The organism is Micromonospora sp. TSRI0369 (assembly GCF_001905625.1).
GTDB classification, from domain to species: Bacteria; Actinomycetota; Actinomycetes; order Mycobacteriales; family Micromonosporaceae; genus Micromonospora; species Micromonospora echinospora_A.
Window position 1 is genome coordinate 172,608 of record NZ_LIVU01000006.1, and the last position, 114,308, is coordinate 286,915.

The window sequence follows — 114,308 nt, forward strand, 5'->3', positions numbered from 1 at the left end:
ACGTGCCCAGGCCGAACCCGGCGAACAGCGGGTCGCGCGGCGCGGCCCGCACCGCGTCCAGATAGGCCGGATCGTGTACGCGGGTGAGCAGCGCGTCGTCAGCCGGCTCGGGCTTGACCAGCCGCACGCCGGGCCGGTCCAGCACGCCCAGCTCGCGGGCGAGCGCCATGGTCAGCTCGACCCGGACCGGGTCGAGCGGATGGTCGCCCATGTCGTAGGTGAGGAGAGCCTCGTCCCACACCACCACCGTGTCGTCGGCCATGCGGCCATCGTCGCACGTGGGCCGGGGTGCGCCCACCTGACGTACGCTCACCGGCCGGACGTGCCGCCGGTGGCGACCGGACGGTCCGGGTCGGCCACCCACTCGCTCCACGAGCCGACGTACAACGCGGCGTCCGAGCGGCCGGCCAGGTGCAGCGCCAGCACCGCCTGCGCGGCCGTCACCCCGGAGCCGCAGTACGCCCCGACCGGCGCGCCCGCGTCCACCCCGGCGGCGGCGAACCGTTCCCGCAGCGCGTCCGCGTCCGGGAACCGCCCCTGCGTGACGTACTCCGGCGCGGGCAGGTTCACGGCGCCCGGCACGTGCCCGGCGACCGGGTCGACCGGCTCGTGCTCGCCGAGGTAGCGCGGCGCGGCCCGTACGTCGAGCAGCACCCCGGGCTCGGCGGCGGCGAGCCGGGCGGCCTGCGCGGCGTCCAGCACCGGCAGCGCGCCCGGCGCCACCGTCACGTCGCCCGGCGCCGGGGCGGGTACGCCGGTGTCGACCGGCAGGCCGGCGGCCGTCCAGGCCGGGTAGCCGCCGTGCAGCACCCGCACCTGCCGGTGGCCCGCCCAGCGCAGCGTCCACCAGGCCCGGGCGGCGGACATGCCGTCGCCGCCGTCGTACACGACAACGGGGTGACCGGCGCGGACGCCCGCCGCCCGCAGCGCGGCCTGCAACGCCGCCGGGTCCGGCAGCGGGTGCCGGCCGGCGGCGCCGGGTCGCCCGCACAGCTCGGTGTCCAGGTCGACGAAGACCGCTCCGGGCAGGTGGCCTGCGGCGTAGTCCGCGCGGCCGGGCGGGCCGGTGAGCCGCCAGCGGACGTCGAGCAGGGCCGGCGGATCGGCATGATCGAGTTCGGCGGCGAGCCGGTCGGGCTCGACCAGCAGGTCTGCGGTGGCGGACATGCGGTCCAGTCAACACCATCCGGGCCGCGACCTCCGGCTTCGCCTGCCGTCGATGGTCGGTGGTAACGGGTACCATCGGAGCCCGGGAGGCCGCTGACGTGAAGCACGACCTTGTTGACACGACCGAGATGTACCTGCGCACCATCCTCGAACTCGAGGAGGAGGGTGTGCCGCCGCTGCGTGCGCGCATCGCCGAGCGGCTCAAGCAGAGCGGCCCGACCGTCAGCCAGACCGTCGCGCGGATGGAGCGGGACGGCCTGCTCACGGTCGAGGGCGACCGGCACCTGAGCCTCACGGCGGCCGGCCGCACCACCGCCGTGTCGGTGATGCGCAAGCACCGGCTGGCCGAGCTGCTGCTGGTGAACGTGATCGGGATGCCCTACGAGGAGGCCCACGAAGAGGCCTGCCGGTGGGAGCACGTGATGAGTGACGCGGTGGAGAAGCGGGTCTTCGACCTGCTCAACCGCCCCACCCGCTCGCCGTACGGCAACCCGATCCCGGGCCTGGAGGAGCTGGGCGACCCCGGCCAGCCGCCGGTCGAGGCCGGTGAGAGCGAGCGCAACCTGGCCTTCCCCGGCCTGTCCGGCCAGGTCGTGGTGCGCCGCATCTGCGAGAGCGTGCAGACCGACTCGGACGTGCTCCGGCAGTTGCACGCCGCCGGTGTCGACCCGGGCGCGACGGTGACCGTGGCGCAGGAACGCGACGGCGTCTCCATCGACCGCTCCGGCGACCGCGTACGCCTGCCCCGCGAGGTGGCGTCCCGGGTGTTCGTCGCGGCCCGCTGACCCGATCGTCTGGTCAGAGCTGGCGGGTGTCGATCACCTTGGCCAGCGTGACCAGCTTGCCGGCCGTCTTGTCCGCCTCCGCCTTGGCGGCGCCGGTGGGGGCGGTCCAGCGCAGCGTGGCGAGCCGGCCCTCGGTGGCCAGCCAGCCGACCTCGGCGACCGGGCCCGCCTTCGCGGTCTTGGGCAGCGTGCGCCGATAGCCGGCCTTACCCAGCTTGGTGATCTTCGTGGCGCCGCTGGGCTGCACGTCGATGGTGAACGTGGCCGCGTCGATCGACGTCTCGGTCACCGACAGCGTCAGCTCCGGCAGCACCGCACCGGCCGCGCGCACCACGCAGGTGTGCGTGTCGCCCCGCTCGGTGGCGGCGGCCACGTCGAACTCGCCGCCGGTGTGCTCGGCGATCACCGCGAAGTCGAGCAGGCGGCAGGCACCGCCCGAGGACGCGGCCGCGACCGCGACCGGCGGGCGCGGATCCGTCGGCACGCCCACCGTCGGGGCCTCCTCGGCGCAGCCGGCGGCGAGCAGGACGGCCGGAACGGCCAGCCAGATTCGGGCACGCACGGGAGACCTCCGCGGTCGGCGGCGGGTCCGACCCGCCGGAGTTCCGTCGGACACCGTACGGCGTGCCCGCGCGGGGACGGAAGCCCCTAATCGGTTACGTACGGACAGTGCCGACATCCTCGCCCGCAGCACGTGCCACGCCGGGCGAGAAAGCCCGCGCTGAGCACGAACAGCCCGGTCTCCGGGTCCAGGTAGCCGGCCTCCCCGGCGGCGAGGGCGGCCGCGTGCGCGGCCAGGATGCGTTCCCGCCCCGGATGATCCGGCGACAGCCGCGACGGGTGCGGTTCGGTCAGGGGCCGTCCCGCCAGCTCGTCACGCACCGCTGAAGTCTACGGAGTGGCCCCCTTACCCTCGCGCGACGCCCTGAGTGCCCACGCTGGCACCTCCCGTCGCGCCGGCCGTCCGGGAGGGACACTACGACCGGATGCGGTTGCGCCGTGAACCGGTCCGCGCCGACCGGGCATGAACGGGTGTGACGAACAAGATGCGCCGGGCCGAGGCCCACGAGCGGGAACATCCCGGGGTCGGGCCGCCCCACGAGCCGTCGGACGACGACGTGATCCGCGCGTCCGTTGCCGAACCGGAGCGGTTCGGGCCGTTGTTCGACAGGCATGCCGTCCCCGTGCACCGCTATCTGGCTCGCCGCATCGGTCCGCCGGCGGACGACCTACTGGCCGAGACCTTCCTGGTCGCATTCCGGCGGAGGGCGTCATACACCTCGGACGTCGGCGTACGGCCGTGGCTCTTCGGGATCGCCACCAACCTCGTGCGCCGGCACGTGCGAACCGAGGAACGCCGCTACCGCGCGCTGGCCCGGCTCGCCGCCGGCGAGGTGGCACCGCCGGTGATCGAGGACGCGATCGACCGGCTGGACGCCGGCGCCCTGCGCCGGGACCTGGCCCTGGCGCTGGCCTCGCTGCACCGGCGGGACCGGGACGTGTTGCTGCTCACCGCGTGGGCGGACCTGTCGTACGAGCAGATCGCCGCCGTGCTCGACATCCCGCTCGGCACCGTCCGTTCCCGCCTGCACCGTGCCCGCCGACTCACCCGACTCGCGCTCGCCCTCGAGGAGCCGACATGAACGAGATCAACCTGCTACGTACGCACGGGCCGGACGCCCCGGAAGCGTCCACCGAGACGCTCCGCCTCGCGAAGGACCGCCTCGCCGGCGAGTTCGCCGCCGCATCCGTACGCCGGACCGTTCCGCCGCTGCGGCGGCGGACGCTCCTGGTGGCAGCCGGGGCCACGGTGGTGGCCGGGGCGGGCATCGGCCTCGCGGTACGTCCGCTCGACCGATCGGCGGAGCCGTTGACCCTGGTGGCTGCGACGATCCCGGAGTTTCCGCTGACCCTGCGGTCGCGGCCGGCGACGCTGGACCCACCTCGCTACAGCTACGCTCCGGGCCAGTTTCTCGCCGTGTACCTGTCCCGCAGTGCCACCGACGACGTCTACCTCTTCGTCTGGGACAGCCGACCGGCACGGATCGCGACGACGTCGCGTCCGGTGACCGTCGCAGGCCGCCCGGCCGAAATCTACGAGGAGCCGGACCCCGGCGGACCGCGCCGGCTCGACATGTCGTGGGAACGCAGGCCCGGTCAGTGGGTGTCGCTGACCGGCCACGGCAGGTTCGCCGACGACGCGGCGCTACTCCGGCTGGCCGAGCACCTCGTCGACGAGCCGCAGCAGGTGCCGCTACGGGTCCGGCTGGCGCCACGCGGCTGGCGGGTCGCCATGTTCAAGGACGACACCATCCTGACCCTTCAGGGCGACTCCCCCGACGAGACGCTCGCCGTGCAGGTGGTTCCACGTCGTGACCCGGACCTGCTGCTCAACGTGACGGGAGCCCGGGAGGAGCGAAGGGTCACGGTGGGCGGCCGGGAGGCCCATCTGATCCGCGCCGAGGATTTCTGGTTCCTGCAGGCCGAGGTGCCCGGCGGGGCAGTGGTCAACCTGCAGGCGCCGCTGCGGCTCTCCGTCGACCAGGTCGTCGCGATCGCCGAGCAGATCTCGGTGACTCCGCGCCGGCCCTGACCGCCTGCTGCCGGCCCGCTTCCCGTCGAGGTCGGCGGCGGCTCGGTCAAGCCGCGTCCGATTCAGTAGCGGTGCGCGAGCAGGAACGCCTGGGGCTGCCGCTCGCCGTCGGCCGGTTCGCGGACAGTCGTCGCCGTCACCGCGAACCCGGCCGCCGCGAGCTGCGCGGCCAGCCGCTGCGGCGACAGCCAGTAGACGTCGTACCCGACGGGGTGGCCGTATGCCTGCTCCCGGCGGTCGAGCCGGTCGCCGGCCTTCACCGCCAGCAGCAGGTGACCACCCGGGGCGAGCACCCGGTGGAAGCCGGCGAACACCTCGGGCAGCAGTTCCGGTGGCAGGTGGATCAGCGAGTACCAGGAGACCAGCCCGGCCAGCGACCCGTCCGGCGCGGTCAGCTCGGTCAGCGAGCCGACCTCGAAGCGCAGATCCGGGTACGTCCGCCGGGCCACCGCCACCATGCCGGGTGAGAGGTCGACGCCGCTGATGTCGAGGCCGAGCCGGTGCAGGTGGCAGTGCCCCCCTGCCCCGCTCCAGTTCTCGTTGATCATGAGGTTGGCGGTCGTCCTGTCGGCGTGTCGCGCCGCCAACCTCATGATCGCGCGCTCAGGTCGGGGTCGGGAGCCAGGTGATCGCCTGGCCGTGGCCTCTCGTCCAGGCCAGCGGGTGGCCGTCGAGGGCGAGGACGTTGTGGAAGCCGTCGCCCGGCGGCTTCGGTAGCGTCGCGTGCGGCAGCACGGACGGGTCCTCGTTGGCGAGCCAGTGTCCGGGCAGCGTCCGCACCAGCGCGGTGAAGGCGTCCCGGCGTGGCGGCGGCACCTGGTAGAGCACCGAACTGTGGAACACCACGAGCGTCGCCCTGGGCGGGGCCTGTTCGGCCAGCCCCGGCAGGTCGTCCACCAGGTCACCGCGTACCAGCAGTGGCGGATCGGCCGCCGCGACAGCCGCCGCGGCGCGCAGCCGGTCCCGGCGGTGCCGGTGCTCCGGCCAGATCAGCGCGTCCAGCCAGGCCAGGTCGGCCGGGTCGGTGACGTCGAGCGGGTTCACGTCGAGCCCTGCGCGCCACACCACCTCCGGGCGCTGCTGCGGCGGCTCGATGCCGGTCAGGTCGCAGTCGAGCACCGGCTCGCCGTCGCCGATCCGCCGGTCGCCGTAGCGGTAGGCGTACCGGTCCGGGTAGAGGCACAGCCCGGCGGACGCGCCGACCTCCAGCAACGCCAGCGGCTGCGGCATCGCCGCGAGCACCGGAAGCAGCACCGCGCAACGGCCGGCCTCGTTCGTCTGCGTCGCCCGCACCCGCATCTGCGCCGCCACGTCCGGCCAGTGCGCCAGCACGTACGCGCGGAACGCCGCCGGGTCGTCCACCGGCCCGCCGCCCAGCCGCACCACACCGAACAGCAGGTTCGGCTGGCGCTTGGCCGGTGGCAGCGTGTCGAGCAGCGCGAGCAGCTTCCGGTCGCGCGCCACCGCCCGCGACAACCGCTCGTACGCCGGTGACACGCCGCGCGCCTCGCGCTCGGCGAACGCCCGATAGATGTCGGCCGTGCTCATCCCCCGAGCATTCCAGCTCGCGTACACGATGGGCTGTGACAGTCGGCACCCTTGCCCAAACGCGAGCGTGCAGGGGGAGACTCTGCTGCGCTTGCGACTCTGGTCGGACGTACTAACGGACACCTCTCGACAAATCCCTATCCTCGCTCGCGCCACTCGCCGATCCAGCGCTCCCGCACCCTCTGGGCACAAAACTATGCGGCTGCGCCCCGTATACGACGCTGGCCGCTCCCCTGACAGTGGCGCCGTGCGACGGGGCCACAATGGCTAGCCGGGCCAGGCTTAGGCTCTTTCCAGTGGCTGTGGACCCAGGCTCACGGGCCTCAACCTCACCTTCGGCGCCTCCTCGGTCGCCAGGGTCCACGGTCGTCTGTACGCACTTACAGATCTTGAATGGCCAGGTTCGTCCACTGTGGGTCGGCGTTCGGCGTGATCTTCGTTGGTGATCGTTGTAGGCCGGGGTGATGAGATATCCCGATGGAGGTGGGTTGTCCGCGCGGGGGCGGGCGAAGCGTGAGGCGGTACGAAGGCAGGCGGCCGGGTGGTTCGCCCAGGATGTGTCGGTGCCGGAGATCGCGCGCAGTCTGCGGGTGTCGCAGACCGCGGTGTACGGCTGGCGTAAACGGTGGCAGGCCGGCGGTGAACAGGCCCTGGCGTCGAAGGGGCCTGGTGGGTCTCGGTGTCGCCTGGATGAGGGCCGGCGGCGGCGCCTGGCCGATGCCCTGGAGCAGGGGCCGGCGGCGCACGGCTTCGGTAGTGATCAGCGGTGGACCCTGGCCCGGGTGTCGGACCTGATCGCCCGGATGTTCCGCACCCGGTACACGCTGCGCGGCACGGCGAACATCATGTACCGGCTCGGCTGGTCGGTGCAGGTACCGAAGCACCGTGCGGTCGAGCGGGACGAAGCCGCGATCACCACGTGGCGGCGGGAGACGTGGCCGGCGGGAAAACGGTAGCGGCGCAGCGGCAGGCGTGGCTGGTCTTCGAAGACGAGGCCGGTCAGACGCTGCGCCCACCGAAGGCACCTGGGGACGACGCGGGCGCACCCCCGTGGTCCCGGTGTCGGGCAAGGGCTCCGGCCGCGTCTCGATCGCCGGGCTGACCTGTTACCGGCCCGGCCAGCGGTCCCGACTGATCTACCGCACGATCACCCATCGCGGCCGCAAGAACGAGCGCCGCAGCTTCGGCGAACGCGACTACATCGCCCTGCTCGACGCCGCCCACCAACAGCTCGATGGCCCGATCGTGTGCATCTGGGACAACCTGAACACCCACGTCTCCGCCGCCATGCGGCAGATGATCGACGCCCGGGACTGGCTGACCGTGATCCGACTACCGGCCTACGCCCCGGACCTGAACCCGACCGAGGGCGTCTGGTCCCACCTCAAACGCAGCATCGGCAACCTCGCCGTCACCGGCGTCGACCACCTCCTCGCGATCATCAAGAACCGGCTCAAGAGCATCCAGTACCGCACCGACCTACTCGACGGGTTCCTCGCTCACACCGGACTGACCCTCGAACCCGACACAACCTGACAATTCAAGATCTGTAGCTATGCAGCCCTTGCACGTGAAGTTCGGCCGGAGTACGGTGCCGACCCGCCATGCGCTACACGGCCCTCTCAGCGTCGACAGCCTGACATCGACTAGGTGGACGCCGCGCAGGGCCTCGGCAGCCCGGCATGCCGCACCAATACGGCAAGGACGCTTTTTGAGGCAATCGCTCGGTCCGGCCACCGCCCACACCTAGTCGAGACGTCAGGGCCGGTGACGCCTGACTGTGCCGTTCACCGCGATTAGCGATGGGAGACATCCGTCCGCACACCGTAATTCCACTCTCACTCTTGCCTGGTATCCGCAGCGCTATGCGGAGCTCTCGTGCCCAGACGTCAGGTTAGTATCTCGCACCTTCATCAGGATCCAAGCGATCTGCGGAATGGTAATATCGTGCCGATTCGTCTCGGTCCGGATAGTGGCGCTGATCCGCGACGGAGTCCACTGCGGATATTGGGCGGCGATTCGCCGTACCAGATCTTCGGCTTCGACGCTGGGCGGTACGGTCATGCTGGCTGCAAGCTCCGCCAATGACGCTGGTGCGATCGGGTGGGGCTGAGGGAGAAACGGGTCGCCATAGTACGCCATAAGCACCTCCGGCTCGTGCCGTCCGATACTCACGACGCTAGGAAACGGCGCTAGCGCCGGTCCACGACCGATCCCCTGGCAGGCTCGTGCCATCTTTGGCGGCACCCCGCCACACTCATGGCGGTGAGGGCCGGTGCGGGATGATTCTGATTCAAAGCGAGATCAGCTGGCAGAGAGGACTCCCCCTGCGGTGGCCGTCCGCGTCGCGATCGTCGACCCGCTGCCGATGTTCCGGCACGGCGTCACGGCGATCTTGTCCGCAGACGGCCATGCGGTAGACACGCCTGACGACCCGGTGGCGTGGGCATCGCGGTGCGGCTCCGCCGTGGTGCTGCTGACCCTGGCTCGAGAAGCAGACTGGCGTCTGCTCCCTCGCCTACTTGAAGTGCCCACGCCACCGGCTGTCATCGGCCTGATCGACGGCGCCTCGGCTGTACTGGGCGCCAGGGCGATCCGGAGCGGTGCCCGCTCGGTGCTACCGCGTGATGCAGCCGCGCCATCGCTGCGGCGAACGGTCGAGGCCACGCTCGACGGACAGTCGGTGATGCCGACAGTGGTGATGACCGCCGTACTAGGCGCGGCGTCCGACACAGCCCCCGCACCGGCGGCCGGAGCGGTGTGGCTTCGCGAGCTAGCCGTAGGCACGACGGTAGCCCAATTAGCCGCGCAGAGCGGCTATTCGGAGCGAGCGATGTTCCGCCTGTTGCGGGCGTTGTACCGACAGATGGGCGCAGGTAGCCGAGTGGAAGCGATCATGCGGGCCCGGGAATGGGGCTGGCTCTAGCCTTAGCCGAGGTGGGCGATGACCGGTGCCAGCTGCCCCGACGGCGTGCCGGACGCATCGAGGGTCCGCAGCAGGAACCGAAGCCGAACCGTCAGCCCACGGGCCGTGGCATGGACTCGTTCCTGATCGTCGCCGCTGATGGCTTCGACCGCCATCTCGAGGGTGTCGCGCTGGTCGAGGAGACGGCCGCAGCGGGCGAAGGCCTCAAAGTCCCTGGTGGTGAAGTTCTCAGGGTCGTCTTTCAGACGTTCGGTGGCGAGGGTGAGGAGCCGATCGAACCACGCCGAGGCAGCAGCGGGCTCGGTGAGCCGGGTGGCCAGTGCCAATAGGGCCAGCACGGCCAGCGGCTGCTGCGGCCTGCGGTAGTGGTAGGCCCGCCTGATCTGCCGCGCCGCCTCTCGGAAGTCGCCCTGCTGCAAATGCGCTACACACAACGTCGTGCGGGCCCGGCGCAGGATGGAGGCGTTTTCCAGCCGCAACGCGAGGTCGACGGCGTCGTGAGCAAGACGCACGGCCTCCTCGACGGATCCGCGATCGAGGTTCGCGCCCAGCAGCAAATCAGCTTCGCTCTCTAGGCAAGCCGCCATCAGAGCATCCTCGTTGCGCTCGGTGGCAATTCGCTTGGCCGAGGCCAGCCAGGTGCGGGCGGCGTCGTGATCGGCGAGCTCAGCGCACCAGCGCACCAGCCGTAAGATGATCGTGAGCCGCCGGTCGTCGGTGATCTCAGGGAGATTCAACGCGGCCCGGGCATGGGCGACGGCACCCTCGTAGTCGCCGTAACGGCGGCGGCAATACGCCAAGCCCTCAAGCGCCCCGGCGTGCCCCGCCTGGTCACCCGCCACGAGCGCTTCCTGGCGGGCGTAGGTGAACTCTGTCCCGGCACGTCCCGTCCGATTTGCTACAAGATTCAACAGGCCGAGGTTGTTGTGCAGTGCAACCGCGTCGGAGGCCCTGCCCTTTTCGTGAGCCAATTTCAGAGCGCTGCCGTACACCTCGTCGGCTTCCTCAAGCCGGCCGCTGCTGTAGTAGATGTTCGCGATGGCATTCTCGTTTGACAACCGGTCCTCGAGATGCTCCAGCCCGTTGCGTACCGCCAAGCGCTGCTGCAGCAGTAGATAGCTGCAGTTCCAGATCCCCAACATCTCATCGATCTCATTAATCACGCTGTGCGCAGCAAGTGGCTCACCCCCCGCAATCAATGCCTCAACTTCCGCGAATGGGATCCTTAGGTCCGCTACGGTGCGCAGCACGGGCGCACGCAGGCCGTAAAGCGTGTTCGCCGCCCGAACCAAAAGTCTTCGCCCCTCGGTGGCCGGCAGGCGCGAGAGGATGATCCCGGCGTCAATGGGTGGCAGGAATACGTCGCCATCACTGGTGCTGCGCAGAACCTGCCCTTGCTGCAAGAACTTCACCGCGCGGTTCACCTGGTCAAGTGACCACTTGCCGGCCAGCAGATCCACGATCGCGGCGTTCGGCACTGCGGTGCCAAACGCCGCGACCGCGTGCAGGACGTCGCGCCGCCACTCGTCGAACGTGTCGATCAGCAGTCCGGTGATATACGACGCCACCGCATCCCCGCCCCGCGGCAGTCTGTCGACGATGGCCTGTAGATCGACCGCACTGCCGCAAACGATTGCGCAGACTAGCTCACCCAGGCGCGGATTGCCCTGCAGACGCTGCCACAGCTTGCGCTGCTGATCATCCGGCAGTGCGTCAAGTTCAAGCATCCCGTTGTAATCGCGGGTGCGCAGGAAGGTCAAAAACTGCGGCAACTCGACTCGGCTTACCACGATCGGTTCATCGACTTCCGGCCACCCAGAGCCGGATGGCGATACCGGATCCTGCTGTGTCGCAAGCACAATCGAGATCCCACGGTCTGACTCGTCGCTGATCATTGCAAACGCCTCATCGAGGTCCCGGTCGGCGAGCACCCTGCTGTGCGGGTCCAGCAAACTCTCTGCGGAGTCGACCGCCACAACTACCGGAGGACCGCCTAGGTCATCGAGCACTGCCTCGAGCCGCACCAGCGGCGACCTGCCAACCGCAGGCCTTCCCGGTAACGGCTCGCCGCCGATCAGGTCGATTAGGGTGCGCACGTCCAGCCGCCGGTCCCGGGACGCCAGATACTTTCGGATGTGCACACTGCGCTCGTTGACGTCGCCGTTTTGTAGCGCCCGAAGCGTCACGTCGAGCAACTTGGTCTTGCCCATCCCGGGGCGGCCCCGCACGACGACTATGCCGAATGGGCCACCAGCCAAACGAGACCGCAGCCTCCGATGCTGCGCCTCGCGCCCGAGCAGGTCGGCTGTGGCGACGAACGGGTCACCCGGCTGGCCCGTGCTCCGACCGCCCGGAGCATGCCGCTGTGGAGACGCATCGGCGCGACGGGCCGGGCCCAGCGCGTGATCGAACTCGGAGACGAGTCGCTTGGCGGCGGCCGCCGCCAGTTCGAAGCACCACTGTTTTGCCTCCTGCTCGAGCGCCTGTGCCCCGACTAGATGGCCGCCGTCAAGATGGAGTCGGCGTCCCAGGTGCACCAGAGCCGCGCCAATGAGACCAACCAGGCACTGCGGTTCCCACGAATCCCCCAAGCCCTTACCTAATGCTGAAAGGCCGGAGCCGACAGCCTTGTGAATCGCAAGGCTGATGTCATGGAAGTCGCCGATCCGGCGAGAGTACGGAGCGTTCGGGTTCACTATGACATTGATGTATTCGGTTCCACGACTCCGCACCTCCGCGAAGTCATCCAGCGCCAACGCCACGAGTAGATGCATCGGATCATTGGCCAGCGGAGCATCTACAGCAAAGTGGTCATAGTCGATCAGCCAGAAATCGTTGTCAACCTCCGGCCGAGCCTGCAGCAGGATGTTGCGGGCACTCAGATCGCCGTGGGCCTTACCGATGTGCACGTCCGCCAAGACCAGGTCGGCGCGCTCCCCCCACAGAAACGACCGCGGGTCGTCGCTCAGCAGGCTTGATGGCGTCCACGAGCGCACGTCGTGCTCTCGCCGAGCAACAATGGCAGCAGCGACCTGCCCGACGGTCCGCGCCCGAACGTTGCTTTTCAGCCCGTTCCAGTCAGCGATCACCGAGTGGACGACGGCACTGCATCGCCGGTGGAAGTCTTGGTTCTCTCGCAACTTCGCCAATGCCTCATACCGGGAGAGGTTATTGCCAGCGACGTGCATAAAATAGATCAACCCGCCATCCGCAAGCGGCAGCGGCGGATCCTCTATTGCCGCTAGATGTTTCTGACAGAATGAGTCTTGGTCGTCCCACCCCTCAGCCAGTCGATGCGCACGATCCGCCGATGCGCAGAACTTGAGAACAACCTGATCGTCATGGCCACGCCTCTTCTGCCGCTGAATGCGGGCCACCGGACTTCCGCTTCGCCCGGAGCCGAACCACTCTTTGAGGACCAGGTTGTAGGACTGCCCCCTGAGAGCCCGCGCAAGTTCATCGACACGTGCCTGACCGCCCTCGTCGAGACCTTCTTTCCACCGCTCCGGTTCGACGAGTTCGCCCCACATGCCCGTCTCCCCTCGGCCTCACTGACGCGCTGTCGTCAAATTATGTTCCAGACATGATCAACTGAATAGGCTGAAAGCCCGACCCATCGAAGGAGCGCAATGCCTGAAGAGCCGCCCGATGTCGCAAAGGCCAGAAAAGACCTCCTATGGGGCATGTACGCCGATCTGCGGCTGCACTCACGGCATGCCGAGACACTCCGTTCCAACGTCGTCAACTTCATGATCGTCATCGCGTCATTGCTGATCGCGGCGATCACAGCTGACCGACGTGTAATGCCATCGGACTTCGCGCTGTGCCTCGGAGTCGTGTGTGTCGGCCTACTCGGTCTCGGCTTCGCCGCGTCGTACACCGAACTGCACGAGCGCAACCGGCGCCGCGCCTTGCGTCTGCGAGATGCCCTCGACGCGGAGTTCCTCACCGGCCCAGAGCCCGACATTGAGGATCTGCTCGAGGAGTCGGACCGCTCACATGAGGCCAGCCGGCTCTACCGATGGAGCCGCGCCGTCACCGGCAGCACACAGCGATTTTGGTTTGCTCTGCCGGTGCTGGTGCTCATCGCCGGTGTCGTGTTGACGGCGGTAGCGGTTTGAACTCGCAGGACCTCAGCCGGACGCACTGCTCGGGCCCCTTCGCTACGAGGGCGGCGAGGCACTGACTCTATTCCTGCATCCCCGAAATGCCCGGCAGGGGAAACCTCTGGTCTGCCACCCTCTGGAGCACACGCGAAGGACGGCCCCGGTTGATTCCGAGACCGCCCTTCTGTAGAGCTATTCAATTCACTACGTCATCGCTTTTCGCTGCCTGCACCTGATGCAGTAACGGACGTTCGTCAGCTGCAGCCGCTGGTGGAGCCGCAGCCCTCGCAGACGTAGCAGCTACCGGCGGGCCGCATCTTCGTGCCGCAGGTGAAGCAGAGCGGCGCGTCGGCGGCCTTGCCGATCACGGCCTCCAGCAGTTCGGTGCTGGAACCCACGGCCGGGGCCGGCTTGACGGCCGCGACGTCGGCCATCTCCTGCACCGGCTGCGCGATCGGGCCGGTCTTCGGCTCCGGCGCCTCGACCGGGGCGGAGGAGGCCATCGCGGTGAGGTCCGCACCGCTCGCCTCCGCCTCCGCCTCGGCCGCGAGCTGGGCGGCCCGCTCCTTGGCGGTGAAGATGCCCAGCTCGGCGCGGCGGTCGTACGGCAGGAAGTCCAGCGCCAGGCGACGGAAGATGTAGTCCATCACCGAGGCGGCCATCCGCACGTCCGGGTCGTCGGTCATGCCGGCCGGCTCGAAGCGCATGTTGGTGAACTTGCTGACGTACGTCTCCAGCGGGACGCCGTACTGGAGGCCGATGGAGATGGCCACCGAGAAGGCGTCCATCACGCCGGCCAGGGTCGAGCCCTGCTTCGACATCTTGAGGAAGACCTCGCCGAGGCCGTCGTCCGGGTAGGACGAGGCGGTGAGGTAGCCCTCCGCGCCGCCGACCGAGAACGAGATGGTCTCCGAGGGGCGCTTCTTCGGCAGCCGCTTGCGCACCGGGCGGTACTCGACGACCTTCTCCACGACCTTCTCCGGCGCGGCGGCCGGGGCCTGGGTCTCGACGGCACCCTTGCTCTTCTTCGCCGCCGACAGCGGCTGGCCGACCTTGCAGTTGTCCCGGTAGATCGCCAGCGCCTTGAGACCGAGCTTCCAGCCCTCGAAGTAGATCTTCTCGACGTCCTCGACGGTGGCCTGCTCGGGCATGTTGACCGTCTTGGAGATGGCGCCGGAGATGAACGGCTGGACCGCCGCCATCATCCGCACGTGACCCATCGGCGCGATCGACCGCTCGCCCATGGCGCAGTCGAAGACCGGGTAGTGCTCCGGCTTGAGGCCCGGGGCGTCCACCACGTGCCCGTGGTCGGCGATGTGCTCGACGATCGCCTCGACCTGCTCCTCGGGGTAGCCGAGGCTGCGCAGGGCGCGCGGCACGGTCTGGTTGACGATCTGCATCGAGCCGCCGCCGACCAGCTTCTTGAACTTCACCAGCGCCAGGTCCGGCTCGACGCCGGTGGTGTCGCAGTCCATCATCAGGCCGATGGTGCCGGTCGGGGCGAGCACGCTGGCCTGCGAGTTGCGCCAGCCGTACTTGTCACCGAGCTTGTTGCCCAGCGTCCACTGCTTGGTCGCCTCGCGCTGCACGGCGGTGGCCACGGTGCCGGTCGGCTTGATCGCGTCGTTGGCGGCGGCGTGCTTGCGCATGACCCGCTTGTGCGGCTCGGCGTTGCGGGCGTAGCCGTCGTACGGGCCGACGATGCCGGCCAGCTCGGCGGAACGGCGGTAGGCGGTGCCGGTCATCAGCGAGGTGATCGCGGCGGACACCTCCCGGCCGTGCTCCGAGTCGTACGGCAGGCCGGTGGCCATCAGGAGCGCGCCCAGGTTGGCGTACCCGATGCCGAGCTGCCGGTAGGCGCGGGTGGTCTCACCGATCTTCTCGGTCGGGAAGTCGGCGAAGCAGATCGAGATGTCCATCGCGGTGATGACAAACTCGACCGACTTGACGAACTTCTCCACCTCGAAGCCGCCGTCGGCGCGGAGGAACTTCATCAGGTTCAGCGAGGCCAGGTTGCACGAGGAGTTGTCCAGGTGCAGGTACTCCGAGCACGGGTTCGACGCGGTGATCCGCCCGGTCTCCGGGCAGGTGTGCCAGTCGTTGATGGTGTCGTCGTACTGCAGGCCCGGGTCGGCGCACTCCCAGGCGGCCTGGGAGATGGTGCGGAACAGCTTCTTCGCGTCGATCGTCTCGATGGTCTGTCCGTCGAGCCGGCCGCGCAGGTCGAAGCCGCCGCCGTTCTCCACGGCGGTCATGAACTCGTCCGAGACGCGGACCGAGTTGTTGGCGTTCTGGTACTGCACGCTGACGATGTCGGCGCCGCCCAGGTCCATGTCGAAGCCGGCGTCGCGCAGCGCGCGGATCTTGTCCTCCTCGCGCGCCTTGGTCGCCACGAACTCCTCGATGTCCGGGTGGTCGACGTCGAGGATGACCATCTTGGCCGCGCGCCGGGTGGCGCCACCGGACTTGATGGTGCCGGCGGAGGCGTCCGCGCCGCGCATGAAGCTGACCGGGCCGGAGGCGGTGCCGCCGGAGGAGAGCAGCTCCTTCGAGGAACGGATGCGGGACAGGTTGACCCCGGCGCCGGAGCCGCCCTGGAAGATCCGGCCCTCCTCCTTGTACCAGTCGAGGATGGAGTCCATCGAGTCGTCGACCGACAGGATGAAGCAGGCGCTGACCTGCTGCGGCGACGGAGTGCCGACGTTGAACCAGACCGGCGAGTTGAAGCTGAACACCTGGTGCAGCAGCATCCAGGTCAGCTCGTGCGCGAACACCTCGGCGTCGGCCGGGGTGGCGAAGTAGCCGTACTCCTCACCGGCGGTGCGGTAGGTCTCGACCACCCGGTCGATCAACTGCTTGAGCGACCACTCCCGCTCCGGGGTCCCCACCGCGCCCCGGAAGTACTTGGTGGTCACGATGTTCGCCGCGTTGACCGACCAGGACTCGGGGAACTCCACCCCGCGCTGCTCGAAGTTGATCGAGCCGTCCCGCCAGTTCGTCATGACGACGTCGCGGCGCTCCCAGGCGACCTCGTCGTAGGGATGCACCCCTGCGGTCGTCCAGACACGCTCGATCTTCAGCCCCGCCCCGGCCTTGTTCCGTGACTTACTGGTCGTCACGCCCTCGCCCCCCTCGTCGGCACGGTCACCCACCGCGCCTCGTGTATCTGTCAGAAACCTGAAAATGTCAGCTGATCGCGCCGGCGGCGTCGGCCGCCTGAGCACCGGCGCCCTCCCGGGCGCGCGCGGCGGCCCGCAGCGTCTCGATCTCGCGCTCGAAGTCGGCGAGCGAGTCGAAGGACCGGTAGACGCTGGCGAACCGCATGTAGGCCACCTCGTCGAGGTCACGCAACGGGCCGAGGATGGCCAGGCCCACCTCGTGGCTGGGGATCTCGGCCGCCCCCTTGGCCCGGACGGTCTCCTCGACCTTCTGTGCCAGCAGCGCGATCGAGTCGTCGTCGACCGGCCGCCCCTGGCACGCCTTGCGCACCCCACCGATGATCTTCGTACGGCTGAACGGCTCGGTCACCCCACTGCGCTTGACCACCGCGAGCACCGCCTCCTCGACGGTGGTGAACCGCTTGCCGCACTCCGGGCAGGACCGCCGCCGCCGGATGAGCTGGCCGTCGTCGGCCTCCCGCGAGTCGACCACCCGGGAGTCGGCGTGCCGGCAGTACGGACACCGCATTCGCCCGACCTCCTGTCGTCGATCGCGGGCACACCTAACCGGCTCCCGGGCACGCGTCGGCCCGGCGGAGTCATCGTCCGATGACCGTCGCCGAGTGCGCGGTGCGGGAGTGCGTTCGGTAGTTGAACCCAACCTGTGGGCAACTTACGCCCGTGTGACTACTACATCTAGGGGTCGACCGTATGCCGAACCCCAAGCGAGGTCAAGTTGGTCGGCGTGTCCGGCGCGTCGTCAGCATCACGTCCGGCGCGCCGCCACCGAGGAGCCCAACGCACAGCCTCCCGTGCTAGTCACGGGCTGCCGCGATGGAACATCTGTACGAGCGGCGTACTCTTCTATCAGAACAACAGTTCGGAAATCCAGGAATTCGCCGCGACACGCCGACACCAGGTCGTACAGATGTTTGAAAATGGCCGATCTCACCTATACGGTCAGACCACACGCACCACGAGCCGACGAGGCACCCCAGCGCCGACCAGGGAGGGACGGACGTGACCGAGGACCGGGCCAGCCGGCAGAAGAACCCGCAGCCGAACGACGGGGCGGGTCCTCCGGCGACCCGCCGCCCCCGCGCCGCCCGCAGCCGCACCGCCCCCGCGGCGGTGCGCCCGGTCACGCCGGTGGTGAGCACCTTCCCCGACCCGGCGACCGTCGACCTGACCGCCCGGCAGCGGCGGATCCTGGAGTTCATCCGCACCTGGGTCGAGCGGCACGGCTACCCGCCGAGCGTGCGCGAGATCGGCGAGGCGGTCGGGTTGGTCTCCCCGTCCAGCGTCGCCTACCAGCTCAAGGAACTGGAGAAGAAGGGCTACCTGCGCCGCGACCCGAACCGGCCGCGCGCCGTCGACGTCCGGGCCCCGGGCGAGGCCGACGACGAGGCCGCCCGCGCGCAGCGGCCCACCCCGGCGTACGTGCCGATGCTGGGCCGCATCGCCGCCGGTGGCCCGATCCTGGCCGAGCAGGCGGTGGAGGACATCTTCCCCCTCCCCCGCGAGCTGGTCGGCGAGGGCGAGGTCTTCATGCTCCAGGTCAAGGGTGACTCGATGCTCGACGCGGCGATCTGCGACGGCGACTGGGTGGTCGTCCGGCAGCAGCCCAACGCCGAAGTAGGCGACATCGTGGCCGCGATGCTCGACGGCGAGGCGACGGTCAAGACCTACCGGCGCCGGGACGGGCACGTCTGGCTGATGCCGCAGAACCCGGCCTTCGACCCGATCCCCGGCGACGACGCCACCATCATGGGTCGCGTCGTCGCGGTGCTGCGCCGCATCTGACCCGACAGCAGCGAAAAGGGGTGACCGTCGCCGGTCACCCCTTTTCCGTGTCGCCTCAGTAGCGGTCGCCCCGGTACTCCCGGCCACCGCCGGACACCGGGCCGTACTGACCCCGGTCGTCGTAGTCGTCGTCGCGGCGCGCACCACGCGGTTCCTGGCCGCGACGCGGCGGCTCGGCCCGGCCGCCGCCCCCGCGCGGCCCGCCGCCGGGCTGCCCGCGGTATCCGGCCCCACCCGGGCCGCCGCCGTAGCCACCACCCTGGCCGCCACGGCCCGAACCGCCCTGGCCTCCGCTGCCACCCGGGCCGCCACGGCCCGGACCGCCCTGGCCCGCGCCGCCACCCGGCGCGCCCTGGCCCGCGCCGTAGACACCGCTACCGCGACCTCCGCCGCCGGCCGGGCCGCCGCCGTAGACGCCACCGCCCTGCGGGCGGGTCCCGCCCGGAGGACGGCCGCCACCCTGGCCACGGCCGCCGCTCTGGGGCGCGCCACCGTACACGCCGCCGCCCGGCCGGCCACCGCCGTACACACCACCGGAGGGCGGGCGGTCGCCGTTCGCCGCGCCACCGTAGACGCCGCCCTGACCACCGCCGTAGACCCCGCCGCGCGGGGCGTCCGGTCGTTCGCCCGACGGGAAACCGGTCGCCGGGAACTCGCCGCTGCGTTCGGGCTCCTCGGCCGCCGCGCGGGGCGCCGGCTTGCGCCGCGACCGCAGGATGCCGAAGACGCCCGCGCCGACCAGGAGCGCCCCGAGCACCCCGACCGCCGCGATCAGGTACGTGATCTCGTCGAGTGAGAGCCCTTCGAGCCAGGACTTCTCGGCGGCCGCCTTCGTCTCGGCCTTGCCGCCGTTCGGAAGCGCCTCCACCCCGGTGGTGGACGGCGTGTAGCTGAGGATCTCGATCGGGTCCGAGTCGTCGAGCGTCCCGCCGTCGGAGACGGTGACGAACAACTTGCCGTCGGGCGTGTACGAGATCGCCTCGCCGAACGGGTCGGCCAGCGGGGTGATCCGCGGCTTACCGGTGGTCAGCGCCTTGACGATGTCGCCGCCGGACACGTCGAACTCGAACGCGTCGGCGTACGTGCGCAGCACCACCTTGCTGCCGTCGGGTGAGCGGGCCGCGCCGGTCACCAGCGCCCGCCCGGGCGAGCCGAGCTTGTTCTCGGTGTCGGTCTTCGGCAGCGTGACCTCGCCGACCTTCTTCATCGGGATCGGCTCGGGGTCGCCGCCGGCCTTCAGCTTCACCGTCGGGGTGAAGATCTCCGACTTGCCGGACAGGTCCTTGGTGATCACCAGCGGCATGTTGTCGTCACCGACGAGCAGCGCCTCCGCGTCGTGCGGCTCCTTGCCCGGATAGCTGAGCCGGTGCAGCACCGGCTGCTTCGCGCCGCTGAGCGGCATCGTCCAGACCGCGACCCGCTCCCGGCGGGTCTTCTTCTCCACGTTGTCGCCGGTGTCGGCGATCCAGAGGGTCTTGCGGTCCGGACTGAGCGCCAGGTCCTCGGTGTCGAAAGGCCCGTCGCCGGAGTACCGGACCTCCCTGTCGACCTTGCACTTGGCGTCCAGGTAGAAGACCCGCTTGCGGCTCGGGTCGTCGGTGCCGTCGTTGATCACGACGTACCCGCTGCTGGTGGCGATCAGGCCGGACAGCTCGCGGAGGCGGTTGTCCTCGACCGTGCACTTCTTCTTGGGAGCCGCGGCCAGCACGGGGGCCGCGGCGGGTGCCGCCGGGGCCGGCCCGGCCGGCGCCACGACCGCGCCGACCAGGCCGAGCGCGAGCGTGACCGAGGAGACAACGTGCCGCATGACGCTCAGTGTCGCACGGCGGGGGTTTCCGGCGGGTGACGCCGGACGGCTCACCGTCTGGCGCCCACCCGCTCGTCGCTGGTCAGCCGATCCCCCGCCCGGTAGGGCGCGAGCTCGGCGGCGAGCCCCTGGCCCACCCGTACGTGCAGCAGCGTGCCCTCGGGCAGGTGCGCGGTGCTGAGCACCTCACCCTGCCGGTGCACCCGGGCCACCAGGTCACCCCGGTCGTACGGGAGCACGACGCGCACCTCGACGGCCGGCCGGGGCAGCCGCCGCTCGACCGCCTCACGCATCTCGTCGATCCCGCGCCCGCTGTACGCGGAGACGAACACGGCGTCCGGCCAGAGCCGCTTGAGCCGCAGCATCGTCTCCTCGTCGGTGGCGTCGGTCTTGTTCACCACCAGTAGTTCCGGCAGCCGGTCGGCGCCCACCTCGGCGAGCACCTCGCGTACCGCCCGGACCTGCTCCTCCGGGTCCGGGTGGGTGCCGTCGACCACGTGCACGACCAGGTCCGCGTCGGCGACCTCCTCCAGCGTCGAGCGGAACGCCTCGACGATCTGGTGCGGCAGGTGCCGGACGAAGCCGACGGTGTCGGACAGCGTGTAGAGCCGCCCGTCGGACGTGGTGGCGCGCCGGGTGGTCGGGTCCAGCGTGGCGAACAGCGCGTTCTCCACCAGCACGCCCGCCCCGGTGAGGCGGTTGAGCAGGCTGGACTTGCCGGCGTTGGTGTAGCCGGCGATGGCCACCGCGGGCACCGCGTTACGGGTGCGCCGGGCGCGCTTGGTCTGGCGTACCGTCGCCATGCTCTTGATCTCGCGGCGCAGCCGCGCGATGCGGTGGCGGATGCGCCGCCGGTCGGTCTCCAGCTTGGTCTCACCGGGACCGCGCAGACCCACGCCGCCGCCGGCGCCACCGCCGCGACCGCTACCACCGGTCTGCCGGGACAGCGTCTCGCCCCAACCGCGCAGGCGCGGCAGCAGGTATTCGAGCTGGGCCAGCTCGACCTGCGCCTTGCCCTCCTTGCTCTTGGCGTGCTGGGCGAAGATGTCCAGGATCAGGGCGGTCCGGTCGACCACCTTGACCTTGGTGCGCTGCTCCAGGTTGCGCAGCTGCGACGGCGACAGCTCACCGTCGCAGATGATCGTGTCGGCGCCGGTGGCGAGCACCACGGCGCCCAGGTCGTCGACCTTGCCGCGGCCGATGTACGTGGCCGGGTCGGGCCGGTGCCGGCGCTGGATCAGCCCTTCGAGCACCTGCGAGCCGGCCGTCTCGGCCAGCGCCGCCAACTCGGTGAGGCTGTTGTCGGCGTCGGTCTGCGTGCCCTCGGTCCAGACCCCGACCAGGACGACCCGCTCCAGCCGCAGCTGGCGGTATTCGACCTCGGTGATGTCGGTGAGTTCGGTGGAGAGGCCGGGGACCCGCCGCAGCGCCTGCCGCTCCGACAGCTCGTACTCACCCGTGGTGGCCTCGAGCTCGTCGTCCTCGTAGGGATGGAAGGTCTCCTGCTCGCGCAAACTGCGTCTCCTGTCCGTTATGTGCATCGCCGAGAATTTTCGGCGCGTGACAGCAATCCTGACATGTGTCAACGCCGGGCGCACCTGTCTTATGCCCGTGACGCTACCGACGGGTAGCGGGGGCGGATGCCGGGCGACCTGGGCGGGCGAGTAGAAATGCCAGTCGAGCCGCTCAGCGCCGACGGAGGAGTTTCTCGTGGCCAACACACGACTGCCGAGTGCCGGATTCTCCATCACCATCCGGATCGCGGTACCCGCCGACGCCACCTCCATCGGCCGGCTCACCACCGCCGCCGGCGAGGCCGGGGCCATCGTCACCGCGCTGGACGTGGTCGACTCCGACCCCGCGCACGTGATCGTCGACCTCACCTGCGACACCGCCGACGCCGGGCACGCCGACCAGGTGGTCGACGCGCTCACCGCGCTCGACGGGGTGGACGTGCGCAAGGTCTCCGACCGCACGTTCCTGCTGCACCTCGGCGGCAAGATCGAGGTGACCCCGAAGGTCGCGCTGCGCACCCGCGACGAGCTGTCCCGCGCGTACACCCCGGGGGTGGCCCGGGTCTGCATGGCCATCGCGGAGAACCCGGCCGACGCCCGCCGGCTCACCATCAAGCGCAACACCGTCGCCGTGGTCAGCGACGGCACCGCCGTGCTCGGCCTGGGCAACCTCGGCCCGGCCGCCTCGCTGCCGGTGATGGAGGGCAAGGCCGCGCTGTTCAAGCGCTTCGGCGGGGTGGACGCCTGGCCGGTGGTGCTGGACACGCAGGACACCGACGAGATCGTGGCGATCGTCAAGGCGATCGCGCCCGCGTACGGCGGGATCAACCTGGAGGACATCGCCGCGCCGCGCTGCTTCGAGATCGAGGCCCGGCTGCGCGAGGCCCTCGACATCCCGGTCTTCCACGACGACCAGCACGGCACCGCGATCTGCGTGCTGGCCGCGCTCACCAACGCGCTGCGCGTCGTGGGCAAGCAGCTCGCGGACGTCCGGGTCGTGGTCTCCGGCGCCGGCGCGGCCGGCACCGCGATCATGAAGCTGCTGCTGCGCCAGGGCGTCGGCGACATCATCGCGTACGACCGCCAGGGCGCCCTGCACCGCGGCCTGCCGGACCTCAACCCGGCCTGGCAGTGGCTGGCCGAGAACACCAACAAGGAGAACTACTCCGGCGACCTGGCCGGTGCGGTACGCGGCGCGGACGTGTTCATCGGCGTCAGCGCGCCGAACCTGCTCACCGGCGACGACATCGCCCAGATGGCGAAGGACTCGATCGTCTTCGCGCTGGCGAACCCCGACCCCGAGGTCGACCCGCGCGAGGCGCGCAAGTACGCCGCAGTGGTCGCCACCGGCCGCTCGGACCAGCCCAACCAGATCAACAACGTGCTCGCCTTCCCCGGCGTGTTCCGCGGCATGCTCGACGCGCACGCCGAGGAGTTCACCGAGGAGATGGCGCTCGCGGCCGCCCGGGCCATCGCCGACGTGGTCGGCGAGGAGAAGATCAACCCGACGGTGATCGTGCCCAGCGTCTTCGACTCCCGGGTCGCCCCGGCCGTGGCCGCCGCCGTGCGGGCCGCCGCCCAGAACCCGGCCGCCACGCCGGCACCGGCGGCCGACCCGGGCCCGGCCGACCTGCCCGAGATCGCCGCCAACGCCAGCGCCACCCCCTGACACGTTCCTCCCGCTCCCGGCACCCTCTCGCAGGGCACCTCCTCGCGGAACAGCACCTCCTCGCGGAACAGCACCTCCTCGCGGAACAGCACCTCCTCGCGGAACAGCACCTCCTCGCGGGACAGCACTCTTGCGGCAACGCTCCTCGCGAGGCAGCGCCTCCGACCGGGGCGGCGCACGAGCGCACGCCTCTCCGCATCCGCACCCAGCGCAGTCAGGCGTCCCCGCGAGATCTTGGAAGGAAATGGCCCTCATAGGGGCCCGAATCTTCCAAGATCTCCGACAGCGCTCCGCCTTGAGACGGACAAGTCAGCCAGAAGGCCCCTCACCCCGGCTTGATCGACTCCACTTCCCCGAAGTGGCGGCATCATCACCCTTGATCAACACCAGTTCCCCGAGGTAGTGCCATCAGAGGCTCCGCGACCCCACCACTTCGGCGAGCTGGTGTTGATCATGCCGGGCGGCAGTGCGCCGGGGCGAGTGGGGACGGGGCGAGGCCACGCCTGCCAGGGGCGCGGGCACCACTCGCCCTGCCCGTGTTGACCAAGGAGTTCGGGTCACCGGAACGCCGGAAATCGGCCGCAAACTCCTTGATCGACCGCGACGGGGGCCCCACAGGCGGAGAGAGGGCGCCGGTCAGGGGGTCAGGGCGGAGGGGGTCAGGGTGCCTGTGGCCACCAGGACCGCGGGGCCGGACAGCCAGCACGAGTCGGCTGTCACGGTGACCGTCAGGCGTCCGCCGGGCACGTCTACCGCCACCGTGCCGGTGTCGAGGCCGGCGTCGCGCAACGCCACCGCGCCGACCGCGCACGCGCCGGTGCCGCAGGAGAGCGTCTCGGCCGAGCCGCGCTCGTAGACCCGCATCAGCACGTGCGCGTCGGCGCCGGTGACCGGCTCTCCCGGCGTGGTGAACTCGACGTTCACGCCGGCCGGGAACATCCCGGCGTCCACCTCGGGCGCGCGGGTGAGGTCGAGCGCGGTCAGCTCCAGCGCGGCGGGCAGCGCGCACACCAGGTGCGGGTTGCCGACGTCCACGGCGGCGCCGGGCAGCGTCAGCCCGCCGAGCGTGGCGGTCGCCGTGTCGTACAGCCGGGGGCGGCGCATCTCGACCGCCACGTCCGCGCCCTCGACACGGGCCCGGACCAGGCCCGCGCGGGTGGCGATCGGCAGCGTCCCGCCCGACGAGGACGAGGCGGCGGCGGCGGCGGCGGCGGCGGCCAGCGAACGGTCCAGCAGGTAGCGGACGAACACGCGGGCCCCGTTGCCGCACATCTCGGCGAACGAGCCGTCGGAGTTCCAGTAGTCCATGAACCACTCGGCCTCGCCGGCCAGCGCGACGCCCTCGGGGTGCTTGGCCGCGCGCACCACGCGCAGCACGCCGTCGCCGCCGAGGCCGCGCCGCCTGTCGCAGAGCGCGGCGACCAGGCCGGGTGTCAGGTCGAGCGTGCCGTCCGGGTCGGGCAGGATGACGAAGTCGTTGCCGGTGCCGTGACCCTTCGTGAACTCCACGCCCCCATCATCCCCGATGCTCGGCGACCACCCGCAGGGCAGTGTCGAGAAACGCGGGCGACGCCGAGTCCAGCCAGTGCACGCGCGGGTCACGCCGGAACCAGGAGCGCTGCCGCCGGACGAACCGGCGGGTGGCGCGGATGGTCTCCTCGTACGCTTCGGCCTCGGTCAGCTCCCCGGCCAGGAACCGCAGCACCTGCTGGTAGCCGAGCGCCCGGCTGGCCGTGCGCCCCTCGGGCAGCCCGTCGGCGACCAGCGCCCGCACCTCGTCGACCAGCCCGTCGGCCCACATCCGGTCCACCCGCAGCGCGATCCGCTCGTCCAGCACTGCCGTGTCCAGGTCGACGCCGAGCTGCACCGACGGGTAGTACGGCGTGGGCGACGGCAGCGACGCGGTGAACGGCGCGCCGGTCAGCTCGATCACCTCCAGCGCTCGCACGATTCGCCGCCCGTTGGTGGGCAGGATGCTCGCCGCCGCCCCGGGATCCGCCTCGGCCAGCCGCGCGTGCAGCGGCAGCGGACCGACAGCGGCCAGTTCCGCCTCCAGCCGCTCCCGCAGCGCCGGGTCGGTGCCCGGGAACTCGAACTGTTCCAGCACCGCCCGCACGTACAGCCCGGAGCCGCCGACCAGCAGCGGCACCCGCCCCCGGGCCAGGATGTCGTCGACGGCCGCGCGGGCCAGCGCCTGGTATTCCGCGACGCTCGCCGGCTCGGTCACCGGCCAGATGTCCAGCAGGTGATGCGGCACACCCTCGCGTTCGGCCGGCGTCAGCTTCGCGGTGCCGATGTCCATGCCCCGGTAGAGCTGCATCGAGTCGGCGTTGACCACCTCGCCGCCGAGCGCGTGCGCCAGCGCGATGCTCAGCGCCGACTTCCCGGCCGCGGTCGGCCCGACCACGGCGACGACTGTCACACCCGCTCCCAGTTCGCCACGAAGTAGGCAACGCCGTAGGGGGCGCGGTGGTAGCCCAGCTCACCCCGCCAGTCGCCGCCGGCCGCGTCGACCGCGCCGGCCAGCACCTGCCACGGCGCGCGCCCGGCGACCCGCAACTGCGCCGACAGCACCGGGTCCAGGTCGCGCAGCGCCGCCGTGTCCGCGCCGGCCAGGGCAACCGCAACCCCTTCGTCGTACGCCTCGGCGCGCGAGTCGTCGTACCCCGGCGCGGTGACGCCGCGGCAGGCGGACCCGTCACCGAGCACGAGCAGCGCGACCCGCGGATCGTCGTCGTCGATCAGGCTCGCGCCGAACGCCGCGCACTCCGCCGGCGTGGCGTCGTGTGCCACCGACCGGGCCAGGCGGGGCAGTTCGGTGCCGGAGCGGTTGAGCAGCCACGCGCCGACGGTCAGGCTCAACGGCAGGCGGTCCCCGCCCGCGCAGTTGACCTTCCAGAGCCGCACGTGCCGGTCCAGGCCGTACGGGCGCAGCGAACCGTGCTCGGCGGCGTTGAACCGGACGGTCTCCGGTCCACCGCCGATCAGCAGGATCGCCTCGGGCTCGGCGGCGAGCAGCCGGGCGACAGCGGCGTCGGCGGCGGCGCGCAGGTCGTCCAGCTCAGGCGCGGCGGCCCCGGCCAGCTCGGGCACGATCAACGGCGGATGGGGGCAGACGGCGGCGGCGACCAGTGGCACGCCCCCCAACCTATCGGGATCCGCCGGTGCGTCCCCGCGCCGATCCGGTCATCGAGGGCGTACGACACCGTATGGTCACGGTCGACGGCAGGCGCTCGACACGGACCGGGTCGGACCTGTGACAATGCCGGGAGAAAGTTTGCTGCGCCGTGGCGGCGATTCGAGGGGACTGTCCCCTCGACGCCGGGAGAACGAGGATGGGCACATGAGCGACTGGACTGCCTTCGGACGGGTGGACGAGGACGGCACCGTCTACGTCAAGACCGCCGAGGGCGAGCGGGTGGTCGGATCCTGGCAGGCGGGCGCACCGGAGGAAGGGCTCGCCCATTTCGCCCGGCGCTACGCCGATCTGGTGACCGAGGTCGACCTGACCGAGGCCCGGCTCAACTCGGGCGCGGCTGACGCCGGCCACTCCCTGACCACGATCCGGCGGATCCGCGGTTCGCTGGCCGAGGCGCACGTGGTCGGTGACCTCGACGCGCTGGCCGCCCGGCTGGACAAGCTCGCCGTCCTCGCCGAGGAGAAGGCCGGCGAGGCCAAGGCGGCCCGCGAGGCCGCCCGGGGTGAGGCGCTGGCGCGCAAGACCGCCCTGGTCGAGGAGGCCGAGAAGCTGGCCGCCGAGTCGACCGGCTGGAAGACCGCCGGGGACCGGCTCAAGGAGATCCTCGACGAGTGGAAGACCATCCGCGGCGTCGACAAGAAGACCGACGGTGAGCTGTGGAAGCGGTTCGCGGCCGCCCGGGACGGCTTCACCCGCCGCCGGGGCGCCCACTTCGCCTCCCTCGACCAGCAGCGCAAGCAGGCGCAGACGGTCAAGGAGGAGCTGGTCGCCGAGGCGGAGAAGCTCAAGGAGTCCACCGACTGGGGCGTCACCGCCGGTCAGCTCAAGGACCTGATGGCCCAGTGGAAGGCCGCGCCGCGCGCCGCCAAGGAGGCCGAGCAGAAGCTCTGGGAACGGTTCCGGGCCGCGCAGGACGAGTTCTTCAGCCGGCGCAGCGAGGTCTTCTCGGCGCGCGACAACGAGCAGCGCGCCAACCTGGAGCGCAAGCAGGCGCTGCTGGCCGAGGCCGAGGCGCTCGACGTCGACGGCGACCCGAAGGGCGCCCAGGCGAAGCTGCGGGAGATCCAGGCGCAGTGGCACGAGGCCGGTCGCGTGCCCCGCGAGGCCGCCTCCGGGCTGGAGCGCCGGCTGCGGGCCGTGGACGACAAGGTCCGCGAGGTGATGGACTCGGCGTGGCGGCGTACCTCCAAGGAGGACAACCCGCTGCTGGCGCAGATGCGCGCCCAGGTCGCCGAGGCCGAGGACCGGCTGGCCCGGGCCCAGGCCGCCGGTGACACCCGCCGGATCAAGGAGGCCGAGCAGGCGCTCGCGTCGAAGCGGCAGTTCCTCCAGCTCGCCGAGCAGGCCGGCTGACGCGAGCACCCCGGCCGGGCAGGCCGGCGGACAGACACATCGGGTGAGCCCCCGGCCGGACCGGCCGGGGGCTCACCTGCGTCCGGGCCGGGTTGACGCATCGAGACAGGCTGATCAGAATGAGCGGCGGAGCCAGGTTCAGGCACCGGCACGAGGGCACCGACGGCTGATCTCGCCGTCGACGGTCGCCGGTGCGACATCTCGCGGTTGGCCGTCCACACGACACGGCCCGGCGCGCGCTGCGCGCGTACTCGATGACGAGCGGGACGTGCCTCCTGGTCCTGCCGCCCGCGGCGCCTGCGCGGCGCGGGCATCCGAAGTGGAGCTTCCATGCACCGACGCACCGCCCTCGGCGGCGCCCTGACGGCGCTCGCCACCGCAGCGGCCGGCGTTCTCGTCGCCGCCGCCGTCTCCACCGCACCGGCCGCCGCGGCTGCCGGTGGCACCGGCACCGGTTACCTGCACACCAGCGGCAACAAGATCGTCGACAGCACGGGCACGACAGTCCGGCTGACCGGCATCAACTGGTTCGGGATGGAGACCGACAACAAGACGTTCCACGGCCTGTGGTCGAGCAACCCGTGGCGCTCGCAGCTCGACACCATGGCCCGGCTGGGCTACAACACGCTGCGCATCCCGTACTCGAACGACGCGCTCAAGGCCGGCGCGACGGCGACCGGCATCAACGACTTCGTCAACCCGGACCTGATCGGGCTCTCCCCGTTGCAGATCCTCGACAAGGTCATCGACTACGCGGGCAGCAAGGGGATGCGGGTCATCCTGGACCGGCACCGGCCGACGTCGGCCGGTCAGTCGCCGCTCTGGTACACCTCGACGGTCTCCGAGGCGACCTGGATCAACGACTGGAAGATGCTCGCCCAGCGGTACGCGGGCAACACCACTGTGATCGGCGCGGACCTGCACAACGAGCCGCACGCCGAGGGCACCAACCCGGCCGCCACCGGCGCCTGCTGGGGCTGCGGCGACACCGCCCGGGACTGGCGGCTGGCCGCCGAGCGGGCCGGCAACGCGATCCTCGGCGTGCAGCCGAACTGGCTGATCTTCGTGGAGGGGGTGAGCTGCCCGAGCGGCGGCCTGTCGAACGTCTGGGACAACGACCCCAGCAACGACGAGGACTGCGGCTGGTGGGGCGGCAACCTGTCCAAGGCCGGGCAGTTCCCGGTCCGGCTGAACGTGGCGAACCGGCTGGTCTACTCGCCGCACGAGTACGCCACCTCGGTGTACCGCCAGGCCTGGTTCGACGACCCGACCTACCCGGCGAACATGCCGGCCATCTGGGACAAGTACTGGGGCTACCTGTACAAGCAGAACATCGCGCCGATCATGATGGGCGAGTTCGGCACCACGCTCCAGGACCCCAAGGACAAGATCTGGCTGCAGAACCTGATGGCGTACACCGGGACCGGCGTGAACGGCATGTCGTTCACGTACTGGTCGTGGAACCCGAACTCCGGTGACACCGGCGGCATCGCCAACGACGACTGGACCACTATCAACCAGCCGAAGCAGGACATCCTCACGCCGTACCTGATCCCGCCGACCGGCGGTGGCGGCACCACCAGCCCGTCCCCCACCGGCACCCCGAACACCTCGCCGGCGCCGACCACCCCGCCGCCGCCCGTCACCGGTGGCTGCACCGCCACCTACAAGCAGATCAACTCCTGGTCGGGTGGCTTCCAGGGTGAGCTGACGGTCAAGAACACCGGCACCGCCGCGGTGAACCCGTGGTCGGCCACCTGGACCTGGCCGTCCGGGGTGACGCTGGCCAGCGGCTGGAACGCCACAGTCACGCAGTCCGGCACCACTGTGACGGCGGCCGCGCCGGGCTGGGCGTCGTCGCTGGCGGCGGGAGCGTCGGTCACCGTCGGCTTCACCGCCAACGGCACCGCCGCCGCCCCCGCCACGGTCAAGCTCAACGGCACCGCTTGCTGACCGTGCAAGGAAGGGCCCCTTATTAACGCCTGCGGTAGAGGAAGGGCCCCCTCTTAACACCGAGTGTTAAAAGGGGGCCCTTCCTTACACGGGGGCGGTCAGTGGGCGGCGCAGCCGCCGGTGGGGGCCGGTGACGGGGCCGGCGCGCCGATCGTCGGCAGCCCGAGCAGCACCCCGGGGGTACGCGGAACCTGTCCCGCCTCGGCCGCGTCACCGGCCCGGGTACGCCGGTGCGCCAGCGGCGCGCCGTCGGCGTTCAGGTGGTGCGGGGCGGCGTACGTGACGACTGTGTGCACGATGTCGCCGGGGCGGATCTGCCCGGCCAGCTCGCCGGTGGCGAAGTGCACGAGGCGGCCGTCGCGGGCCCGGCCGGACATCCGGCCGGTGCGCTCGTCCTTGCGGCCCTCGCCGACTGCCACGAGCACCTCGACGGTCTCCCCGACCAGCTTCTTGTTCTCCGCCCAGGTGATCTCCTCGACGCAGGCGATCAGCCGCTCGTAGCGCTCCTGCACGACCTGCTTGGGCAACTGCCCGTCCATCGTGGCGGCCGGGGTGCCGGGGCGCTTGGAGTACTGGAACGTGAACGCCGACGAGAACCGCGCCTCCCGGACCACGTCGAGCGTGCGGGCGAAGTCGGCCTCGGTCTCGCCGGGGAAGCCGACGATGATGTCGGTGGTGATCGCCGCGTCCGGCATCGCCGCCCGGACCTTGGAGATGATCCCCAGGTAACGCTCCGACCGGTACGAGCGGCGCATCGCCCGCAGCACGTCGTCCGAGCCGGACTGCAACGGCATGTGCAGCGAGTGGCAGACGTTCGGCGTCTCCGCCATCGCCGCGATCACGTCGTCGGTGAAGTCCTTCGGGTGCGGGCTGGTGAACCGCACCCGCTCCAGCCCGTCGATGTCGCCGCAGGCGCGCAGCAGCTTGCCGAACGCGTACCGGTCGCCGAACTCGACGCCGTACGAGTTGACGTTCTGCCCGAGCAGCGTCACCTCCAGCACGCCAGCGTCGGCGAGCGCGCGCACCTCGGCGAGGACGTCGCCGGGGCGGCGGTCCTTCTCCTTGCCGCGCAGGGAGGGCACGATGCAGAACGTGCAGGTGTTGTTGCAGCCGACGGAGATCGAGACCCATCCGGCGTACGTCGACTCGCGCCGGGTCGGCAGCGTGGAGGGGAACACCTCCAGCGACTCCAGGATCTCCACCTCGGCCGCGGCGTTGTGCCGTGCCCGGTCCAGCAGCGCCGGCAGCGCGCCGATGTTGTGCGTGCCGAAGACGACGTCCACCCAGGGCGCCTTGCGGACGATGTCGCCGCGGTCCTTCTGGGCCAGGCAGCCGCCGACGGCGATCTGCATCCCGGGGTGCTTCGCCTTCACGGGGCGCAGATGACCCAGGTTGCCGTAGAGCCGGTTGTCGGCGTTCTCCCGGACCGCGCAGGTGTTGAACACCACCACGTCGGGCTGATCGTCGGCCTCGGCGGCGCGCACGTAACCGGCATCCTCGAGGAGGCCGGAGATGCGCTCGGAGTCGTGCACGTTCATCTGGCAGCCGTACGTACGCACCTGGTAGGTGCGCGGGCTGCCCGCGGCTGCGGTAGTCATGACCCGGACAGCGTATCCGGGTGGAGCTGGTCGGACCGAACGAGGAGGAGCCATGTGCCGGAGCATCAAGACCCTGCGTGAGCCGTACGTCCCGGTGGTCACCGAGGAGGACATCCGCGCCGCCGCGTTGCAGTACGTCCGGAAGATCTCCGGGTTCCGTACCCCGGCCGCGCACAACGCCGCCGCGTTCGACGCCGCGGTGGACGCCGTGGCCGCCGCCACCGCGACGCTGCTCGACCAGCTCGTGGTGCGGGGCCAGCAGCCGGCGGCCCGGGGCTGACCGGCCGGGGCGCCCTCGGCGCCGAGCACACGCTCCCGGCGCCGCCACCGCTCCGACGCCGGGGCGAGCGCCGGTGCCCGTCGCGCGGTGGCGCGCGCCCGTCGCGCCCGCCTTCGCGCGCTCGCGGTCAGGCGGCGGCGAGCGCCGGGGCGACCGTGTCGGGGGCCCAGCGGGAGCGGTGGCACTGCGACCAGCCCCGGCAGCGCGGGTCGGCCTGCGTGCAGAGCCGGTGGTGGCTGAGCACCTCGCCGTCGTCGGTGTCGGCCACGTCGAAGTGCACCGGGCGGATCGTGCCGTCCGGGGCGACCAGCAGATGCCGGCCGGCGTCGAGCGTGTCGTCGCGCAGCAGGCAGTTGCGGCCGAGCAGCCGGGCCAGCGCCGCGATGGCGGGCAGCTCGGCCAGGTTCTCGGGCACGCCGTAACAGTCGACAACGGTGCGGTACAGCCCGGGCGCCTCCCACACGTCGCAGACCACCGCGTACGCGGGGAGCCGGGCCGGGTCGGCCACCGCCAGGGGCATCACCACCCGGCCGAGCGCCTCGGCCAGTGCCGGGTAGACCTCCACCGGCTCGCCGCCGTCAATTCTCCAGTTCCACAGCTCGGTCATGCCGCCTCCTCGCTGCGCTCGTTCCACCGGCCTCCGGATCGGGCCTTACTGACGATGGTGGAGGGCATTTGCCCTCAGCCGGGCGCAAGTTACCGGTCTGTGACCATTCCGGGCAAAATTCCCTCGGGCGACGTTGCCCAGAGTAGCTGGAAGATGACAGTTTATCGGGTACGGTGCCGCAGCGACCGCCCTGCCGCGCCGTGAGTCGAGGACTCAGCGGACCCGGATCAGATGGTCCGAGGCCGGCAACAACTCACCGATGACAATCCCGCCCGGCACCTCGCCGGCGACCAGCAGCCCGCCCGAGGTCTGCGCGTCCGCGAGCAGCAGCCGTTCCCCCTCGTCCGCGCCGCCGAAGTCGGTCCACGGGATGACCCAGTCCAGATTGCGCCGAGTGCCGCCGCTGACGTACCCGTCGCGCATCGCCTCCCGCGCGCCCGGCAGATACGGCACCGCCGCCGCGTCGATCGCCACCGTGAGGCGGCTCGCGCGGGCCAGCTTCGAGGCGTGCCCGAGCAGGCCGAAGCCGGTGACGTCGGTGCCGCAGCGGATACCGGCGGCCACCGCCGCGCGGGCCGCGTCCCGGTTGAGCCGGGCCATCGACTCGACCGCCTCGGGGAAGCGCTGGCCGGTCTGCTTGTGCCGGGTGTTGAGCACGCCCACGCCGAGCGGCTTGGTCAGCGACAGCGGCAGCCCGGCCCGCCCGGCGTCCAGGGTGATCAGCTCCTCCGGCCGGACCACGCCGGTGACCGCGAGGCCGTACTTCGGGCTGTCGTCGTCCACGCTGTGCCCGCCGGCCAGGTGGCAGTTCGCCTCCCGGGCCACGTCCAGACCGCCGCGCAGCACCTCTCGGGCCATCTCCGGCGGCAGTACCCCGCGCGGCCAGCAGAGCAGGTTCAGCGCGACGAGCGGGGTGCCGCCCATCGCGTACACGTCGGAGAGCGCGTTGGCGGCGGCGATGCGGCCCCAGTCGTAGGCGTCGTCGACGACCGGGGTGAAGAAGTCGGCCGTGCTCACCAGGCCCGTGCGCTCGTCCAGCCGGACCACCGCGGCGTCGTCGCCGTTCTCCAGCCCGACCAGCAGGTCGGCGGAGCCGCCGGTCGCGCCGAGGCCGGCGACCATCGCCTCCAGCTCGCCCGGAGGGATCTTGCAGGCGCAGCCGCCACCACGTGCGTAGTCGGTCAGCCGGATCGGGTCGGTCATCACCTCATGATCTCTGGCCAGCGCCTTCGGCGCCACTCGGCCCACCCGGACTGTGACAAAATTCGGACGTGCCGGTATGCAGGTGACCGGTGTTACCGCTCCGTGACCATCTGAGTTGCGTACTGCCACATCACCGCGCCTACAGTTGCCCAACCGGGGGTCGCTCGACCCCCAATTCCGGCATGGACGACAGGGACGGTGGACGACGTGACGACGGGCGACCCGCTGATCGTGCTCGACGGGGTCAACAAGTGGTTCGGGCCGCTGCACGTGCTCGACGACGTGTCCCTCTCCGTCGGCCGGGGCGAGGTGGTCGTGGTGATCGGCCCGTCCGGCTCCGGCAAGTCGACGCTGTGCCGGACGATCAACCGGCTGGAGCCCATCGACAAGGGGACCATCACGTTCGACGGGCAGCCGCTGCCGGCCGAGGGCAAGCCCCTGGCCAAGCTGCGCAGCGAGGTCGGCATGGTCTTCCAGTCGTTCAACCTCTTCGCCCACAAGACGATCCTGGACAACGTCACGCTGGGGCCGGTCAAGGTGCGCAAGGAGAAGCCGGCCGCCGCCCGCGAGCGCGGCCTGGCCCTGCTCGACCGCGTCGGCATCGCCAACCAGGCGGACAAGTACCCGGCGCAGCTCTCCGGCGGCCAGCAGCAGCGGGCGGCGATCGCCCGCGCGCTGGCCATGCAGCCCAAGGCGATGCTCTTCGACGAGCCGACCAGCGCGCTGGACCCGGAGATGGTCGGCGAGGTGCTGGACGTGATGACCTCCCTGGCGAGCGAGGGCATGACCATGGTCGTGGTGACCCACGAGATGGGTTTCGCCCGGCACGCCGCCAACCGGGTGGTCTTCATGGCCGACGGGCAACTGGTCGAGGACGCGCCGCCGGCCGAGTTCTTCGCGAACCCGCGCAGCGAGCGGGCCAAGGACTTCCTCTCCAAGATCCTCACGCACTGAGCGTCCGTAGTTGGAGTCGTCCCGGCGGCTCCGTCGAAGAAGGAGATTGAGTATGCGTTACAAGCGCGTGGCGGCGGTTGCCGCGGCGGCGACTCTGGCGCTCGGCCTGTCCGCCTGCGGTGGCGACAGCGACGACGAGGGCACCGGCGCCGGCAGCAAGGACTTCGCGGCCGGCAGCACCATGGAGCGGCTGAGCAAGGCCCAGAAGATCAAGGTCGGCACCAAGTTCGACCAGCCGGGCTTCGGCCAGAAGGGCCTGTCGGGCAAGCCGGAGGGCTTCGACGTCGAGGTCGCCAAGCTGATCGTGAAGGCGCTCGACATCCCCGAGGACAAGATCGAGTACGTCGAGACGCCGTCGAAGGTCCGCGAGGACGTCATCGTGAACGGCACCGTCGACCTGGTCGCGGCCACCTACACGATCAACGACAAGCGCAAGGAGCGCATCGCCTTCGCCGGGCCGTACTACGAGGCCGGCCAGAACATCATGGTCCGCAAGGACGAGACGGCCATCACCGGCCCGGACTCGTTCAAGGACGGCACCAAGAAGGTCTGCTCGGTCACCGGCTCCACCCCGGCCGAGGAGATCAAGAAGTACGTCAAGGACGTCGGCCCGCAGCTGGTGCTCTTCGACACCTACGACAAGTGCCGCGACGCCCTGAAGGGCAAGCAGGTCGACGCCGTCACCACCGACAACGTGATCCTGCTGGGCTACATCGCCAAGGACGAGGCGTCCTTCAAGATGGCCGGCGACAACTTCACCAAGGAGCCGTACGGCATCGGTGTCAAGAAGGAGGACACCGACTTCCGTAACTTCATCAACGACACGCTCGACAAGGCCTTCCAGGACGGCAGCTGGAAGAAGGCGTGGGACGACACCGCCGGCAAGTTCGGCGCCACCCTGGGCGACCCGCCCGCCGTCAACCGCTACTGATCCGCTAGATCCGGAGGGTGGGGAGGACACCGACCCGTGAATGTGCTCATCGACAAGTTCGACGTCTTCGCGGGCGGGTTCTGGCTCACCCTCCAGATCTGCGTTCTCGCCGCGATCGGCGCCCTGATCCTGGGCGCCGTCGTGGCGGTGCTGCGGATCTCGCCGGTGCCACCGCTGCGCGCGGTCGGCACCACGTACGTGAACGTCTTCCGCAACCTGCCGCTGACAGTGGTGCTGTTCTTCGCCGCGTTCGGCCTGCCGGCGCTGGGCTCCAACGCCGACTTCCTGCGCATCCCGGGCCTGGATGCGATCTTCAGCCGGCTCGGCACCGACCTGCCCTACTTCCGGTTCGGCCTGATCGCGCTGGTCCTCTACACCGCCGCGTTCGTCTGCGAGGCGCTGCGGTCCGGCGTGAACGCGGTACCGGCCGGGCAGGCCGAGGCGGCGCGTTCGCTGGGCCTCACCTTCGGCCAGAACCTGCGGCACGTCGTGCTCCCGCAGTCCTGGAAGGCCTCGGTGGTGCCGCTCGGCTCGGTCATCATCGCGATGATCAAGAACTCCGCGCTCGTCGGCTTCTTCGGCGTGGTCGGTGACCTCTCGCAGACCGCGGACCAGCTCACCTCCGCCGGCGGCTACCCCTTCATCCCGGTGGCGATCGGCATCTCCGTCGGATACCTGATCATGACGGTCCCGCTCGGCGCCCTGCTGGACCGGATCGAGAAGCGACAGGCGGTGGCCCGATGAGCCAGCAGAGCGTCCTCTACGACATCCCCGGGCCGCGCCAGCGACGCGTCACGCTCATCAGCAGCCTGATCGCCGTCGTGGTGGTGCTGGCCGGCGCCTACCTGTTCATCTACCGGCCGCTGGCCGACAAAGGCCAGTTCTCGATGGAGCTGTGGGGGCCGCTGGTCGACCCCTCGAACGAGAACTTCTCGCTCGTCTGGGACCGGATCGGGTTCGGCCTCAAGAACACCCTGATCGCCGCCGCGCTGGCCATCGTCTCGTCGCTCGTCGTCGGCACCCTGCTCGCCGTCCTGCGGATCCAGCTCAAGAGCCTGACCCGGCGGCGCTTCACCGGAGCTGCCGCACCGGTGGCGTACCTGCTGCGCGGGCTGAGCTGGGTGCTGGCCGCCGTGACCCGGGTCTGCGTCGAGGTGTTCCGCGGCCTGCCGGTCGTCATCACCATCTTCTTCGTGGCGCGCGGCTTCCCCGAGTTCGGCGCCTCGTTCGACAACCTCTGGTACCTCGTCATCGGCCTGACCATCTACAACTCCGTGGTCATCGCCGAGATCCTGCGCTCGGGCATGGAGGGCCTGCCCGGCGGGCAGGCCGAGGCGGCCTCCGCGATCGGGCTCTCCCCGTTCCAGACCACCGGGCTGATCCTGCTGCCGCAGGCCTTCCGGATCATGCTGCCGGCGCTGATCAGCCAGCTCGTGGTGGTGCTCAAGGACACCTCGCTGGGCTTCATCATCAGCTACGAGGAGACGCTCAACATCGGCAAGCAGATCATCGGCGTCCTGGGCAACCCGATCCAGGTGTACGTGGTGATCGCCGTGCTGTTCATCGCCATCAACTACTCGCTGTCGAAGCTGGCCCAGTACGTCCAGCGCCGGCTCTCCCAGGGCCGCAAGACCGCCGGCACCCCGGCGCAGGCCACGCCGCCGGCCGCGCTCGCCTCGCAGGCCGAGGGCACCGGCGCCGTCTGACCCGCCACACGTGAAAGGGCTGGCCGTCCACGGCCAGCCCTTTCGTGTACCCCCGGTCTCAGCGGGCGATCTCGGTGACCCGGGACTCGCGCACCACTGTCACCCGGATCTGACCCGGGTAGGTCAACTCCTCCTCGATCTGCTTGGCCACGTCCCGGGCCAGCACCGCCGCGCCGATGTCGTCCACGTCGTCCGGCTTGACCATCACCCGGATCTCCCGGCCCGCCTGCATGGCGAAGACCTTCTCCACGCCGAGCTTGCCGGCCGCGATCTCCTCGATCCGCTCCAGCCGCTTCACGTACGCCTCAAGGCTCTCCCGCCGCGCGCCCGGCCGCCCGCCCGAGCAGGCGTCCGACGCCTGGGTCAGCACCGCCTCGATGGTCTGCGGCGGCACCTCGTTGTGGTGCGCCTCGATGGCGTGCACCACGTCCTCGCTCTCGCCGTACTTGCGGGCCACGTCCGCGCCGATGATCGCGTGGCTGCCCTCCACCTCGTGGGTGAGCGCCTTGCCGATGTCGTGCAGGAACGCGCACCGCTTGATCGTCGGCACGTCCAGCCGCAGCTCCGCGGCCATGACGCCGGCGATGTGCGCGGTCTCCACCAGGTGCTTGAGCACGTTCTGCCCGTACGAGGTGCGGTAGCGCAACCGGCCCAGCAGCGTCACCAGCTCCGGGTGGATCTCGGTGATGCCGACCTCGACCAGCGCGTCCTCGGCCGCCCGGAGGCACAGATCCTCCACCTCCTGCCGGGCCAGGTCGTAGACCTCCTCGATCCGGTGCGGGTGGATCCGGCCGTCGAGCACCAGCTTCTCCAGCGTGACCCGGCCGACCTCCCGGCGTACCGGGTCGAAGCAGGACAGCAGCACCGCCTCGGGGGTGTCGTCGATGATCAGGTTGACGCCGGTGACCGACTCGAAGGCGCGGATGTTGCGCCCCTCGCGGCCGATGATGCGCCCCTTCATCTCGTCACCGGGCAGGTGCAGCACGCTGACCACGCTCTCCGCGGTCTGCTCGCTGGCGACCCGCTGGATGGCGTCCACCACGATGTTGCGGGCGCGCTGCTCGGCGCTGCCCCGGGCGTCCGCCTCGATCTCGCGGACCAGCAGCGCGGCCTCCCGCTTGGCCTGTCCCTCGATCGACTCGACCAGCTCGGCGCGGGCCGCGTCGGCGGTCAGCCCGGCGACGCGCTCCAGTTCCCGGCGGCGCTGCTCCTCCACCTCGGTCAGCGTCCGCTCCCGCTCGGCCAGGGCGGCCTCCCGGGCGGCGAGCGCCGCGGTGGCGGCGGTGAGCTGCCGCTCCCGCTCGGCCAGCCGCTCCACCTCCTCGGTGTGCAGCCGTTCCCGCTCGTCCATCCGCGCGGCCCGGCGTTCCACCTCGGCCGCCTGCTCCCGGGTGGTGGCGGCCAGCACGGCCACCTCCCGCTCGCCGCTGCGCCGCGCGGTGGCGCGCAGCTGCTCGGCGTCCGCCTCGGCCTGCTTGTGCGCGCGCTCCAGCACGGTGTCCGCCTCGGCGCGGGCGTCGTCGAGCACCCGCCGCGCCTCGGCCCGGGCGGACTTCGCCTCGGCCTTGGCGGCAGCCGCCTCGGCACGCGCCGCCGAGGCCGCGGACTTCGCCACGTCGATGGTGCTGTTCGCCTCGCTGGCGGCGGTACGCAGCGCCGCGAGGGACTGCTCCTGCCGGTCCTTCTCCGCGATGAAGGCCGGATCCTCCGGCCCGGGCGCCAGGCTGAGCCGCTGGAGGGTACGCACGCCGAACAGCACGGCGCCGACCACCACCACGACCAGCAGCAGCACCACCACGAGGAGAACGATGTCGAAGGCGCTCATCGAGCCGCTCCGCACCGGTACGCGGACGCGCCGTCCCGCCGCGCTCCGCCGGCCGGGCGGCCGGTGCCGCCCTCCGGGGAAGGACTCGGACCGTGTGGCAGACCGCCGGTGAACCTGTGCCGCCCAGCCATGGCCGCCTCCCCCTGAACGTCGGCGCCGCAGGACACGCGCGAAGGACACGCGCCTGCGGCTCTGTACGCCCGACCGGAGCGGCTGGCTCTGGGCAGCTTTCCGTCGGCGGTGACCCGCGAGGGGCACCGCTGGCGGCCGGTTGCAGTTGTCGGCCACTCCGGAGGCTCCGGAGCACCCGTCAAGGGCCGGTGTAGCTGGCCAAAGTGATGCTGTTCTGTTACGAGATCTATGTTGTGCGCTTAGCCTGCGCTGGTCGGGCAAAGTGAGCCTGTATGGCGAGGCTAGGTCGCGAGGGGCCGTTCGGTCAAGAAGTCATGATCAAACCACCCGGACGGAGAGAAGTTGCGGCGTCACTCATTGGTGATCAGATGCCGGACAGGCCCGGACAAACCTCGCCGTCCGGCGCCACTTCCCGGCACTCCCGGCCTGCTCAGGCCCCTCGCGGCACCCGATCCCCATGACCGACCCCCATGATCAACTCCACTTCGCCGAGGTGGCGGCATCCCGGTGCCTCTGACCCCGCCACCTCCCCGACCTGCAGTGGATCAAGCCACCCGGAGCGGTGGGGTCAGGCGAGGGCGCGGGCGGTGGTCACCAGCGCGACGTTGTCGGGGGCCGGGGTGCCGTCGGGCAGCAGCAGCGTGTCCTCCAGGCCGATCCGGGTGTGCAGACCCCGGCGGACGGCCTCGGCGTACACCGGCCAGGTGACCGGCCCTTCGCCGTGCAGCAGCACCGGCGGGCACCCGGCCGGCAGCGCGGCGAGGATCGCCGCCGCGTCGGCGAGCGCCGTCTCGACCTGCTCGGCCATGCATTCGACGAGGACCCGCCCGGTGGGCGCGGACCAGCGGCGCCAGGCGTCGACCGCGTCCAGGGTCCACAGGCCGGCCTCGACCATCACGCCGCGCTCGTGCAGCGCGGCGGCGACCTCGGCCGCTCCGGGTTCGTGGGCGTTGACCGAGGCGAAGTCGGGCAGCACCCTCCAGGCGCGGACGGCGGCGACCCGATCGGCCGGGTCGGGAACGATCCAGGCGCCGGTGCTCACGCCGACCGGCAGGCCGGGACGGGCGGCCCGGACGGCTGTGACAGCCGCGGCGATCACCGCCGGGTCGAGCGACTCGGCGCCGGTGTCGTCGCGCGGGTGCACGTGCACAGCCGCCACCCCGGCAGCCGCGCAGCGGACCGCGTCCGCTGCCAACTCGGCCGGGCTGAGTGGCACGGCGGCATGCTCGTCGCGCCGCCGTGTGCCGTTGAGACACGCCTTCAGCACCGGTGTGCGCCTCTCCTCGGGACGGCGGCCGCGACGAGGGCGGCCGGTCGGTCAGTCGAGCCGGCGGGAGTCGAGATCGTTCTCGGCGTCGGCCATCGCGTCGGCGTCGATGTGCTCGGCGAACTCGGCCGCCTCGGCGCTCTGCGCGGCCAGCGCGTCCTTCACCGCCCGGATCGCCACCCCGGCCGGATAGCCCTTGCGCGCCAGCATGCCCACCAGACGCCGGAACACCGCGTCCGGCTCGCCCCGGGTGCTGCGCAGCTTGCGCTCCACCAGGGCCCGGGCGGTCTCCGCCTCGGTCTCCTCGTCCAGCCCGTCCAGGGCGGCGCCGGCCACCTCGCCGTCGACACCGCGCTGGCGCAGCTCGTTGGCGAGCGCTCGGCGGGCCAGCCCACGGCCGTTGTGCCGGCTGCTCACCCAGGCACGGGCGAAGGCGGCGTCGTCGACGATGCCCACCTCGTCGTAACGGTCGAGGACCTGCTCGGCGATCTCCTCGGAGATGCCGCGCCGGGCCAGCGCGCCGGCCAGCTCGGCGCGGGTGCGGGGGCGTACCGCGAGCTGCCGCAGGCAGATCTCCCGGGCCAGCTCGGCCTCGTCGCGCGGCGGAGCCGGAGCCTCCCCTGCATCGGACTCCGCCGCGCGATCGCGGCGCCCCCGGCGGGGCCGGGGCGTACCGGTGGCGTCGCCCGTACGGGGAGGGCCGGCATCCCAGCCCCGGCCCGTACGGGCGCGTCGTCCTGCCACAGGTCAGCGGATCAGAAGTCGACCGGCGGCAACTCCGGGCCACCGGTGGCGTCACCGGCACCACCGGTGCCGACGCCGAGCTTCTCCAGGATCTTCTTCTCGATCTCGGCCGCCACGTCCGGGTTCTCGCGGAGGAACTCGCGGGCCTTCTCCTTGCCCTGGCCGAGCTGGTCGCCGTCGTAGGTGTACCAGGCGCCGGACTTGCGGATGATCGCCTGCTCCACGCCGACGTCGATCAGCGAGCCCTCACGGGAGATGCCCTTGCCGTACATGATGTCGAACTCGGCCTGCTTGAACGGCGCGGCGACCTTGTTCTTCACGACCTTGACCCGGGTGCGGTTACCGACCACGTCGGTGCCGTCCTTGAGGCTCTCGATGCGGCGCACGTCGAGCCGGACCGACGCGTAGAACTTCAGCGCGCGGCCACCGGTGGTGGTCTCCGGGCTGCCGAACATCACGCCGATCTTCTCGCGGAGTTGGTTGATGAAGATCGCGGTGGTGCCGGTGTTGTTGAGCACGCCGGTGATCTTCCGCAGCGCCTGGCTCATCAGCCGGGCCTGCAGACCGACGTGGCTGTCACCCATCTCGCCCTCGATCTCGGCGCGCGGCACCAGGGCCGCCACCGAGTCGATCACGATGATGTCGATCGCGCCGGAGCGGACCAGCATGTCCGCGATCTCCAGCGCCTGCTCGCCGGTGTCCGGCTGGGAGACCAGCAGGGCGTCGGTGTCGACGCCGAGGGCCCGCGCGTACTCCGGGTCGAGCGCGTGCTCGGCGTCGATGAACGCGGCGATGCCGCCGGCGCGCTGGGCGTTCGCCACCGCGTGCAGCGCGACGGTGGTCTTACCGCTGGACTCCGGACCGTAGATCTCGACCACCCGGCCGCGGGGCAGACCGCCCACGCCGAGCGCCACGTCGAGCGCGATGGAGCCGGTCGGGATGACGGCCGTCTGTACGACGGGCCGCTCCCCCAGGCGCATCACCGAACCCTTGCCGAACTGCTTGTCGATCTGAGCGAGAGCAAGGTCGAGCGCCTTCTCCCGGTCAGGCCCTGCTGCCATCGTTGCCACCCCTGCCTTCGCCGGCGTCTTTCCTGAGCTTCGCGTCACGCGGGACACGCTAGGCGCTGGGTCCGACAGAAAACCAGCCGACGGGCCGTGAGCTGTGGACGAGCACCCCGCTGTGGACAATAGCCGAACAGGTGTACGACTGGGCAAGCGACACGCGGGATCGACGAAAAGGCTGCTCAGCGTAGTCGGGCGGGCACCCGGTCGGGATACGCGGCGACCACGGCGCGCCACACCACGTGCGTTTGCTCACCGGCCGCGAGCGCCTGCTCGATGGTCCGCCCATCGAGCTGGGACAGCACCTGGTCCCGGGCGATGCTGGCCGCGTAGCCGGGCCCGAACGCCTCCTCGAGCCGCGTCCAGAAGTCGGTCAGCCGCACGTGTTCAGTCCTCCTTGTCGAGTGGGTCCGCGCCGGGACGGCGCAGCGCCAGCGCCACCAGCGGCACCACGGCGATCGCCGCCAGCAGGGTGAGCGTCGGGTACCCCACGGCCCGCATGACGAACCCGCTCGCCGCCGCGGCGCCCGCCCCGGCCAGCCCCATGAGCAGGTCGGACAGGCCCTGCACGCCGGGCCGGTCGGCCGTGGGCACCGACTCCGACAGCAGCGTCGAGCCCGCCACCATCGTGCCCGACCAGCCCAGCCCGAGCAGCGTCAGCCCCACCGACAGCAGCGCCGTGTGGTGCCCGGCGGTGCCGGAGACCGCGCACGCGGCCAGCAGCAGCGCCACCCCGCCGAGGATCACCGGTCGCCGGCCGACCCGGTCGGTGAGCCACCCCACCACCGGCGACAGCGCGTACATGCCGGCGATGTGCAGGCTGAGCACCAGGCCGACCACGGGCAGCACGTCCTCGTCGGAGTGCCACTCGCCGAGGTGCACCGGGGTCATCGACATGACAGCGACCATCACCAGGTGCCCCACCGCCACCGCGGCGATGCCGAGGCGGGCGGCCGGCCGCCCGCGTACCGTGCGCCACGCGGCGACCATGCCACCGCGGCGGGTGACCGCCGGCGCGGCGCCCGGCGCCGGCTCGGCCGCCGCCAGCCGGCGCGCGGTGAGCAGCGGGTCCGGCCGCAGCAGGACCAGGAGCACGGCGGCGGTCAGCGTGAACGCGACGGCGCTGAACGCGAACGGGCCGGCCAGCGCCGGCAGGCCCCAGCCCCGGGTGGTCTCGTCGGCGAGCGCGGCGAAGTTCGGCGCGGCCACCGCGCCGATGGTGGTGGCCCAGACGACCAGCGAGAGCTGCCGCCCCCGGCGCTGCGGCTCGGCCAGGTCCACGGCCGTGTAGCGCGCCTGGAGGTTGGCCGCCGTGCCGCCGCCGAACAGCAGCATGCCGACGAAGAGCAGCGGCACCAGGCGCGTCACGGTGGCGACCACCACCAGCACTCCCCCGACCGCGCCGACCGCGTACGCGAGGACCAGCCCCGGTCGCCGGCCACGGGCGGTCATGAGCCGGGTGACCGGGATGGCGAGCAGCGCGGCGCCGACCACACCGGCGCTCTGCGCCAGCCCGGCCAGGGCGGTGCCGGCGACCCGGGCGGCGAGCAGCGCGCCGACCGAGATGCCGATGGTGACGCCGATGCCGCCGATGATCTGGGTGAGGAACAGCAGCCGCACGGTACGCCGCTGGATGCCGGCGACGTCGGGCCGGGGCGGGGCCGGCGCGGTCAGGTCGGTGGCCATGCGCGCTCCTGGTGGGACGGGTGCCCCATCCTCCCGCACCCGGCCCTGGAGCCGGCACCCGGTTTCGCTACAGGCCGAGACCCCGGCCGATGATCTCCTTCATGATCTCGGTGGTGCCGCCGTAGATGGTCTGCACCCGGCTGTCCAGCCACGCCTTCGCCACCGGGTACTCCGCCATGAAGCCGTAGCCGCCGTGCAGCTGCACGCACCGGTCGGCCACCTTGGTCTGCAGCTCGGTGGTCCACCACTTGGCCTTCGCCGCGTCGGTCACCGACAGGCGGCCCGCGTTGAACTCGGCGACGCAGTGGTTGACGAACGTACGCGCGATGGTGACCTCGGTGTCCAGCTCGGCCAGCAGGAACCGGTTGTGCTGGAACCGGCCGATCGGCCGCCCGAACGCCTCGCGGGAGCGGGCGTACTCGATGGTGAGCGCGAGCAGCTTCTCGCAGGCCGCCACCGCTGCGACGGCGATGCTCAGCCGCTCCCGGGGCAGGTTGGCCATCAGGTGGTAGAAGCCGTGGTTCTCGGTGCCGATCAGGTTCTCCGCCGGCACCCGGCAGTCGTCGAAGAACAGCTCGGCGGTGTCGTTGGCCTTCAACCCGACCTTCGCCAGCCGGCGGCCCCGGCTGAAGCCCGGCGTGCCGCTCTCCACCACGACCAGGCTCACCCCGTGCGCGCCCTGCTCGGGCGCGGTCTTGACCACCACGACCACCAGGTCGGCCATCTCACCGTTTGTGATGAACGTCTTCTGCCCGTTGAGGACCAGGCTGTCGCCGTCGCGCACCGCGCTGGTGCGGATGCCGGCCAGGTCGCTGCCCGCGCCCGGCTCGCTCATCGCGATCGCGGTGACCAGGTCGCCGGAGCAGAAGCCCGGCAGCCACCGCTTGCGCTGGTCGCCGGTGGTCAGCTCGGTCAGGTACGGCGCGACCACGTCGTTGTGCAGCCCGAACCCGAGGCCCGAGCACCCGGACGCGACGATCTCCTCGTCCAGCACCGCGTTGAACCGGAAGTCGCGCTGCCCGCCGCCGCCGTACTCGGGGTCGACGTCGGGGCCGAGCAGCCCGGCCGCGCCGGCGGCCCGCCACACCTGCCGGTCGACGATCCCGTCGGCCTCCCAGCGCTCGTGGTGCGGCACCGCCTCCCGGGTCAGGAAACGGCGGCACAGGTCGCGGAACTCGTCGTGGACGGGCTCGTAGAGATGCTGCTCCATGGCGGCCAGTCTGGCACCGCTCACCCGCCCTGGACAGAGGCGAGCGCCGCTCGCAGCCGGCGCTCCAGGCGGCCGGTACGCACGGCTTCGGCCAGCACCGCGGCCAGGACGATCCCGAGCCCGGCCGCGGCCAGCTCCGACCCGGCGCGGATCGCGAGCATGATCAGCGCGCCGAGCAGCACGACGCCACCGGCCGCCCCGAACAGCGCTCCCCGGCGTATCGCGGGAAGGTTGTCCGCCACCGCCGCGCGCCCCGCCTCGTCGGCCGGCGGCTCGCCCCGGCGTAGCGCGGTCTCGGCGACCGCCCAGGCGGCGACCCGGTCCGCCTCGGCGGGGCGCGGCTTCGCGAACCGGCTCAGCGTGAAGAAGAACGCGAACCCCCAGATCACCGCGTTCAGGCCGGCCTCGACCACCGCGTCCTGAACGGACCCGTCCCGCTCCCAGAGCCGGATGGGCAGCCAGAGGAGGCCGGCGATCAGCATGGAGACCACGTACGGGCCGGGTGCGCCGAACCGGAGCAGCGACACACGAGGTCGGGAGTCGGCCATGCCCGGATCGTATCCCCGCGTGTCGATCTGTGATCCCGTGTCGACGGTGGCGGACGGCCGTGACGCACGTCAGGATGGCCGGATGAGCACACTCACGGGGAAACAGGTCGCCGAGGCCGGGCTGGACGGGTGGACGTACCTGCTGGGGGCGTTGCAGACGCGCATCCGTACCCCCGATTTCGCGGCCGGGCTGGCGCTCGTGGCCGCGGTGGGCGCGGAGGCCGAGCGGGTCGATCATCATCCCGATCTGGACCTGCGCTACACCCACGTGGACGTGCGGCTGTGGTCGCACGACGTGGGCGGCGTGACCCAGCGTGACCTGCGGCTGGCCCGGTTCGTCTCGGGGCTGGCCGCCGACTCCGGGCTGACCCTGTCGGCGGCCGGGCTGGCCCGGCTGGAACTGGCGCTGGACACACCCGAGCACGCGGCGGTGCTGCCGTTCTGGCGCGCGGTCCTGGCGTGGGGCGCGCCGCCCGGCCCGGGCCCGGACGCCGACGAGGTACGTGACCTGGACGGCGTGCTGCCGACCGTCTGGTTCCAGCGCTCCGGCCGGGAGGAGCCACGGCAGCGGTGGCACCCGGACGTGTGGGTGGATCCGGCCGAGGTGGACGCGCGCATCGCGGCGGCGCTGGCGGCCGGCGGCACACTGGTCAGCGACGCGGAGGCGCCGAGCTTCTGGGTGCTCGCCGACCCGGACGGCAACCGGGTCTGCCTGTGCACCTGGCAGCAGCGCTCCTGACTCAGCGCAGCGCCTTGGCGGCCACCTTCAGGTCGGCGACGAGGCCCTCGTACGCGACGTCCTGGTTGTCGGCGCGCAGCACCGCGGACGGGTGGATGGTGGCCAGCAGCCGGGCCGCCGGGGCGTCGGCGACCGCGCCGGACCGGTCGACCGGCACCCGCTCGAAGTCCTCCGGGTGCTGCGCGGCGGCCGGCCAGGGCAGCAGCTCACCGCGTTGCTTCGTCACCCGGAAGCTCGGGCCGAGCAGCGCCTTGGCGGCGGTGGCGCCGAGCACCACCACGATCTCCGGGCGCAGCCGGGCGAACTCGGCGACCAGCCAGGGCCGGCAGGCGGTGACGTGCACCCGGTCGGGGGTCTGGTGGATGCGCCGCTTGCCGCGCAGCTCGAAGCGGAAGTGCTTCACGGCGTTGGTCAGGTAGATCTGGGCGGGGTCGAGCGCGGCGTCGTCGACGGCCTTGCGCAGCAGCCGTCCGGCCGGGCCGACGAACGGCAGTCCCTTCTGGTCCTCGATGTCGCCCGGCTGCTCGCCGACGAAGACCACGCGGGCGTGCTCGTCACCGCGGCCGAAGACGGTCTGGGTGGCGTCCCGGTACAGCTCGCAGCCGTGGCAGCCGGTCGCGGCGGCGCGCAGCTCGTCGATGGTGTCCGCCGACGGCGGGATGAACTCCTGCGCTCCGGGTGCGCTCTCGGTTTCGGCCATGCCGATCGTTCTACCCCGTCCGCCGCCGCGCACGCGAGCGGCCCGCCGCGCTCTGCGGGAGGTGTTAACAAGGGGCCCTTCCTATACCGAATGCGTTAAGAAGGGGCCCTTCCTTCCGGCGGTGAGCGCGTCGGCGAGCGCGGGGATGTCGGCCTCGTCCAGCGCGCTCACCGAGACGCGCACGGCGGGGTCGGCGGCGATGCGGTAGAGCCGGCCGGGCGCCACCGACCATCCGGCGTCGCGCGCCGTCGTGACCGCCACCGTCTCGTCGGGCACCGGCACCCAGACGTTGATCCCGGTACGCCCGTGCGCGGCCACCCCGCGCGCGGCCAGCGCGGCCACCAGCCCGTCGCGCCTCCGGTCGTAGCTGTCCGCCGCGCGCCGCACCAGCTCGGCGGTGGCCGGGTCGCGCCAGAGCGACACGACCAGGCGTTGCAGCACCGTGGACACCCAGCCGGCGCCGACCCGCGCCCGGCCGGCCACCCGGGCCACTGTGGCCTCGTCGCCGGCCAGTACGGCGAGCCGCAGGTCGGGCCCGTAGGGCTTGCTCACCGACCGGACGAAGGCCCACGCCGGTGTCGCCCCGGCGAGCGGGTGCAGGGGTACGCGGGCCAGTTCGGCGGCGTGGTCGTCCTCGATCAGCAGCAGGTCGGCGCGGCCGTCCAGCAGCGTCCGCAACGCCGCCGCCCGGTCGGCGGAGACGGCTGCGCCGGTCGGATTCTGCGCCCGGCTGGTCACCACGAGCGCCCGGACCCCGGCGGCCAGCGCCGCCCGGACCCCGCCGACGGTGGGGCCGTCGTCGTCCACCGGCACGCCGACGGCACGCAGCCCGAGCGCGGCGATCAGGTCGAGCAGGTTGGCCCAGCCCGGGTCCTCCACCGCCACCGCGTCGCCGGGGCGCAGGTGGGCGGCGAGCAGCCGCTCGATGCCGTCGAGCGCGCCGCCGGTGACTGTGAGCTCGCCTTCTGGCACGCCGTCCGCGGCGAGCCGCTCCCGGGCCAGGGCGGCCAGGTCGGGCAGCGTCGCGTCGGTCGCGTACCCGCCGGGGGGTCCGATCTCGGTGGCGAGCGCGGCGAGGTGCGGCCCGAGCGGGGGCAGCAGCCGGGGGTCGGGTTGACCGGCGGAGAGGTCGCGGCCACCGGCCAGCGGCGGGGGCAGCAGCGCGGCGCGGCGGGCGGCCACCGGCGGGCGGGGGCGGACCCGGGTGCCGTGCCGGCCGGCAGTCGCGACCAGGCCGCGTTGCCGCAGTTCCTGGTACGCCTTCGCGACGGTGGCCGGGCTGACGCCGAGTTCGGCGGCGAGCGCCCGGACGGCGGGCAGGGCGTCGCCCGGCGCGAGGTCACCGTTGCGGATGCCCGATTCGACGCTCGCCGAAATCGCGGCCGACGTGGACCCGCTGACCTGATAATGTGCTGCCACAGTTTGGTGATTGTACTAGAACAAAGGTGGGATGTCACATGTACCCTCCGACCCCCCGCACCACAGCCACCCGCGTCCGCGACCGGATGCACTACGACGCGGCCACCGCGCACGCGCTGCTCGACGAGGCGTACCACTGCGCGCTGTCGTTCACTGTCGACGGCGAGCCGCGCGTCCTGCCGACCCTGCACGTGCGCGTCGGCGACACGCTCTACCTGCACGGCTCCACCGGCAGCCGGCCACTGCTGGCCGCCCGGGGCGAGGCCGGGCTGCCGGTCTGCGTCGCCGTCACCCACCTCGACGGGCTGATCTACGCCCGGTCGCAGTTCCACCACAGCGCCAACTACCGGTCGGTGGTGGCGCACGGCACCGCCCGGCTGGTCGAGGACGCCGACGAGAAGGCAGCGGTGATGACCGCCCTGGTGGAGAAGGTCGCCACCGGCCGGTCCGCCGAGAGCCGTCCGCCGAACCGGCGCGAGCTGGCCGAGACCGCGGTGCTGGCGCTGCCGCTGCGGGAGGTGTCGGTACGGGTACGCACCGGCGGGGTGAACGACGAGCCGGCCGACGAGGCGCTGCCGTACTGGGCCGGGGTGGTGCCGCTGCGGCTCACGCCGGGCCGCCCCGAGCCCGCCCCCGGAGTGAGCGCGCCGGTGCCGGCGTACCTACGGGCGGCCCGCTCCCCGTGGCACGAGCCGGCGGTGCTGCGCGGCGAGCACGTGGTGCTGGAACCGCTCGACCTCGCCCACGCCGACGAGCTGTACGCCGCCACCGACGACCCGCAGGTGTGGCGGCACCTGGGCGGTACGCAGCCGGCCGGCGCCGACGAGATGCGCCGGGTGATCAGCGGCTACCTGGACGCACAGGAGCGCGGCGAGCAGGTGTGCTGGGCGCAGCGCTGCGCCACCACCGGCGCGGTGATCGGCACGACCTCCTACTACGAGATCGACCCGGTCCGCCGGTCGCTGGCGATCGGCTACACCTGGCTCGGCCGCCCGTGGTGGCGTACCGGCGTCAACACCGAGGCGAAGCTGCTGCTGCTGGGCCGGGCCTTCGACGAGCTGGACGCGGTGCGCGTGGTCTGGCACACCGACATCCGCAACGACCGCTCGCAGCGGGCCATCGAACGGCTCGGCGCGAGCCGCGAGGGCGTGCTGCGGCAGCACAAGCAGCGCGCCGACGGCTCCTGGCGGGACACCGTGCAGTACTCCATGCTCGCGCAGGAGTGGCCGAGCGCACAGGCCAGCCTGCGGGAACGTCTTCGCCCGGGGGCCTCCGTGGCGTCATGATGTCCGGCGTGCTGGGGATCACCGACATCTGGACGTACGTGCTGGGCACCGTGGCGATCGTGCTGCTGCCCGGCCCGAACTCGCTCTTCGTGCTGGCCACCGCCGCCCGCCGGGGAGTGGCCACCGGTTACCGGGCCGCGTCCGGGGTGTTCGTCGGCGACGCGGTGCTGATGGTCCTCTCCGCCGCCGGGGTGGCGTCGCTGCTCCAGGCGTACCCGCCGCTCTACCTGGTGATCAAGTACGCCGGCGCGGCGTACCTCGGGTGGTTGGGGCTGGCCATGCTGCGCGGCGCGTGGCGGCGCTGGCGCGACCGCAACGACCCGGCCACGCCGCGCCTGATCGACGAGGTCGAGCCGGCCGGGCCGCAGGAGCCGTTCCGGCGGGCGCTGGTGATCAGCCTGCTCAACCCGAAGGCGATCCTGTTCTTCGTCTCGTTCTTCATCCAGTTCGTCGACCCCGGGTACGCCTGGCCGGCGCTGTCGTTCCTGCTGCTCGGGCTGATCGCGCAGGTCGCCAGCGCGCTCTACCTGACCGCGCTGATCTTCACCGGCACGTTCCTGGCCGCCCAGTTCCGGCAGCGCCGTCGGCTGGCCGCGAGCGGGACCACAGCTGTCGCGGTGCTGTTCCTCGGGTTCAGCCTCAAGCTCGCCGCCGGCTGACGGAAAGGAAGGGCCCCTTCTTAACGCCTCCGGTAGAGGAAGGGTCCCTTCTTAACGAGATCACGTCCCGTCGCCGCCCCCGCCACCGCCGCCGACGCCCGCGCCACCGGCCGTGCCCCCGAGGCCGTAGCCCGGCGCGACCGGGCGGTCGGGGGGACGGCTGACGTGCGCCGACTCGCGGATCGTGGCCGACCAGTCGGCGTGCGCCGCCGCGGCCGCGTGCCTGTCGATGGCGTGCCGCAGCCAGCCGTCCACCGTGGCCACCCAGTCCCGCTGGTCGGCCCCGGCGTGCCAGACCCGGAACCGGCTGATGCTCTGGTGGGTGATCCCGGCCAGGGACAGCCGCCGGTCCAGCCAGAACAGCACCTCCATGCCGGCCGAGTTGGTCAGCATGATCACTTCCAGTTCGGTCAGCGGGCCGGCGTAGAGCGGCGCGGCCCAGAACCCGAACCACTGCTGGAACGGAAGCGTCTGCTCCACCCCCGGCAGGCGGCCCTGCCGCAGCCCCGCCTGCCGGATCGCGAAGCCCAGGGTGTCCAGCGCGGCGAGCACGTGCTCCTGCGTGGGCAGCGGGTGGATCAGGACCGGCACCATCGCGCCCTGGTCGACGTCCGGGTCCACCGACACCTCGGTACGCAGCCCGGTCCGCAGGGTCAGCAACGGCACGCCGCCGTACGTGGTCACCGGCGCCTCCCACGGCAGCGGCACGGCGAAGTCGACCGCCCGCCGCCGCCCGGCCGGCACCACGAAGCGCCCCGCGATCGGCCACTGGTGGTACTGCACCAGCCGGCGCGGTGACTCCGGGTCCTCCGGTTCGACCTGCGTGACCAGCCCGAGCCGGATGTGCCGGACCGGGACGTCCGAGTCACCGGCGGTGAGCGTCACCCGGCCCGGCAGGCGCAGGCCCGGCCGGGTGCTCGGATTGGGCAGGGCGGTGCTCACGGAGAGCCCGGTCCAGGCGGAGTCCCGCGACACCCCGGTCAACCGCATGCCGGGGCATTCCCGCTGCCCGCCAGGCCATGCCCGGCCGAAGCGGACGCCGGCCGCCGCAACGCACGCGCCGCCCACGCCGATCCACCGAAACGACGCCGGCCCGGCGAGATGGGGACACCACCTCGCCGGGCCGGCACTGATCACGACGCTCAGCGCATCCGGCGGCCTCGCGGCACCGTGTCGGTCTCGTCGTCGAACTCGCCGATGACCTCCTCCAGCAGGTCCTCCAGCGCGACGAACCCGATCGGGCGGGTCGGCCCGCCGCCGTTGCTCACCAGCGCGAGCTGCGCCTGCTGTGCCCGCATCGCAGCCACCGCCTCGGTCACCGACGCCTCGGCCGGCAGCGTGAAGGCGTTGGTCATCAGCTCCTCCGCGGTCGCCGGGCGGCCGGTGGTGACGGCGCGCACCGCCTCGCGTACGTGGACCAGGCCGCACACCTCACCGCCGGGGTCGAGCACGGCCAGCCGGGACCGGCCGCTGTCACGGGAGACGTGCTCGATCCGCTCGGCGGTCTCGTCCCGGCGTACCGTGACGATCTGGTCGAACGGCTCCATCACCTGCGCCACAGTGGTGCCCTGAAGCTCCAGCATGCTGCTGAGCAACTGGTGCTGCTCGGCGCCGAGCAGCCCGTGCTCCCGGGACTGCTCCAGCAGGATGCGCAGCTCGTCCGGGCCGTGCACCTGGGCCAGCTGGTCCTGCTGCTGCACGCCGAACAGCCGCAGCATCGCGTTCGCCAGCCCGTTGAGCACGGAGAGCACCGGCCGGACGATCCGGGCGAAGGCCCGGAACGGCAGCGCCAGCAGCGTCGCGGAACGCTCGGCGTCGGTGATCGCCCAGGACTTCGGGGCCATCTCGCCGACCACCAGGTGCAGGAACGTCACCAGGGACAGCGCGAACACCAGCGCGACCACGTGGCTGGCCGCGGCGGGCAGGCCGACCGCGTGCAGCAGCGGGCTGATCAGCCGCTCGATGGCCGGCTCCGCCAGCGCGCCCAGACCCAGCGTGCACAGCGTGATGCCGAGCTGCGCGCCGGCCAGCATCAGACTCAGCTCGCGGACGCCGTCGAGCGCCGCGCGCGCAGCCCGGCCGCCACCGGCGGCCGCCTGTTCCAGCCGGTACCGCTTGGACGCCACGAGCGCGAACTCGGCGGCCACGAAGAACCCGTTGAGCGCCAGCAGCACCACGGAGAAGAACAACGCGAACCCGGGGGTCATGCCGCACCCTCCCCGGAGACGTCGGCGGTGGACCGCAGCCGCACCGAGTCGGCCACGTGCCGGTCCACTGCGAGCACCTCGACCAGCACCCGCGGGCCGGACGCCGGCACGTCGCCGTCGGTCGCGACCGGGATCTCCAGCCGGTCACCGACCTCGGGCACCCGCCCCAGCTCCCGCATCACCAGACCGGAGAGCGTGTCGTACTCGGGGGCCTCGGGCAGCTCGATGCCGGTGCTGTCGGCGACCTCGTCGATGCGCCAGCGCGCCGGGACGACCCAGGAGCCGTCCTCCTGCCGTGCCGCGGCCCGGTCCGGCGGGTCGTCCTCGTCGCGGATCGGCCCGACCAGCTCCTCGGCCAGGTCCTCCAGCGTGATCACGCCGGCGAAGCCGCCGTACTCGTCGACCACGCAGGCGAGCTGCCGGTGCCCGGACCGCAGCCGGTCGAGCACCGTCGGCAGCGGCAGCGTCTCGGGCACCAGCAACGGGGGTACGGCCACCGCGTCGACCCGGGTGGTCGCGCGCTGCGCCGGGGGCACCCCGAGCACGTCGGCGATGCCGACCACGCCGATCAGGTCGTCGACGCCCTCGGCGCCGCTCACCGGGAACCGGGAGTGGCCGGTGTCCAGCAGCTCGACGATCCGGCTGACCGGCTCGTCGGCCCGGACGGTGTGTACGTCGACGCGGGGCACCATCGCCTCGCCGGCGGTCAGCTCCCGGAAGTCCAGGCCCCGGTCCAGCAGGTCGGACATCTCGGCGTCCAGGTGCCCCTCCTCCCGGGACTCGGCGATGATCTGTTCCAGGTCCTGCGGGGTGGCGCCGCTGGGCAGCTCCTCGATCGGCTCGATGCCGATGCGGCGGAGCAGCCGTACCGCGGCCCGGTCGAAGAGCGTGATCAGCGGGCCGGCGATCTTCAGGTACATCAGGGTGGACCGGGACAGCGCGCGGGCCAGCGACTCGGCGCGCGCGATGGCCAGGTTCTTCGGGGCCAGCTCACCCAGGACCATCTGCACCACTGTGGCGATGACCAGGGCCAGCGCCACGGACAGCGGCAACGCCACCGTGCTGGAGATCCCGGTGAGGCCGAGCAGGTCGGCCAGCCCGGCGCCCAGGAACGGCTCGGCGACGTAGCCGACGAGCAGGGCGGTCACGGTGATGCCCAGCTGGGCGCCGGACAGCATGAACGAGAGCCGCGCGGTGACCTCCAGGGCCCGGGACGCGGCACGATCGCCACCGTCGGCGAGCTGCTTGAGCTTGCCCCGGTCCACGGCGACGTAACCGAACTCCTGGGCCACGAAGTAACCGGTGGCGGCGGTGAGAACGGTGATGAGAAGGAGACCGACGAGGATCAACACGGGAGGTTCAGGGCTCCCGGGGTCGTCGGGGAGGGAAATCGCCGGGTACGACCCGGCCGGCTACTGCTGCCCTCCGGGGCAGGAGAGTCGATCATGCGGCCCATTTTATCGGTACCCGCTGGACGTCCGCTGAGGGTGCCGGGAACCCTCCCCCACGTCCGGTTCACCGCCCGGCCAGCTCGTCCACGTCCAGCAGGCTCCGGTCGACCCGGCCGGACCGGTAGGCCGCCCGCCCGATCATCTGCGCGGCGACCGGCGCGGTGGAGAGCTGGAAGATCGCCACCAGGACCAGCATGCCCAGGTCCGAGGGGGTACGCAGGCGCAACGCCAGCCCGGCCAGGAGCAGCAGGACGCCGAGCACCTGCGGCTTGGTGGCCGTGTGCATCCTGTCCAGCACGTCCGGGAAGCGGACCAGCCCGATGCCGGCGACCAGCCCCAGCACCGCCCCGGCCAGCAGCAGGACCCCGCCCGCCCAGTCCGCGATCGTGCCGGCACTCATGATTCGGCCCGGACCGCGAAGCGCACCAGCGACACCGACCCGATAAAGCCGAGCAGGGAGAGCACCACGAGCACGGGCAGCGTGGTGGCGTGCCGGTTGACGGCGGCCTCCGCCCCCACCGCGGCGAGCATCGCCGTCAGCAGCAGGTCGGCGCCGACGACCCGGTCGAGCAGGGACGGGCCGCGGTAGATGCGGGCCAGGGCGAGCAGCGCGGTGGCCGAGAGCAGCACGGTGAGCGCGACGGCGAGCAGGACGGTCACGGGTTCCTCCGTTCGACGGGTTCGAGGTCGAGCCGGCGTACCTCGGCGGGAGATCCGATGGCGCGGACGATGCGCCGTTCGACGGCGAGCACGCGCTCCCGGCTGCCGCTCACGTCCTCGGGTCCGCGCACGTCCAGCACGTGCACGTAGAGCACGCCCCGGACCCGGTCGACGTCGAGGATCAGGGTGCCCGGCACCAGCGAGATCACCTCGGCGGTGAGCGCCAGGTTGAGATCGGTGCGTACGCGCAGCGGCACCGCGATGATCGCGCCGCGCGGGCGGTAGCCGAAGCGCAGCGCGACGGCGGCGACGTGCAGGCTGGCGCTCACCAGTTCCGCGATGAAAATGACAAGGAACACCAGTAGCGCGCGGGGGCGGAACCGGCCGCCGAAGGTGACCGGCGGCAGCGGGAAGAACAGCAGCACGGCCACTCCGACCACCAGCCCGGCGATGAGGTTGCCCACTGACACGTCGCCCCACAGCAGCAGCCACGCGGCGACCAGCCAGCCGAGCGCCAGCGCCTGGTCGCGGCGCCGCCCGCCCCGGCCCACCACCTGAATCGGCGCGTGCGGCTCAGGCGCGGCCCGGGGTACGCCCTCCGGCTCACCGGTCGCGCCCCGGCCCGGGGGCAGGTCGTCGGTCACGGCACGTCCTGGGGCAGGACCGCCCGCACGTACGGGGTGCGTTCGCGCAGGTCGGTGGCCGCGTCCGCGGTGACCTGGAACAGCGGCCCGGCCACCAGCGTGAACAGCACGCCGAGCGCGACCAGGGCGGTGGTGGCGCCGACCATCAGGCCGGGCAGCCGGGCCGGCACGGTGGTGGAGGCCAGCCGGGGCTCCCGCCAGAACGCGATGTTCCACACCCGGGAGGCGGCGTAGAGGGTGAGCAGGCTGGTCAGCGTGCCGGCCCCGACGAGCACGGCGGGCAGCGTCCCGCCCGCCGCCACCCCGGCCTGGAGCAGGCCGAGCTTGCCGAGGAAGCCGGAGAACGGCGGGATGCCCGCCAGGTTCATCGCCGGGACGAAGAAGAGCACGCCGAGCATCGGGGCGATCCGCGCCAGCCCGCCGATGCGCCGCAGGTCGGTGCTGCCCGCGCGCTCCTCGACCAGGCCGGCGACCAGGAACAGCGTGGTCTGGATGGTGATGTGGTGCACCACGTAGAAGATCGCCCCGGACAGTCCGGCGACGCTGCTCAGCGCCACCCCGAAGATCATGTAGCCGATGTGGCTGACCAGCGTGAAGGAGAGCAGCCGCTTCAGGTCCGACTGGGCCACCGCGCCGAGGATGCCGACCACCATGGTCAGGCCGGCCACCACCATCAGCAGGCCGGCGACCTGGCCGCCGGGGAACAGCAGCGTCTCGGTGCGGATGATCGCGTACACGCCGACCTTGGTGAGCAGGCCGGCGAAGACGGCAGTCACCGGCGCGGGCGCGGTCGGGTAGCTGTCCGGCAGCCACGCCGACAGCGGGAACACCGCCGCCTTGATCCCGAACGCGAGCAGCAGCATCAGTTGCAGGGTCAGGCGTACGCCCGACGGCAACGCGTCCAGCCGGCCGGCGAGCTGCGCCATGTTCAACGTGCCGGTGGCCGCGTACACAAGGCCCACCGCGGACAGGAACAGCAGCGACGACAGGATGCTGACCACCACGTACGTCGAACCGGTGCGCAACCGCACCTCGGTGCCGCCCAGCGTGATCAGCACGAAGCTCGCGGCCAGCAGGATCTCGAAGCCGACGAAGAGGTTGAACAGGTCCCCGGCCAGGAAGGCGTTCGTCACGCCCGCGGTGAGCACCAGGTACGTGGGGTGGTAAATGCTGACCGGTGCGGTCTCGCCGGTCTCCCCCCGGCCCTGGCCGATCGAGTAGAGCAGCACGCAGAGCGTCACCGCCGAGGAGACCAGCACCATCAGCGCCGCCAACTGGTCGGCCACCAGCACGATGCCCACCGGCGCCGGCCAGCCCCCCACCTGCACCACCACCGGCCCGAAGCGGTACGCCTCGACCAGCAGCACCGCCGCGACCACCAGGACGCTGGACAGGCAGAGCACGCTCGTCCATCGCTGCAGGCGGGGCCGCCCGGACAGCAGGAGCGTGAGCGCCGCGCCGAGCAGCGGCACCACCACCGGCAGCGGCACGAGCCCGCTCATGTTTCACCGTCCCGGTGCAGCCGGCGGCGGGCCGGCTCCGGGTCCACCTGCTCCGGGTCGCCGTCCGGGCCCTCGCCGCCGTGGTCCGCCGTGGACACCTCGTTGCTCTCGGCGAGCCGGACGATCTGCCGGTCCTCCAGGTCGTCCTGCACCTCGTCGTCGCCGCTGGTGTACCAGCTCCGATAGGCCACAGCGAGCAGGAACGCGGTCAACCCGAACGTGATCACCACGGCGGTGAGCACCATGGCCTGCGGCAGCGCGTCGCTCATCTCGCCCTTTGACGTGGTACCCACGATCGGGGCCGCGCCGGACCGCCCGCCGAGCAGGATGAGCAGGTTCACGCCGTTGCCGAGCAGGATGATGCCGAGCAGGATTCGGGTCAGGCTGCGTTCCAGCAGCAGCGTGACACCGGCGGCGACGAGCACCCCGACCGCCAGCACCAGCACCATCGTCGGCGCGGCCGCCCCGCGACTCATGAGTGGCCCTCCCGCTGGACGACCAGCCCGCGTCCCGCCTCACCGGCCGCCTCCACGTGCCGGTCCACCTCGGCGCCCAGGCTGCGCAGGATGTCCAGCAGCAGCCCGACCACCACCAGGTAGACGCCGATGTCGAAGAAGATCGACGTGACCAGGTAGAAGTCGCCGATCACCGGCAGCCACAGGCCGACCTTGACGCTCTGCAGCACCTCGCCGGTCAGCACCAGGCCGAGCACGCCGCTGCCGACCGAGATGCCCAGGCCCGCGCCGAGCACTGTGCCGGCCCCGACCGGCGCCGCCTCGGCCAGCTCGTACCGGCCGCCGGCCAGGTAGCGCAGCGCCAGCGCGAGGCCCGCCACCAGGCCGCCCGCGAAACCGCCACCGGGGGCGTTGTGCCCGGAGAAGAGCAGGAACAGCGAGAAGATCAGTACGGTGTGGAAGATCAGCCGGGTGACCACCTCGAACACGATCGAGCGGCGCCGTTCCGGCAGCGTCTGCCCGCCGCGCAGCCACACCGTGCGCCGGTCACCGGCGCGCATCGCGAGCGGCCGGGGGCGGCGCGGACGCGGCCCGGTGCGGGAACGCTCGTAGATCAGGCTGGCCACGCCGGTCGCGGTCACCACGAGCACCGAGATCTCCCCCATGGTGTCCCAGGCCCGGATGTCCACCAGGGTCACGTTCACGACGTTGCGGCCGTACCCCTCGACGAGGGAGAGCTGGGGGAAGTCGGCGGAGATCGACGGCGCCCGGCGGGCTCCGGCCGCGGTCAGCGCCAGACCGGCCATCACCACGCCGGCGGCGATCCCGATGCTGCGCCGCACCCAGCGGCTGCGGCGCAGCGGACGGGCCGAGAAGCGTTCCGGCAGCCGGCGCAGCACCAGCACGAACACGGCGATCGTGGCGGTCTCCACCAGGAACTGGGTGAGCGCCACGTCCGGCGCGCCGTACAGGACGAACATCATCGCGGTGCCGTAGCCGGTGACCCCGACCAGCAGCATCGCGGTGAGCCGGCGACGCGCGCCGACCGCGAGCAGCGCGGCGACCGCGATCACCACGCATACCACGAGCTGGGCCGGGTTGTCCCAGGCCGCCAGGTCGACCCGCCATGGCGCGGTGGCGAGCATCGCCCCGCCGGGCACGAACACCAGCGCGAGCAGCACCGTGCCGAGGTACTGCGGCAGCGAACCGCGCTGGGTGGCGCCGGTGACCTCGATGGCGAGCCGGTCGAAGCCGTGCGTCACCCACTCGTACCCCTGGTTGCCGCCCACCGGCGAGCGCAGCCGCGCCAGCGCGGGCGCGAGCGGGGCGCGGACCAGGTGCAGCGCCACGCCGCCGGCCAGCACGAGGGCGGAGAGGCCGAGCGCCACTGTCGGCCCGTGCCAGAGCGCCAGGTGCTCCTCGACCGGTCCGAACAGCTCCGCGTACGGCTCGAACAGGCCGCTGAGCCACCCGGCGGCCGGGCCGGCGGCGAGCCCGGCCACGGCGAGCAGCGCCGGGGGTACGAGCATCGCGGCAGGCGGCCGGTCCACAGTCGTGTCGGCGACGCCGGGCCGGGTGCCGAACGCGCCCCAGACGAACCTGATGCTGTACGCGACTGTGAGCGCGCTGCCGGCCACCAGCACGGCGAGCACGAGCGGGTCGCCGGTGAACGCGGCGAGCACCGACTCCTTTGCCACGAACCCGAGCAGCGGCGGCACGCCGGCCATCGAGGCGGCGGCGAGCGTGGCGACAGTGGCCAGCACCGGCGCGGCCCGTCCCACACCGGACAGGTCCCGCAGGTCGCGGGTGCCCGCCTCGTGGTCGAGGATGCCGACGACCAGGAACAGCGCCGCCTTGAACAGCGCGTGCGCCGCCAGCATCGCCACGCCGGCCAGGGCGGCCTTCGCGGTGCCCGCCCCGAACACCACGGCGAGCAGGCCGAGCTGGCTGACCGTCCCGTACGCCAGCAGCAGCTTCAGGTCGGTCTGCCGCAGCGCCGCCCACCCGCCCAGCACCAGCGAGACCAGTCCGGCGACGACGGTGACCGGCCGCCACGGTCCGGCCGCGGCGAGCGCCGGGCCGAGCAGTCCGATGAGGAAGATGCCGGCCTTCACCATCGCCGCCGCGTGCAGGTACGCGCTGACCGGTGTCGGCGCGGCCATCGCCACCGGCAGCCAGGCGTTGAACGGGAACACCGCCGACTTCGCCAGCGCCCCGGCGAGGACGAGCAGCACCGCCAGCGCCAGATACCCGCCGCCGGGCAGCGGCGCGGACGCCACCGACGACAAGCGGTAGCCGCCCGCGTGGTGGCCGAGCATCAGGAACCCGACGAGCATGGCCAGGCCGCCCAGCGTGGTCACGGTGAGCGCCTGCGCGGCCGCCCACCGGCTGGACCGGCGCTCGGTGCTGTGCCCGATCAGCAGGTACGAGAAGACCGTGGTCAGTTCCCAGAAGACGTAGAGCAGCAGCAGGTCGTCGGAGACGACGAGGCCGAGCATCGCCCCGGCGAAGGCGACCATGACGGCGGCGAACCGGGCCAGCCCGACCGACCCGGGCTCGAAGTAGCGGGCGGAGTAGACCAGCACCAGCGCGCCGACGCCGCCGACCAGCAGCAGCATCAGCCAGGACAGCGTGGTGACCCGCAGCGCCACGTCGAGCTGAAGCTGCGAGATCCAGGGGTACGTCTCGACCACCGCGCCGCCGTCGCGTACCGCCCCGGTGTGGGCCGCCGCCCAGACCGCTGTGGCGGCCGGGGCGAGGGCGAGCAGCAGGCAGGCGCGCGGACCCCACCGGCGGACCAGCAGCGGGGCGAGCAGCGCCGCCACCAGGTGCACGATCAGCAGGACGAGCACGCGTACTCCCGGTCGAGGTGACAGCGCGCCGGAACACGCTGGGACACAACCGATCAGACGCCACAGACACCCCTAACCGCGCCCGTTTCCCCAAAAGCCACCCTTCCCCCCACCCCCACCTCCCACCACGCCACCCTCCCCGCCGCCCCGGCCCCGCCCCTCTCGCGTTGATCAAGGAGTTTGTGTCCGGAGACAGCACTCCTCACCACCCAAACTCCTTGATCACCGCGGAAGTGGGTCGGTGGGTGGGGAGGGTGGGGCACCCGAATTGCGCCCGGTGGACCGGCTGGGCTGGTCAGGACAAGGTGGTGGAGTCCAGTTGGCGGGCGGCCCGGTCGACGGCGCGCTGGGCGACGGCGAGCGACCGCAGCGGCAGCCGGGCGTCCCGGCTCTCCCGGCGCTGGACGAAGTAGTGCACAGCGGCCCGCACGCGCGCCCGGTCGGCAGCGCTGGAACGGGCGGTGGCGAGGATCATCTCGCGCAGCCGCCGGGCCAGATCCTCAGCCAGTTCGAGGTCGGGACCGCGCAGCCCGGCGCGGAGCGCGGCCAGCCGGCCGTCGACCTGACGGAGGAGCAGGTCGGTGCCGGGCCCGGAGCCTCGTTTCTCGACGGTCATCCACGCCTCCAGCCCACGCCGCATCGCGAGTGAAGTTACTTTATGTTGCAGTGCACAAGCAACCAGTTAAGTAAGACTTAACGGAACAACCTCCTATTTCCCTTCCTGAACGCCGTCGCCGGGACAGAACGCTCCGGCGATCGGCCGGATGTCACACCGGCGCGGCAGGATGGGGTCGTGGCGGACGAGGTGACCCGGTCAGGCGGGGTGCTCAAGGAGTTCGGCGCGGCGACCCGGGAATGGTTCACCGCGGCGTTCGCCGCGCCCACCCCGGCTCAGCAGGGCGCCTGGCGTTCGGTGGCCGCCGGACGCAACGCCCTGGTCGTCGCACCGACCGGCTCCGGCAAGACGCTCGCGGCCTTCCTCTGGTCGCTGGACCGGCTCGCCAAGGAACCTCCACCGGCCGACCCCCGCCGGCGCTGCCGCGTGCTCTACGTCAGCCCGCTCAAGGCCCTCGCGGTCGACGTCGAACGCAACCTGCGCGCCCCGCTCACCGGCATCCGCCAGGCCGCCGCCCGGCTCGGCCTGGCGCCGCCCGACGTCACCGTCGGCATGCGTACCGGCGACACCCCCGCCGACGAGCGCCGCGCCTTCGCCCGCACCCCGCCGGACATCCTCATCACCACGCCCGAGTCGCTGTTCCTGCTGCTCACCTCCGCCGCCCGCGACTCGCTGCGCGGAGTGGACACGGTCATCCTGGACGAGGTGCACGCGGTGGCGGGCACCAAGCGCGGCGCCCACCTCGCGCTGTCCCTGGAACGCCTCGACGCGCTGCTGGAGCGGCCCGCCCAGCGGATCGGGCTCTCCGCGACGGTCCGGCCGATCGACGTGTGCGCCCGCTTCCTCGGCGGCGCCCGCCCGGTCGACGTCGTGCAGCCGCCGGCCGACAAGACCATCGAGGTGAGCGTCCAGGTCCCGGTGGAGGACATGACCCGCCTCGACGAGCAGGAGCCACCGGAGGACGACCTGGGCGGGCTCGCCCCCCGCCGTCCCTCGATCTGGCCGGCCGTCGAGGAGCGCGTGTTCTCGCTGATCCGCGCACACCGGTCGACGATCGTCTTCACCAACTCCCGGCGCGGCGCCGAACGCCTCTGCGCCCGGCTCAACGAGCTGGCCGCCGAGGAGATCGAGGCGGCGCCCGCGCCGGAGGGCAGCCGCGTGGCCCGGGGCGGGGAGCCGGTGCGCGTATCCGATCTGCTGCCCGGAGACGACGGCCCGGCGGCCGGCGACGGCGGTCCAGGGGACGGCGCAGGGCCAGACGTCAGTGGTCCGGGCGATGGCGGCAGTGCGCGGCGGGGGGCGTTCGGCGGACCGGTGGGGCCGGTACGCGCGCCGCGGCAACCGGCGGAGGTGATGGCGCAGTCCGGCGCGGCGGCCGGGGCGCCGGCGGTGATCGCCCGGGCGCACCACGGCAGCGTGTCCCGCGAGGAGCGCAAGCAGATCGAGGAGGCGCTCAAGTCCGGCCGGCTGCCCGCCGTGGTCGCCACGTCCAGCCTGGAGCTGGGCATCGACATGGGCGCTGTCGACCTGGTGGTGCAGATCGAGGCGCCGCCGAGCGTGGCCGCCGGGCTGCAACGGGTGGGTCGCGCCGGGCACCAGGTGGGCGCGGTCTCGCGCGGCGTCGTCTTCCCCAAGCACCGGGGCGACCTGCTCTCGTGCACCGTGGTGGCCGAGCGGATGGGCGCCGGGGCGATCGAGGAGCTGCACTACCCGCGCAACCCGCTCGACGTGCTGGCCCAGCAGATCGTCGCGATGGTGGCGCTGGAGCCGTGGCGGCTCGGCGACCTCGCCGTGCTGGTCCGGCGGGCGGCGCCGTTCGCGGAGCTGCCCGACTCGGCGCTGCACGCGGTGCTCGACATGCTCTCCGGGCGCTACCCGTCCACCGCGTTCGCCGAACTGCGTCCCCGGCTGGTCTGGGATCGCGCCACCGACGTGCTGACCGGTCGCCCCGGCGCCCAGCGGCTCGCCGTGACCAGCGGCGGCACCATTCCCGACCGGGGCCTGTTCGGGGTCTTCCTGGCCGGCGCGGAGCGGGCCGCGCGGGTGGGCGAGCTGGACGAGGAGATGGTCTACGAGTCCCGGGTAGGTGACGTGTTCCTGCTCGGCTCGTCGTCCTGGCGGATCGAGGAGATCACCCCCGACCGGGTGCTGGTCTCCCCCGCGCCCGGTCAGGCCGCCCGGATGCCGTTCTGGAAGGGCGACCAGCTCGGCCGCCCGGTCGAGCTGGGCCGGGCGATCGGCGCCCGGGTCCGGGCGCTGCTGCGGCAGTCCGACGCCGACGCGGTGGCGGCGCTGCGCGCCGGTGGCCTCGACGACTGGGCCGCCGGCAACCTGATGAACTACCTGCGCGAGCAGAAGGCAGCCACCCGGTCGCTGCCGGACGACCGGACGGTGGTGGTCGAACGGTTCCGCGACGAGCTGGGCGACTGGCGGCTCGCCGTGCACTCGGTCCTCGGCGCGCGCGTCAACGGGCCGTGGGCGCTCGCGATCGGCCGCCGGCTGGCCGAGCGGTACGGCGTGGACGCCCAGGTCATGCCCTCCGACGACGGCATCGTGGTCCGCCTGCCGGACACCGCCGAGACGCCACCCGGCGCCGACGTGGTCGTCTTCGAGCCGGACGAGATCGCCCAGTTGGTCGAGGAGTCGGTCGGCACGTCCGCGCTGTTCGCGTCCCGGTTCCGGGAGTGCGCGGCCCGGTCGCTGCTGCTGCCGCGCCGCGACCCCCGACGGCGGCAGCCGCTGTGGCAGCAGCGCCAGCGCGCGGCGCAACTGCTCGACGTGGCCCGCGAGTACGCCGACTTCCCGGTGACGCTGGAGGCCGCCCGGGAGTGCCTCCAGGACGTCTTCGACCAGCCCGCACTGGCTGAGCTGATGCGTGACCTGGCTGCCCGCAAGGTACGCCTGGTCGAGGTCGAGTCCGAGCGCCCGTCTCCGTTCGCCAGGTCGCTGCTGTTCGGGTACGTCGGCGCGTTCCTCTACGAGGGCGACGCCCCGCTGGCCGAGCGGCGGGCCGCCGCGCTGGCGCTCGACTCCGGCCTGCTCGGCGAGCTGCTCGGCCGCGTCGACCTGCGGGAACTGCTCGACCCGGAGGTGCTCGCCGAGACCGCCCGCCAACTGCGCTGGCTCACCGAGCAGCGCCGCCCCCGTGACGCGGAGGACGTGGTCGAGCTGCTGCGCGTGGTCGGCGACCTGAGCCCGGCCGAGCTGGCCGAGCGGGGCGTGCCGGAATCCTGGACCGACGAGCTGGCGGCGGCCCGGCGGGTCCTGCGGGTCCGCATCGCCGGCGAGGACCGCTGGGTCGTCGTGGAGGACGCCGCCCGGCTGCGCGACGCGCTCGGCGTGGCGCTGCCCGTCGGGGTCGCCGAGGCGTACCTGGCGCCGGTGGCCGATCCGCTCACCGACCTGGTCGCCCGGTACGCCCGCACGCACGGCCCGTTCGCGGCGGCCACCTGCGCCGCCCGCTTCGGGCTCGGCGTGTTCGTGGTGGAGCAGGCGCTGCGGCGGCTCGCCGCGAACGGCCGGGTGGTCTCCGGCGAGTTCGCCCCGGACACGGTCGGCACGCAGTGGTGCGACGCGGAGGTGCTGCGCCTGCTGCGCCGCCGCTCCCTGGCCGCCCTGCGCCGGGAGATCGAACCGGTGCCGCCGCGCGCGCTCGCCACGTTCCTGCCCCGGTGGCAGCAGGTCGGCTCGTCGGCCCGGGGCGTCGAGGCCGTCGCCGCCGCCCTCGAACAGTTGCAGGGCGTGAACGTGCCGGCGTCCGCCCTGGAACGTCTGGTGCTGCCTGCCCGGGTCGCCGACTACTCCCCCGCCCAGCTCGACGAGCTGTGCGCCAGCGGCGAGGTGGTGTGGGCCGGCGCGGGCGCGATCTCCGGCGGCGACGGGTGGGTGACGCTCGCGTACGCCGACGCCGCGCCGCTGCTGCTTCCCCCGCCGGACGAGGCGCTGACGCTGACCCCGCTGCACGAATCCGTGCTCGACGCGCTCGCCGACGGGCAGGCGCTGTTCTTCCGCTCGCTCTCCGACCGGGTCGGCGCGACCGACGACGCGGCCCTGTCGGGCGCGGTGTGGGACCTGGTGTGGGCCGGTCACCTCACGAACGACACGCTCGCCCCGCTGCGGGCCGCGCTCGGCGCGGGCGGGGCACACCGGTCCCGGCCCTCGGCGCCGCGCACCCGCTACCGCCGGCCCGGCCGGGTGGCGCTGCCCAGCCGGGGCGGCCCGCCCACAATGGCCGGCCGCTGGTCCCGGCTGCCCGAACGCGACAGCGATCCCACCCGCCGGGCGGCCGCCCTGGCCGACCTGCTGCTGGAGCGGCACGGCGTGGTGACCCGGGGCGCGGTCGTGGCCGAACAGGTCACCGGCGGTTTCGCCGGGGTCTACCCGGTGCTGTCCGCACTGGAGGAACGCGGGGCGGCCCGGCGCGGCTACTTCGTGGAAGGGCTGGGCGCGGCACAGTTCGCGGTGCCCGGCGCGGTCGACCGGATCCGGGCGCTCGCCGACGACAACCAGGGCCGGGGCGGCCCGGCGGTGGTGCTCGCCGCCACCGACCCGGCGAACCCGTACGGCGCGGCGCTGCCCTGGCCCGAGCGCGTGGTCGACTCCGGGGACGGCGCGGCACCGGCCACCGGGCACCGGGCCGGGCGCAAGGCGGGCGCACTGGTCGTACTGGTCGGTGGTGACGTGGTGCTCTACGTCGAGCGGGGCGGGCGGACGATCCTGTCGTTCACCGACGACACCGACACGCTCGGCGCGGCCGGCAAGGCGCTCGCCGACGCGGTGCACTCCGGTGCGCTGGGCGCGATCTCGGTGGAACGCGCCGACGGGGAGGCCGTGAACGCGTCCCCGCTGCGCGACGCGCTCACCGCCGCCGGTTTCCGCGCCACCCCGCGCGGCCTGCGGCTGCGCGGCTGACCGCCCGGAGTTCCGGGGAGCGGGAACGTAGGGTGTGCCGGTGGCCTCGATCCGGGTACGCCAGGCGCGCGACGAGGACCGCGCGGCGCTGGCGGCGTTGCACGAGCGGGAGTGGGGCGGGCCGATCGTGGTGGTCCACGACACCCGCTACGACCTGCGTGACCTGCCCACGCTGGTCGCGGTGGACGAGACCGGCGCGTTCGCCGGGGCGCTGGCGTACCGGGTCGACGCCGACGGGCTGGAAGTGGTGAGCCTGGCCGCCTCGGCCCCGGGCGCCGGTGCGGGCACCGCACTGCTGGCCGCCGCCGCGGAGGCGGCCACTGCCGCCGGGGCGGACCGGATCTGGCTGGTCACCACGAACGACAACCTGGGCGCGCTGCGCTTCTACCAGCGCCGAGGGCTGCGCATCGTCGCTGTGAACGCGGGCGCTGTCGACCGGGCCCGGGCGGTCAAGCCGACGATCCCGGAGGTCGGCGCGGACGGCATCCCGCTGCACGACGAGATGCGCCTGGCCCGGCGCCTGGCCGGGGCGGACCAGCGATGAGCGGCCCGGCCGAACGCGCCAGGGCCGCCCCAGGCCAGGGCCACACGACGCCGGACGACGCGCGGCCGACGGGCGGCGGTCCGAGCTGTGTCTCGCTGACCACCGACTACGGGCTGGCCGACGGGTTCGTGGCGGCGTGCCACGGGGTGCTGGCACGGCTCGCCCCGGCCGTCCGGGTGATCGACGTGACGCACCTGATCCCACCCGCCGACGTCCGCCGGGGCGCTGCGGTGCTCGCGCAGACAGTGCCGTACCTGCCGTGGGGCGTGCACGTCGCGGTGGTCGACCCGGGCGTCGGCACCACTCGGCGCGGGGTCGCGCTCGCCGCGCCCGGCGGGCTGCTCGTCGGCCCGGACAACGGGCTCCTCGTACCGGCCGCGGAGGCGCTCGGCGGGGTGAGCGCCGCGGTGGAGCTGACCAACCCGGACTGGCTCGGCTCCGTCGTCTCCCGCACGTTTCACGGGCGGGACGTGTTCGCGCCGGTGGCCGCCCGGCTGGCGCTGGGCGCGCCACTCAGCGGGGCCGGGCCGGCGGTGGATCCGGGCACGCTGGTCCGGCTGCCGGAACCGGTGGTCCGCGCCGGGCCGGGCCGCCTCACCGCCGAGGTGCTGACCGTCGACCACTTCGGCAACGTCCAGCTCGCCGCGCCAGGCGCGCTGCTCGACGGCCTGCCGCCCCGGGTGCTGGTGAACGGCCGGGAGGCGGTGCACGGCCGCACGTTCGGCGATGCACCACCCGGCACCCTGGTGGTCTACGTCGACTCCGCCGGCCTGGTCGCCATAGCGGTGAACACCGGCCGAGCCGCCGGCACCCTCAAGACCACCCCAGGCGCCCTAATCACCCTCACCATCCCCTAGCCCTCGCCCTCTGACCCCCCGCGATCTTGCAGTTGGTGCCCCGACACAAAGGACAAATGCCTTACGAAAAGGGCCGAAACTGCAAGATCAACGGGGGTCAGGGGCGGGCGAGGGCGAGGGCGAGCGAGGGGGGTCAGCAGCGGGGGACTGTGCCGCCGTAGATCGAGGACAGGTACGCGTGGCTGACGTAGGTGCCGCCGACCAGGCGGTACCACCGCGTCGTCGTGCGGTACGTGCCGGCGATGCGCTGGCCGGTCACGTAGCACTGCACCGGCACGTGGGCGTACGTGGCGGCCAGGCCACGGCTGGTGTACGAGGTGCCCGCCCCGGCGCGCAGGTTCAGCGGCCCGGAGCCGACGACGGCCCGGGCCCCGCCACCGGTCCACAGCAGCGTCACGTCCACCCACGCGTTGTCGGTGAGCCGCAGCCCGTCCCAGAACGTGCCGTCGGCCAGGTCCAGCCCGGCCGGGTTGCGCACGGTGCGTCCGAACTGGTCCAGCCCGCCGTTGTAGTTGCTCTGGTAGGCCGCCTGGGCCTCGGGCCGCCCGCGCGGCAGGTCCTTCCAGTTCTCCCGGATGGACGACGGGTTCCACCAGTCGTCGCGGGTGTTCCACGGGCCGACGTCCCAGACCGGGGCGTACTCGCAGCGGCTTCCGCTGGTGGTGCAGACCTTGACGGTGTAGTCGCCGGTGCCGCGCGGGGACAGTCCGCGCCGGCTGGGCAGCGCCGCGAAGTGGTCCCGGGCACGCACTGTGTGCCCGTTGGCGGTGGTGCCGCCGACCAGGCCGATCCGGGTCGCGTACACCCGGTAGGTGAGCGCGGCGGCCGGCTGGACCGCCGTGGTGGCGACCCGGTCGGCGGCCAGCGTCAGGCCGGTCACTGTGGCCTCCGAGGCGGCGCCCCGGGTGGTCAGCACGACGCGCGCCTGCACCCGGCGGACCGGTTCGTCGAACACGGCCTCGGCGGCGTCCCGCCACTCGGTCCAGCCCCGGGCGCGCCAGCCGCGCACCTGGGCCACAGCCGTGCCCCCGTCGCCGGTGCTCGCGGTGAGCCGGGCGCGTACCCGGGTGGCGGGCCGGTCCAGGACGCGCGGCGCGGAGAGCAGGATGCCCTCGGCGACCGGGCCGCCCACGGCGGCCGGGCGGGTGCGGGCGGTGGGGCGGGGGTCGGCCAGCCGGAGGCGGCCGGAACGCCATGCGACGTTGACGTCGTCGCCGCCGGCGACGGCGAGGTCGACGGACCAGCGTTCGGGGTCGGGCGCGCCGGCGCGTGCCGGCACGACGGTGGACGGGGGCGCGGCCGACGCGGGCGTGCCGGGCAGTCCGGCGGCCACGGTGAGCAGGGCAGTCAGGGCGACGACGATACGACGTCCAGAATGAGCCATCAGCATTCTCCTCAGAACCCCCCGATCGTTGCGTTTCCGCTGATCAAGTGGAACCTCAGTACAAATGGCGACACATGCGAATTCTGTTCGGTAGGGGACAATGGCCGGGTGCCCGAAGGCGACACCGTCTGGAACACCGCGCGCGTCCTGGATCGCGCGCTCGCCGGGGCCCGGCTCACCGGGTCCGACTTCCGCGTGCCGCAGCTCGCCGCCACCGACCTGACCGGCTGGGCCGTGCGCGAGTCGGCCAGCCGGGGTAAGCACCTGCTGCTGCGCCTGACCGCGCCCACCGGGACGCAGTGGACGCTGCACTCGCACCTGCGGATGGACGGCGTCTGGCGCGCGTACACCCCGGGCGAACGCTGGACGGCGCGGCCGGCGCACCTGATCCGCGTGGTGCTCCGCTCCCCCGGCGCGGTCGCCGTCGGCTATCACCTGCACGAGCTGGCGCTGGTGGCGACGGCCGAGGAGGAGTCGCTCGTCGGTCACCTCGGCCCGGACCTGCTCGGCCCGGACTGGGACGCCGACGAGGCGGTACGCCGGCTCGCCGCCGAGCCGGAGCGCACCATCGGTGAGGCGCTGCTCGACCAGCGCAACCTCGCCGGGGTGGGCAACCTCTACAAGTGCGAGGTGCTGTTCCTGCGCGGGGTGTCCCCCTGGACGCCGGTCCGCGCGGTGCCGGACCTGCCCGGCACCGTCGCGCTGGCGCAGCGGCTGCTCGCGGCGAACCGGGGCCGCTGGACGCAGAGCACGACGGGGGTGCTGCGCCGGGGCGGCACCAGTTACGTCTACGGCCGCCGGGCCCAGCCGTGCCGGCGCTGCGGGGCCGCCATCCGCAAGGAGGAACTGGGCGAGCGGGTCACCTACTGGTGCCCGGTCTGCCAGCCCGACCGCGCCTGACGTAGAACTTCCACGAAACGCCAAAGATCGCCGAGATAGGGACGATTGGGTACTTCCGTCGCACCCCCGCGACGTCGCATGCTGCGATTGACCGCTCACCGTTCGTCAGCAGCGCGTACGCCGCCACGCCGGGGTGTCGGCCGGCGCGCCCCGACCCCGGGGAGAGCCATGGTGCTGTTCCGCAGACTCCGGCCCGGACGGCCGGACCGCGCCGGAGTCGCCGAGGAGACCGCGCCCACCACGTTCGCCGGTTCCGCCGCGCGGGGCGTACCGGCCGCGCGCGCCGGCGACGAGGAGCCGGGCGACGGAGCCACCCCGGCGAGCCTGGACCCGGCCGCCGTCCCGCGCCTGTTCGGCCCGGTGCCGAACACCGCCGCCAGCCCGCTGCCCACGCTCGACGCGGACGGCCGCCCGGCGCCCGGCACCGGCATCCGCAAGTTCGTCGACCCGCTGCCGCTGCCCGGGCAACCGGCCACCGCCGGGCTCAGCGCCCGCCTGCCCGTCGCCGTCCCGGACACCATCACGTGGCCGGGCTGCGACTACTACGAGATCGGCCTCCAGGAGTACGCGCAACGCCTGCACCGCGACCTGCCGGCCACCCGGCTGCGCGGATACCGCCAGCTCAACCTGGGCACCGACGCCGCCGGCCACAACACGGTCGGCCCGCCGGACCGCCCCTGGCACCTCGGCCCGATGATCGTCGCGCGGCGGGGCCGCCCGGTCCGGATCAAGTTCATCAACCAGCTCCCCACCGGGCGGGCCGGGGAACTGTTCCTGCCGGTGGACGAGACCGTCGACGGGGCCGGCGCCGGCCCGCTCGACGGCCCCGCGCCGTACCCGCAGAACCGGGCCGTGCCGCACCTGTCCGGCGCGCAGACCGGGTGGATCAGCGCCGGCAACCCGTGGCAGTGGGTGACCCCGGCCGGCGAGATCACGCCGTACCCGGCCGGGGTGGGTGTCACCCCGGTGCCGGACATGCCGCCGCCCGGCGCGGGCGCCACCACGCTGTACTTCCCGAACGAGCAGAGCGGCCGGCTGATGTGGCTGCACGACAACACGCTCGGCCTGTCCCGGCTCACCGTCTACTCCGGGCAGATCGCGCTGTACCTGCTCACCGACCCGGCCGAGGAACGCCTCGTCGACGACGGCGTGCTCCCCGCCGACCAGTTCCCGCTGGTGATCGAGGACAAGACGTTCGTGCCGGACGACGCACAGCTCGCCGCCCAGGACCCCACCTGGGACCGGGACCGCTGGGGCGCCAAGGGCAGCCTCTGGCACCCGCACGTCTACCAGCCCCGGCAGAACCCGTACCGGCTCACCGGCGGCAACCCGACCGGCCGCTGGGACTACGGCCCGTGGACCCACGACCCGGACGGCGGGGCCAGCCCGTGGGTCGCCCCGGTGCCGAACCCGCACCACGACCCCGACGCCGACCCGGATGAGCCGCCACTGGTACCCGCCGTGCCGCACCCGTCGGCGGTGCCCGAGGCGTACGGGGACACCCCGCTCGTCAACGGCGTGGCCTACCCGTACCTGGAGGTCGCACCGCGCGCGTACCGGTTCCGGATCCTCAACGCCTGCGCGGACCGGGCGCTCAACCTGCAGCTCTACCGGGCCGCCTCGGACGGCCCGATGTGGGCCGACGACGGCAGCCCGGCCGACCCGGCCGCCGGTGAGGTGCCGATGGTCGAGGCGGTACGCGCGCCCGGGCGGCCCGCGTACTGGCCGGTGGACGGACGCGACGGCGGCGTGCCCGACCCGGCCGCCGCCGGACCCGACCTGATCCAGATCGGCAACGAGAGCGGGCTGCTCCCCGCCCCGGTGGTGCTGGCCAACCGGCCGGTGGACTACCGGTACGACAGGCAGGACCCGACGGTGCTCAACGTGGACGGTCACGCGCTGCTGCTGGCCCCCGGCGAGCGGGCCGACGTGATCGTGGACTTCGCCACCGTGCCGCCGGGCAGCACGCTCATCCTCTACAACGACTGCCCCGCGCCGCTGCCCCGGTTCGATCCGCGCTACGACCACCACACCGGCGCGCCCGACCGGAGCGGCTCCGGCGGGCTGCCGCCGACCCGGCCCGGCTACGGCCCGAACACCCGCACACTGCTCCAGATCCGGGTCACCGGCGTTCCGGCCGAGCCGTACGACACGCGCCGGCTCGCCGACCGGCTACCAGGGGCGTACGCCCACAGCCAGCCGCCGCCGATCGTGCCGCAACCGGCGTACGACGCCGCGTTCGGCACCCACACCCCGCGGCCGACGCTCGTCGGCGCGCGGGACGGCTCGGTCACGTTCACCCCGCCCGGCGCGGCGACGCCGGTCACGCTGCCGCTGGCGGTGAAGTCGGTCGGGCAGGTGTTCGAACCCCGGCACGGCCGCGCGGTGGGCCGCCTCGGCGTCGGCCACCCGGTCAGCGGGCCGCTGCTCCCGGCCACGCTGCCGCTGGGCCCGGTCGAACCCGCCACCGAGGTGCTGCACGCCACCGACCCGGCCGTGCCGGTCGGCGCGCCGGGCGACGGCACGCAACTGTGGCGGATCGTCGGCGACGCCCCGCGCACCCATCCGGTGCACATCGAGGGCTGCGACGTGCAGCTGGTCAACCGGGTCGGCTGGGACGGCACGCTGCGCCCGCCCGAGCCGGGCGAGCTGGGCTGGAAGGACACCGTCCGGGTCAACCCCCGCGAGGACGTCGTGGTGGCGCTGCGTCCCGCGCCGCCGCCTCTGCCGTTCAAGATCAGCGACAGCGTACGGCTGCTCGACCCGTCCCGGCCCGTCGGCGCGCGGCTGGACGCGAGCCCGGTCAGCCCGGCCGACGGGCGCCCCGCCACGGTGGTCAACCAACTCGTCAACCTGGGCTGGGAGTACCGCTGGCAGACCCGCTCGGCGGGGCTGCGCGACCAGGGCATGAGCCGTCCACTGGTGCTGCGGGTGGCGCCCAAAGCACCGACCGGGCTGACCGCCACCCCGGCGCCCGGCAGCGCCACCGCGCTGCCCGCCATCGCGCTGACCTGGACCGGCAACGGCAGCCGCCCGGTGCCCACCAGCCACCTGCTGCAACGTGCCACCGACAGCACCTTCACCGCCGGGCTGACCGAGATCACCGTGGCCGCCACCGCCACCCGCTACACCGACGCGACAGTCACCCCCGGCGTCACGTACCACTACCGGATCCGGGCCGAGAACGCGGTGAGCTGCTCGTCCTGGTCGAATGCCGTACCGGCGGCGGTGCGCCTGGCCGCGCCGGCCCGGCTCACCTCGGCGGTGCTGCCGACCGCGCCGCTACGGGTGGCGCTGCGCTGGGCGAACCACTCCTTCGCCACCGGTGTGGACGTGCAGCGCGCCACCAACCCGACGTTCACCAGCGGCCCGGGCACCACAGCGATCGCCGTGGGCGAGGCCCACCTGGACCCGGCCGTCGCCCCGGACACCACGTACTACTACCGGGTACGCACGACGTACCTGGGCGCGGCGTCCCCCTGGTCGACAGTGGCCCGGGTGACCACCCCGGCCCGGCCGACGGCGCCCACGGCGGTGAGCGTCATCGCGAGCGCGCCGGGACCGGACACCGCCACCGTGACGCTGAGCTGGTCGGCGGAGGCGCCGGCCGGGCCGGGCGCCGGCTTCATCGTGCAGCGCGCCACCGACGCCGCGTTCACCAGGGAGCCGGCCACGTTCCGCGTCACCGGCCGGGGCTTCACCAACACCGGCCTGGCCCGGGCCACCACCTACTACTACCGGGTACGCGCGACGAACGTCGTAGGCACCTCCCCCTGGACCCCGCCCACCCCCATAACCACCCCCACGTAGCCCTCCCTGTCAGGGTCGATCATGAGGTTGACGGCAGCTTCCGAGATCAACAACACCGTCAACCTCATGATCACCGAGGCGAGCGGGAGCACCGCCCTGCGCTCACCTCGACACCGTCCGGTCCGCCCGGCCAGCACCCCCGCCCCGATGATCAAGGAGTTTGCGTCCATTTCCCGCCCTGCACAGGACACGAACTCCTTGATCACCGGCCCACAGACACAGGAAGGCGAGGCGCTGGAGGAGCGCCACGCCCGAGCCGAACGAGAGCCGCACGATCATGAAGTTGACGGCAGCTTCGGAGAGCAACATTACCGTCAACTTCATGATCACCGAGGTCGGCGGGGCGGTCAGCAGGTGCGGGGGCACCTGACCCGCGAGCTGTCCGCGCGGGAGGCCGAAGCCCTCCGCCCGGCCCTGGCTGCGTCGGTGATCAAGGAGTTTGTGTACGGATTCGGCGGGCGCCTCAGGACACAAACTCCTTGATCAACGCGCGGAACAATCAGCGCGGGGCGATCGACGCGCGGGGCGATGCCGGCCGGGGTTATGGGGCTCGGAGGGGGGTGCGGAGTTCGGCCAGGGCGGACGCCACCCCGTGCAGCAGGTCGGTGGCCTCGGTCAGCCGAGCGGCGGCCGGGTGCGCGGTGTTCGGGCGGGCGTCCTCGGCGACATAGCCGGCGGCGGCCACCACCAGCCGCTCGTACGCGGCCACCCCGTCCTCCAACTGGGCCACCAGCGTCGCGTGCACCTCGTCCAGCGTGCTCTGCGGGGTCAGCTTCGCCGCGCGTTCCACGCCCGCCACCCGGTTCGCCAGCTCACGCAGGGAACGATCGGCCTCGGCCGCCTCCCGGACCGCCGGCTCGGCCAGCCCGGTGAGCCGTCCGGCCAGCCCGGCCAGGGTGAGCGCGGCCCGGTCCAGCCGGGCCCACGGCTCGGCCGCGGCGGTGCCGCGCAACGCCATGCGGGAGCGGACCCGGCGTACCTCGGCCAGGACGCCCGGACCCACGGGCAGCCGCTCGACGGCGGCGACCAGCCGGGCGCGGGAACGGGCGGCGGCCTCCGCCGGGTCGAGAGCGGGCGGCGCCGGCACTGCTGCGAGCGCCCGGTGGTCGGCCCAGCGCCAGGCGGCGATCGCGATCGCGCTGCCCGCGGCGCCGGCCCAGGCCGCGTCCGGCAGGCCCAGTCCGGCGTACGGGGTGAGCACCGCGGCGGCGCCGCCGAGCCCTCCGGCCATCACGCTCCACCGTCGCGCCGAGTTGCGCAGCCGGCGCAACCTGCGGAAATGTCGGGCCCGTTCGTCCGCCATGGTGTCCGCCCCTCCGTCAGCCGGTCGTGCTCTCCCCGGTGCCGCGTTCCCGGCTCATGCTGGCCCGGATCTCGTCGAGCCGGGCGGTGGCGGCCGGGTCGGTCGGCTGCCCCACCGCGGGGGTCTCGTGCCGGCCGCCGAGCTGCTCGCCGGCCATGCTCGACCGGATCTGTTCCAGTCTCGCCGATCCGGACGAGTCGAGCGTGGCCTTCTGGATCTCCAGCATCCGGCCCTCGACCGAGTTGCCGGCGAGTTCGGCCCGGCCCATGGCGGTGGCGTAGCGGCGTTCGATCCGGTCGCGTACCTCGTCCAGCGACGGGGTGTTGGCGGGCGCGGTGAGCGACGACATCGACTCCAGCGAGCGGGCCACGCTCTCCTGCATCTTGGCCTGCTCCAGCTGGCTGAGCAGCTTGGTGCGCTCGGCCAGCTTCTGCTGCAGGATCATCGAGTTGTTCTCGACCGCCCTGCGGGCCTGGGCCGCCGCGCCCAGCGCCTGGTCGTGCAGCGTCTTGAGGTCTTCCAGAGCCTGCTCGGCGGAGACGAGCTGGGTGGCCAGCATCTGGGCGGACTGCTCGTAGCGCCCGGCCTCGGTCTCGTCGCCCTTGCCCCGGGCCTGGTCGGCCAGCGCCAGCGCCTGGCGCGCGTTGCCCTGGAGCTGTTCCACCTCGGTCATCTGCCGGGACAGCTTCATCTCCAGCTGACGCTGGTTGCCGATCACCGCCGCCGCCTGCTGGACGAGCGCCTGGTGCTGGCGCTGCGCCTCCTCGACGGCCTGCTGGATCTGCACCTTCGGATCGGCGTGCTCGTCGATCTTCGCGCCGAAGAGCGCCATCAGGTACTTCCAACCCTTGACGAACGGGTTAGCCATCTCCGCCTCGTCCCCTCAGTAGCGTCGCGCCTACATCGTCCCAGCCGGACGCCACTCCGGCACCCGTACGCTCCTGATCAACAGTACGACGCGGGCGCCAGCACCGCCCACGACGCGACAGGCGGGATCAGGCGGCGCAGACCACATCCCGCTCGGCGGGGCGTACCCGGGTGCTGCGCAGCGTGGCCTTGAGCGGCGAGTCCTGCCGGACCTGGACGGCGACCGCGCCGTCGGAGGTGACCTGCCGGACGCCGCGGTTCGTCGCCTTGCGCACGGCGGTCGGGGCCACCGGGGCCGGCTCGACCGGCTCGTCGGCCACCGGGACCAGCACGCCGGGCATCTGCTCGGCGAGGGCGACGGTGTCGCTCACCTCGCGCAGCAGTTCCGACAGGCGGGCGCCGAGCGCGTCACAGATGGCGGCCAGCAGTTCGCTCGAGGGTTCCTTCTGGCCGCGTTCGATCTCGGAGAGGTAGCCCAGGCTGACGTTGGCGGCGGACGACACCTCGCGGAGGGTGCGGTGCTGCCCCTGCCTGCGTGTCCGCAGCGCGTCACCGATCACCCGGCGTAGCAGGACCATCGCACCTCCCCCTGAACGGGACCACCATCTCCGGCCGACCGCGCCGCGCCGGACGCGGGAACCGCTCCGACGCCGACGACGACCGTCGGAGCCTTCCCGCAACCGTACCCGTTGGTTGCCACGACGACATCCCACCCCGCCTCTGAAAATCCGTGCGGATCGGCCGGTCGGCGGACCCGCCGCCGGGCGTGTCGGCGCCGGGCCGGCTCATCGGCGGCCGGCCCCCGCCGCCGCGTCGGCGTCGGCGTCGGCGTCCTCGGGAAGCTCGATGCGGTCGGCGAGCAGGCGCAGCGCCTCGATCACCGCGGCCGCGCGGATGTGGTCGCGGCCGCCGTCGAGGTCGAGCCGGCGCACCTGCGTGCCGTCCGGCCCGGCGACCGCCACATAGACCAGGCCGACCGGCTTGTCGTCCTGCGGCTCCGGCCCGGCCACACCGGTGGTGGCCAGACCCCAGTCCGCGCCGCACCGCTGCCGCCCGCCCTCGGCCAGGGCGGCGGCCACGTCGGGATCGACCGGGCCGCGGTCGGCCAGCAGGTCCTCCGGTACGCCGGCGAGCGTCGCCTTGAGTTCGGTGGCGTAGACCACCATGCCGCCCCGGTAGATCGAGCTGACCCCGGCGATCTCCACGACCGCGGCGGCGAGCAGCCCGCCGGTCAGCGACTCGACGGTGGCCAGTGTCTGGCCGCACTCGTGCAGGCGGTGCACGACGGAGGCCGCCGGGCTGCCGGCGGGCTGCTGGTGTCTCGCGTCGGTGTTCATGCCCGCCCTCTCTTCCCGCGCCCGGGCGGCTTACTCGTCGGCCGCCGGATCAACGGGCCGGACGCCGCAGCCGCAACGCCTGGGCGATGTAGTCGAACCCGGTGACCACGGTGACCACGACAGCCGCCCCCATGATCCACGGGCCGATCGCGGCGAGCGCCTCCGGCATCGGCCAGAGGTACCAGGTGATCGCCAGGATCTGGAGCGCCGTCTTGACCTTGCCACCCCGGCTGGCGGCGATCACGCCGTGCCGGATCACCCAGAAGCGCAGCGCGGTGATGCCCAGCTCGCGGGCCAGGATCACCACCGTCACCCACCAGGGCAGCCGGTCGTAGACGGAGAGCAGCACCAGCGCGGCGCCGGTGAGCGCCTTGTCGGCGATCGGGTCGGCGACCTTGCCCAGCGAGGTGACCAGCTCGAACCGGCGGGCGATCCAGCCGTCGACCAGGTCGGTCGCCGAGGCCACCGCGAAGATCAGGCAGGCGGCCATCCGCCAGCCCGCGTGGGTCATGGCGGACGCGACCACGGTGGCCGCGAAGACGGGCACCAGCACCAGGCGCGCGCCGGTCAGCAGGTTCGCCGCGTTGAGCAGCGGTACGGGGGCAGCCGCCGTCGACTCCGCTCCCGTCATGTCCCGCATCGCCCCACGTGGCTTCCCCGCTCCGTCCGGGCCCGCCGTCACCGTACCGCGCCGGGCGCCGCCGAGATCATCTCATCCGGTACGGCGACCAGGTCGACACCCTCGGTCGCGGTGACAGTGGCCCGGACCAGGTCACCGGGGCGCAACGCGGCCAGGTCGACGCCGCCGCCGTCCGGCGCGACGAGCGTGGTCGATCCGTCGACCTCGGGCGCCTGATGGGCGGCCCGGCCCTCCACGACGCCGTCGGCGACCGAGTCCACGAGCACCTCCACAGTCGCGCCGAGGCGCTCCTCGGCGCGCTGCGAGCACAGTTCGTCGGCCAGCGCGCTGAGCCTGTCGTACCGCCGCTTGATCGTGGCGGCGGAGACCTTGCCGGTCAGCCCGGCGGCCTCGGTGCCGTCCTCGTCGCTGTAGTCGAACATGCCGATCGCGTCCAGGCGCGCCTCGGTCAGGAACCGGACCAGCTCGGCCACGTCCTGCTTGGTCTCGCCGGGGAAGCCGACGATGAAGTTGCTGCGCGCGCCCGCGTCCGGCGCGAGCGCGCGGGCGGAGGCGAGCAGCTCCAGGAACCGGTCGGTGGAGCCGAAGCGCCGCATCCGGCGCAGCACCGGCTCGCTGGAGTGCTGGAACGACAGGTCGAAGTACGCGGCCACGCCGGGCGTGGTGGCGATCACCTCGACCAGGCCGGGCCGGGTCTCGGCGGGCTGGAGGTAGCTGGCGCGGACCCGCACGATGCCGTCGATCGCGGCGAGCTGCGGCAGCAGCTTCTCCAGCGCGCGTGGGTCGCCCAGGTCCTTGCCGTACGAGGTGGAGTTCTCGCTGACCAGCACCAGCTCCCGTACGCCGGTCTTGGCCAGCCACTCGGCCTCGGCGAGCAGCTCGTCCGGGGTACGCGAGACGAACGCGCCGCGGAAGGCCGGGATGGCGCAGAACGCGCACCGCCGGTCGCAGCCGCTGGCGAGCTTCAGCGAGGCCACCGGGCCGGTGTCGAGCCGGTGCCGCAGCACCTGCCGCAGGTGCGCCGGGGTGTGCGCGTCGGTCTGCGGCGCGACCCGGGCCGGGGTGCCGTGCCCGGGCAGCGACACCGCCGCGTCGCGGCGCTTCACCGGCGTCAGCGGCAGCAGTTCCCGCCGGTCGCGGGGGGTGTGCGCGCCGATCGCCTCGCCGGCCAGCACCGAGTCGAGGCGGGCGGCGATGTCCGGGTAGTCGTCGAAGCTGAGCACCGCCTGCGCCTCGGGGAGGCTGTCGGCCAGCTCACGGCCGTACCGTTCGGCCATGCATCCGGCGGCGACCACCTTCGCGCCGGTGTCGGCGGCGGCGAGCAGCGTCTGGATCGAGTCCTGCTTGGCCTTCTCCACGAAGCCGCAGGTGTTCACCACCACCACGTCGGCGCCCTCGCCGTCGGTGGTCACCTGCCACCCGTCGGCATGCAGCCGGGCGGCCAGCTCCTCCGAGTCGACCTCGTTGCGGGCGCAGCCGAGGGTCAACAGGGCGACCCGGCGCCCGTCGGATTGCGGGGTGGAGGAGGTGGCAGACACCATCCGAGGGTACCGGGCCGGTTCCGCACCGCCACGCCGCCCGTCCGGCGCGCTCAGCGGGCGGGAGCGGCCACGCGGGCCAGCCGGTCGAGGAGGAACACCTCCGTACCGGCCAGGCCGGTGGAGCAGAAGACCGAGACCTGGTCCGCGCCGGTCCGGCCGGGAACCGCCCCGGCCAGCACCGCGCCCAGGTCGCGCAACCGCCCGGCGTACGGCTCGACGGCGGCGAGCATCGGCGGGACGTACGCGGCGGCCTGCCCCGGCGAGTCGGTGACCAGCAGGTCGGCGGCGTCGAGCAGGTCGGTGCCGAACTCGTGCCGGTCGGTCTGCTTGAAGCCGACCGTGTTGACGTGCGTGCCGGGCGCCAGGTCGGCGGCGTCGATCACCGGGACGGTGCTCGTGGTGGCGAGCACCACCACGTCCCGGTCGCGCACCGCGGCGGTGGCCGAGCCGACGGCGCGGGCCGGCACGCCCAGCTCGGCGCGGACCCGCGCGGCGAACGCCTCCCGCCGGGCCGCCGAGCGGCTGTAGACGGTCACCTCGCGCAGCGGCCGGACCGCCGCCGCGGCCCAGACCTGGGTCCACGCCTGCCGCCCGGAACCCACCACGCCGAGCGTGGCGGCGTCCGCGCGGGCCAGCGCGTCCACCGCCACGCCACCGAGTCCTCCGGTGCGCCGGGAGCCCAGTTCCTCGCCGACGGCGATGGCGCGTACCGCGCCGGTGGCCGCGTCGTGCAGCACGACGAGTTGACCGCTCTCCGGGTGGCCGAACGTGTCGTACGAGCGGAAGCCGTACCACTGCCCGGTGAGGTGCCCGGCGGTGAGCACCATCCGGCCCCCGCCCAGCGGCGCGGACGCCCGGGGCGGGGCGATGAGCCGCCCGGCGTACGCGGCCAGGAGCGCGTCCCGCATGGCCGCGACGGTGAGCGGGGCGTCCACGGCGGCCGCGACGTCGTCGTCGGAGAAGAGCACGGTCATGCCCTCAATCGTGCAACCTGAAGTTGACGTCAACTCCACTCATGGTGGGCTTTCTCACCCCGCCACCGGTGCGGCCCGGCCGGTGCTACCGTCGGCCACGACGGCCCACGGGCCGTCCCGGACGAGTGGTGGGCGTACCCGGTCAGGCCAAGACGCCCCGCGCGACCCAACCGTCGCCCGGCCCGCTCCGCGCCGGGCCCGCCCGTCAGAGGTGATCTCATGGCCTGGCTCGTACTGGTGCTCTCCGGACTCCTGGAGACCGCGTGGGCGATCGCGCTCGATCGCAGCGCCGGCTTCACCCGTCCCCTTCCCTCCGCCGTCTTCGGCGTCACGCTCGTGGCCAGCATGGCCGGCCTGGCGTACGCGCTGCGCGACATCCCGGTCGGTACCGGATACGCGGTGTGGGTCGGCATCGGGGCGGTGGGCACCGCGCTGGTCGGCATGCTCGCGCTCGGCGAGCCGGTGAACCTGCCGCGCGTGGCCTGCCTGCTGCTGGTGGTCGCCGGCGTGATCGGGCTCAAGCTCTTCGGCTGATCATCCGCATCCGGTTTGGACGATGCGACGCCCGGGGTACCCGGTCTCCCGTTGACCGACAGAGCGATCATCACGGAGGACCCCATGGCCGACATGCACGCCAGCGCCCGTCCGCGCAGCAACGCCGCCCGGATCTGCACGATCGTCGCGTTCGTCTTCGCGGCTCTCGCGATCTTCCTGTCCCCGCTGATCTTCGGCGTCCTCGGCCTGATCCTCGGCATCGTCGGCGCGGTCCTCGGCGACAAGCCGCTGGGCTGGTACGCCGCCGCCGCGAGCGTGGTCGGCGCGATCATCGGCGCCGTGCTCGTCGCCGCGCTGCTCAACTGACCCGGAACCGCCGACGGCGGCTCCCACCTGATGGTGGGGGCCGCCGTCGTCCGTCGTGGGTCCTCAGTCCTCGCCGCCGCGCAGCCCGGCCAGGACCTCCTCCAGCTCGTCCGGCTTGACCAGCACGTCGCGGGCCTTGGAGCCCTCGGACGGCCCGACCACGCCGCGCGTCTCCATCAGGTCCATCAGCCGGCCCGCCTTGGCGAAGCCCACACGCAGCTTGCGCTGGAGCATCGAGGTCGAGCCGAACTGCGAGGTGACCACCAGCTCGACCGCCTGCACGAGCAGGTCCAGGTCGTCGCCGATGTCCTCGTCGATCTTCTTCTTGCTGTCCTGCGCCGGGGCGAGCACGTCCGGACGGAACTCCGGCTCCCGCTGGTCCTTGCAGAACTTGACCACGTCGGCGATCTCGCGCTCGGTCACCCAGGCGCCCTGGATGCGCTGCGGCTTCGACGCGCCCATCGGCAGGAACAGGCCGTCGCCGCGGCCGAGCAGCTTCTCCGCGCCGGGCTGGTCCAGGATGACCCGCGAGTCGGCGAGCGAGGAGGTGGCGAACGCGAGCCGGGACGGCACGTTCGCCTTGATCAGGCCGGTGACCACGTCGACCGAGGGACGCTGGGTGGCCAGCACCAGGTGGATGCCGGCGGCCCGGGCGAGCTGGGTGATCCGGACGATGGAGTCCTCCACGTCGCGCGGCGCGACCATCATCAGGTCGGCCAGCTCGTCCACGATCACCAGCAGGTACGGGTACGGCCGCATCTCCCGCTCGCTGCCCGGCGGGGCCTTGATCTCGCCGTTGCGCACCTTGCGGTTGAAGTCGTCGATGTGCCGGACCCCGTTGGCGGCGAGGTCGTCGTAGCGCATGTCCATCTCGCGCACGACCCACTCCAGCGAGTCGGCCGCCTTCTTCGGGTTCGTCACGATCGGTGTGACCAGGTGCGGGATGCCCTCGTAGCCGGTCATCTCGACCCGCTTCGGGTCGATCAGCAGCAGGCGCACCTCGTCCGGCGTGGCCCGGGTCAGGACGGACACCAGCAGCGAGTTCAGGCAGGACGACTTGCCCGCGCCGGTCGCGCCCGCGATCAGGATGTGCGGCATCTTCGCGAGGTTGGCCACCACGTAGCCGCCCTCGATGTCCTTGCCGAGCGCCACCACCATCGGGTGGTGGTCGCTGGTCGCGGCGCGCGAGCGCAGCACGTCACCGAGCGACACGTTCTCCGGGTCGGTGTTCGGGATCTCCACACCGACCGCGCTCTTGCCCGGGATCGGGCTGAGGATGCGCACGTCCGGCGACTTCACCGCGTACGCGATGTTGCGGGAGAGCTGGGTGATCCGCTCGACCTTGACGCCCGGGCCCAGCTCGACCTCGTAGCGGGTGACGGTCGGCCCGCGGGTGAAGCCGGTGACCGCGGCGTCCACGTCGAACTGCTCGAAGACGCCGGTGAGCGCGGCGATCACCTCGTCGTTGGCCTTGCTCCGGGTCTTCGGCGCGGCGCCGCTGCCGAGCAGGTTCGCCGGCGGCAGCGTGTAGTCGCCGGCCAGCCCGGTGAGCGCGAGCTGCTCGGCGCGGGTGGGCAGCGGCGAGTGCTCCGGCGGGTCGACCGGCTTGCGGTTCGCCGGCACGCGCGGCGTCTTGCGCGGCAGCACGATGGTTTCCTGGAGGTCGACGCCGGCCAGCTCGTCGTCCGGGTCCAGTGGCTCCAGCGGCGAGGACAGCCGCTTCGCCGGCCGCTTGCGGGCCGGTTTCGCCGCCGCCTCGGCCTCGGCTTCCTCCTCCTCGTCCTCGGGCACGCCCGGACCACCGCGCAGGCCCAGCCGCTCCGGGATCTTGTTGATCGGGGTCGCGGTGACCACGAGCAGGCCGAACACCAGCAGCAGGAGCAGCAGCGGCATCGCCACCCAGGCGGTCACCGCCGACTTCAGCAGGTCGCCCACGCCCGCGCCGAGCAGACCGCCGGCGTAGTCGCGCTGGACCTCGTCGACCGGGTTCTGCCCGATGTGCAGCATCGAGGCGGTCGCCAGCATCATCGAGCCCCAGCCGACCAGGCCACGCCCGCGGTGCTCCGGGTCGGCCGGGGTCCGCATCAGCCGCCACGCGCCGACCATGAACAGCACCGGCAGGATGATCGAGATGGCGCCGATGAACAGGCGTACGGTGTCGGCCAGGTGCCGGCCCACCGGCCCGGCCCCGCCGCCCCAGATGCCCACCGCGCTGAGGATGGCCAGGCCGAACAGCAGCAGCCCGGCGCCGTCGCGGCGGTGCTCCGGATCCAGCTCCCGGGTGGACGCGGCCTGCCGGCCGGCGGCCCGGAACGCCCAGCCCACCGTGTGGGCCAGCCCCATCCAGACGGCGCCCGCGGCCCGGCCGACGAACGCGGCCGGAGCCGGCCCGCGGCGGGCCGGCCGCCGCGCCGGTTTCCGCGCCGCCGCCTTCTTCGCCGGCTGACGGGCGCGGTTGTTCGTGGTGCCACGCGGCGACGCGCCGCGCCGCCGGCTCGCCTGAGAGGTACGCCCCGCCATAGAGTCACGGTAACGGCGGCACCCGGTGGAACGCCGCTTTTCCGGGTCGTGTCCGCGCGTCGCAGCACGGGTCGGACCGTCGTTTGTGTTATTCGCCTCAGAAGGGATGCCCGATGGCGTCGCCGGAGATCGAGGACGGTCCGGACGGTCCGCTGACCGGACACCCGCAGGCGCTGCGCCCGCTGACCGGCGAGCTGATCGCCGCGGTGGCGGCCCACCGGGGGTACGCGGTGGTCGAGGAGCCCGACGGCGCGCTCGTGGGCCGCTGGGAACGGAACCTGATCTGGTTCCACCGCCGGGGCGCGGCCGGTGAGCTGCTCCAGGTACGCACCGTCGTCGCGCGGCACTTCGGCATCGAGCACGTGCCCGAGCTGCATGTCTTCTGCAACATGTGGAACCACGACCGGCTCTGGCCGAAGGCGTACGTGCACGTCGCCGACGACGGGTCGGCCCAGATCTGCGGCGAGGTCACCACCGACCTGGAGCGCGGGGTCACACCGCACCAGCTCGACCGGCTGGTCGACTGCGGTGTCACCACCGGCTGCCAGCTGGCCGCCGCCGTCGAGGAGCTGACCGGCGGGACGCTCCGATGACCACGGCCCGCGACCGAGGGCTGGCCGCCGCGCTCGCCGACGCCCGGGACCGGCCCGACGGCGAGGAGCGCTGCGCCGAGCTGGAGCGGATCGCCTCCCGCGCGGACGCCACCGGTGACCCGCGTACCGCCCTGTCGGCGCGGTTCGCGCTGGTCGAGGCGTACCTGCACCTGGGTGAGCGGTGGCGCACCGTGGAACCGGTCCGGCGGATGCGGGAGACGGTGGCGCGGCACCCCGGGCTGCTGGACGCCCGCTCGGACGAGCTGACCCGGCTGCGCCGGCACCAGCGGCAGGCGGTGGAGGCGCTGTTCGGCACGCCCCGGGTCGGCTTGGACCAGGCCCGGTCCCTGTTGGACGCGCTCGCCGGGGAGCTGGGCGAGGACGCCGCGCCGGTCGCGGAGCTGCGGTGCCGCGTCGCCGACCACCTCGGCGACGAGCCGGCCGCCCGGCGGGCGTACGAACGCTGGTCGGCCGGCGACGCGGCGGGCCCGGTGGGCGGCTGCCCGGGCTGCGCCCCGGCGCGACGGGCCGAGCTGCTGGCGGGCTGGGGCGAGCCGGAGGCGGCGCTGGTGGCGCTGGCGCCGGCGCTGACCGGCTGGGTCGCGCCGCAGACGCCATCGACCCGGCGGGGTGAGCGGCAGGCCGCCGCGGCCGCGGCCGGGGCGACGGTCTGCACCGACCAGCCCGAACGGGCACTCGCCGTGGGACTGCTGCCGTGGCTGCGTACCGGCGCGGTGACCGAGGCGGCCCGGGCGCACGTGCGCGCGTACCGCCGGCACCGGCGTGAGCGGGCCGCGTTCGGAATGCTCGCCACGCACCTGCGCTTCTGCGCGCTGGGCGGCTACCTGCACCGCGGGCTGGAGGTGCTGACCGAGCAGCTGCCCCGGCTGGACCACCCGGCCGACGACCTGTCCGCGATGGAGTTCGCGGCGGCCGGCGCGCTGCTCTGCGGGCTGGCCGCCGAGGCCGGGCTCGGCGGGCGGCGGATCCACCGCCCCGGGCACGGTTCGCGGCCGGCGGCCGAGGTGGACGTGGCGACACTCGGGGCTCAGCTCCAGGCGCTGGCCACGGCGCTCGCCGGCAGCTTCGACGCCCGCAACGGCACCGGGCACCAGTCCGGCCGGATCGCCTCCTGGCTGGCCGAGCGGCCGCTCGCCGCGCCGGTCTCGCTCGCCGCCGAGAGCGAGTTCGACGAGGAGCCGGAACCGGACCCGGCCGAGCCCGGCCCGCCCGGCCCGGAGGAGCCGGCCCCGCTGGACGCGGCGCTGCTCGCCGCCGCGCTCGACGCCCGGGGCGAGCCGTACACGCCTGAGCCGGACGGCACGCTCGTCGGCCGGTGGGGCGAGGCGACGATCCAGTTCCGCCTGCTCGGCCGCCACGGCGACGTGCTGCACGCCCGGGTGGTGGCGGCGCGCACGCTGCCGGCCGAGCGGCGCGCCGAGGCGTACGCGTTCTGCAACGCCTGGAACCACGACCGGCTGCTGCCCGCCGCCTACGTGCACGAGCCCGGCGACGGGACGCTGGTGCTCGCAGCGGGCGTCTCCACGGACCTGTCCTGCGGAGTCGCCCCGGCGCAGCTGGAGGTGCTGGTGGCCGCGGCGGTCCGCACCGGCGCCGCGTACGCCGAAGCGGTCGCCGCCCTGGCCTGACCCGGCGCCAACCGCCCGACCGGCGACGCGGCGCGGCCCCCGAACCACCGGGCGGTGGTGGTCGGGGGCCGCGGTTCCGATGCGGCGGTCAGCGGGCGGAGAACGCCAGCGTGTACTCGCCGGAGCCGGACAGTCCGATCACCCGGTACCGGTAGGCGCCGGCCGGGCCCTCGGCGGTCAGCCGGGCCACACCGTCGGCGCTGGTGGCGCGGGCCACGGTGCGGAACGCGCCATTGGTGAAGCGTTGCAGCTCCAACGTCACCCGGACGCCGTCCAGCGCGGCCAGGCACGCCTCCTGGGTGCCGCCCGGCACCCGGAAGAAACGCCCGTCCGGCTGCACCTGGACCCGCCCGGCGGCGATCCGGCCGGTCCGGCTCACCTGGCCGGCGCACTCGGTGTCGCCGGCCGGCGGGGTAGGCGGGACGGTCGACGGCGGGGTGGTCTCCCCGCCACCGGCCGGCGGCTGCGTCGGGGCCGGCTGGCCACCGGCGGTGACGAGCGTGAGGTTGTTGCGCTGGAGGATCTCGTTGACCGGCTGGAAGAACGTGACCCCGCCCCGGGTGCAGTCGCCGGAGCCGCCGGAGGTGACGCCCTGCGCCTGGTCGCCGGAGAGCCACGCGCCGCCCGAGTCGCCCGGCTCGGCGCAGACGTTCGTCCGGGTCAGCCCGGTGACCGTCCCCTCCGGATAGTTGACAGTGGCGTTCTTGGCCTGGACCAGGCCGCAACGGGTGCCGGTGGTGGAGCCGGAGCGGCAGATCGAGGCCCCGACCGGCGCCTCGGTGGAGCCGTTGACCGCCACCGTGCCGCCGTCGTTGAAGTCGGTCACCACGCCCTGCGGCGTCCAGTCGCCGTTGACCCGCACGAACGCCCAGTCGTCGCCGGGGAACGAGGAGGCCGCGAACGTGCCCTGGGCGACCCGGTTGGATCCGGCGGTCCGGTCCCCCGGCCGGCCGCAGTGCCCGGCGGTGACGAATCCGCCCACCACCGAGAAGCCGACCGAGCAGCGGCCGGCGTTGTTGATGAAGAAGGCGTCGCCGCCCCGCACGTCGAACAGCGGACGCGGGGCCTCGTCGGCGCTGCGCACCCGGACCATCGCGGTCTTCGACCCCGCGGCGGCGGCGAACCGGCGGCCGTCGGCCTCCGCGCCCGGACGGGCCACCACCACTACCGCGTTGTCGGTCACGTCGACGTACCAGCCGGCGATGTCCGGGCTGGCCGCGCCGCCCGCCGCGTCGAGCCGGGACTTCACCGCGTCCAGCTCGGCGACACCGCGGGCGACCCGCTTCGGGACCGCCCCGGCGGCCTTGACCCGTGCCTCGCCGGCCGCGTCGGCCACCGCCACGGTGAGCGTCGCGCCGTCCGCGCTGAGCCAGCTGCCCCCGTACCCGGCGCCGAGTTCGGCACGCAGCCGGGTGACGGTGCCGGCCGCCCACCGCTCGGTGCGCAGCCGCTTCACCGCCTGGTCACGGGTGAGTGAGAGGTCGCGGCCCATCGCGTCCAGGACCTCCGGGGCGACGCCGTCGGTGGCCGGCGCGGCCCGCCGGGGTTCCTCACCGGCGAACGACGGTACGGTCACCGCCGCCGTCAACCCGGCCGCCGCCACCAGTACGCCGATGGCTGTCATCCGTCTGCGGTCCATCCGCCACGCTCCTCCCGGCCGGCGCAGGGGCACGCCGGCCGTCCCGGAGTACGGAGACGGACGCCGATCGGATGAGGGTTACCGGAGGGTTTCGACGCGGCGTGTCGGGACGTACCCGGAAAGCGACGGCGCCGGCCCACCGTGGACGGTGGACCGGCGCGCGGCGCGGTCGGGTCAGACCTCGACGACTGTCGGGACGATCATCGGCCGGCGGCGGTAGGCGTCGTTGACCCAGCGTCCGACGGTGCGGCGGACGATCTGCTGGAGCTGGTGCGGGTCGGTGATGCCGTCCGCGGCGGCCCGGTTCAGCGCCTCGGTGACCAGCGGGATCACCGCGTTGAAGGCGGCCTGGTCCTCGGAGAAGCCCTTCGCCGAGACGGTCGGCCCGGCGACCACCTTGCCGGTGACCGAGTCGACAACGACCGTCGCGGCGATGAAACCGCCGTCGCCGAGGATCCGGCGCTCGGTGAGCAGCGACTCGCTGACGTCGCCGACGGCGAGACCGTCGACGTAGACGTACCGGCTCTTGACCCGCCCGACCAGGCTGGCGCGGCCCTCGACCAGGTCGACCACGTCGCCGTCCTCGCAGAGCACGACCCGGTCCGGCGCGACGCCGGACTCGATGCCGAGCCGGGCGTGCGCCCGCAGGTGCCGCCACTCGCCGTGCACCGGCATCAGGTTGCTCGGGCGTACGACGTTGAGCAGATAGAGCAGCTCGCCGGCCGGGGCGTGGCCGGAGACGTGCACCTTCGCCACGTCCTTGTGCACCACCACGGCGCCGGCGCGGGCCAGCCGGTTGATCACCCGGTAGACCGACGTCTCGTTGCCGGGCACCAGCGAGGACGCCAGCACCACAGTGTCGCCGGGCGCGATGGTGATGTGCCGGTGGTCGCCGCTGGCCATCCGGCCCAGCGCGCTCATCGGCTCGCCCTGCGAACCGGTGGACATCAGCACGATCTGCTCGGGCGGCAGGTTGGTGGCCTCCTCGATGCCCACCACCAGGCCGGCCGGGATGTTGAGCAGGCCCAGGTCGCGGGCGATGCCCATGTTGCGGACCATGGACCGGCCGATCAGCGCCACCTTTCGGCCATGCTCCGCCGCCGAGTCGAAGACCTGCTGCACCCGGTGCACGTGCGAGGCGAACGAGGCGACGATGATCCGCCCCTTGGCCTTCGCGAAGATCGAGTCCAGGACCGGGCCGATCTCCCGCTCCGGCGTGACGAAACCGGGGATCTCCGCGTTCGTCGAGTCCGACAGCAGCAGGTCGACGCCCTCCGCGCCGAGCCGGGCGAACCCGGCCAGGTCGGTGATCCGCCCGTCCAGCGGAAGCTGGTCCATCTTGAAGTCGCCGGTGTGCAGCACCAGGCCGGCCGGCGTACGGATGGCCACCGCCAGCGCGTCCGGGATCGAGTGGTTCACCGCGAAGAACTCGCACTCGAACGGGCCCAGCCGTTCCCGGCCGCCCTCCCGCACGGTCAGCGTGTACGGCTGGATCCGCCGCTCGGCCAGCTTCGCCTCGACGAGCGCGAGCGTGAACTGGGAGCCGACGAGCGGGATGTCCGGCTTGTGGGCGAGCAGGTACGGCACCGCGCCGATGTGGTCCTCGTGGCCGTGCGTGAGCACGATCGCCTGCACGTCGGCCAGCCGGTCCAGGATCGGGGCGAAGTCGGGCAGGATCAGGTCCACGCCCGGCTGCTCGACGTCGGGGAACAGCACCCCGCAGTCGACGATGAGCAGCTTGCCGTCGTACTCGAAGACGGTCATGTTCCGGCCGATGGCGCCGAGTCCGCCGAGCGGGATGATCCGCAGGCCGCCCTCGGGCAGCGGCGGGGGCAGCTCACTCTCGATGTGCGCCTCGGTCACGCGTCACCTCATTCTGCGACGCCGTCGCGCGGCGTCCGTCGTGTCGTTTGTTCATTCGGGCAGGGGCAGGCCCGCCGCGGCGCAGTCGGCGCGCAGCTGGGCCAGTTCGTCGCCGGTGGCGTCCACCAGCGGCGGTCGCACCGGGCCGGCCGGGCGGCCCTGGGCCGCGAGACCCGCCTTGACCAGGATCGTGCCCTGGGTGCGGAAGATGCCGGTGTAGAGCGGCAGCAGTTGCCGGTGCAGCGCGAGCGCGCCGGCGTTGTCGCCCGCCACGAACGCGTCGATCATCTGCTTGGTCAGCGCGCCGGTGAAGTGGGTGGAGGTACCGACCACGCCGACCGCGCCGACCGACAGCAGCGGCAGCGTGAGCGCGTCCTCGCCGCTGTAGTAGGCCAGGTCGGTGCGGCTGAGCACCTCCGCGGTGGCGAACAGGTCGCCCTTTGCGTCCTTGACGGCGACGATCCGGCCGTGCTCGGCCAGCTTCACGAGCGTCTCGGTGGCGATCGCCACACCGGAGCGGTGCGGAATGTCGTAGACCATGACCGGCAGGCCGGTGGCGTCCGCGACGGTGGTGAAGTGACGCAGCAGCCCGGCCTGCGGCGGCTTGTTGTAGTACGGCGTCACCACCAGCAGGCCGTGCGCGCCGGCCTTCTCGGCCTGTGCGGCCAGCTCGACGGTGTGCCGGGTGTCGTTGGTGCCCACCCCGGCGACGATCCGGGCCCGGTCGCCGACCGCCTCGACCACGGCGCGGATCAGCGACTCCTTCTCCGCGTCGGTGGTGGTCGGGGACTCGCCGGTGGTGCCGTTGAGGACCAGCGCGTCGTTGCTCTGCTCGTCCACGAGGTATTCGGCCAGCCGGACGGCGCCGTCCAGGTCCAGCCCGCCGTCCGGCGTGAACGGGGTAACCATGGCCGTCATCACACGCCCGAACGGGCGCGACGCGCCCTGGCCCGGGTCGGTGGAGTGGTCGTGCGTCATGCTCACAACCTAGCGGACGACCACCGGTGGCCCGGCGGCGAAGGGTGACGAGTCACTCGGCGTACGGGGAGGCCGCCACCTCGGTGCCGTCGGGCAGGGTGGAGATCTCGAAATCGGCGAAGACGTTCGGCGCGACACCCTTGAGCTGCCGCAGGCACTCCACCGCCAGCTCGCGGATCTCCACGTCGGCGTGCTCGGTGGCGCGCATCTTGACGAAGTGCCGCCACGCCCGGTAGTTGCCGGTCACCACGATCCGGGTCTCGGTCGCGTTCGGCAGCACCGCCCGCGCCGCCTGGCGCGCCTGCTTGCGGCGCAGCGTCGGGTTGGGCTCGTCGGTGAAGCGGGCCTCCAGCCCTTCCAGCAACTCGGTGTACGCCCGCACCGCCGCGTCGGTGGCCTCGACGAACTTCTTGTGCAGCTCCGGGTCGTCGGCGATCACCGACGGCTCGACCATCGCCGCGTCCCGCTCCGGCACGTACCGCTGGGAGAGCTGCGAGTAGGAGAAGTGCCGGTGCCGGATCAGCTCGTGCGTGAACGAACGCGACACGCCGCTGAAGTAGAAGCTCACCGAGCCGTGCTCCAGCACGCTCAGGTGGCCGACCTCCAGGATGTGCGCCAGGTAACCCGCGTTGGTGGCGGTCGCCGGGTTCGGCTTCTTCCAGCTCTGGTAGCAGGCCCGGCCGGCGAACTCGGCGAGCGCCTGCCCGCCGTCGGCGTCGGTGGACCAGGGCACCTCTTCCGGCGCCTGGAACTGGGTCCACGCGATCAACTTGACCTGGGGCTGCACCATCTCCGGCATTCCTGGGACTGTAGTTGGCCCGCGCCCGGCGAGGAAATCGGGCACGCGGCAGCGCCGCCGCTCCAGATCTGGGGATCTTGGTAGGAGAAGGCCCCTATGGGGGCGCTACGCTTCCAAGATCTCCCCTCGTCCCACCTTTCGGGACATCGATTCCGACTAGCGGGAGTGGTGCGACAGCGTCGGTGAAGCCGCCGGTGCGGTACGCGACCAACCGCGTCCGGCGGGAGGCTAGACGTAGAGCGAGGTGAAGGGCGCCCAGGGCAGGTTACGGGCCACCGAGAAGACACCCCAGGCGGCCAGGAACAACCCGATGGCCTTGGGGCTGAACCGCGGCTCCGGCAGCTTCCAGCCGAACGCCCGGTTGCCGGCCCAGGCCACGAAGAGCCAGGTCAGGAACGGCAGCGCGAACACGAACAGGAAGTGGTGGCGGGCGGCGGCCGGCAGGTCGCCGTGCAGCACGTACCAGAGCGCGCGGGTGCCGCCGCAGCCCGGGCAGTCGAGCCCGGTGGTGAGCTTGAGCAGGCAGGTCGGGCGGGCGTCCGGGTCGCTCTGGGTCGGGTTGCTGATCAGCGCGTACGCCAGGCCGAGGACGACGCAGCCGAGCGCGGCCAGCGGCACCGCCCAGCGCGGGGCGCGGGCGTGCAGGCGCAGGACCATGCGGGTGAACCGGTCGGTCTCGACCGGCTGGTACGCGACCGGGTACGGCCCCTGCCACGGCCCGTCGGGAGCGTGCGGCCCGGCGTGAACATGCGGCTCACTGTGGGCGTGCGGGTCGGGCTCGGTGGCAGGCCGGTCAACGCTCGTCACGCGCTCACCGTACACCCGCCACGCCCACCAGCGCGGCGGCCAGCGGCGCCGCCAGATCGCCGGCCGCCGGCGGGGCGACCGCGTCCAGGCCGAGCCAGCCGGCCAGCCGGTACAGCTCGGCGGCGAGCGCCACAGCGGTCTCCCCCGGGTCGGCACCGGGCTCGACCCAGGCCGCCGGCACCAGCAGCACGCCAGCCTTCCGGTCCGCCTTGAGGTCGACGCGGGCGGTGAAGCGCTCGCCCTGGCGGAACGGCAACACGTAGTAGCCGTACACCCGCTTCGGCGCCGGCACGTAGATCTCGATCCGGTAGGTGAAGCCGAACAGCCGCTCCGTGCGCGCCCGCTCCCAGACCAGCGGGTCGAACGGGCTGACCAGGGTGTTCCCGCGTACCCAGCGGGGCATCCGGGCGTCGGCGTGCAGATAGGCGGGATGCCGCCAGCCCTGCACCGTGACCGGGGTCAGCTCGCCCGCCTCGACCAGCTCGGCCACCGCCTGCCGCGCACCGGCCACCGGCAGCCGGAAGTAGTCGCGCAGCTCCGGCTCGGCCGCCACGCCGAGCGACCGGGCCGCGATCGAGACGAGAGCCCGGTACGCCTCGGCGTCGGTCGGGGTGGGCGCGTCCAGCACGGCGGCCGGGAGCACCCGCTCGGGCAGGTCGTAGCGGCGGGCGAACGAGTTGGTGCGGTCGGCGGCGGCGACCTCGCCGGCCCAGAACATGAACTCCAGCGCCCGCTTCACGACGGACCAGTTCCAGCCCCAGTTGCCGGTCTCGCGAGGCGCGTCGTGCTCGATCTCGGCGGCGGTCAGCGGGCCCCGGGCGGCCACCTCGTCGCGGACCCAGGCGAGCAGCCCGGGCTGCTCCTCGGCGATCTGGCGCATGCCGCCCCACGCCTCGTCGCGGGCCTTCGCCATCCGCCAGCGCAGCGCCGGGTGCAGCCCGACCGGCACCAGCGACGCCTCGTGCGCCCAGTATTCGAACAGCTCACGCGGGCGGCGGTAGGCGGCGGTGTCCAGCAGCTCGGTCGGGTAGGGCCCGAGCCGGCTGTAGAGCGGCAGGTAGTGCGCCCGCTGGAGCACGTTCACCGAGTCCATCTGGATCAGCCCGACCCGGTCGAGCACCCGGCGCAGATGCCGCCGGGTGGGCACGCCGGTGGGCGCCGGGTCGGCGAAGCCCTGTGCGGCCAGGGCCACCCGGCGGGCCTGGGCGAGGGAGAGCGATTCGGCCATCGTCGGCGACCCTAATCCAGCGGTCCGACACAATGCCGGACGCGCCGGGCGGGAGCGGCGGCTGGACCGATCGCCCGCCGGGGCATAGAACGGACAGGTGCTCACCATTCGCCGGGAGGAACCGGACGACGCCGAGGCGATCGCCCGGGTGCACGTCCACGGCTGGCAGGCCGGTTACGCCGGGATCATGCCCGCGGAGGTGCTGACCCGGCTGAACCCGCGTGCCTGGGCCCAGCGCCGCCGCGACCTCGGCACCGCCGACCCGGAGCACCCGTTCACCACGCTCGTCGCCGAGACCGGCGGGACAATCGTCGGTTTCACCACGTTCGGGCCGTACCGGAACAACCAGGACCGCGACGACCTCGACCCGGCCCACGGCGAGCTGGTGGCGATCTACCTGGAGCCCGCGCACTGGGGTTCCGGCGTCGCGCGGACGCTGCTCGCGGCGGCCCGCGACGGCCTGGCCGAGCGGGGCTGGACCGGGTACCGGCTCTGGGTGCTCGCCGACAACGCCCGGGCGCGCCGCTTCTACGAGCGGGCCGGGCACCTACCGGACGGTGAGGAGTCCACCTATCCGGTGCCGCTGTCCGGCGGACGCGCCCCGATCCTGCTCCGCGAGCTGCGGTACATCGCCGGAAGCTGACCCGGCCGGCGCGTCACCGCCGGGACGCGCGCCGCCCGTCGGCGTGAGCCAGCGGCGGATCGGCAGCCCGAGCAGCAGCGCCAGGCTGATCCACACGTACGTGTTGCTGCCGAGGAAGCCGTCCACGCCGGTGAAGTCCTTCTCCCAGGACCAGACGATCCGGCTGCACAGCAGCGCGTACCCGATCAACGCGGCGGCCAGCAGCAGACGGCGTCGCCGGCTGCGGGCGGGCGCCGCCATGCCGTTGTCCACCAGCAGGATCAGCCCGGGCAGCAGCCAGACCAGGTGGTGCACCCAGGTGACCGGGCTGACCAGGCACATCACGGCGCCGGTCAGGGCCAGGCCGGTGGCCTCGTCGCCGGCGGCCACCGCCGCCCGCGACCGCCACGCCCACACCACGAGCGTCACGAGTACGAGCAGCAGCCAGGCGATCGTGCTCGGGTGCTGCGGGTCGAGCCGGGCCACCACCCCGCGCAGCGACTGGTTGGAGACGAACGCCAGCTCGCCGACCCGGTCGGTGTTCCACAGCGCCTCGGTCCAGAACTCGCGGGAGGCGTCCGGGAAGAGACCGGCGGCCACGAGCGTGGCGACGGCGGCCGTGCCGACAGTGGTCAGCGCGGCCCGCCAGCGGCCGGTGACCAGCAGGTAGACGATGAAGATGCCGGGCGTCAGCTTGATCGCGGTGGCCAGGCCGATGCCCACACCCGCCCAGCGGCTGCGCGCCGGCAGCAGCCACAGCAGGTCCACCGCCACCAGGAACAGCAGCAGCATGTTGACCTGGCCGAAGTTGACCGTCTCCCGCATCGGCTCGTACGCGGCGGCCAGGCAGAGCGCGACGGCGAGGGCGAACCAGCGGGTCCAGCCGGAGCGGCGGGCGACCGGGTCCAGCAGCCGCCAGATCACCACGGCGCTCGCCAGCACCGTCAGCGTCACGCTCACCACGATCGCGGCGCTCCACGGCAGGTACGCCATGGGCAGCATCACCAGCGCGGCGAACGGCGGGTAGGTGAAGCCGTACTGGGTGCCGGACCGCAGGAAGTCGTAGATCTCGCCGCCGTCACGCGCCCAGTAGGTGAGCGCGCCGTAGTAGACCTGGAGGTCGAAGAAGCCGTGCCGCACAGCCGCCACGGACAGGAACACGGTGACCGCCGCGGCGAGCGCCGCCACGGCGACGGCCTGCGTGATCGTGCGCCCGGCACCCTGCGCCACCGTCACCCTCCTCGCCCTGCGTAGGCTCACGTGCCATGGCTGCAGGCTACGTCCGGCCCGCGCGTCCCGAGGACGCCGGCGAGATCGCACGCGTCCAGCTCGCGACCTGGCGGGTCGCGTACCGCCGGATCCTGCCCCGGCACGTGCTCGACAACCTGGACGAGGCGTACCTCGCCCGGCAGTGGAGCGCCGCGGTGCAGGAGCCGCCCTCGGGCGCGCACCGGGTGCTGGTCGCCGTCGAACAGGCGGCGCAATCCTATCTGGTGGGGTTCATCGCCTCCGGTCCGGCCGACGCCGAGGCGCTCGCTCCCGGCGAGCCGGCCGAGGCGCTCGCGGCGGGCGTCGCGGCGGTGACCGATCTGCTGGTGGAGCCCAGGTGGGGGCGACGCGGGCACGGCAGCCGGCTGCTCGCCGCGGCGGTCGAGCACTGGCGCGCCGACGGCCTGACCCGGGCGGTGGCGTGGGCGTTCGACGCCGACACGGCGACCCGCGACTTCCTCGGCTCGACCGGCTGGGAGGCGGACGGCGCGACCCGCGCGCTGGACGTGGACGACATGCTCGTCCCCCAGCTCCGCTTCCACGTGGCAGTCCCGGAATCCGCCGAGGAAAATCCTTCAGCCGACCGATGAGTTCCCGCCCGGTCGCCGGTCCACCACTCACGTGGGTGGGCCGGCGGTCCCGGCACGGGGCAGGACCGCCACCCCACCCGCCCCGATGCGGTCGATCATGAAGTTGGCGGCGGCCAGATCGAAAACGCCGCCAACCTCATGATCAACGGGGTTGGCGCGGGGGTCAGGCCGAGGGGCGGAGTTCGGCTACCAGCTCGTCGTCCTCCATGGCGCCGGTGGGGTGGAAGCCCAGGGCGGTGTAGAGGGCGGCGGCGGGCTTGTTGTCGGGGTGGTAGCTCAGGCGGATCGGCTCGCCCGCCTCGGCGAGCCAGTCGGCGAGCGTCCGCACCGTGGCGCGGCCCAGGCCACGGCCCTGCTCGGCGGCGTCGATCACCATGCCGCCGATCCAGCGCGACCCGTCGTCGTCCACGCCCCACATGACGTGCCCGACGACAGTCTCGTCGGCGTAGACGGCCAGCGAGTTCCAGACGTCCGAGCGCTCGGTGAGCAGCAGGTAGCGGGCGGCCAGCGCGGCCACGAAGGCACGCTGGTCGTCACGCGGGGCGACGTCCGCCACGGCCCGCCAGTTGTCGTCGTCCACCGGCCGCAGCGTCACCCGGCGGCCGGTGCGGTCGGAATGCCCGGAATCGATCATGGGAAGCAGCCTAGGTCGCCGCCCCCGACCAGGCAAAACGGTTTCCCGCAGCGGGCCACGGGGCGGCTCCCCGGCGGGTCAGTCGAGCAGGGCGTCCAAGCCGACTGTGAGACCGGGCCGGCGGCCCACCTCGCGGACCGCGAGCAGCACGCCGGGCATGAACGAGACCCGGTCGTACGAGTCGTGCCGGATGGTCAGCGTCTCACCGGTGGTGCCGAACAGCACCTCCTGGTGGGCGACCAGGCCGGTGGCGCGTACCGCGTGCACGCGTACCCCGTCGATGTCGGCGCCTCGGGCGCCGGTCACCTCGTCGCGGGTCGCGTCCGGCACGGGCCCCAGCCCGGCGTCGGCGCGGGCCGCGGCGATCAGCCGGGCGGTGTGGGTGGCGGTGCCGCTCGGTGCGTCCAGCTTGCGCGGGTGGTGCTGCTCGATGATCTCGACCGACTCGAAGTGCCGGGCCGCGCGCGCGGCGAACTGCATCATCAGCACCGCGCCGATGCCGAAGTTCGGGGCGATCACCACGCCCACGCCGGGACGCCCGGCCAGCCACTCGCGTACCTGGTCGAGCCGCTGCTCGGTGAAGCCGGTGGTGCCGACCACCGCGTGCACGCCGTTCTCGACGCACCAGCGCAGGTTGTCCATGACCGCGTCGGGGGTGGTGAAGTCGACGACCACCTCGGCGCCCGCCTGCGCCACGGTGGCCAGGTCGTCACCCTGGTCGACGGCCGCCACCAGGTCCAGGTCGGCGGCGGAGTCGACCGCCTTGCAGACCTCCATGCCCATCCGGCCCCGGGCGCCCAGCACGCCGACCCGGGCCACCGTGTTCTGCTGCTCAGTCACGGGCCACAACCTATCCCAGCGCCCGGCGCGCGGTCCGGCGGACCGGTACGGCGCTCAGCCCGTGACCGTGAAACTGCCGGAGTCGAACGGGCCCACCACGGCGAGGGACATCGGCCGGCCGAGCAGCTCGGCGGCGAGCGTGTTCACGTCGTCGAGGGTGACCGCGTCCACCCGGGCCAGCAGGTCGTCCACCGGCATCAGGTTGCCGTAGAGCAGCTCGCCCTTGGCGAGCCGGCTCATCCGCGAGCCGGTGTCCTCCAGCCCGAGCACGAACGAGCCCTTGCTCATCCCCTTGCCCCGGGCCAGTTCCGCCTCGGTGATCCCCTCGGCGGCGACCCGGGCCAGCTCGGCGCGGGTCAGGTGCAGCACCTCGTCCACCTTGCCCGGAGCGCAACCGGCGTAGACGGCGAACACACCGCTGTCGGCGTACTGGCTGGCGTAGGAGTAGACCGAGTACGCGAGGCCGCGCTGCTCCCGGATCTCCTGGAACAGCCGGCTGGACATGCCGCCGCCGAGCACGTTGTTCAGTACGCCGAGGGCGAAGCGCCGCTCGTCGGTGCGGTCGATGGCCGGGCAGCCGAGCACGACGTGCGCCTGCTCGGTCTCCTTCGGCTCGACGAGCGTGGTGGCCGGCTTGGTGCGTACCGCCGGGGTGGCCGGGCGGTGCGTCGCCGGCCCCGCCGGGTCGGTGTCCAGCGGGGTGCCGCGCACCGCCTGCCGGACCAGCTTGACCACCGTCGCGTGGTCGAGGTTGCCGGCGGCGGCGATCACGATCTGCGGCGCGGTGTAGCGGCGGCGGTAGAAGCCCTGGATCTGCCGCCGGGTCATCGGCGTGACCGTCTCCTCGGTGCCGGAGATGAGCCGGCCCAGCGGGTGGTCGCCGTAGACGGCGCGGGCGAACAGGTCGTGCACCTCGTCGCCGGGCTCGTCGTCGTGCATGGCGATCTCTTCGAGGATGACGCCGCGCTCGGTCTCCACGTCGGCGGGGGTCAGCACCGAGTCGGCGACCAGGTCGCACATCACGTCGATGGCCAGCGGCAGGTCCTCGTCCAGCACCCGCGCGTAGTAGCAGGTGTATTCCTTCGTGGTGAACGCGTTGGTCTCGCCGCCCACCGCCTCGATCTGGGACGAGATCTCCAGCGCGCTGCGCTTGTTGGTGCCCTTGAACAGCAGGTGCTCCAGGAAGTGCGCGGCGCCGGCCTGCGGGCCGGTCTCGTCGCGCGAGCCGACCGCCACCCAGATGCCGAACGACACGCTGCGCATCGCCGGGATCGCCTCGGTGAGCACCCGCAGCCCGCTGGGCAGCACGGTACGGCGGACGGTGCCGCCGAGCGGGTCGTCGCTGAGCGTCCGGGTGACCGCGCGGGCCGCTGCGCCGGGTCCGGTCGGTGCCGTCCCCCGTCCCGTGGAGGCGACTGACGAACTCACGAGAACCTGCTCTCCGGATGACGAGGAACGGCGGGACGTACGACGGCTCCAGTTCGCGCAGGCGACCTGGAGCCGTGGGCCGGCCCGGGTGACGCGGACGTCACCCGGGCCGGTCGGTGGATCAGCTGTGCCGGGTCCGGCGACGCGGACGGGAGTCGCCGCCGCCCTCGCCACCCTCGGAGCGGCGCTCGCCACCCTCGGAGCGGCGCTCGCCACGCTCCCCGCCCCGGTCGCCGCGGTCACGCGGGCCGCGGTCGCCGCCGCGGTCCCGGCCGCCCGACGGACGGTCGCCACCGGCGGCCTCACCGGCGGCCGGCGCCTCGGCGCCCTCCGGACGGATCTTGTCCAGGTAGATCTTGCCGCGGGCGTCGATGTCCGCGATCTCCACCTCGACCTTGTCGCCGACGTTGAGGAAGTCCTCGACCTTCTCGACCCGCTTGCCGTCGCCCACCTTGGAGATGTGCAGCAGGCCGTCGCGGCCGGGCAGCAGCGAGATGAAGGCGCCGAACGCGGCGGTCTTCACCACGGTGCCGAGGAACCGCTCGCCGACCTTGGGCAGCGTCGGGTTGGCGATCCCGTTGATCCGGTCCACAGCGGCCTGGGCCGCCGGCCCGTTGGTCGCGCCGACGTAGATCGTGCCGTCGTCCTCGATGGAGATCTCGGCGCCGGTCTCGTCCTGGATCGCGTTGATGGTCTGGCCCTTCGGGCCGATCACCATGCCGATCTTGTCGACCGGGATCTTCACGGTGGTGACCCGCGGCGCGTAGTCCGACATCTCGGCCGGCGCCTCGATGGCCCGCTGCATCACGTCGAGGATGGTCTGCCGGGCCTCGTGCGCCTGCTGGAGCGCGGCGGCCAGCACGTCCGACGGGATGCCGTCCAGCTTGGTGTCGAGCTGGAGCGCGGTGACGAAGTCCCGGGTGCCGGCGACCTTGAAGTCCATGTCGCCGAACGCGTCCTCGGCGCCGAGGATGTCGGTCAGCGTCACGTACTGGGTCTTGCCGTCGACCTCGTCGGAGATGAGGCCCATGGCGATGCCGGCGACCGGCGCCTTCAGCGGCACACCGGCCGAGAGCAGGCCCAGCGTCGAGGCGCAGACCGAACCCATCGAGGTGGAGCCGTTGGAGCTGAGCGCCTCGGAGACCTGCCGGATGGCGTAGGGGAACTCCTCGCGCGAGGGCAGCACCGGGAGGAGCGCCCGCTCGGCGAGCGCGCCGTGGCCGATCTCGCGCCGCTTCGGCGAGCCGACCCGGCCGGTCTCACCGGTCGAGTACGGCGGGAAGTTGTAGTTGTGCATGTAGCGCTTGCGGTTCTCCGGGGACAGCGTGTCCACCATCTGCTCCATGCGCAGCATGTTCAGCGTGGTGACGCCCAGGATCTGGGTCTCGCCGCGCTCGAACAGCGCCGAGCCGTGCACCCGCGGCAGCACGCCGACCTCGGCGGACAGCGGACGGATGTCACGCGGGCCGCGGCCGTCGATGCGGACCTGCTCGCGCAGCACCCGGTTGCGGACCTCGGACTTGGTCAGCGAACGGAACGCGGCGGACAGCTCCTTCTCGCGACCCTCGAACCGACCGGTCAGCTGCTCGGCGACCTTGGCCTTGATGCGGTCCAGGGCCTCCTCGCGGTCAGCCTTGCCGGCGATCTTCAGCGCCTCGGCGACGTCGGCGCGGGCCACGTCGGCCACCGCGTCGTACGCGTCGTCGGAGTAGTCCAGGAAGACCGGGAACTCGGCGACCGGCTTGGCGGCCACCTCGGCCAGCTCGCTCTGCGCCCGGCACAGCTCACGGATGGCCGGCTTGGCGGCCTCCAGGCCGCTGGCCACGATCTCCTCGGTCGGCGCGGTGGCGCCGCCCGAGATCAGGGTCACGGCGTTCGGGGTGGCCTCGGCCTCGACCATCATGATCGCGACCTCGCCGTCGGCAAGGGTGCGGCCGGCCACGACCATGTCGAAGGTGGCCCGCTCCAGCTCCTCAAGCGTCGGGAAGGCGACCCACTGGCCGTCGACGTGCGCGACCCGGGTCGCGCCGATCGGGCCGGAGAACGGCAGGCCGGAGAGCTTGGTCGACATCGACGCGGCGTTGATCGCCACCACGTCGTACGGGTGCTGCGGGTCGAGCGCCAGCACGGTCTCGACGACCTGGACCTCGTTGCGCAGGCCCTTGACGAACGACGGGCGCAGCGGCCGGTCGATCAGCCGGCAGGTGAGGATGGCGTCCTCGCTGGGCCGGCCCTCGCGGCGGAAGAACGAGCCGGGGATCCGGCCCGCGGCGTACATCCGCTCCTCGACGTCCACCGTCAGCGGGAAGAAGTCGAACGACTCGCGCGGCTGCTTGCCGGCCGTGGTCGCGGAGAGGACGACCGTCTCGCCCAGCTGGGCGACGACGGAGCCGGCGGCCTGGCGGGCCAGGCGGCCGGTGGAGAAGGTGATCTCACGGGTGCCGAAGGCCCCGTTGTCGATCACCGCGGTGCGGGATTCGGTGCCGAGGTTGGTCTCGGTCATGTGCTGTGGTGCTCCTTCGCGTCGTCGGCCGACGACACGGGAACTGCTCAGGCGGCCGGTCTTCGATCGAAGCGCCCGGGGAGGCCGGCGTCGTGCCGGGGTTCCCGGGGGCCACTACCGGAGACCGGTGCTGACCGGCTCCCTCTTCGGGTGTCGCGCGGCCGGGTTCTTCGGTGGTACTGCAACGGGGGAGCAGCCAGGCGGCCACTCCCCCGTCAGGTCATCGGCGCAGGCCGAGCCGCTCGATGAGCGACCGGTAGCGGTTGATGTCCTTCTTCTGGACGTAGTTCAGCAGCCGGCGGCGCCGGCCGACCAGCAGCAGCAGCCCACGGCGGCTGTGGTGGTCGTGCTTGTGCACCTTCAGGTGCTCGGTGAGCTCCGCGATCCGCTTGGTCAGGACCGCGACCTGCACCTCGGGCGAGCCGGTGTCGCCCTCGGCGGTCGCGTACTCCTGGCGGATCTTGGCCTTGGCTTCCTGGTCGAGCGCCATGTTCTCCCTGTTTCGTGGGTCATTCGATGAGGTCCGGAGCGGTCGTGGTGACCGGTGCAACGGACCGGTTCCTCGCACCCGCGGCGTCGTGCAGGCACGCGAGGCCCCCGTCGGTCAGCCGACGTCTCCGCCAGCCTACCAGCCCTCGGTCCGGACGGCCGGTCAAGGTCGCCACGCGGGTCAGGGCACCGCCCGGCGGGTGCGCTCCACGTCCTCGGCCATCTGGGCCACCAGCGGCTCGATCGCGTCGTACGTCCGCTGCTCGCGCAGGTGCGCCACGAAGTCCAGGGCCAGCCGCTCGCCGTACAGGTCGCCGCTGAAGTCCAGCGCGTACGCCTCCACCCGCCGTTCCCGGCCGGAGAACGTCGGGTTCGTGCCGATCGACACCGCCGCCGCGAGCGGTTCGCCGTCGCGGCGCACCAGGCGGGCCGCGTACACCCCGTCGGCGGGCACCGCCGCGTGCCGGTGGGTCAGCAGGTTGGCGGTGGGGTAACCCAGCTCACGTCCGCGCTGGTCGCCGCGGACCACCACGCCCTCGACCCGGTGCGGGCGGCCGAGCGCCGCCGCCGCCGCGCCCACGTCGCCCGCGTCGACGCAGGACCTGATGTACGTGGAGGAGAAGACCGTCCCCGCCTCGGCGACGAGCGGCGCGCCCTCCACCGCGAAGCCGAAGGTGCGGCCGAGCCGTTCCAGCAGCGGCACGTCACCGGCCGCCCGGTGCCCGAACCGGAAGTTGTCGCCGACCACCACGAGCGCGGCGTGCAGGTGCTCGACCAGGACGTCGTGCACGAACGCCTCGGGTGGCAGCCGGGAGAACTCGACTGTGAACGGCACCACGCAGAGCACGTCCACGCCGAGCCCCTCGATCAGCTCGGCCTTGCGCGCCGGCTCGGTGAGCACCGCCGGGTGCGAGCCCGGGCGCACCACCTCGGCCGGGTGCGGGTCGAACGTCACCACCACCGACTTGACGCCCAGTTCCCGGGCGCGCGCCACGGTGTGCCCGATGGTGGCCTGGTGCCCCCGGTGCACGCCGTCGAAGACGCCGATGGTGACGACCGAGCGTCCCCAGCCGCCGGGCGCCGCCTCGTACCCCCGCCACCGCTGCATGCCGTTCCTCCCCTGTCCGCCCACGCGCCGTTCAGGCCGGGGCCAGCACGATCTCCGCGCGGGCCCGCCCGTCCCGCTCGCTGACGATAGCGATCAGCCCGCCCGCCGGGTCGAAGACCGCGTACGGCCCGGTGATCCCGGCCGGGGTCAGCGGCCCGCCGTGGGAGAGCACCCGGGTCTCGTCGGCGGTGGCGTCCCGGCGCGGGAAGAACCGCGCGGCGGCGGCGTCCAGCGGCAGGTTCACCACGTCCGGCGCGCGCTGCTCCAACTGGTCGAGCGTGGCCGCCTCGGCGAGCGTGAACCCGCCGACGGCGGTGCGGCGCAGCGCGGTGAGGTGACCGCCGACGCCCAGCGCGGCCCCCGCGTCGCGGGCCAGGGCCCGGATGTACGTCCCGGACGAGCAGGTCACGTCCACGTCCACATCCACGACGTCCGGGATGTCCCGGCGGATGGCCCGCACCTCCAGCCGGGAGACGGTGACCCGGCGGGCGGGCAGCTCGACCGTCTCGCCGTCGCGGACCCGCTTGTACGCCCGCTGTCCGTCGATCTTGATGGCGCTGACCGCGCTGGGCACCTGGTCGATCTCGCCGGTGAGGGCGGCCAGCGCGGCGCGTACCCCGTCGTCGGTGACCGCGCCGGCCGGGGTGGTGGCGACCACCTCGCCCTCGGCGTCGTCGGTGACGGTGGACTGTCCCAGCCGGATCGTCGCGGCGTAGCTCTTGCCGGCGCCGATCACGTACGTGAGCAGCCGGGTCGCCCGGCCCACCCCGATCACGAGGACGCCGGTGGCCATCGGGTCGAGCGTGCCGCCGTGGCCGACGCGGCGGGTACGCGCCAGCCGCCGGATGCGGGCCACGACGTCGTGCGACGTCATGCCGCCGGGCTTGTCGACCACGATCAGACCGTCTGTGCTCACGACCGCCAAGCCTGCCAGACGGCGCCGATCCTCCCTGCGGGGGATACCGCCCTGCTTCGGCGGGGTGTCAAGATCGTGCGCCCCCGCCCCGTCTGCCCGGGAAGTCCGATGACCGATCACCGCTCCGTCCCCGACCCCCACGTCACCGATCGCCCGTCGGAGGACACGCTGGGACGGGTGCCCGAGTGGCTGCGCCAGCCCGCGCCCGAGGTCGAGCCGGGTCGCGGCGACCGCCTGCGGATCGCGCTCGGCGGGCACTCCGGCAAGCTGCTCGGCGGCGTGGTCGTGCTGGCGCTGCTCGCGTTCTTCGGGCTCGTCGGGGGCCTCGGCTACCAGGGCTTCCAGCGCTGGCGCGAGCCGGCCGCCGAACACCCGACGGTCAGCCCGCCGGTCGGCGAGCAGGCGTCCTCGTCGGCCTCGCCGCCACCGGCCGCCGGCCCGTTCGACGGCACCCCGGCGGCCGGGTTCCCGGAGGGCGCGGCCGGGATCGCGCTGCCCCGGGCCAAGCGGACCGGCGCGTTCAGCGAGAAGCAGGTGGCCGACGCGCTGGCCAAGGTACGCAAGGCGCTGATCACCGCCCGGCTGGACCGCACGTTCTTCACCGCGAAGGACCCGGAGCGGCTGGTCCGCCAGTTCGCCCCGGACGCGCGGGCCGGTGTACGCGACGACTTCCCCACCGGCGAGGCGGGCACCTACGCGACCCGGCTCGCTCCCGGCGCCCGGCTCACCGACGACCAGCCCCGGGTCAAGGGCCGGATCAGCTACCGGGCGACGAAGGACCGGGACGGCATCCGCATCCTGGAGGTGACCACGAACTTCGTCTGGGCGTACGCGTTCCCCACCACCAGCCCCACCCCGGGCGACGGCGTCGTGGTGGTCCACGACACGGTGAAGTGGAGCATGCCGCACCCGGCCGACGTGACCACCGCCTCCGCGGGGCTGTGGATCGAGCGTGCCGACTCGTACGCCTCCAACATCGACTGCGCCGCCCTGGACAAGGGGCTGCTGGCGCTCGGCAAGCCCTCGTTCGGCGGGCCGGCCGACCCGGACCCGGACGCGGTCTTCGACCCCGACAAGACCGTCGACCTGCCGGACACCTGCTGACCCGCCCGCCTCACCACGCCACCCCGCGGTAGGAGCCTCCGATGAGCGACGCCCCACCCCCGCCACCGCACCGCGCCCGGGTCGACCTGCCGGACTGGATGCGCAATCCGGAACCGCCCCGCCGCACCCTCGGCCGCCGCCTGTCCGGCCTGCTCGACGGCGTGCCGGCACTGGCGGCGGCGCGCCGCCGGATGTGGGCATGGCAGGGCCGGACCCGGTTCGGCGAGCGGCACCCCACGGTGGCCGCGATCGGGTCCTTCGTGTTCGTCCTGGTGACCGCGACGCTGCTGGTCGTCGGCATGCTCTACCTCGCGTGGGCGATCCGGCAGGGGCGGATCTGACCGGCACGGAAAAGGGACAGCGGGATCGGCGGCCGGGTGCAATGATCATGCACCCCCTGCCCCTGCACCCCCTCTGGAACGCCGCATGAGCACCGAACCCGGGACCACCCCACCCGAGCCGGATCCCTACGCCGTCGCCTCCCGGGGCGAGGAGATCCAGCTGCCGAGCTGGATGACCGGCGCGGACGCGGACGTCCCGCTGACGCGTGCCGAGCGCTTCCGCATGGTCTGGTCCCGGCAGCGCGGCAAGCGCCGCGTCGCCTTCGTGGTGGTGCTCGCCCTGGTGCTGATCGGCGGCACGGCCGTGCTCGGCCGGGTCACAGTCGACCGGGTGCGGTCCGGCACCGCCGCCGCGGCCTCGGCCGAGGCCAGCCCGTCTCCGGCTCCGCTCAGCCAGGTGGGCGAGCCGCGCGACCTGTTCGTGGGCACCGCCGGTGCGGACTTCGCGGTGGGTGAGGCCGGGATCGTCCTGCCGCCGGCCACGGCGCAGCCGCCGTTCACCGCCCGTGAGGTGGCCGCGGCGCTGACCCAGGTCCGGGCCGCGCTGGTCCAGGCCCGGCTCGGCCTGTCCATGCGCGTCGGTGACGCGGAGCCGTTCCTGGCGCTGCTGGCGCCGGACTCCCGCACCCAGTTGCGCCGGCACTTCGACGACCAGTCGTTCGTGCACTACGCCACCCGGATCGACTCCCAGGCCGATGTGGACGAGATCCGGGTCCGGGGCGAGATGAGCTACGAGGTGTTCACCGCCGAGGACGGCGAACCGAGCCTGCGGATCACCACCAGGTACGTCTGGATGTACGCGTTCGACATCCCGCGGACGACACCGGGCCCGGCGGGGATCGCCAGCATCCGCGACCAGGTGGTCTGGGAGATCTTCCAGCCCGAGGATCTGCCGGCGACGCAACGCGGCCTCTGGCTGATCTCCGCGAAGTCGAGCACGAACAACGTCAACTGCTCCCGGCTCAAAGAGGGCTTCTTCGTGGTCGAGCCGTGGATGGGCGGTCCCGGCTCGTTCAAGCCCTGCTGACCGGCGTCAGCGCACCGCGCCGACGACCGCCCACGCGCCCGAGCGCATCCGCAGCAGCAGGCCGGCCAGCCGTAGCACCACGAACAGCGTCAGCCCGGCCCAGATCCCGCCCAGCCCGAGTTCGAGCCCGTAGGCCAGCCAGATCGCCGGCAGGAATCCGCCGAACGCGCACACGATGGTGAGGTTGCGCAGGTAGCGCACGTCGCCCGCGCCGATCAGCACCCCGTCGAGCGCGAACACCACGCCGCCGATCGGCTGGAGCGCGACGAACCAGGGCCAGGCGGTCATGGCCTGCTCGCGTACCTGCGGATCGGAGCTGAACCACGACGGCACCACGCCGGCGCCGGCGGCGATCAGCACCGCGAACGCCACGCCGCACAGCCCGCCGAGCAGCGCGACGCGGCGGGCCAGGAACCGCGCGCCGGCCACGTCGCCGGCGCCGAGCGCGGCGCCGACGAGCGACTGCGCGGCGATGGCCAGGGCGTCGAGCACCAGCACCGTGAAGAACCACAGTTGCAGGGCGATCTGGTGCGCGCCCACCGCGGCGGCGCCGAAGCGGGCCGCTACGGCTGTGGCGGACAGGAAGCTGGCCTGGAACGCGACACCACGCACCAGCAGGTCGCGGCTGAGCACGAGCTGCTGCCCGATCACGCGGGGCCGGGGCCGCAGCGAGACCCGCTCGCGCACCAGCGCGCCCGCGAACAGGACGCCGGAGAGCGTCTGCGCGATCGCGTTCGCCACCGCCGAGCCGACCAGCCCGAGCCCGGCCGGATAGACCAGCAGCGGGCAGAGCACCGCGGAGAGCAGGTTCGGGCCGAGCACGAACAGCAGCGGCCGGCGAGTGTCCTGGATGCCGCGCAGCCAGCCGTTGCCGGCGGCGGCGAGCAGCAGGCCGGGCGCGCCGAGCGCCGCGACCCGCAGCCATCCGGCGGCGGCGTCGGCCACCTCGCCGGGGCCGCCGACGAGGGTACGCGCCAGCGCGCCCCCGCCGATCCCGAGAGCGATCGCCACCAGCACTCCGGTTGCCAGCGCGAGCCAGGACGCCTGCACGCCCTCGGCCACCGCGGCGGCCCGGTCCCCCGCCCCGAAGCGGCGGGCCGAGCGCCCGGTGGTGCCGTACGCGACGACGGTGCCGACCCACGCGGTGAGCGTCATGACGGTGCCGCCGACGGCGAGCGCGGCCAGCGGCACCCGGCCGAGATGACCGACCACCGCGGTGTCGACCAGGACGTAGAGCGGCTCGGCGGCCAGCACCACGAGGGCGGGCAGCGCGAGCGCGGCGATCCGCCGGGGTGTGGCGGCGGTGGCGGGGGCGGCAGTCGTGCTCATCGCCGCCGATCCTGGCACGCCCCCGGTAAGGTGCACAAGGCAGCGGACTACTTACTCACGTCGGCCAGGAACCGGGCGGTGTCGCGCCGCCCGCGCAGCCGCCGCACCGGCAGTCCGGGAGCGTGCTCGGCGAGCGCGGCTTCGCGTAGGTCGAGTCGCCGGGCCAGTTCACCGGCGAGCGTGCTCTTGCCGGCGCCGGAGCTGCCGACCACGAGGAGGCGTCGCACCGGACGACGGTAGCGGCGTGCGGGGCGGCGATGCGCCCCGAGCGGCGGTGACGTCGGCGTCGGGCCGGGTGTGGTCCTCGGGCCCGGCCGGCGTCACCGCCGGACGGCGTACGTCACTGACGGGTGTCCATCGAGGTCTGCAGCGCGCGGCGCATCTGCTCGCGCGCCTCGTCGGTGGTGGTCTCGGTCTGCGGCTTGCGCTTGCTGGGCATGTGAGGTCCTTCCAGGGTGCGGACCACCGGGACACGGTGGCCCTACGGGCGCCCGGCGCTCCGGCTCGGCGCGACCACTGATCGCGCCGCGACGGGAGTCGTCGGCGGCTGAGCGCCCGGCAGCGGTCCGGGATCACCGGAGCGGCTCGCCTGGCAGCGGGAGCCCGGGTCGGTCTGACCCTGGAGGGAGGCGAGGCCGGGTGCGGCACCACCGCCCGTGACCAGCGCCGCGAAGCGCCGGTCCCGCACCCAAATTAACGTTCACTTTCCAGATGCTGCCCACTGTTCCCGAAATGCGGAAAGATCAACGTCATCGTCCCGGCCCGGCAGGGGTGGTCAGCGGGCCAGGAAGTGCCAGCCCAGCCACCACCAGAAACCGAACAGACCGATCCGCCCGACCGGCACCGGGCCCACCTCGTACCGCATCACGAAGGCGCAGACATCGGCCAGCGACGGGATCCGCGACCCCTCCCGGCGCGCCGCCCACTCGACGACCGCGAACAGCACGATCGAGACTCCGAACCCGCCGATCGCCAGTGCCCGCATCATCGGCGCACCAGTCCCCAGAACGTGGACAGCCACGCGAACCAGGCCGCCGAGCGGATCACGCTGTCCTCCAGGAACGGATCGGCCAGCCGGGAGAGGGTGGGGAAGTCGTCACCCGCCGCCGCCATGAACGTCGCCCCCTCGAAGACCCCGAAGACTGTCACCGGCACCAGCCACCAGAGCGCGACAGGCGGCAGCCTGCGCGGCGCCGGACGCCGGGGCACCCGATTGCTCAGGCCGACCCAGATCAACCCCCCACCGGTGGTGAGGATGTAGAGGTTGGCCGCGGTCGAGAAGGACGGAAGTTGACCGCCGACCAGGGACAGGCAGATCAGCACCGGCACGGAGACGACCGGCCGGTCCCAGGCCCGGGTCGCCTCGACGGTGAGCTCACGGGGATGATCCATCACCCGATTGTCCCCAGCGTCACGCACGGCGGAAAGGCTGGCACGCCTCGTAATCGCTGGAAAAGCCGCCGATCAGCTCACACTATTGATCGCCGCCGCACCTCGGCGCGGCGGAAATTTCGGCGCAATTCCGCTTCTAAAGGGCTACCAGCGTCGCGGTGGCGAGTTCGGCGCGGATCCGTCCGACCAGCTCGTCGAGCGCGCCCCGCCCGGTGAAACCGGCCGCGAACCGGTGCCCGCCACCACCCAGCGCCACCGCCACCGCGCTCACGTCCACCGCGCCCTTGCTGCGCAGCGACACCGCCCACTCGGCCTCGCCCGACTGCTTGATCACGCAGCTCACGTCCGCCTCCTCGGTGCACCGGACCGAGTCGATGAGCGCCTCCAGCACGTACGCCGGCTGGTCGTGGCGGGCCAGGTCGTCGTGGGTCGCGTACGTCCAGACGAGCCCGTGCCCGGCGGCGGCCGCCGGTTCCAGCGTGGCCCGGCCGAGCACCTCGCCGAAGAGGCGGACAGCGCCGAACGGGCGGGTGTCGAAGACCCGCCGGGAGATGTCGCCGGGCCGGATGCCGGTGGCCACCAGGCGGGCGGCCATCTCGTGCACGGCCGGCGTGGTCGCCTCGAAACGGAACGAGCCGGTGTCGGTGGTCAGCGCGACGTAGAGCCCGGTCGCCATCTCCGCGTCCAGCGTCACGCCGAGCCGGTCCAGCAGCTCCAGCGCGACCACCGAGGTGGCAGCGGCATGCGGGTCGACCAGGTTGATCCGGCCGAAGCCGGTGTTCGAGGCGTGGTGGTCCAGCACCAGCGACGCGCCGGCCGTGGCCAGCCGGCCCACCAGGTCACCCAGCCGCGACTCGCTCGCCGCGTCGAAGCAGATCACCAGGTCGGGATCCGGGTACGCGTCGTCCTGCGGCACCAGCAGCTCCACGCCGGGCATCCAGCGGAACGGCTCGGGCACCTCGGCCGGGCCGGGGAACGTGGCCTGGAGATCGCGTACGCCGAGCCGGCGCAGCCCCAGCGCGAAGCCGAGCATGCTGCCCAGCGCGTCCCCGTCCGGGTTCACGTGGCAGATCAGCAGCACCCGCGCGTCGGCGGGAAGGTCACGTACCGCCGCGACGGCCGCCGCCCAGTCGGCTTCGGCCGGGCCGGCCGGCGCACGACCCATTGCCGCGACCTCGGTCACCGGCGGTCGCCGTCGCGCGGCTCGTCGTCGGCGGCCGGCTCGTCGTCGTCAGCGGCGTCCTCGTCGTCCTCGACCCGGTACGGCTGGGCGTCGCCCGCGTACGAGGCCCGGGCGGCCAGCCGCTGCACCTCGGCGTCGGCGGTACGCGCGGCCGCCAGCAGGTCGTCGATGTGCTTGACCTGGTCCTGCACGTCGTCGAGGACGAACGTCAGCGTCGGCGAGTGCCGCAGCCCGAGCGCCTTGCCGACGGTGCTGCGCAGCATGCCCTTGGCGCTCTCCAGCGCGGCGGCGGTGCTCGCCTGGGCCGCCGCGTCGCCGAGCACGGTGTAGAAGACGGTGGCGTCACGCAGGTCGGCGGTGATCCGGGCGTCGGTGATCGTGATCATGCCGAGCCGGGGGTCCTTGATCTGGCTGCGCACCACCGACGCGACGAGTTCCCGGATGCGCTCCGCGTGCCGGCGAACCTTTGCCTGATCCGTCATGTCCCCACCTCCGGGATCACCTGTACCGATGACGGCGCCGGATCGGCGTACGACCCGGACCGTCGGCCGTAGACGGCGGGCGCGTCGGCGCCGCCGGGTCCGACCGCCCAACGCAGAAGAACACTACCCGCGTCCCACCGGACCTCACGCGGCACGGGCGGACTGCCGCGCGACGCGCCGTTCAGTCGTCCTCACCGTGCAGTCGACGGCGCACCGACAGCAGCTCGGTCTCCGGACGGGCGGCGACCAGGCGCTCGCAGGAGTCGAGCACCTCGCGGACGTGGGCCGGCTCGGCGGCCACCACGGCCACCCCGATCTCGGCCCGCCCGTGCAGGTCCAGCGCGCCGACCTCGGCGGCGGAGACCTCGAACTTGCGCAACGCGGCGACGATCGGCCGGACGTAGGACCGCTTGGCCTTCAGGGACCGGGAGTCACCCGGGAGCAACAGGTCGAACAGTGCGGTTCCGGTATACACGGCGAGCAACGGTACGCCTGCCGCGTACCCCGGGCACGCGATTAAGGCGCGACCGCCACCAGCACGTCCCGCTCGATCGCCTGGTCGACCCGGTGGGCGAAGTCACCGAAGCCGGGGCCGTCGAGCACCCGCAGCCCGGCGTCGGCCAGCACCGCCTCCGCCTGCGCCCGGGGTGCCACGTGGGTGTTCCAGGACAGCCCCAGCGCGCCACCCGGGCGCAGCAGCTCCCGCCACACCGGCACGGCGGCGGTGAGCAGCTCCAGCGGGCTGCGGGACAACCCCTGACCGGTACGGCTGCCGTGCGCCACCCCGTACGGCGCGTCGGTGACGATCACGTCCGCGCAGCGCGGGCGCAACGCCTCGCGGGCCCGGGTGGTGTCGGTGTTCAGCACGGTGACCCGCTGGGTGGCCCCGGCCCGGTGCTCGTCCCGCGACGGCGCGAGCACCGCCTCGAACCGCCGGGCCACCAGCTTGCGGTCCCGGCGCACCGACGTCGACTCGGTGGTGTGCTTGAGCCGCTTACGGCGCAGCCAGGTACGCAGGAACGCCGCGTACGCCTCCACGTCCTGACTGTCACGCTCGATGCCGATGCCGTCGTAGCCGTACATGAGCGCCTGGTTGAGCGTGGTGCCCCGGCCGCAGAGCGGGTCCAGCACCACCACCGGCCCGTCCAGCATCCGCGGCGCGGCGGCGGAGGCGAGCACTGTGACGTTGAGCAGCAGCCGGGTGAACTGCTCGTTGGTCTTGCCGGCGTACTTCGGGATGGTGATCAGGTCGGAGTCGTACCGGGCCAGCGGGCGCAGCGGCACCGGCCGCAGCAGGTCATCACCCACCCGCTCGAACAGCGCGTACGCCGCCGACAGGTTCGCCAGGTGGGCCACGTCCCGCTCGCCGAGCCCCGGCCCGGGGGCGGTGAACGCCAGGTACTCCACGCCGCCGATCCCGGTCACCTCCGCGTCAGCCGGTACGACGTCGAGCACACCGGAGCCGGCGAACACGGCCAGTTCGGCGCGCGCCAGCCGGGCCGCCGCGTCGGCGTAGACGCGGTTGGCGGAGGGGGCGAGGAGCAGCGCGTACCGGGTCACGCCGGAGATTGTCGCAGCCTGCGGAAACGGCGACGGCCGGGGCCCGAAGGCCCCGGCCGCCGACCGGTCGTACGCGTGGTTCTCAGGCGCGCGGCTTCTCGCGCATCTCGAACGTCTCGATGACGTCGCCGACCTGGACGTTGTTGTAGCCGCCCAGCGTCAGACCACACTCGAAGCCCTCGCGGACCTCGGTCGCGTCGTCCTTGAACCGCTTCAAGGAGCTGATCGTGAGGTTGTCCGCCACGACCGCCCCGTCCCGCAGCAGCCGCGCCTTGGCGTTGCGGCGGATGAGGCCGGACCGGACGATACAGCCGGAGATGTTGCCGATCTTGGACGAGCGGAAGACGTCGCGGATCTCCGCGGTGCCCAGCTCGACCTCCTCGTACTCCGGCTTGAGCAGACCCTTGAGCGCGGCGTCGATCTCCTCGATGGCCTGGTAGATCACGGTGTAGTACCGGATCTCCACGCCCTCGCGGTCGGCCATCTCGCGGACCTTGTTCGAGGCCCGCACGTTGAAGCCGATGATCGTGACCGCCTCGGACGAGGCGCTCGCGAGCATGACGTCGCTCTCGGTGATCGCACCCACGCCCCGGTGGATGATCCGAAGCTGGACCTCCTCCGGGATGTCCAGGTTGAACAGCGCGTCCTCGAGCGCCTCCACCGAACCGGAGACGTCGCCCTTGAGCACCAGGTTGAGCGAGGTCTTCTCGCCCTCCTTGAGCTGCTCCATGAGCGTCTCGAGAGTGGCCCGGCCACGGGAGTTGGCGAACGAAGCCGCCCGCCTCCGCGCCTGCCGCTGCTCGGCGATCTGCCGCACGGTGCGGTCGTCCTCGGCGGCCAGGAAGGTGTCACCCGCACCCGGCACCGTGGTCAGACCCAGCACCATGACCGGACGCGCCGGACCGGCCGAATCGACCGGCTTGCCGTTCTCGTCCAGCATGGCCCGCACGCGGCCGTGCGCCCCACCGGCGACGATCGAGTCACCGGCACGCAGGGTGCCCTTCTGCACCAGCACGGTCGCCACCGCGCCACGGCCCTTGTCCAGGTGCGCCTCGATCGCGACACCCTGCGCCGGCCCGTCGATCGGAGCGGTCAGCTCCAGCGACGCGTCGGCGGTCAGCAGCACGGCCTCGAGCAGTTCCTCGATGCCGATGCCGGGCTTGGCCGCCACGTTGACGAACATGGTGTCGCCGCCGTACTCCTCGGCGACCAGGCCGTACTCGGTCAGCTGCTGGCGGACCTTGTCCGGGTTCGCCTCGGGCTTGTCGACCTTGTTGACCGCGACCACGATCGGCACGTCCGCCGCCTTGGCGTGGTTGAGCGCCTCGATGGTCTGCGGCATCACGCCGTCGTCCGCCGCGACCACCAGGATCACGATGTCCGTGACCTGGGCACCACGGGCACGCATGGCGGTGAACGCCTCGTGACCCGGGGTGTCGATGAACGTCACCGCGCGGTCCTCGCCCTCGTGCGGGACGTGGACCTGGTAGGCGCCGATGTGCTGGGTGATGCCACCCGCCTCGCCGGCCACCACGTTCGCCTTGCGGATCGCGTCGAGCAGCTTGGTCTTACCGTGGTCGACGTGACCCATGACGGTCACCACCGGCGCACGGCTGACCAGGCGGTCCTCCGCGACCTCGGCGTCGAGGTCGATGTTGAACTGCGCGAGCAGCTCGCGGTCCTCGTCCTCCGGGCTGACGATCTGCACGTCGAAGCCGAGGTGCTCACCCAGCAGCTGCAGGGTCTCGTCGGAGCACGACTGGGTAGCCGTCACCATCTCGCCCAGGTTGAACATCTCCTGGACCAGCGAACCCGGGTTGGCGTTGATCTTGTCGGCGAAGTCCGACAGCGAGGCGCCACGGGACAACCGGACGACCTGACCCTGACCGCGGGGCGCGCCCGAGGACATGGTCGGGGCCGACAGGTTGTCGAACTCCTGTCTGCGCTGCTTCTTGGACTTGCGACCGCGGGTCGGCCGACCGCCCGGACGCCCGAAGGCACCCGCCGCGCCACCGCCACGGCCACGGCCGCCGCCGCCGGGACGGCCACCGCCGACCGGACCACCCGGACGGAAACCACCGCCGGGAGCGCCGCCACCGCCGCCACCACCACCGGGACCGCCACGGTAGCCACCGCCACCGCCGCCACCACCGGGACCGCCACGGTAGCCACCGCCACCGCCGCCACCACCGGGACCGCCACGGAAGCCACCGCCACCGCCGCCACCACCGGGACGACCGGCGCCACCGCCGGGTCCACCACGACCGCCACCGGGGCCGCCGGGACGGCCGGTGGTCGGGCGCTGGCTCGGCATGGAGGCCGGGCTCGGCCGCGGCGGCATCGACGCCGGGCTGGGCCGCGGCGGCATGCCGGCCGGGCTGGGACGGGGACCGCCCCCACCGGCGGCCGGAGGCCGCTGCTGGCCACCCTGGATGCCGAACGGGTTGTTACCGGCGCCACGCGCCGGCGGACGACCGCCGGGTCGGGCACCGGGGCCCTGGCCCTGGCCCGGCCCGCTGGGACGCGCGGCCGGGGAACCCGGACGCGGCGGCATGGCGTTCGGGCCGGGACGCGGGCCGGGACGGGGACCGCCCTCGGCCGGAGGCTCCCGGCGTACGGTCTCGCGCTGCTGCTGGCGGGCGGCCTGGGCGGCCTTGACCGCGGCCTCCTGCTCAGCCTTGAGCGCGGCGGCACGCGCTTCGGCGGCCGCCACTTCGATGTCGTGCGCGCTCGCCGGCTTGGCGACCGGGGTCGCCGGCTGCGGCGGGCCGGGGACCGGGCCCTTGGGCTTCGGTCCAGGGGTCGGCGCGGCCGGACGCCGGGGCGGCGTCGGCCTGGCCGAGACCCGGGGGGCACCCGGGGTCGGGGTGGGCGTCGGGGTCGGCGCCGGGCCGCTGGGCGCGGCAGCCGGCGGGCCGGCAGGCGCCGACGAACCGGCTACGAAGGCGCTACGCAGACGT

Annotated in this window: 102 protein-coding genes, 1 pseudogene and 1 riboswitch (2 of these 104 cut by a window edge); of the genes and pseudogenes, 34 read left to right on the forward strand and 69 right to left on the reverse strand. The window is 72.9% G+C overall.

Going from position 1 to position 114,308, the window contains the following annotated elements:
* A protein-coding gene (locus tag AMK25_RS21540; protein WP_073830197.1) for an acetoin utilization protein AcuC crosses the window boundary here: on the reverse strand, positions 1-262 show its 5' portion. The gene continues 920 nt to the left of window position 1, outside the view; only the first 262 of its 1,182 coding nucleotides appear in the window; the start codon lies at positions 260-262; its stop codon lies off the left edge, out of view.
* Between the two features lie 47 nt (positions 263-309).
* Positions 310-1,167 carry a sulfurtransferase gene (locus AMK25_RS21545; RefSeq protein WP_073830198.1) on the reverse strand — a complete coding sequence of 286 codons (858 nt, stop codon included), beginning with the start codon at positions 1,165-1,167 and terminating at the stop codon, positions 310-312.
* Between the two features lie 98 nt (positions 1,168-1,265).
* Here AMK25_RS21545 and AMK25_RS21550 point away from each other — a divergent pair, with 98 nt between their 5' ends.
* Complete coding sequence (locus AMK25_RS21550; protein WP_073830199.1) at positions 1,266-1,952, forward strand: metal-dependent transcriptional regulator; 687 nt, start codon at positions 1,266-1,268, stop codon at positions 1,950-1,952.
* Between the two features lie 13 nt (positions 1,953-1,965).
* Here AMK25_RS21550 and AMK25_RS21555 read toward each other — a convergent pair whose 3' ends face one another.
* Both AMK25_RS21555 and AMK25_RS21560 read right to left on the reverse strand, forming a co-directional pair.
* Positions 1,966-2,514, reverse strand: coding sequence for a hypothetical protein (locus AMK25_RS21555; RefSeq protein WP_073830200.1), 549 nt, complete (start codon positions 2,512-2,514; stop codon positions 1,966-1,968).
* Positions 2,515-2,600: 86 nt separating this feature from the next.
* On the reverse strand, positions 2,601-2,834 hold the full coding sequence (locus tag AMK25_RS21560) for a DUF5522 domain-containing protein (protein ID WP_073830201.1): 234 nt from the start codon (positions 2,832-2,834) through the stop codon (positions 2,601-2,603).
* A gap of 164 nt (positions 2,835-2,998) precedes the next feature.
* Between AMK25_RS21560 and AMK25_RS21565 the strand changes: the two genes are divergently transcribed.
* A complete protein-coding gene (locus AMK25_RS21565) occupies positions 2,999-3,595 on the forward strand; it encodes an RNA polymerase sigma factor (RefSeq protein WP_073830488.1) in 597 nt (198 codons plus the stop codon).
* The gene (locus AMK25_RS21570; RefSeq protein WP_073830202.1) at positions 3,592-4,545 is read left to right on the forward strand and encodes a hypothetical protein; all 954 of its coding nucleotides are present in this window, start codon (positions 3,592-3,594) and stop codon (positions 4,543-4,545) included. The genes AMK25_RS21565 and AMK25_RS21570 overlap by 4 nt, the downstream gene beginning before the upstream one ends.
* Before the next feature lie 62 nt (positions 4,546-4,607).
* Here AMK25_RS21570 and AMK25_RS21575 read toward each other — a convergent pair whose 3' ends face one another.
* Complete coding sequence (locus AMK25_RS21575; RefSeq protein ID WP_241826440.1) at positions 4,608-5,093, reverse strand: class I SAM-dependent methyltransferase; 486 nt, start codon at positions 5,091-5,093, stop codon at positions 4,608-4,610.
* A 55-nt stretch (positions 5,094-5,148) separates the two neighbouring features.
* Positions 5,149-6,093 (reverse strand): DUF2332 domain-containing protein, encoded by a 945-nt coding sequence (locus AMK25_RS21580; RefSeq protein WP_073830203.1) that lies wholly within the window; start codon positions 6,091-6,093, stop codon positions 5,149-5,151.
* Positions 6,094-6,557: 464 nt separating this feature from the next.
* On the opposite strand from AMK25_RS21580, the gene AMK25_RS21585 reads away from it, so the two are divergent.
* The 3 genes from AMK25_RS21585 to AMK25_RS21595 all read left to right on the forward strand — a co-directional run bounded on the left by AMK25_RS21585 (position 6,558) and on the right by AMK25_RS21595 (position 9,019).
* The gene (locus AMK25_RS21585; protein ID WP_073830489.1) at positions 6,558-7,049 is read left to right on the forward strand and encodes a helix-turn-helix domain-containing protein; all 492 of its coding nucleotides are present in this window, start codon (positions 6,558-6,560) and stop codon (positions 7,047-7,049) included.
* Between the two features lie 16 nt (positions 7,050-7,065).
* On the forward strand, positions 7,066-7,629 hold the full coding sequence (locus tag AMK25_RS21590; RefSeq protein ID WP_198937645.1) for a transposase: 564 nt from the start codon (positions 7,066-7,068) through the stop codon (positions 7,627-7,629).
* 796 nt (positions 7,630-8,425) lie between these two features.
* Positions 8,426-9,019, forward strand: a complete 594-nt coding sequence (locus AMK25_RS21595; protein WP_198937622.1) for a response regulator transcription factor — start codon at positions 8,426-8,428, stop codon at positions 9,017-9,019.
* A gap of 2 nt (positions 9,020-9,021) precedes the next feature.
* Here AMK25_RS21595 and AMK25_RS21600 read toward each other — a convergent pair whose 3' ends face one another.
* On the reverse strand, positions 9,022-12,549 hold the full coding sequence (locus tag AMK25_RS21600; protein WP_143194771.1) for a hypothetical protein: 3,528 nt from the start codon (positions 12,547-12,549) through the stop codon (positions 9,022-9,024).
* A 99-nt stretch (positions 12,550-12,648) separates the two neighbouring features.
* Between AMK25_RS21600 and AMK25_RS21605 the strand changes: the two genes are divergently transcribed.
* Entirely contained in the window at positions 12,649-13,140 is a 492-nt protein-coding gene (locus AMK25_RS21605) for a hypothetical protein (protein ID WP_143194772.1), read from the forward strand.
* 239 nt (positions 13,141-13,379) lie between these two features.
* Here the strand turns inward: AMK25_RS21605 and AMK25_RS21610 are convergent, their stop codons facing one another.
* The gene (locus AMK25_RS21610) at positions 13,380-16,277 is read right to left on the reverse strand and encodes a vitamin B12-dependent ribonucleotide reductase (RefSeq protein WP_073830206.1); all 2,898 of its coding nucleotides are present in this window, start codon (positions 16,275-16,277) and stop codon (positions 13,380-13,382) included.
* Positions 16,278-16,311: 34 nt separating this feature from the next.
* Entirely contained in the window at positions 16,312-16,812 is a 501-nt protein-coding gene (nrdR, locus tag AMK25_RS21615; RefSeq protein WP_073830207.1) for a transcriptional regulator NrdR, read from the reverse strand.
* A gap of 491 nt (positions 16,813-17,303) precedes the next feature.
* Here nrdR and lexA point away from each other — a divergent pair, with 491 nt between their 5' ends.
* Positions 17,304-18,086 carry a transcriptional repressor LexA gene (gene lexA / locus AMK25_RS21620; RefSeq protein ID WP_073830208.1) on the forward strand — a complete coding sequence of 261 codons (783 nt, stop codon included), beginning with the start codon at positions 17,304-17,306 and terminating at the stop codon, positions 18,084-18,086.
* A 55-nt stretch (positions 18,087-18,141) separates the two neighbouring features.
* Here lexA and AMK25_RS21625 read toward each other — a convergent pair whose 3' ends face one another.
* Both AMK25_RS21625 and hflX read right to left on the reverse strand, forming a co-directional pair.
* On the reverse strand, positions 18,142-19,893 hold the full coding sequence (locus AMK25_RS21625; RefSeq protein ID WP_073830209.1) for a hypothetical protein: 1,752 nt from the start codon (positions 19,891-19,893) through the stop codon (positions 18,142-18,144).
* Between the two features lie 50 nt (positions 19,894-19,943).
* On the reverse strand, positions 19,944-21,407 hold the full coding sequence (gene hflX / locus AMK25_RS21630; protein ID WP_073830210.1) for a GTPase HflX: 1,464 nt from the start codon (positions 21,405-21,407) through the stop codon (positions 19,944-19,946).
* Positions 21,408-21,603: 196 nt separating this feature from the next.
* On the opposite strand from hflX, the gene AMK25_RS21635 reads away from it, so the two are divergent.
* Positions 21,604-23,076 (forward strand): NAD-dependent malic enzyme, encoded by a 1,473-nt coding sequence (locus AMK25_RS21635; RefSeq protein ID WP_073830211.1) that lies wholly within the window; start codon positions 21,604-21,606, stop codon positions 23,074-23,076.
* Positions 23,077-23,712: 636 nt separating this feature from the next.
* Here the strand turns inward: AMK25_RS21635 and dapF are convergent.
* From dapF to AMK25_RS21650, 3 genes are read right to left on the reverse strand one after another with little or no spacing between them, the layout of a single operon-like run.
* Positions 23,713-24,585, reverse strand: coding sequence for a diaminopimelate epimerase (gene dapF, locus AMK25_RS21640; RefSeq protein WP_073830212.1), 873 nt, complete (start codon positions 24,583-24,585; stop codon positions 23,713-23,715).
* A 7-nt stretch (positions 24,586-24,592) separates the two neighbouring features.
* Positions 24,593-25,510, reverse strand: coding sequence for a tRNA (adenosine(37)-N6)-dimethylallyltransferase MiaA (miaA, locus tag AMK25_RS21645; protein ID WP_241826456.1), 918 nt, complete (start codon positions 25,508-25,510; stop codon positions 24,593-24,595).
* Positions 25,495-26,223 (reverse strand): hypothetical protein, encoded by a 729-nt coding sequence (locus AMK25_RS21650; RefSeq protein WP_198937624.1) that lies wholly within the window; start codon positions 26,221-26,223, stop codon positions 25,495-25,497. Before AMK25_RS21650 ends, miaA begins: the two co-directional genes overlap by 16 nt.
* Before the next feature lie 196 nt (positions 26,224-26,419).
* Here AMK25_RS21650 and AMK25_RS21655 point away from each other — a divergent pair, with 196 nt between their 5' ends.
* On the forward strand, positions 26,420-27,628 hold the full coding sequence (locus AMK25_RS21655; RefSeq protein WP_073830215.1) for a DUF349 domain-containing protein: 1,209 nt from the start codon (positions 26,420-26,422) through the stop codon (positions 27,626-27,628).
* Between the two features lie 330 nt (positions 27,629-27,958).
* Complete coding sequence (locus tag AMK25_RS21660) at positions 27,959-29,581, forward strand: cellulase family glycosylhydrolase (protein ID WP_073830216.1); 1,623 nt, start codon at positions 27,959-27,961, stop codon at positions 29,579-29,581.
* A 98-nt stretch (positions 29,582-29,679) separates the two neighbouring features.
* Here the strand turns inward: AMK25_RS21660 and miaB are convergent, their stop codons facing one another.
* Positions 29,680-31,179: a tRNA (N6-isopentenyl adenosine(37)-C2)-methylthiotransferase MiaB gene (gene miaB / locus AMK25_RS21665; RefSeq protein WP_073830217.1), complete on the reverse strand. Its 1,500-nt coding sequence runs from the start codon at positions 31,177-31,179 to the stop codon at positions 29,680-29,682.
* A 52-nt stretch (positions 31,180-31,231) separates the two neighbouring features.
* On the opposite strand from miaB, the gene AMK25_RS21670 reads away from it, so the two are divergent.
* Positions 31,232-31,459, forward strand: coding sequence for a DUF2277 family protein (locus tag AMK25_RS21670; protein ID WP_013284740.1), 228 nt, complete (start codon positions 31,232-31,234; stop codon positions 31,457-31,459).
* Between the two features lie 127 nt (positions 31,460-31,586).
* Here the strand turns inward: AMK25_RS21670 and AMK25_RS21675 are convergent, their stop codons facing one another.
* Both AMK25_RS21675 and selD read right to left on the reverse strand, forming a co-directional pair.
* Positions 31,587-32,066: a hypothetical protein gene (locus AMK25_RS21675; RefSeq protein ID WP_073830218.1), complete on the reverse strand. Its 480-nt coding sequence runs from the start codon at positions 32,064-32,066 to the stop codon at positions 31,587-31,589.
* 213 nt (positions 32,067-32,279) lie between these two features.
* A complete protein-coding gene (gene selD, locus AMK25_RS21680; RefSeq protein WP_073830219.1) occupies positions 32,280-33,269 on the reverse strand; it encodes a selenide, water dikinase SelD in 990 nt (329 codons plus the stop codon).
* Between the two features lie 198 nt (positions 33,270-33,467).
* On the opposite strand from selD, the gene AMK25_RS21685 reads away from it, so the two are divergent.
* The 4 genes from AMK25_RS21685 to AMK25_RS21700 are packed head-to-tail and all read left to right on the forward strand — an operon-like array spanning position 33,468 to position 36,860.
* Positions 33,468-34,223, forward strand: coding sequence for an amino acid ABC transporter ATP-binding protein (locus tag AMK25_RS21685; protein ID WP_073830220.1), 756 nt, complete (start codon positions 33,468-33,470; stop codon positions 34,221-34,223).
* Between the two features lie 52 nt (positions 34,224-34,275).
* On the forward strand, positions 34,276-35,154 hold the full coding sequence (locus AMK25_RS21690) for a glutamate ABC transporter substrate-binding protein (RefSeq protein WP_073830221.1): 879 nt from the start codon (positions 34,276-34,278) through the stop codon (positions 35,152-35,154).
* A gap of 36 nt (positions 35,155-35,190) precedes the next feature.
* Entirely contained in the window at positions 35,191-35,898 is a 708-nt protein-coding gene (locus AMK25_RS21695; protein WP_073830222.1) for an amino acid ABC transporter permease, read from the forward strand.
* A complete protein-coding gene (locus AMK25_RS21700; protein ID WP_073830223.1) occupies positions 35,895-36,860 on the forward strand; it encodes an amino acid ABC transporter permease in 966 nt (321 codons plus the stop codon). Before AMK25_RS21695 ends, AMK25_RS21700 begins: the two co-directional genes overlap by 4 nt.
* Positions 36,861-36,918: 58 nt before the next feature.
* Here the strand turns inward: AMK25_RS21700 and rny are convergent, their stop codons facing one another.
* The 8 genes and pseudogenes from rny to AMK25_RS21740 form a co-directional block, all read right to left on the reverse strand.
* Positions 36,919-38,685 carry a ribonuclease Y gene (gene rny, locus AMK25_RS21705; protein ID WP_073830224.1) on the reverse strand — a complete coding sequence of 589 codons (1,767 nt, stop codon included), beginning with the start codon at positions 38,683-38,685 and terminating at the stop codon, positions 36,919-36,921.
* A gap of 700 nt (positions 38,686-39,385) precedes the next feature.
* The gene (locus tag AMK25_RS21710) at positions 39,386-40,084 is read right to left on the reverse strand and encodes a 3-keto-5-aminohexanoate cleavage protein (protein WP_073830225.1); all 699 of its coding nucleotides are present in this window, start codon (positions 40,082-40,084) and stop codon (positions 39,386-39,388) included.
* Positions 40,085-40,135: 51 nt separating this feature from the next.
* Complete coding sequence (locus tag AMK25_RS21715; protein ID WP_073830226.1) at positions 40,136-40,828, reverse strand: regulatory protein RecX; 693 nt, start codon at positions 40,826-40,828, stop codon at positions 40,136-40,138.
* A gap of 11 nt (positions 40,829-40,839) precedes the next feature.
* Positions 40,840-41,889 carry a recombinase RecA gene (gene recA, locus AMK25_RS21720; RefSeq protein WP_073830227.1) on the reverse strand — a complete coding sequence of 350 codons (1,050 nt, stop codon included), beginning with the start codon at positions 41,887-41,889 and terminating at the stop codon, positions 40,840-40,842.
* A 185-nt stretch (positions 41,890-42,074) separates the two neighbouring features.
* Entirely contained in the window at positions 42,075-42,275 is a 201-nt protein-coding gene (locus tag AMK25_RS21725) for a DUF3046 domain-containing protein (protein WP_073830228.1), read from the reverse strand.
* Positions 42,266-43,578, reverse strand: a pseudogene (locus AMK25_RS21730) (MFS transporter). Before AMK25_RS21730 ends, AMK25_RS21725 begins: the two are co-directional and overlap by 10 nt.
* A 67-nt stretch (positions 43,579-43,645) precedes the next feature.
* Positions 43,646-44,788, reverse strand: a complete 1,143-nt coding sequence (locus tag AMK25_RS21735) for an acyl-CoA dehydrogenase family protein (protein WP_073830230.1) — start codon at positions 44,786-44,788, stop codon at positions 43,646-43,648.
* 20 nt (positions 44,789-44,808) lie between these two features.
* Positions 44,809-45,336, reverse strand: a complete 528-nt coding sequence (locus tag AMK25_RS21740; protein ID WP_143194773.1) for a hypothetical protein — start codon at positions 45,334-45,336, stop codon at positions 44,809-44,811.
* A gap of 82 nt (positions 45,337-45,418) precedes the next feature.
* Between AMK25_RS21740 and AMK25_RS21745 the strand changes: the two genes are divergently transcribed.
* Positions 45,419-46,075: a 4a-hydroxytetrahydrobiopterin dehydratase gene (locus AMK25_RS21745; RefSeq protein ID WP_073830232.1), complete on the forward strand. Its 657-nt coding sequence runs from the start codon at positions 45,419-45,421 to the stop codon at positions 46,073-46,075.
* Position 46,076: 1 nt separating this feature from the next.
* Here AMK25_RS21745 and AMK25_RS21750 read toward each other — a convergent pair whose 3' ends face one another.
* On the reverse strand, positions 46,077-46,775 hold the full coding sequence (locus AMK25_RS21750; protein ID WP_073830233.1) for a UdgX family uracil-DNA binding protein: 699 nt from the start codon (positions 46,773-46,775) through the stop codon (positions 46,077-46,079).
* 81 nt (positions 46,776-46,856) lie between these two features.
* Positions 46,857-48,194, reverse strand: coding sequence for an aminotransferase class I/II-fold pyridoxal phosphate-dependent enzyme (locus AMK25_RS21755; RefSeq protein ID WP_073830234.1), 1,338 nt, complete (start codon positions 48,192-48,194; stop codon positions 46,857-46,859).
* A gap of 38 nt (positions 48,195-48,232) precedes the next feature.
* On the opposite strand from AMK25_RS21755, the gene AMK25_RS21760 reads away from it, so the two are divergent.
* Both AMK25_RS21760 and leuE read left to right on the forward strand, forming a co-directional pair.
* Positions 48,233-49,480, forward strand: a complete 1,248-nt coding sequence (locus AMK25_RS21760) for a bifunctional pyridoxamine 5'-phosphate oxidase family protein/GNAT family N-acetyltransferase (RefSeq protein WP_073830235.1) — start codon at positions 48,233-48,235, stop codon at positions 49,478-49,480.
* Positions 49,477-50,139: a leucine efflux protein LeuE gene (leuE, locus tag AMK25_RS21765; protein WP_073830236.1), complete on the forward strand. Its 663-nt coding sequence runs from the start codon at positions 49,477-49,479 to the stop codon at positions 50,137-50,139. The genes AMK25_RS21760 and leuE overlap by 4 nt, the downstream gene beginning before the upstream one ends.
* A gap of 60 nt (positions 50,140-50,199) precedes the next feature.
* Here the strand turns inward: leuE and AMK25_RS21770 are convergent, their stop codons facing one another.
* The 10 genes from AMK25_RS21770 to AMK25_RS21815 all read right to left on the reverse strand — a co-directional run bounded on the left by AMK25_RS21770 (position 50,200) and on the right by AMK25_RS21815 (position 60,526).
* Positions 50,200-51,129, reverse strand: coding sequence for a sporulation protein (locus AMK25_RS21770; protein ID WP_073830237.1), 930 nt, complete (start codon positions 51,127-51,129; stop codon positions 50,200-50,202).
* A 152-nt stretch (positions 51,130-51,281) separates the two neighbouring features.
* The gene (locus AMK25_RS21775; RefSeq protein ID WP_073830238.1) at positions 51,282-52,346 is read right to left on the reverse strand and encodes a hemolysin family protein; all 1,065 of its coding nucleotides are present in this window, start codon (positions 52,344-52,346) and stop codon (positions 51,282-51,284) included.
* A complete protein-coding gene (locus AMK25_RS21780; protein ID WP_073830239.1) occupies positions 52,343-53,698 on the reverse strand; it encodes a hemolysin family protein in 1,356 nt (451 codons plus the stop codon). The genes AMK25_RS21775 and AMK25_RS21780 overlap by 4 nt, the downstream gene beginning before the upstream one ends.
* A 163-nt stretch (positions 53,699-53,861) precedes the next feature.
* On the reverse strand, positions 53,862-54,197 hold the full coding sequence (mnhG, locus tag AMK25_RS21785) for a monovalent cation/H(+) antiporter subunit G (RefSeq protein WP_073830240.1): 336 nt from the start codon (positions 54,195-54,197) through the stop codon (positions 53,862-53,864).
* Positions 54,194-54,457 carry a monovalent cation/H+ antiporter complex subunit F gene (locus AMK25_RS21790; RefSeq protein ID WP_073830241.1) on the reverse strand — a complete coding sequence of 88 codons (264 nt, stop codon included), beginning with the start codon at positions 54,455-54,457 and terminating at the stop codon, positions 54,194-54,196. The genes mnhG and AMK25_RS21790 overlap by 4 nt, the downstream gene beginning before the upstream one ends.
* On the reverse strand, positions 54,454-55,101 hold the full coding sequence (locus AMK25_RS21795; RefSeq protein WP_073830242.1) for a Na+/H+ antiporter subunit E: 648 nt from the start codon (positions 55,099-55,101) through the stop codon (positions 54,454-54,456). The genes AMK25_RS21790 and AMK25_RS21795 overlap by 4 nt, the downstream gene beginning before the upstream one ends.
* Entirely contained in the window at positions 55,098-56,603 is a 1,506-nt protein-coding gene (locus tag AMK25_RS21800; RefSeq protein ID WP_073830243.1) for a Na+/H+ antiporter subunit D, read from the reverse strand. Before AMK25_RS21800 ends, AMK25_RS21795 begins: the two co-directional genes overlap by 4 nt.
* Positions 56,600-57,079 (reverse strand): Na(+)/H(+) antiporter subunit C, encoded by a 480-nt coding sequence (locus AMK25_RS21805; RefSeq protein ID WP_073830244.1) that lies wholly within the window; start codon positions 57,077-57,079, stop codon positions 56,600-56,602. Before AMK25_RS21805 ends, AMK25_RS21800 begins: the two co-directional genes overlap by 4 nt.
* Positions 57,076-59,910 carry a Na+/H+ antiporter subunit A gene (locus AMK25_RS21810; protein WP_073830245.1) on the reverse strand — a complete coding sequence of 945 codons (2,835 nt, stop codon included), beginning with the start codon at positions 59,908-59,910 and terminating at the stop codon, positions 57,076-57,078. Before AMK25_RS21810 ends, AMK25_RS21805 begins: the two co-directional genes overlap by 4 nt.
* A gap of 295 nt (positions 59,911-60,205) precedes the next feature.
* The gene (locus AMK25_RS21815) at positions 60,206-60,526 is read right to left on the reverse strand and encodes a hypothetical protein (protein WP_073830246.1); all 321 of its coding nucleotides are present in this window, start codon (positions 60,524-60,526) and stop codon (positions 60,206-60,208) included.
* Between the two features lie 177 nt (positions 60,527-60,703).
* Here AMK25_RS21815 and AMK25_RS21820 point away from each other — a divergent pair, with 177 nt between their 5' ends.
* From AMK25_RS21820 to AMK25_RS21830, 3 genes are all read left to right on the forward strand, one after another.
* Positions 60,704-65,437 (forward strand): Lhr family helicase, encoded by a 4,734-nt coding sequence (locus AMK25_RS21820; protein ID WP_073830247.1) that lies wholly within the window; start codon positions 60,704-60,706, stop codon positions 65,435-65,437.
* 40 nt (positions 65,438-65,477) lie between these two features.
* Positions 65,478-65,981, forward strand: a complete 504-nt coding sequence (locus AMK25_RS21825) for a GNAT family N-acetyltransferase (RefSeq protein ID WP_143194774.1) — start codon at positions 65,478-65,480, stop codon at positions 65,979-65,981.
* Positions 65,982-66,076: 95 nt separating this feature from the next.
* Positions 66,077-66,838 carry an SAM hydrolase/SAM-dependent halogenase family protein gene (locus tag AMK25_RS21830; RefSeq protein ID WP_073830492.1) on the forward strand — a complete coding sequence of 254 codons (762 nt, stop codon included), beginning with the start codon at positions 66,077-66,079 and terminating at the stop codon, positions 66,836-66,838.
* Between the two features lie 133 nt (positions 66,839-66,971).
* Here the strand turns inward: AMK25_RS21830 and AMK25_RS21835 are convergent, their stop codons facing one another.
* Positions 66,972-68,222 carry a hypothetical protein gene (locus AMK25_RS21835; protein WP_073830493.1) on the reverse strand — a complete coding sequence of 417 codons (1,251 nt, stop codon included), beginning with the start codon at positions 68,220-68,222 and terminating at the stop codon, positions 66,972-66,974.
* 108 nt (positions 68,223-68,330) lie between these two features.
* On the opposite strand from AMK25_RS21835, the gene AMK25_RS21840 reads away from it, so the two are divergent.
* The 3 genes from AMK25_RS21840 to AMK25_RS32035 all read left to right on the forward strand — a co-directional run bounded on the left by AMK25_RS21840 (position 68,331) and on the right by AMK25_RS32035 (position 73,415).
* Positions 68,331-69,122 (forward strand): DNA-formamidopyrimidine glycosylase family protein, encoded by a 792-nt coding sequence (locus AMK25_RS21840; RefSeq protein ID WP_143194775.1) that lies wholly within the window; start codon positions 68,331-68,333, stop codon positions 69,120-69,122.
* A gap of 78 nt (positions 69,123-69,200) precedes the next feature.
* Positions 69,201-72,932, forward strand: coding sequence for a fibronectin type III domain-containing protein (locus AMK25_RS21845; RefSeq protein WP_083664790.1), 3,732 nt, complete (start codon positions 69,201-69,203; stop codon positions 72,930-72,932).
* Positions 72,933-72,953: 21 nt separating this feature from the next.
* Positions 72,954-73,415, forward strand: coding sequence for a hypothetical protein (locus AMK25_RS32035; RefSeq protein WP_158070677.1), 462 nt, complete (start codon positions 72,954-72,956; stop codon positions 73,413-73,415).
* A gap of 58 nt (positions 73,416-73,473) precedes the next feature.
* Here AMK25_RS32035 and pspM read toward each other — a convergent pair whose 3' ends face one another.
* From pspM to AMK25_RS21885, 7 genes are all read right to left on the reverse strand, one after another.
* Positions 73,474-74,235, reverse strand: coding sequence for a phage shock envelope stress response protein PspM (gene pspM / locus AMK25_RS21855; protein ID WP_073830250.1), 762 nt, complete (start codon positions 74,233-74,235; stop codon positions 73,474-73,476).
* Between the two features lie 16 nt (positions 74,236-74,251).
* A complete protein-coding gene (locus AMK25_RS21860) occupies positions 74,252-75,103 on the reverse strand; it encodes a PspA/IM30 family protein (protein WP_073830251.1) in 852 nt (283 codons plus the stop codon).
* Between the two features lie 127 nt (positions 75,104-75,230).
* Positions 75,231-75,680 (reverse strand): helix-turn-helix domain-containing protein, encoded by a 450-nt coding sequence (locus AMK25_RS21865; RefSeq protein WP_073830252.1) that lies wholly within the window; start codon positions 75,678-75,680, stop codon positions 75,231-75,233.
* Positions 75,681-75,887: 207 nt separating this feature from the next.
* On the reverse strand, positions 75,888-76,439 hold the full coding sequence (locus AMK25_RS21870; RefSeq protein ID WP_073830253.1) for a CinA family protein: 552 nt from the start codon (positions 76,437-76,439) through the stop codon (positions 75,888-75,890).
* A gap of 49 nt (positions 76,440-76,488) precedes the next feature.
* Complete coding sequence (pgsA, locus tag AMK25_RS21875; protein WP_198937626.1) at positions 76,489-77,070, reverse strand: CDP-diacylglycerol--glycerol-3-phosphate 3-phosphatidyltransferase; 582 nt, start codon at positions 77,068-77,070, stop codon at positions 76,489-76,491.
* 47 nt (positions 77,071-77,117) lie between these two features.
* On the reverse strand, positions 77,118-78,620 hold the full coding sequence (rimO, locus tag AMK25_RS21880; RefSeq protein ID WP_073830255.1) for a 30S ribosomal protein S12 methylthiotransferase RimO: 1,503 nt from the start codon (positions 78,618-78,620) through the stop codon (positions 77,118-77,120).
* A 50-nt stretch (positions 78,621-78,670) separates the two neighbouring features.
* A complete protein-coding gene (locus AMK25_RS21885) occupies positions 78,671-79,594 on the reverse strand; it encodes an ornithine cyclodeaminase family protein (RefSeq protein ID WP_073830256.1) in 924 nt (307 codons plus the stop codon).
* A 96-nt stretch (positions 79,595-79,690) separates the two neighbouring features.
* Positions 79,691-79,756, forward strand: a riboswitch (guanidine-III (ykkC-III) riboswitch).
* Positions 79,757-79,813: 57 nt separating this feature from the next.
* Here AMK25_RS21885 and AMK25_RS21890 point away from each other — a divergent pair.
* The gene (locus tag AMK25_RS21890; protein ID WP_073830257.1) at positions 79,814-80,128 is read left to right on the forward strand and encodes a DMT family transporter; all 315 of its coding nucleotides are present in this window, start codon (positions 79,814-79,816) and stop codon (positions 80,126-80,128) included.
* Between the two features lie 84 nt (positions 80,129-80,212).
* Positions 80,213-80,455, forward strand: a complete 243-nt coding sequence (locus AMK25_RS21895) for a hypothetical protein (protein ID WP_013474454.1) — start codon at positions 80,213-80,215, stop codon at positions 80,453-80,455.
* Positions 80,456-80,518: 63 nt separating this feature from the next.
* Here the strand turns inward: AMK25_RS21895 and AMK25_RS21900 are convergent, their stop codons facing one another.
* Entirely contained in the window at positions 80,519-82,975 is a 2,457-nt protein-coding gene (locus tag AMK25_RS21900) for a DNA translocase FtsK (RefSeq protein ID WP_073830258.1), read from the reverse strand.
* A gap of 113 nt (positions 82,976-83,088) precedes the next feature.
* Here AMK25_RS21900 and AMK25_RS21905 point away from each other — a divergent pair, with 113 nt between their 5' ends.
* Entirely contained in the window at positions 83,089-83,568 is a 480-nt protein-coding gene (locus AMK25_RS21905) for a YbjN domain-containing protein (RefSeq protein ID WP_073830259.1), read from the forward strand.
* Positions 83,565-85,217 carry a YbjN domain-containing protein gene (locus tag AMK25_RS21910; RefSeq protein WP_073830260.1) on the forward strand — a complete coding sequence of 551 codons (1,653 nt, stop codon included), beginning with the start codon at positions 83,565-83,567 and terminating at the stop codon, positions 85,215-85,217. Before AMK25_RS21905 ends, AMK25_RS21910 begins: the two co-directional genes overlap by 4 nt.
* An 88-nt stretch (positions 85,218-85,305) precedes the next feature.
* Here AMK25_RS21910 and AMK25_RS21915 read toward each other — a convergent pair whose 3' ends face one another.
* The 6 genes from AMK25_RS21915 to AMK25_RS21940 form a co-directional block, all read right to left on the reverse strand.
* Positions 85,306-86,856 (reverse strand): S1 family peptidase, encoded by a 1,551-nt coding sequence (locus AMK25_RS21915; protein ID WP_073830261.1) that lies wholly within the window; start codon positions 86,854-86,856, stop codon positions 85,306-85,308.
* A gap of 174 nt (positions 86,857-87,030) precedes the next feature.
* Positions 87,031-88,719, reverse strand: coding sequence for a ribonuclease J (locus AMK25_RS21920; protein WP_073830262.1), 1,689 nt, complete (start codon positions 88,717-88,719; stop codon positions 87,031-87,033).
* Positions 88,720-88,770: 51 nt separating this feature from the next.
* Positions 88,771-89,697, reverse strand: coding sequence for a 4-hydroxy-tetrahydrodipicolinate synthase (gene dapA, locus AMK25_RS21925; protein WP_073830263.1), 927 nt, complete (start codon positions 89,695-89,697; stop codon positions 88,771-88,773).
* Positions 89,698-89,749: 52 nt separating this feature from the next.
* Positions 89,750-90,487 (reverse strand): FAD-dependent thymidylate synthase, encoded by a 738-nt coding sequence (gene thyX / locus AMK25_RS21930; RefSeq protein WP_064447262.1) that lies wholly within the window; start codon positions 90,485-90,487, stop codon positions 89,750-89,752.
* Positions 90,488-90,724: 237 nt separating this feature from the next.
* On the reverse strand, positions 90,725-91,303 hold the full coding sequence (locus AMK25_RS21935; RefSeq protein ID WP_443189920.1) for a DUF2752 domain-containing protein: 579 nt from the start codon (positions 91,301-91,303) through the stop codon (positions 90,725-90,727).
* Positions 91,304-91,307: 4 nt separating this feature from the next.
* A complete protein-coding gene (locus AMK25_RS21940; RefSeq protein WP_073830265.1) occupies positions 91,308-92,531 on the reverse strand; it encodes a winged helix-turn-helix domain-containing protein in 1,224 nt (407 codons plus the stop codon).
* 97 nt (positions 92,532-92,628) lie between these two features.
* On the opposite strand from AMK25_RS21940, the gene AMK25_RS21945 reads away from it, so the two are divergent.
* Positions 92,629-93,174, forward strand: coding sequence for a GNAT family N-acetyltransferase (locus tag AMK25_RS21945; protein ID WP_073830266.1), 546 nt, complete (start codon positions 92,629-92,631; stop codon positions 93,172-93,174).
* Here AMK25_RS21945 and AMK25_RS21950 read toward each other — a convergent pair.
* The gene (locus AMK25_RS21950) at positions 93,079-94,383 is read right to left on the reverse strand and encodes a glycosyltransferase family 87 protein (RefSeq protein ID WP_073830494.1); all 1,305 of its coding nucleotides are present in this window, start codon (positions 94,381-94,383) and stop codon (positions 93,079-93,081) included. The two genes, AMK25_RS21945 and AMK25_RS21950, sit on opposite strands and share 96 nt — an antisense overlap.
* 35 nt (positions 94,384-94,418) lie before the next feature.
* Between AMK25_RS21950 and AMK25_RS21955 the strand changes: the two genes are divergently transcribed.
* On the forward strand, positions 94,419-95,012 hold the full coding sequence (locus tag AMK25_RS21955; RefSeq protein ID WP_073830267.1) for a GNAT family N-acetyltransferase: 594 nt from the start codon (positions 94,419-94,421) through the stop codon (positions 95,010-95,012).
* A 163-nt stretch (positions 95,013-95,175) separates the two neighbouring features.
* Here AMK25_RS21955 and AMK25_RS21960 read toward each other — a convergent pair whose 3' ends face one another.
* From AMK25_RS21960 to truB, 7 genes are all read right to left on the reverse strand, one after another.
* The gene (locus AMK25_RS21960) at positions 95,176-95,646 is read right to left on the reverse strand and encodes a GNAT family N-acetyltransferase (protein ID WP_073830268.1); all 471 of its coding nucleotides are present in this window, start codon (positions 95,644-95,646) and stop codon (positions 95,176-95,178) included.
* A gap of 78 nt (positions 95,647-95,724) precedes the next feature.
* On the reverse strand, positions 95,725-96,486 hold the full coding sequence (dapB, locus tag AMK25_RS21965) for a 4-hydroxy-tetrahydrodipicolinate reductase (RefSeq protein WP_073830269.1): 762 nt from the start codon (positions 96,484-96,486) through the stop codon (positions 95,725-95,727).
* Between the two features lie 54 nt (positions 96,487-96,540).
* Entirely contained in the window at positions 96,541-97,914 is a 1,374-nt protein-coding gene (locus AMK25_RS21970; protein ID WP_073830270.1) for a M16 family metallopeptidase, read from the reverse strand.
* Between the two features lie 121 nt (positions 97,915-98,035).
* A complete protein-coding gene (locus AMK25_RS21975) occupies positions 98,036-100,417 on the reverse strand; it encodes a polyribonucleotide nucleotidyltransferase (RefSeq protein WP_073830271.1) in 2,382 nt (793 codons plus the stop codon).
* A gap of 220 nt (positions 100,418-100,637) precedes the next feature.
* Entirely contained in the window at positions 100,638-100,907 is a 270-nt protein-coding gene (gene rpsO / locus AMK25_RS21980) for a 30S ribosomal protein S15 (protein WP_013284678.1), read from the reverse strand.
* A 180-nt stretch (positions 100,908-101,087) separates the two neighbouring features.
* Positions 101,088-102,014, reverse strand: a complete 927-nt coding sequence (locus tag AMK25_RS21985) for a bifunctional riboflavin kinase/FAD synthetase (RefSeq protein ID WP_073830272.1) — start codon at positions 102,012-102,014, stop codon at positions 101,088-101,090.
* 31 nt (positions 102,015-102,045) lie between these two features.
* Complete coding sequence (gene truB / locus AMK25_RS21990; RefSeq protein ID WP_073830273.1) at positions 102,046-102,930, reverse strand: tRNA pseudouridine(55) synthase TruB; 885 nt, start codon at positions 102,928-102,930, stop codon at positions 102,046-102,048.
* Between the two features lie 108 nt (positions 102,931-103,038).
* On the opposite strand from truB, the gene AMK25_RS21995 reads away from it, so the two are divergent.
* The 3 genes from AMK25_RS21995 to AMK25_RS22005 all read left to right on the forward strand — a co-directional run bounded on the left by AMK25_RS21995 (position 103,039) and on the right by AMK25_RS22005 (position 105,402).
* Positions 103,039-104,034: a hypothetical protein gene (locus AMK25_RS21995; protein ID WP_073830274.1), complete on the forward strand. Its 996-nt coding sequence runs from the start codon at positions 103,039-103,041 to the stop codon at positions 104,032-104,034.
* A gap of 41 nt (positions 104,035-104,075) precedes the next feature.
* Positions 104,076-104,375: a hypothetical protein gene (locus AMK25_RS22000; protein WP_073830275.1), complete on the forward strand. Its 300-nt coding sequence runs from the start codon at positions 104,076-104,078 to the stop codon at positions 104,373-104,375.
* Positions 104,376-104,460: 85 nt separating this feature from the next.
* Positions 104,461-105,402, forward strand: a complete 942-nt coding sequence (locus AMK25_RS22005) for a hypothetical protein (protein ID WP_073830276.1) — start codon at positions 104,461-104,463, stop codon at positions 105,400-105,402.
* A gap of 6 nt (positions 105,403-105,408) precedes the next feature.
* Here the strand turns inward: AMK25_RS22005 and AMK25_RS22010 are convergent, their stop codons facing one another.
* The 9 genes from AMK25_RS22010 to infB all read right to left on the reverse strand — a co-directional run.
* The gene (locus tag AMK25_RS22010) at positions 105,409-106,731 is read right to left on the reverse strand and encodes an MATE family efflux transporter (RefSeq protein WP_073830277.1); all 1,323 of its coding nucleotides are present in this window, start codon (positions 106,729-106,731) and stop codon (positions 105,409-105,411) included.
* Between the two features lie 47 nt (positions 106,732-106,778).
* The gene (locus AMK25_RS32465) at positions 106,779-106,958 is read right to left on the reverse strand and encodes a hypothetical protein (protein WP_198937628.1); all 180 of its coding nucleotides are present in this window, start codon (positions 106,956-106,958) and stop codon (positions 106,779-106,781) included.
* A gap of 548 nt (positions 106,959-107,506) precedes the next feature.
* Positions 107,507-107,716, reverse strand: coding sequence for a DUF6186 family protein (locus tag AMK25_RS22020; RefSeq protein ID WP_175438725.1), 210 nt, complete (start codon positions 107,714-107,716; stop codon positions 107,507-107,509).
* A complete protein-coding gene (locus AMK25_RS22025) occupies positions 107,716-108,123 on the reverse strand; it encodes a hypothetical protein (RefSeq protein ID WP_073830279.1) in 408 nt (135 codons plus the stop codon). The genes AMK25_RS22020 and AMK25_RS22025 overlap by 1 nt, the downstream gene beginning before the upstream one ends.
* Positions 108,124-108,259: 136 nt before the next feature.
* Positions 108,260-109,288 carry a DHH family phosphoesterase gene (locus tag AMK25_RS22030; RefSeq protein WP_073830280.1) on the reverse strand — a complete coding sequence of 343 codons (1,029 nt, stop codon included), beginning with the start codon at positions 109,286-109,288 and terminating at the stop codon, positions 108,260-108,262.
* Between the two features lie 14 nt (positions 109,289-109,302).
* Complete coding sequence (gene rbfA, locus AMK25_RS22035; protein ID WP_073830281.1) at positions 109,303-109,788, reverse strand: 30S ribosome-binding factor RbfA; 486 nt, start codon at positions 109,786-109,788, stop codon at positions 109,303-109,305.
* Positions 109,789-109,969: 181 nt separating this feature from the next.
* Positions 109,970-110,263, reverse strand: coding sequence for a DUF503 domain-containing protein (locus AMK25_RS22040; protein ID WP_043325814.1), 294 nt, complete (start codon positions 110,261-110,263; stop codon positions 109,970-109,972).
* Between the two features lie 41 nt (positions 110,264-110,304).
* Entirely contained in the window at positions 110,305-111,348 is a 1,044-nt protein-coding gene (locus tag AMK25_RS22045) for a TRM11 family SAM-dependent methyltransferase (protein WP_073830282.1), read from the reverse strand.
* 82 nt (positions 111,349-111,430) lie between these two features.
* Positions 111,431-114,308, reverse strand: partial view of a translation initiation factor IF-2 gene (gene infB, locus AMK25_RS22050; protein WP_073830283.1) — the 3' portion only. Its footprint extends 134 nt past the window's final position; the window shows 2,878 of its 3,012 coding nt (coding positions 135-3,012); the start codon falls outside the window, past its right edge; its stop codon occupies positions 111,431-111,433.

Coding starts and splice junctions, on each gene's coding strand:
- AMK25_RS21545 (WP_073830198.1), bottom strand. CDS start 1,167: ATGTCCGCCACCGCAGACCTGCTGGTCGAGCCCGACCGGCTCGCCGCC.
- AMK25_RS21565 (WP_073830488.1), top strand. CDS start 2,999: ATGCGCCGGGCCGAGGCCCACGAGCGGGAACATCCCGGGGTCGGGCCG.
- AMK25_RS21570 (WP_073830202.1), top strand. CDS start 3,592: ATGAACGAGATCAACCTGCTACGTACGCACGGGCCGGACGCCCCGGAA.
- AMK25_RS21575 (WP_241826440.1), bottom strand. CDS start 5,093: ATGATCAACGAGAACTGGAGCGGGGCAGGGGGGCACTGCCACCTGCAC.
- AMK25_RS21580 (WP_073830203.1), bottom strand. CDS start 6,093: ATGAGCACGGCCGACATCTATCGGGCGTTCGCCGAGCGCGAGGCGCGC.
- AMK25_RS21585 (WP_073830489.1), top strand. CDS start 6,558: ATGAGATATCCCGATGGAGGTGGGTTGTCCGCGCGGGGGCGGGCGAAG.
- AMK25_RS21600 (WP_143194771.1), bottom strand. CDS start 12,549: ATGTGGGGCGAACTCGTCGAACCGGAGCGGTGGAAAGAAGGTCTCGAC.
- AMK25_RS21605 (WP_143194772.1), top strand. CDS start 12,649: ATGCCTGAAGAGCCGCCCGATGTCGCAAAGGCCAGAAAAGACCTCCTA.
- nrdR (WP_073830207.1), bottom strand. CDS start 16,812: ATGCGGTGTCCGTACTGCCGGCACGCCGACTCCCGGGTGGTCGACTCG.
- AMK25_RS21625 (WP_073830209.1), bottom strand. CDS start 19,893: ATGCGGCACGTTGTCTCCTCGGTCACGCTCGCGCTCGGCCTGGTCGGC.
- AMK25_RS21655 (WP_073830215.1), top strand. CDS start 26,420: ATGAGCGACTGGACTGCCTTCGGACGGGTGGACGAGGACGGCACCGTC.
- AMK25_RS21660 (WP_073830216.1), top strand. CDS start 27,959: ATGCACCGACGCACCGCCCTCGGCGGCGCCCTGACGGCGCTCGCCACC.
- miaB (WP_073830217.1), bottom strand. CDS start 31,179: ATGACTACCGCAGCCGCGGGCAGCCCGCGCACCTACCAGGTGCGTACG.
- AMK25_RS21670 (WP_013284740.1), top strand. CDS start 31,232: ATGTGCCGGAGCATCAAGACCCTGCGTGAGCCGTACGTCCCGGTGGTC.
- AMK25_RS21675 (WP_073830218.1), bottom strand. CDS start 32,066: ATGACCGAGCTGTGGAACTGGAGAATTGACGGCGGCGAGCCGGTGGAG.
- selD (WP_073830219.1), bottom strand. CDS start 33,269: ATGACCGACCCGATCCGGCTGACCGACTACGCACGTGGTGGCGGCTGC.
- AMK25_RS21690 (WP_073830221.1), top strand. CDS start 34,276: ATGCGTTACAAGCGCGTGGCGGCGGTTGCCGCGGCGGCGACTCTGGCG.
- AMK25_RS21700 (WP_073830223.1), top strand. CDS start 35,895: ATGAGCCAGCAGAGCGTCCTCTACGACATCCCCGGGCCGCGCCAGCGA.
- rny (WP_073830224.1), bottom strand. CDS start 38,685: ATGAGCGCCTTCGACATCGTTCTCCTCGTGGTGGTGCTGCTGCTGGTC.
- recA (WP_073830227.1), bottom strand. CDS start 41,889: ATGGCAGCAGGGCCTGACCGGGAGAAGGCGCTCGACCTTGCTCTCGCT.
- AMK25_RS21735 (WP_073830230.1), bottom strand. CDS start 44,788: ATGGAGCAGCATCTCTACGAGCCCGTCCACGACGAGTTCCGCGACCTG.
- AMK25_RS21740 (WP_143194773.1), bottom strand. CDS start 45,336: ATGGCCGACTCCCGACCTCGTGTGTCGCTGCTCCGGTTCGGCGCACCC.
- AMK25_RS21745 (WP_073830232.1), top strand. CDS start 45,419: ATGAGCACACTCACGGGGAAACAGGTCGCCGAGGCCGGGCTGGACGGG.
- AMK25_RS21750 (WP_073830233.1), bottom strand. CDS start 46,775: ATGGCCGAAACCGAGAGCGCACCCGGAGCGCAGGAGTTCATCCCGCCG.
- AMK25_RS21760 (WP_073830235.1), top strand. CDS start 48,233: ATGTACCCTCCGACCCCCCGCACCACAGCCACCCGCGTCCGCGACCGG.
- leuE (WP_073830236.1), top strand. CDS start 49,477: ATGATGTCCGGCGTGCTGGGGATCACCGACATCTGGACGTACGTGCTG.
- AMK25_RS21770 (WP_073830237.1), bottom strand. CDS start 51,129: ATGCGGTTGACCGGGGTGTCGCGGGACTCCGCCTGGACCGGGCTCTCC.
- AMK25_RS21775 (WP_073830238.1), bottom strand. CDS start 52,346: ATGACCCCCGGGTTCGCGTTGTTCTTCTCCGTGGTGCTGCTGGCGCTC.
- mnhG (WP_073830240.1), bottom strand. CDS start 54,197: ATGAGTGCCGGCACGATCGCGGACTGGGCGGGCGGGGTCCTGCTGCTG.
- AMK25_RS21800 (WP_073830243.1), bottom strand. CDS start 56,603: ATGAGCGGGCTCGTGCCGCTGCCGGTGGTGGTGCCGCTGCTCGGCGCG.
- AMK25_RS21805 (WP_073830244.1), bottom strand. CDS start 57,079: ATGAGTCGCGGGGCGGCCGCGCCGACGATGGTGCTGGTGCTGGCGGTC.
- AMK25_RS21815 (WP_073830246.1), bottom strand. CDS start 60,526: ATGACCGTCGAGAAACGAGGCTCCGGGCCCGGCACCGACCTGCTCCTC.
- AMK25_RS21835 (WP_073830493.1), bottom strand. CDS start 68,222: ATGGCTCATTCTGGACGTCGTATCGTCGTCGCCCTGACTGCCCTGCTC.
- AMK25_RS21845 (WP_083664790.1), top strand. CDS start 69,201: ATGCTGCGATTGACCGCTCACCGTTCGTCAGCAGCGCGTACGCCGCCA.
- AMK25_RS32035 (WP_158070677.1), top strand. CDS start 72,954: ATGAGGTTGACGGCAGCTTCCGAGATCAACAACACCGTCAACCTCATG.
- pspM (WP_073830250.1), bottom strand. CDS start 74,235: ATGGCGGACGAACGGGCCCGACATTTCCGCAGGTTGCGCCGGCTGCGC.
- AMK25_RS21860 (WP_073830251.1), bottom strand. CDS start 75,103: ATGGCTAACCCGTTCGTCAAGGGTTGGAAGTACCTGATGGCGCTCTTC.
- AMK25_RS21865 (WP_073830252.1), bottom strand. CDS start 75,680: ATGGTCCTGCTACGCCGGGTGATCGGTGACGCGCTGCGGACACGCAGG.
- AMK25_RS21870 (WP_073830253.1), bottom strand. CDS start 76,439: ATGAACACCGACGCGAGACACCAGCAGCCCGCCGGCAGCCCGGCGGCC.
- pgsA (WP_198937626.1), bottom strand. CDS start 77,070: ATGACGGGAGCGGAGTCGACGGCGGCTGCCCCCGTACCGCTGCTCAAC.
- rimO (WP_073830255.1), bottom strand. CDS start 78,620: ATGGTGTCTGCCACCTCCTCCACCCCGCAATCCGACGGGCGCCGGGTC.
- AMK25_RS21885 (WP_073830256.1), bottom strand. CDS start 79,594: ATGACCGTGCTCTTCTCCGACGACGACGTCGCGGCCGCCGTGGACGCC.
- AMK25_RS21890 (WP_073830257.1), top strand. CDS start 79,814: ATGGCCTGGCTCGTACTGGTGCTCTCCGGACTCCTGGAGACCGCGTGG.
- AMK25_RS21895 (WP_013474454.1), top strand. CDS start 80,213: ATGGCCGACATGCACGCCAGCGCCCGTCCGCGCAGCAACGCCGCCCGG.
- AMK25_RS21900 (WP_073830258.1), bottom strand. CDS start 82,975: ATGGCGGGGCGTACCTCTCAGGCGAGCCGGCGGCGCGGCGCGTCGCCG.
- AMK25_RS21905 (WP_073830259.1), top strand. CDS start 83,089: ATGGCGTCGCCGGAGATCGAGGACGGTCCGGACGGTCCGCTGACCGGA.
- AMK25_RS21910 (WP_073830260.1), top strand. CDS start 83,565: ATGACCACGGCCCGCGACCGAGGGCTGGCCGCCGCGCTCGCCGACGCC.
- AMK25_RS21915 (WP_073830261.1), bottom strand. CDS start 86,856: ATGGACCGCAGACGGATGACAGCCATCGGCGTACTGGTGGCGGCGGCC.
- dapA (WP_073830263.1), bottom strand. CDS start 89,697: ATGACGCACGACCACTCCACCGACCCGGGCCAGGGCGCGTCGCGCCCG.
- thyX (WP_064447262.1), bottom strand. CDS start 90,487: ATGGTGCAGCCCCAGGTCAAGTTGATCGCGTGGACCCAGTTCCAGGCG.
- AMK25_RS21940 (WP_073830265.1), bottom strand. CDS start 92,531: ATGGCCGAATCGCTCTCCCTCGCCCAGGCCCGCCGGGTGGCCCTGGCC.
- AMK25_RS21955 (WP_073830267.1), top strand. CDS start 94,419: ATGGCTGCAGGCTACGTCCGGCCCGCGCGTCCCGAGGACGCCGGCGAG.
- AMK25_RS21960 (WP_073830268.1), bottom strand. CDS start 95,646: ATGATCGATTCCGGGCATTCCGACCGCACCGGCCGCCGGGTGACGCTG.
- AMK25_RS21975 (WP_073830271.1), bottom strand. CDS start 100,417: ATGACCGAGACCAACCTCGGCACCGAATCCCGCACCGCGGTGATCGAC.
- rpsO (WP_013284678.1), bottom strand. CDS start 100,907: ATGGCGCTCGACCAGGAAGCCAAGGCCAAGATCCGCCAGGAGTACGCG.
- AMK25_RS21985 (WP_073830272.1), bottom strand. CDS start 102,014: ATGCAGCGGTGGCGGGGGTACGAGGCGGCGCCCGGCGGCTGGGGACGC.
- AMK25_RS21995 (WP_073830274.1), top strand. CDS start 103,039: ATGACCGATCACCGCTCCGTCCCCGACCCCCACGTCACCGATCGCCCG.
- AMK25_RS22000 (WP_073830275.1), top strand. CDS start 104,076: ATGAGCGACGCCCCACCCCCGCCACCGCACCGCGCCCGGGTCGACCTG.
- AMK25_RS22005 (WP_073830276.1), top strand. CDS start 104,461: ATGAGCACCGAACCCGGGACCACCCCACCCGAGCCGGATCCCTACGCC.
- AMK25_RS22010 (WP_073830277.1), bottom strand. CDS start 106,731: ATGAGCACGACTGCCGCCCCCGCCACCGCCGCCACACCCCGGCGGATC.
- AMK25_RS22020 (WP_175438725.1), bottom strand. CDS start 107,716: ATGCGGGCACTGGCGATCGGCGGGTTCGGAGTCTCGATCGTGCTGTTC.
- AMK25_RS22025 (WP_073830279.1), bottom strand. CDS start 108,123: ATGGATCATCCCCGTGAGCTCACCGTCGAGGCGACCCGGGCCTGGGAC.
- AMK25_RS22030 (WP_073830280.1), bottom strand. CDS start 109,288: ATGGGTCGTGCGCCGGCCGGCCCGGCCGAAGCCGACTGGGCGGCGGCC.
- rbfA (WP_073830281.1), bottom strand. CDS start 109,788: ATGACGGATCAGGCAAAGGTTCGCCGGCACGCGGAGCGCATCCGGGAA.